112 protein-coding genes (1 of these 112 running past the window's edge) are annotated in these 114,299 nt (G+C 56.3%); 50 read left to right on the plus strand and 62 right to left on the minus strand.

Annotation, left to right across the window (positions count from 1 at the left end):
• Positions 1–113: 113 nt before the first annotated feature.
• Together mobB and mobA are read right to left on the minus strand one after the other, a co-directional pair.
• Positions 114–626 carry a molybdopterin-guanine dinucleotide biosynthesis protein MobB gene (gene mobB / locus DW58_RS00135; RefSeq protein WP_024548275.1) on the minus strand — a complete coding sequence of 171 codons (513 nt, stop codon included), beginning with the start codon at positions 624–626 and terminating at the stop codon, positions 114–116.
• Positions 626–1,204: a molybdenum cofactor guanylyltransferase MobA gene (mobA, locus tag DW58_RS00140; protein ID WP_409371857.1), complete on the minus strand. Its 579-nt coding sequence runs from the start codon at positions 1,202–1,204 to the stop codon at positions 626–628. The genes mobB and mobA overlap by 1 nt, the downstream gene beginning before the upstream one ends.
• 71 nt (positions 1,205–1,275) lie before the next feature.
• Between mobA and DW58_RS00145 the strand changes: the two genes are divergently transcribed.
• The 3 genes from DW58_RS00145 to dsbA all read left to right on the plus strand — a co-directional run bounded on the left by DW58_RS00145 (position 1,276) and on the right by dsbA (position 3,259).
• A complete protein-coding gene (locus DW58_RS00145) occupies positions 1,276–1,545 on the plus strand; it encodes a YihD family protein (protein WP_024548277.1) in 270 nt (89 codons plus the stop codon).
• A 76-nt stretch (positions 1,546–1,621) separates the two neighbouring features.
• Positions 1,622–2,608, plus strand: a complete 987-nt coding sequence (locus DW58_RS00150) for a serine/threonine protein kinase (RefSeq protein ID WP_024548278.1) — start codon at positions 1,622–1,624, stop codon at positions 2,606–2,608.
• Between the two features lie 27 nt (positions 2,609–2,635).
• Entirely contained in the window at positions 2,636–3,259 is a 624-nt protein-coding gene (gene dsbA, locus DW58_RS00155) for a thiol:disulfide interchange protein DsbA (RefSeq protein ID WP_024548279.1), read from the plus strand.
• Between the two features lie 12 nt (positions 3,260–3,271).
• Here dsbA and DW58_RS00160 read toward each other — a convergent pair whose 3' ends face one another.
• Entirely contained in the window at positions 3,272–4,180 is a 909-nt protein-coding gene (locus tag DW58_RS00160) for an acyltransferase (RefSeq protein WP_024548280.1), read from the minus strand.
• Between the two features lie 421 nt (positions 4,181–4,601).
• Between DW58_RS00160 and polA the strand changes: the two genes are divergently transcribed.
• The gene (gene polA, locus DW58_RS00165) at positions 4,602–7,388 is read left to right on the plus strand and encodes a DNA polymerase I (protein ID WP_024548281.1); all 2,787 of its coding nucleotides are present in this window, start codon (positions 4,602–4,604) and stop codon (positions 7,386–7,388) included.
• 165 nt (positions 7,389–7,553) lie between these two features.
• Positions 7,554–7,601, plus strand: coding sequence for a small protein SpfP (gene spfP / locus DW58_RS21635; protein WP_071892919.1), 48 nt, complete (start codon positions 7,554–7,556; stop codon positions 7,599–7,601).
• A 94-nt stretch (positions 7,602–7,695) separates the two neighbouring features.
• Here the strand turns inward: spfP and yihA are convergent, their stop codons facing one another.
• Positions 7,696–8,331 carry a ribosome biogenesis GTP-binding protein YihA/YsxC gene (gene yihA / locus DW58_RS00170; RefSeq protein WP_024548282.1) on the minus strand — a complete coding sequence of 212 codons (636 nt, stop codon included), beginning with the start codon at positions 8,329–8,331 and terminating at the stop codon, positions 7,696–7,698.
• Positions 8,332–8,914: 583 nt separating this feature from the next.
• Here yihA and yihI point away from each other — a divergent pair.
• Positions 8,915–9,433: a Der GTPase-activating protein YihI gene (gene yihI / locus DW58_RS00175; protein ID WP_024548283.1), complete on the plus strand. Its 519-nt coding sequence runs from the start codon at positions 8,915–8,917 to the stop codon at positions 9,431–9,433.
• A 187-nt stretch (positions 9,434–9,620) separates the two neighbouring features.
• Positions 9,621–10,994, plus strand: a complete 1,374-nt coding sequence (hemN, locus tag DW58_RS00180; protein ID WP_024548284.1) for an oxygen-independent coproporphyrinogen III oxidase — start codon at positions 9,621–9,623, stop codon at positions 10,992–10,994.
• Between the two features lie 39 nt (positions 10,995–11,033).
• Here the strand turns inward: hemN and DW58_RS20760 are convergent, their stop codons facing one another.
• The 4 genes from DW58_RS20760 to glnA all read right to left on the minus strand — a co-directional run bounded on the left by DW58_RS20760 (position 11,034) and on the right by glnA (position 15,389).
• The gene (locus DW58_RS20760) at positions 11,034–11,156 is read right to left on the minus strand and encodes a YshB family small membrane protein (RefSeq protein ID WP_146145020.1); all 123 of its coding nucleotides are present in this window, start codon (positions 11,154–11,156) and stop codon (positions 11,034–11,036) included.
• Positions 11,157–11,263: 107 nt separating this feature from the next.
• Positions 11,264–12,673, minus strand: coding sequence for a nitrogen regulation protein NR(I) (gene glnG, locus DW58_RS00185; protein ID WP_024548285.1), 1,410 nt, complete (start codon positions 12,671–12,673; stop codon positions 11,264–11,266).
• Between the two features lie 8 nt (positions 12,674–12,681).
• The gene (gene glnL / locus DW58_RS00190) at positions 12,682–13,731 is read right to left on the minus strand and encodes a nitrogen regulation protein NR(II) (RefSeq protein ID WP_024548286.1); all 1,050 of its coding nucleotides are present in this window, start codon (positions 13,729–13,731) and stop codon (positions 12,682–12,684) included.
• Between the two features lie 248 nt (positions 13,732–13,979).
• Positions 13,980–15,389: a glutamate--ammonia ligase gene (gene glnA / locus DW58_RS00195; RefSeq protein WP_024548287.1), complete on the minus strand. Its 1,410-nt coding sequence runs from the start codon at positions 15,387–15,389 to the stop codon at positions 13,980–13,982.
• A gap of 383 nt (positions 15,390–15,772) precedes the next feature.
• Here glnA and typA point away from each other — a divergent pair, with 383 nt between their 5' ends.
• From typA to DW58_RS00210, 4 genes are all read left to right on the plus strand, one after another.
• Positions 15,773–17,596: a ribosome-dependent GTPase TypA gene (gene typA, locus DW58_RS00200; protein ID WP_024548288.1), complete on the plus strand. Its 1,824-nt coding sequence runs from the start codon at positions 15,773–15,775 to the stop codon at positions 17,594–17,596.
• 355 nt (positions 17,597–17,951) lie between these two features.
• The gene (locus DW58_RS00205) at positions 17,952–18,422 is read left to right on the plus strand and encodes an Hcp family type VI secretion system effector (protein ID WP_029696525.1); all 471 of its coding nucleotides are present in this window, start codon (positions 17,952–17,954) and stop codon (positions 18,420–18,422) included.
• A 17-nt stretch (positions 18,423–18,439) separates the two neighbouring features.
• Complete coding sequence (locus tag DW58_RS19745; RefSeq protein WP_071789234.1) at positions 18,440–18,802, plus strand: tlde1 domain-containing protein; 363 nt, start codon at positions 18,440–18,442, stop codon at positions 18,800–18,802.
• Positions 18,799–19,383, plus strand: a complete 585-nt coding sequence (locus DW58_RS00210) for a hypothetical protein (RefSeq protein WP_051195542.1) — start codon at positions 18,799–18,801, stop codon at positions 19,381–19,383. Before DW58_RS19745 ends, DW58_RS00210 begins: the two co-directional genes overlap by 4 nt.
• An 85-nt stretch (positions 19,384–19,468) precedes the next feature.
• On the opposite strand, the gene ompL is transcribed toward DW58_RS00210, so the two are convergent.
• The 7 genes from ompL to yihU all read right to left on the minus strand — a co-directional run bounded on the left by ompL (position 19,469) and on the right by yihU (position 28,282).
• Complete coding sequence (gene ompL, locus DW58_RS00215) at positions 19,469–20,158, minus strand: porin OmpL (protein ID WP_024548290.1); 690 nt, start codon at positions 20,156–20,158, stop codon at positions 19,469–19,471.
• A gap of 69 nt (positions 20,159–20,227) precedes the next feature.
• Positions 20,228–21,661 (minus strand): MFS transporter, encoded by a 1,434-nt coding sequence (locus DW58_RS00220; RefSeq protein ID WP_024548291.1) that lies wholly within the window; start codon positions 21,659–21,661, stop codon positions 20,228–20,230.
• Positions 21,662–21,712: 51 nt separating this feature from the next.
• Complete coding sequence (locus tag DW58_RS00225; RefSeq protein WP_024562493.1) at positions 21,713–23,107, minus strand: MFS transporter; 1,395 nt, start codon at positions 23,105–23,107, stop codon at positions 21,713–21,715.
• 45 nt (positions 23,108–23,152) lie between these two features.
• A complete protein-coding gene (locus DW58_RS00230) occupies positions 23,153–25,189 on the minus strand; it encodes an alpha-glucosidase (protein ID WP_024548013.1) in 2,037 nt (678 codons plus the stop codon).
• Between the two features lie 62 nt (positions 25,190–25,251).
• A complete protein-coding gene (gene yihS / locus DW58_RS00235; RefSeq protein ID WP_024548012.1) occupies positions 25,252–26,493 on the minus strand; it encodes a sulfoquinovose isomerase in 1,242 nt (413 codons plus the stop codon).
• 15 nt (positions 26,494–26,508) lie between these two features.
• Complete coding sequence (gene yihT / locus DW58_RS00240; protein WP_024548011.1) at positions 26,509–27,384, minus strand: sulfofructosephosphate aldolase; 876 nt, start codon at positions 27,382–27,384, stop codon at positions 26,509–26,511.
• A gap of 10 nt (positions 27,385–27,394) precedes the next feature.
• Positions 27,395–28,282: a sulfolactaldehyde 3-reductase gene (gene yihU, locus DW58_RS00245; protein ID WP_024548010.1), complete on the minus strand. Its 888-nt coding sequence runs from the start codon at positions 28,280–28,282 to the stop codon at positions 27,395–27,397.
• A 169-nt stretch (positions 28,283–28,451) separates the two neighbouring features.
• Between yihU and DW58_RS00250 the strand changes: the two genes are divergently transcribed.
• The 6 genes from DW58_RS00250 to fabY all read left to right on the plus strand — a co-directional run bounded on the left by DW58_RS00250 (position 28,452) and on the right by fabY (position 33,190).
• A complete protein-coding gene (locus DW58_RS00250) occupies positions 28,452–29,348 on the plus strand; it encodes a sugar kinase (protein ID WP_024548009.1) in 897 nt (298 codons plus the stop codon).
• A 34-nt stretch (positions 29,349–29,382) separates the two neighbouring features.
• A complete protein-coding gene (locus DW58_RS00255; RefSeq protein ID WP_024548008.1) occupies positions 29,383–30,186 on the plus strand; it encodes a DeoR/GlpR family DNA-binding transcription regulator in 804 nt (267 codons plus the stop codon).
• Positions 30,187–30,304: 118 nt separating this feature from the next.
• Positions 30,305–30,904: a glucose-1-phosphatase gene (yihX, locus tag DW58_RS00260; protein WP_024548007.1), complete on the plus strand. Its 600-nt coding sequence runs from the start codon at positions 30,305–30,307 to the stop codon at positions 30,902–30,904.
• Entirely contained in the window at positions 30,898–31,770 is an 873-nt protein-coding gene (locus DW58_RS00265) for a virulence factor BrkB family protein (RefSeq protein ID WP_024548006.1), read from the plus strand. Before yihX ends, DW58_RS00265 begins: the two co-directional genes overlap by 7 nt.
• On the plus strand, positions 31,767–32,204 hold the full coding sequence (dtd, locus tag DW58_RS00270) for a D-aminoacyl-tRNA deacylase (RefSeq protein WP_024548005.1): 438 nt from the start codon (positions 31,767–31,769) through the stop codon (positions 32,202–32,204). Before DW58_RS00265 ends, dtd begins: the two co-directional genes overlap by 4 nt.
• Positions 32,205–32,248: 44 nt before the next feature.
• Entirely contained in the window at positions 32,249–33,190 is a 942-nt protein-coding gene (fabY, locus tag DW58_RS00275) for a fatty acid biosynthesis protein FabY (RefSeq protein WP_024548004.1), read from the plus strand.
• 9 nt (positions 33,191–33,199) lie between these two features.
• Here fabY and DW58_RS00280 read toward each other — a convergent pair whose 3' ends face one another.
• The 15 genes from DW58_RS00280 to gmk form a co-directional block, all read right to left on the minus strand.
• On the minus strand, positions 33,200–34,918 hold the full coding sequence (locus tag DW58_RS00280) for an AsmA family protein (RefSeq protein WP_024548003.1): 1,719 nt from the start codon (positions 34,916–34,918) through the stop codon (positions 33,200–33,202).
• A gap of 120 nt (positions 34,919–35,038) precedes the next feature.
• Positions 35,039–36,433 (minus strand): nucleobase:cation symporter-2 family protein, encoded by a 1,395-nt coding sequence (locus DW58_RS00285; RefSeq protein WP_024548002.1) that lies wholly within the window; start codon positions 36,431–36,433, stop codon positions 35,039–35,041.
• Positions 36,434–36,663: 230 nt separating this feature from the next.
• Positions 36,664–37,242 (minus strand): fimbrial protein, encoded by a 579-nt coding sequence (locus tag DW58_RS00290; RefSeq protein WP_024548001.1) that lies wholly within the window; start codon positions 37,240–37,242, stop codon positions 36,664–36,666.
• A 345-nt stretch (positions 37,243–37,587) separates the two neighbouring features.
• Positions 37,588–38,139, minus strand: a complete 552-nt coding sequence (locus tag DW58_RS00295) for a fimbrial protein (RefSeq protein ID WP_024548000.1) — start codon at positions 38,137–38,139, stop codon at positions 37,588–37,590.
• A gap of 147 nt (positions 38,140–38,286) precedes the next feature.
• Complete coding sequence (locus tag DW58_RS00300) at positions 38,287–38,844, minus strand: fimbrial protein (protein ID WP_024547999.1); 558 nt, start codon at positions 38,842–38,844, stop codon at positions 38,287–38,289.
• Between the two features lie 481 nt (positions 38,845–39,325).
• Positions 39,326–39,880: a fimbrial protein gene (locus DW58_RS00305; protein WP_024547998.1), complete on the minus strand. Its 555-nt coding sequence runs from the start codon at positions 39,878–39,880 to the stop codon at positions 39,326–39,328.
• Positions 39,881–39,997: 117 nt separating this feature from the next.
• Positions 39,998–40,972, minus strand: coding sequence for a fimbrial protein (locus tag DW58_RS00310; RefSeq protein ID WP_024547997.1), 975 nt, complete (start codon positions 40,970–40,972; stop codon positions 39,998–40,000).
• A 5-nt stretch (positions 40,973–40,977) separates the two neighbouring features.
• The gene (locus DW58_RS00315; RefSeq protein WP_024547996.1) at positions 40,978–43,440 is read right to left on the minus strand and encodes a fimbria/pilus outer membrane usher protein; all 2,463 of its coding nucleotides are present in this window, start codon (positions 43,438–43,440) and stop codon (positions 40,978–40,980) included.
• 13 nt (positions 43,441–43,453) lie between these two features.
• Complete coding sequence (locus tag DW58_RS00320; protein ID WP_024547995.1) at positions 43,454–44,161, minus strand: fimbrial biogenesis chaperone; 708 nt, start codon at positions 44,159–44,161, stop codon at positions 43,454–43,456.
• 80 nt (positions 44,162–44,241) lie between these two features.
• Positions 44,242–44,781 (minus strand): fimbrial protein, encoded by a 540-nt coding sequence (locus tag DW58_RS00325; RefSeq protein ID WP_024547994.1) that lies wholly within the window; start codon positions 44,779–44,781, stop codon positions 44,242–44,244.
• A gap of 607 nt (positions 44,782–45,388) precedes the next feature.
• A complete protein-coding gene (recG, locus tag DW58_RS00330; protein ID WP_024547993.1) occupies positions 45,389–47,470 on the minus strand; it encodes an ATP-dependent DNA helicase RecG in 2,082 nt (693 codons plus the stop codon).
• Between the two features lie 3 nt (positions 47,471–47,473).
• A complete protein-coding gene (trmH, locus tag DW58_RS21215) occupies positions 47,474–48,163 on the minus strand; it encodes a tRNA (guanosine(18)-2'-O)-methyltransferase TrmH (RefSeq protein ID WP_024547992.1) in 690 nt (229 codons plus the stop codon).
• A 3-nt stretch (positions 48,164–48,166) separates the two neighbouring features.
• Complete coding sequence (spoT, locus tag DW58_RS00340) at positions 48,167–50,290, minus strand: bifunctional GTP diphosphokinase/guanosine-3',5'-bis pyrophosphate 3'-pyrophosphohydrolase (protein ID WP_024547991.1); 2,124 nt, start codon at positions 50,288–50,290, stop codon at positions 48,167–48,169.
• Between the two features lie 17 nt (positions 50,291–50,307).
• Entirely contained in the window at positions 50,308–50,583 is a 276-nt protein-coding gene (gene rpoZ, locus DW58_RS00345; RefSeq protein ID WP_024547990.1) for a DNA-directed RNA polymerase subunit omega, read from the minus strand.
• A 54-nt stretch (positions 50,584–50,637) separates the two neighbouring features.
• Complete coding sequence (gmk, locus tag DW58_RS00350; RefSeq protein ID WP_024547989.1) at positions 50,638–51,261, minus strand: guanylate kinase; 624 nt, start codon at positions 51,259–51,261, stop codon at positions 50,638–50,640.
• 345 nt (positions 51,262–51,606) lie between these two features.
• Between gmk and ligB the strand changes: the two genes are divergently transcribed.
• Entirely contained in the window at positions 51,607–53,367 is a 1,761-nt protein-coding gene (gene ligB, locus DW58_RS00355) for an NAD-dependent DNA ligase LigB (protein WP_024562415.1), read from the plus strand.
• Here the strand turns inward: ligB and DW58_RS00360 are convergent.
• Together DW58_RS00360 and DW58_RS00365 are read right to left on the minus strand one after the other, a co-directional pair.
• Complete coding sequence (locus DW58_RS00360) at positions 53,294–53,911, minus strand: trimeric intracellular cation channel family protein (RefSeq protein WP_024549451.1); 618 nt, start codon at positions 53,909–53,911, stop codon at positions 53,294–53,296. The genes ligB and DW58_RS00360 overlap by 74 nt on opposite strands.
• A gap of 253 nt (positions 53,912–54,164) precedes the next feature.
• Positions 54,165–55,028, minus strand: a complete 864-nt coding sequence (locus tag DW58_RS00365; protein ID WP_024549452.1) for a YicC/YloC family endoribonuclease — start codon at positions 55,026–55,028, stop codon at positions 54,165–54,167.
• 125 nt (positions 55,029–55,153) lie between these two features.
• Here DW58_RS00365 and rph point away from each other — a divergent pair, with 125 nt between their 5' ends.
• Together rph and pyrE are read left to right on the plus strand one after the other, a co-directional pair.
• Positions 55,154–55,870 (plus strand): ribonuclease PH, encoded by a 717-nt coding sequence (gene rph / locus DW58_RS00370; protein WP_024549453.1) that lies wholly within the window; start codon positions 55,154–55,156, stop codon positions 55,868–55,870.
• A gap of 61 nt (positions 55,871–55,931) precedes the next feature.
• A complete protein-coding gene (gene pyrE / locus DW58_RS00375) occupies positions 55,932–56,573 on the plus strand; it encodes an orotate phosphoribosyltransferase (protein WP_024549454.1) in 642 nt (213 codons plus the stop codon).
• Positions 56,574–56,608: 35 nt separating this feature from the next.
• Here pyrE and DW58_RS00380 read toward each other — a convergent pair whose 3' ends face one another.
• The 4 genes from DW58_RS00380 to coaBC form a co-directional block, all read right to left on the minus strand.
• Positions 56,609–57,625, minus strand: a complete 1,017-nt coding sequence (locus DW58_RS00380) for an SMP-30/gluconolactonase/LRE family protein (protein WP_024549455.1) — start codon at positions 57,623–57,625, stop codon at positions 56,609–56,611.
• 178 nt (positions 57,626–57,803) lie between these two features.
• Positions 57,804–58,400: a nucleoid occlusion factor SlmA gene (slmA, locus tag DW58_RS00385; RefSeq protein ID WP_024549456.1), complete on the minus strand. Its 597-nt coding sequence runs from the start codon at positions 58,398–58,400 to the stop codon at positions 57,804–57,806.
• A 117-nt stretch (positions 58,401–58,517) separates the two neighbouring features.
• Positions 58,518–58,976, minus strand: coding sequence for a dUTP diphosphatase (gene dut, locus DW58_RS00390; RefSeq protein ID WP_024549457.1), 459 nt, complete (start codon positions 58,974–58,976; stop codon positions 58,518–58,520).
• Entirely contained in the window at positions 58,954–60,165 is a 1,212-nt protein-coding gene (coaBC, locus tag DW58_RS00395) for a bifunctional phosphopantothenoylcysteine decarboxylase/phosphopantothenate--cysteine ligase CoaBC (protein WP_024549458.1), read from the minus strand. Before coaBC ends, dut begins: the two co-directional genes overlap by 23 nt.
• A gap of 171 nt (positions 60,166–60,336) precedes the next feature.
• On the opposite strand from coaBC, the gene radC reads away from it, so the two are divergent.
• From radC to mutM, 4 genes are all read left to right on the plus strand, one after another.
• Positions 60,337–61,008, plus strand: a complete 672-nt coding sequence (radC, locus tag DW58_RS00400; RefSeq protein WP_029696389.1) for a RadC family protein — start codon at positions 60,337–60,339, stop codon at positions 61,006–61,008.
• Positions 61,009–61,226: 218 nt separating this feature from the next.
• Positions 61,227–61,463, plus strand: a complete 237-nt coding sequence (gene rpmB / locus DW58_RS00405) for a 50S ribosomal protein L28 (RefSeq protein WP_004388471.1) — start codon at positions 61,227–61,229, stop codon at positions 61,461–61,463.
• 20 nt (positions 61,464–61,483) lie between these two features.
• Positions 61,484–61,651: a 50S ribosomal protein L33 gene (gene rpmG / locus DW58_RS00410; protein ID WP_003024094.1), complete on the plus strand. Its 168-nt coding sequence runs from the start codon at positions 61,484–61,486 to the stop codon at positions 61,649–61,651.
• A 103-nt stretch (positions 61,652–61,754) separates the two neighbouring features.
• Positions 61,755–62,564: a bifunctional DNA-formamidopyrimidine glycosylase/DNA-(apurinic or apyrimidinic site) lyase gene (mutM, locus tag DW58_RS00415; protein ID WP_024549460.1), complete on the plus strand. Its 810-nt coding sequence runs from the start codon at positions 61,755–61,757 to the stop codon at positions 62,562–62,564.
• Here mutM and coaD read toward each other — a convergent pair whose 3' ends face one another.
• Positions 62,565–63,044, minus strand: a complete 480-nt coding sequence (coaD, locus tag DW58_RS00420) for a pantetheine-phosphate adenylyltransferase (RefSeq protein ID WP_024549461.1) — start codon at positions 63,042–63,044, stop codon at positions 62,565–62,567. It abuts the gene before it with no gap.
• Between the two features lie 8 nt (positions 63,045–63,052).
• Entirely contained in the window at positions 63,053–64,336 is a 1,284-nt protein-coding gene (waaA, locus tag DW58_RS00425; RefSeq protein WP_029592158.1) for a lipid IV(A) 3-deoxy-D-manno-octulosonic acid transferase, read from the minus strand.
• Positions 64,337–64,726: 390 nt separating this feature from the next.
• Here waaA and rfaQ point away from each other — a divergent pair, with 390 nt between their 5' ends.
• Genes rfaQ through waaZ form a run of 7 tightly spaced genes read left to right on the plus strand, consistent with a single transcriptional unit; the run spans position 64,727 to position 71,388 of the window.
• Entirely contained in the window at positions 64,727–65,803 is a 1,077-nt protein-coding gene (rfaQ, locus tag DW58_RS00430; protein ID WP_024562366.1) for a lipopolysaccharide core heptosyltransferase RfaQ, read from the plus strand.
• Positions 65,800–66,918, plus strand: a complete 1,119-nt coding sequence (locus tag DW58_RS00435; RefSeq protein WP_024547455.1) for a glycosyltransferase family 4 protein — start codon at positions 65,800–65,802, stop codon at positions 66,916–66,918. Before rfaQ ends, DW58_RS00435 begins: the two co-directional genes overlap by 4 nt.
• Positions 66,911–67,708, plus strand: a complete 798-nt coding sequence (rfaP, locus tag DW58_RS00440; RefSeq protein ID WP_024547456.1) for a lipopolysaccharide core heptose(I) kinase RfaP — start codon at positions 66,911–66,913, stop codon at positions 67,706–67,708. Before DW58_RS00435 ends, rfaP begins: the two co-directional genes overlap by 8 nt.
• A 16-nt stretch (positions 67,709–67,724) precedes the next feature.
• On the plus strand, positions 67,725–68,816 hold the full coding sequence (gene waaB, locus DW58_RS00445) for a lipopolysaccharide 1,6-galactosyltransferase (RefSeq protein WP_029696328.1): 1,092 nt from the start codon (positions 67,725–67,727) through the stop codon (positions 68,814–68,816).
• Positions 68,813–69,826, plus strand: coding sequence for a lipopolysaccharide 3-alpha-galactosyltransferase (waaO, locus tag DW58_RS00450; protein WP_024547458.1), 1,014 nt, complete (start codon positions 68,813–68,815; stop codon positions 69,824–69,826). Before waaB ends, waaO begins: the two co-directional genes overlap by 4 nt.
• 31 nt (positions 69,827–69,857) lie before the next feature.
• Positions 69,858–70,562: a lipopolysaccharide core heptose(II) kinase RfaY gene (gene rfaY / locus DW58_RS00455; RefSeq protein WP_024547459.1), complete on the plus strand. Its 705-nt coding sequence runs from the start codon at positions 69,858–69,860 to the stop codon at positions 70,560–70,562.
• Positions 70,563–70,587: 25 nt separating this feature from the next.
• Positions 70,588–71,388: a 3-deoxy-D-manno-oct-2-ulosonate III transferase WaaZ gene (gene waaZ, locus DW58_RS00460; RefSeq protein WP_024547460.1), complete on the plus strand. Its 801-nt coding sequence runs from the start codon at positions 70,588–70,590 to the stop codon at positions 71,386–71,388.
• A 43-nt stretch (positions 71,389–71,431) separates the two neighbouring features.
• Here waaZ and rfaL read toward each other — a convergent pair whose 3' ends face one another.
• From rfaL to rfaD, 4 genes are read right to left on the minus strand one after another with little or no spacing between them, the layout of a single operon-like run.
• The gene (gene rfaL, locus DW58_RS00465; RefSeq protein WP_024547461.1) at positions 71,432–72,652 is read right to left on the minus strand and encodes an O-antigen ligase RfaL; all 1,221 of its coding nucleotides are present in this window, start codon (positions 72,650–72,652) and stop codon (positions 71,432–71,434) included.
• Between the two features lie 26 nt (positions 72,653–72,678).
• Positions 72,679–73,647: a lipopolysaccharide heptosyltransferase RfaC gene (rfaC, locus tag DW58_RS00470; protein ID WP_024547462.1), complete on the minus strand. Its 969-nt coding sequence runs from the start codon at positions 73,645–73,647 to the stop codon at positions 72,679–72,681.
• Between the two features lie 3 nt (positions 73,648–73,650).
• Positions 73,651–74,697: an ADP-heptose--LPS heptosyltransferase RfaF gene (rfaF, locus tag DW58_RS00475; protein WP_024547463.1), complete on the minus strand. Its 1,047-nt coding sequence runs from the start codon at positions 74,695–74,697 to the stop codon at positions 73,651–73,653.
• 9 nt (positions 74,698–74,706) lie between these two features.
• Entirely contained in the window at positions 74,707–75,639 is a 933-nt protein-coding gene (gene rfaD, locus DW58_RS00480) for an ADP-glyceromanno-heptose 6-epimerase (protein ID WP_024547464.1), read from the minus strand.
• Positions 75,640–75,857: 218 nt separating this feature from the next.
• Between rfaD and kbl the strand changes: the two genes are divergently transcribed.
• The 3 genes from kbl (at position 75,858) to DW58_RS00495 (ending at position 79,506) form a co-directional block, all read left to right on the plus strand.
• Positions 75,858–77,054, plus strand: coding sequence for a glycine C-acetyltransferase (gene kbl, locus DW58_RS00485; RefSeq protein ID WP_024547465.1), 1,197 nt, complete (start codon positions 75,858–75,860; stop codon positions 77,052–77,054).
• Between the two features lie 9 nt (positions 77,055–77,063).
• Positions 77,064–78,089 carry an L-threonine 3-dehydrogenase gene (tdh, locus tag DW58_RS00490; RefSeq protein WP_024547466.1) on the plus strand — a complete coding sequence of 342 codons (1,026 nt, stop codon included), beginning with the start codon at positions 77,064–77,066 and terminating at the stop codon, positions 78,087–78,089.
• A gap of 385 nt (positions 78,090–78,474) precedes the next feature.
• Complete coding sequence (locus DW58_RS00495) at positions 78,475–79,506, plus strand: glycosyltransferase (protein ID WP_024547467.1); 1,032 nt, start codon at positions 78,475–78,477, stop codon at positions 79,504–79,506.
• A 50-nt stretch (positions 79,507–79,556) separates the two neighbouring features.
• Here DW58_RS00495 and DW58_RS00500 read toward each other — a convergent pair whose 3' ends face one another.
• The 3 genes from DW58_RS00500 to gpmM are packed head-to-tail and all read right to left on the minus strand — an operon-like array spanning position 79,557 to position 83,347.
• Entirely contained in the window at positions 79,557–80,504 is a 948-nt protein-coding gene (locus tag DW58_RS00500) for a divergent polysaccharide deacetylase family protein (protein ID WP_024547468.1), read from the minus strand.
• Between the two features lie 3 nt (positions 80,505–80,507).
• A complete protein-coding gene (envC, locus tag DW58_RS00505) occupies positions 80,508–81,767 on the minus strand; it encodes a murein hydrolase activator EnvC (RefSeq protein ID WP_024547469.1) in 1,260 nt (419 codons plus the stop codon).
• Positions 81,768–81,799: 32 nt separating this feature from the next.
• A complete protein-coding gene (gene gpmM, locus DW58_RS00510) occupies positions 81,800–83,347 on the minus strand; it encodes a 2,3-bisphosphoglycerate-independent phosphoglycerate mutase (protein WP_024547470.1) in 1,548 nt (515 codons plus the stop codon).
• A 244-nt stretch (positions 83,348–83,591) separates the two neighbouring features.
• Here gpmM and DW58_RS00515 point away from each other — a divergent pair, with 244 nt between their 5' ends.
• The 5 genes from DW58_RS00515 to cysE all read left to right on the plus strand — a co-directional run bounded on the left by DW58_RS00515 (position 83,592) and on the right by cysE (position 86,771).
• Positions 83,592–84,023, plus strand: a complete 432-nt coding sequence (locus tag DW58_RS00515) for a rhodanese-like domain-containing protein (RefSeq protein ID WP_024547471.1) — start codon at positions 83,592–83,594, stop codon at positions 84,021–84,023.
• Between the two features lie 20 nt (positions 84,024–84,043).
• Positions 84,044–84,295 (plus strand): glutaredoxin 3, encoded by a 252-nt coding sequence (gene grxC, locus DW58_RS00520; RefSeq protein ID WP_024547472.1) that lies wholly within the window; start codon positions 84,044–84,046, stop codon positions 84,293–84,295.
• Positions 84,296–84,341: 46 nt separating this feature from the next.
• Positions 84,342–84,809, plus strand: coding sequence for a protein-export chaperone SecB (secB, locus tag DW58_RS00525; protein WP_024547473.1), 468 nt, complete (start codon positions 84,342–84,344; stop codon positions 84,807–84,809).
• Positions 84,809–85,831: an NAD(P)H-dependent glycerol-3-phosphate dehydrogenase gene (gene gpsA, locus DW58_RS00530; RefSeq protein WP_024547474.1), complete on the plus strand. Its 1,023-nt coding sequence runs from the start codon at positions 84,809–84,811 to the stop codon at positions 85,829–85,831. The genes secB and gpsA overlap by 1 nt, the downstream gene beginning before the upstream one ends.
• 118 nt (positions 85,832–85,949) lie before the next feature.
• Entirely contained in the window at positions 85,950–86,771 is an 822-nt protein-coding gene (cysE, locus tag DW58_RS00535; protein WP_024547475.1) for a serine O-acetyltransferase, read from the plus strand.
• Positions 86,772–86,814: 43 nt separating this feature from the next.
• Here cysE and trmL read toward each other — a convergent pair whose 3' ends face one another.
• From trmL to cpxR, 3 genes are all read right to left on the minus strand, one after another.
• Positions 86,815–87,294 carry a tRNA (uridine(34)/cytosine(34)/5-carboxymethylaminomethyluridine(34)-2'-O)-methyltransferase TrmL gene (trmL, locus tag DW58_RS00540; RefSeq protein WP_024547476.1) on the minus strand — a complete coding sequence of 160 codons (480 nt, stop codon included), beginning with the start codon at positions 87,292–87,294 and terminating at the stop codon, positions 86,815–86,817.
• A gap of 112 nt (positions 87,295–87,406) precedes the next feature.
• Positions 87,407–88,780 carry an envelope stress sensor histidine kinase CpxA gene (gene cpxA, locus DW58_RS00545; RefSeq protein ID WP_024547477.1) on the minus strand — a complete coding sequence of 458 codons (1,374 nt, stop codon included), beginning with the start codon at positions 88,778–88,780 and terminating at the stop codon, positions 87,407–87,409.
• Positions 88,777–89,475: an envelope stress response regulator transcription factor CpxR gene (cpxR, locus tag DW58_RS00550; RefSeq protein WP_024547478.1), complete on the minus strand. Its 699-nt coding sequence runs from the start codon at positions 89,473–89,475 to the stop codon at positions 88,777–88,779. Before cpxR ends, cpxA begins: the two co-directional genes overlap by 4 nt.
• Positions 89,476–89,623: 148 nt before the next feature.
• Between cpxR and cpxP the strand changes: the two genes are divergently transcribed.
• The 6 genes from cpxP (at position 89,624) to DW58_RS00580 (ending at position 95,771) form a co-directional block, all read left to right on the plus strand.
• Positions 89,624–90,124, plus strand: a complete 501-nt coding sequence (cpxP, locus tag DW58_RS00555; protein ID WP_024547479.1) for a cell-envelope stress modulator CpxP — start codon at positions 89,624–89,626, stop codon at positions 90,122–90,124.
• A 230-nt stretch (positions 90,125–90,354) separates the two neighbouring features.
• Positions 90,355–91,266 carry a CDF family cation-efflux transporter FieF gene (fieF, locus tag DW58_RS00560; RefSeq protein ID WP_024547480.1) on the plus strand — a complete coding sequence of 304 codons (912 nt, stop codon included), beginning with the start codon at positions 90,355–90,357 and terminating at the stop codon, positions 91,264–91,266.
• 170 nt (positions 91,267–91,436) lie between these two features.
• Positions 91,437–92,399, plus strand: a complete 963-nt coding sequence (gene pfkA, locus DW58_RS00565; protein WP_024547481.1) for a 6-phosphofructokinase — start codon at positions 91,437–91,439, stop codon at positions 92,397–92,399.
• A gap of 149 nt (positions 92,400–92,548) precedes the next feature.
• Positions 92,549–93,538, plus strand: a complete 990-nt coding sequence (locus tag DW58_RS00570) for a sulfate ABC transporter substrate-binding protein (RefSeq protein WP_024547482.1) — start codon at positions 92,549–92,551, stop codon at positions 93,536–93,538.
• Positions 93,539–93,640: 102 nt separating this feature from the next.
• Positions 93,641–94,408, plus strand: a complete 768-nt coding sequence (locus DW58_RS00575) for a CDP-diacylglycerol diphosphatase (protein WP_152525600.1) — start codon at positions 93,641–93,643, stop codon at positions 94,406–94,408.
• A gap of 58 nt (positions 94,409–94,466) precedes the next feature.
• Positions 94,467–95,771, plus strand: a complete 1,305-nt coding sequence (locus DW58_RS00580) for an SLC13 family permease (RefSeq protein ID WP_024547484.1) — start codon at positions 94,467–94,469, stop codon at positions 95,769–95,771.
• 74 nt (positions 95,772–95,845) lie between these two features.
• Here the strand turns inward: DW58_RS00580 and tpiA are convergent, their stop codons facing one another.
• Both tpiA and DW58_RS00590 read right to left on the minus strand, forming a co-directional pair.
• Positions 95,846–96,613, minus strand: a complete 768-nt coding sequence (gene tpiA / locus DW58_RS00585) for a triose-phosphate isomerase (RefSeq protein WP_024547485.1) — start codon at positions 96,611–96,613, stop codon at positions 95,846–95,848.
• 110 nt (positions 96,614–96,723) lie between these two features.
• Positions 96,724–97,326 (minus strand): DUF1454 family protein, encoded by a 603-nt coding sequence (locus DW58_RS00590; RefSeq protein WP_024547486.1) that lies wholly within the window; start codon positions 97,324–97,326, stop codon positions 96,724–96,726.
• A 114-nt stretch (positions 97,327–97,440) separates the two neighbouring features.
• Between DW58_RS00590 and DW58_RS00595 the strand changes: the two genes are divergently transcribed.
• Positions 97,441–97,860, plus strand: a complete 420-nt coding sequence (locus DW58_RS00595; protein WP_024547487.1) for a DUF805 domain-containing protein — start codon at positions 97,441–97,443, stop codon at positions 97,858–97,860.
• Here DW58_RS00595 and fpr read toward each other — a convergent pair whose 3' ends face one another.
• The 4 genes from fpr to DW58_RS00615 form a co-directional block, all read right to left on the minus strand.
• Positions 97,861–98,607: a ferredoxin--NADP(+) reductase gene (fpr, locus tag DW58_RS00600; RefSeq protein WP_024547488.1), complete on the minus strand. Its 747-nt coding sequence runs from the start codon at positions 98,605–98,607 to the stop codon at positions 97,861–97,863. It abuts the gene before it with no gap.
• Between the two features lie 91 nt (positions 98,608–98,698).
• Positions 98,699–99,709: a class II fructose-bisphosphatase gene (glpX, locus tag DW58_RS00605; RefSeq protein WP_024547489.1), complete on the minus strand. Its 1,011-nt coding sequence runs from the start codon at positions 99,707–99,709 to the stop codon at positions 98,699–98,701.
• 195 nt (positions 99,710–99,904) lie between these two features.
• Positions 99,905–101,419: a glycerol kinase GlpK gene (gene glpK, locus DW58_RS00610; RefSeq protein WP_024547490.1), complete on the minus strand. Its 1,515-nt coding sequence runs from the start codon at positions 101,417–101,419 to the stop codon at positions 99,905–99,907.
• A gap of 21 nt (positions 101,420–101,440) precedes the next feature.
• Positions 101,441–102,283 (minus strand): MIP/aquaporin family protein, encoded by an 843-nt coding sequence (locus DW58_RS00615; protein WP_024547491.1) that lies wholly within the window; start codon positions 102,281–102,283, stop codon positions 101,441–101,443.
• 425 nt (positions 102,284–102,708) lie between these two features.
• On the opposite strand from DW58_RS00615, the gene zapB reads away from it, so the two are divergent.
• A complete protein-coding gene (zapB, locus tag DW58_RS00620) occupies positions 102,709–102,948 on the plus strand; it encodes a septal ring assembly protein ZapB (protein ID WP_024547492.1) in 240 nt (79 codons plus the stop codon).
• Between the two features lie 80 nt (positions 102,949–103,028).
• On the opposite strand, the gene rraA is transcribed toward zapB, so the two are convergent.
• From rraA to priA, 7 genes are all read right to left on the minus strand, one after another.
• On the minus strand, positions 103,029–103,514 hold the full coding sequence (gene rraA, locus DW58_RS00625) for a ribonuclease E activity regulator RraA (RefSeq protein WP_024547493.1): 486 nt from the start codon (positions 103,512–103,514) through the stop codon (positions 103,029–103,031).
• 92 nt (positions 103,515–103,606) lie between these two features.
• Positions 103,607–104,536 (minus strand): 1,4-dihydroxy-2-naphthoate polyprenyltransferase, encoded by a 930-nt coding sequence (gene menA / locus DW58_RS00630; RefSeq protein WP_024547494.1) that lies wholly within the window; start codon positions 104,534–104,536, stop codon positions 103,607–103,609.
• An 88-nt stretch (positions 104,537–104,624) separates the two neighbouring features.
• Entirely contained in the window at positions 104,625–105,956 is a 1,332-nt protein-coding gene (hslU, locus tag DW58_RS00635) for an HslU--HslV peptidase ATPase subunit (protein ID WP_024547495.1), read from the minus strand.
• Positions 105,957–105,965: 9 nt separating this feature from the next.
• Positions 105,966–106,496: an ATP-dependent protease subunit HslV gene (gene hslV / locus DW58_RS00640; protein WP_024547496.1), complete on the minus strand. Its 531-nt coding sequence runs from the start codon at positions 106,494–106,496 to the stop codon at positions 105,966–105,968.
• Positions 106,497–106,627: 131 nt separating this feature from the next.
• On the minus strand, positions 106,628–107,635 hold the full coding sequence (ftsN, locus tag DW58_RS00645) for a cell division protein FtsN (protein WP_024547497.1): 1,008 nt from the start codon (positions 107,633–107,635) through the stop codon (positions 106,628–106,630).
• Positions 107,636–107,721: 86 nt separating this feature from the next.
• Positions 107,722–108,795, minus strand: coding sequence for a DNA-binding transcriptional regulator CytR (cytR, locus tag DW58_RS00650; protein WP_409371849.1), 1,074 nt, complete (start codon positions 108,793–108,795; stop codon positions 107,722–107,724).
• Between the two features lie 112 nt (positions 108,796–108,907).
• Entirely contained in the window at positions 108,908–111,103 is a 2,196-nt protein-coding gene (priA, locus tag DW58_RS00655; RefSeq protein WP_024547499.1) for a primosomal protein N', read from the minus strand.
• 211 nt (positions 111,104–111,314) lie between these two features.
• Between priA and rpmE the strand changes: the two genes are divergently transcribed.
• A complete protein-coding gene (rpmE, locus tag DW58_RS00660) occupies positions 111,315–111,527 on the plus strand; it encodes a 50S ribosomal protein L31 (protein ID WP_024547500.1) in 213 nt (70 codons plus the stop codon).
• A gap of 346 nt (positions 111,528–111,873) precedes the next feature.
• Positions 111,874–112,554, plus strand: a complete 681-nt coding sequence (locus DW58_RS00665) for an oligogalacturonate-specific porin KdgM family protein (protein ID WP_024547501.1) — start codon at positions 111,874–111,876, stop codon at positions 112,552–112,554.
• A gap of 49 nt (positions 112,555–112,603) precedes the next feature.
• Here DW58_RS00665 and metJ read toward each other — a convergent pair whose 3' ends face one another.
• Positions 112,604–112,921 carry a met regulon transcriptional regulator MetJ gene (gene metJ, locus DW58_RS00670; protein ID WP_024547502.1) on the minus strand — a complete coding sequence of 106 codons (318 nt, stop codon included), beginning with the start codon at positions 112,919–112,921 and terminating at the stop codon, positions 112,604–112,606.
• Positions 112,922–113,200: 279 nt separating this feature from the next.
• On the opposite strand from metJ, the gene metB reads away from it, so the two are divergent.
• Positions 113,201–114,299: the 5' portion of a cystathionine gamma-synthase gene (metB, locus tag DW58_RS00675; protein ID WP_024547503.1), read on the plus strand. The gene runs 62 nt beyond the window's last position; the window shows 1,099 of its 1,161 coding nt (coding positions 1–1,099); the start codon lies at positions 113,201–113,203; the stop codon falls past the right edge of the window.

Genomic DNA, 114,299 nt, shown 5'->3' on the forward strand with positions numbered 1-114,299 from the left:
ACTGCCAGGCATCAAATTGAAGAACCCTCAGCGAAAGCTGAGGGTTTTTTGCATTCCGGTGCCGGGAAAACCCGGCGGCATTGCACTTCCCGTCCCGTCCGCCCCCTATAAAATTAATCAGCAGACCTGTACAGCCAGCCGGTGATAAACCGCACCACGTCAGCAGGCTGGTTAAGATCCAGCACCGGGACCGGCACCGCGAGCGCACTGTCGCTGGCTACCGCGATCACATACTCATCCAGCGTCAATGATGCTTCACCGTGCCCCGTACTGTGCCGGTAAAGCAGGATTTTAGGGATAGCTTCGTGTTTAAAACCTTCTACTAACACGATATCCAGTTTCGACGTATCCATCCGACTGACTAAAAAATGCAGATCCAACGGCGCCTCGTCGGGCGTTTCGGTCATCAGCGCCCACCGCTTCTGACTGGCAACCAGCGTTTGCGCCGCGCCCGCTTTCCGCAGCTTATAGCTGTCCTTACCGGGCGTATCCACATCCATATCATGATGCGTATGCTTAATAAGACCGGGACGCAGCCCTTGCTCGCACAGCAGGGGAATAACTTTTTGCAGCAGCGTGGTTTTTCCGGTGCCGCTCCATGCGGAGAACGCCAGTAAAGGGATCATCAGTTCTTCTCCCAGCGCGCCAGATCTTCAGGCGTATTCATATTGATAAATACATCGCTCTCTTTATCGAACAGAACGCTATGCGCACCGATGGCACGCATAAAGGCCATCACGCGGCGGTCATCCCCCTGCAAACGCTCGTTGAGCGCGGGCGCGACAGCACGGTGCATTAATACAATGGCCGGGTGATCGCGCTCGCCGTCTTTGACCCACACCGCAGGCGCGCTACCGCGAGCCGCCTCAAGCCGTGTGGCCAGATCCAACGGGATAAACGGCGTATCGCATGGGCAAAACAGATACCATTCGCTGGCCATGGCCTGCATGACGGCAAGCATGCCGGCCAGTGGCCCCTGGAATCCGTCGATCGCATCGCTAATGACCGGGTAGCCTCCCGCGCGGTACTGCTCTGCGTGGCGGTTAGCGCTGACAACAAGCGCATCTGTCTGGTTCACGAGGCGTGCAGCCACATGCTGCCAGAGCGGTTTGCCGTGCAGTGTCAGTAGCCCTTTATCCGCGCCACCCATACGGCTGGATTGCCCGCCCGCCAGTACAACCCCGGTAAGGTGAGTCTGCGCCACGTTAATATCTCCTCTTTTATTGTGGGTATGAGCCTGCTAACGTGTGTCTCTCACGTCAAAGGAGCACCATTATGAAATGCAAACGCCTGAATGAAGTTATCGAACTGCTTCAGCCCGCCTGGCAGAAAGAGCCGGACCTTAACCTGATGCAATTCTTGCAGAAACTGGCGCAAGAGTCAGGCTATACCGGCGATCTTGCGGATCTCACCGATGACATCCTTATTTACCAGCTCAAAATGCGCGATAGCGCTAAAGATGAGGCGATCCCTGGCCTCAAAAAAGACTATGAGGAAGATTTCAAAACCGCGCTGCTGCGCGCGCGTGGCGTAATTAAAGAGTAAAACCTTGTAAGAGAAACTACCGCTGCTTTCTGGAGATGATATCCTCAATCATTCGCTGTAATTTCCGGAAAACGGGATGAACGACACTGCTTTTACTTTCAAGACCTTAAACCCGGATACCATTCTCGACGCACTGTTTGAACACGGGATCAGAGTGGATTCCGGGCTTACACCGCTCAACAGCTTCGAAAACCGCGTTTATCAGTTTCAGGACGAGGATCGCCAGCGCTTTGTGGTGAAATTTTATCGTCCTCAGCGCTGGAGCGCGGAGCAAATCGCCGAAGAACATCAGTTCGCCCTTGAACTACAGGCGGATGAGATCCCGATGGCAGCCCCGCTGCGGTTTAACGGTAAAACCGTGCTCACCCATCAGGGTTATTACTTCGCTGTGTTTCCAAGCCTGGGCGGACGGCAGTATGAAGCGGACAACATCGATCAGATGGAGTGGGTAGGGCGCTATCTGGGCCGAATCCACCAGACCGGTCGCCGCGAGCGTTTCCAGCATCGTCCTGAAATGGGCGTGAAAGAATACCTGCTTGAACCGCGTCAGGTGTTTGAGCACAGCAATCTGATGCCCGCCGCGCTGAAAGATCGGTTTCTCAAGACCACTGACGAACTCATCGATGCGGTGATGGCCCAGTGGCACGGCCGCTTCAACCTCCTGCGCCTGCACGGAGACTGCCACCCGGGTAACATACTCTGGCGCGACGGGCCGTTGTTCGTTGACCTCGATGATGCGCGTACGGGCCCGGCGGTGCAGGACCTGTGGATGCTGCTCAACGGCGATAAAGCAGAGCAGAGAATGCAACTGGAAACGATCATCGAAGCCTATGAAGAGTTCTGCCCCTTTAATACCGAAGAGCTTGCCCTGATTGAGCCTTTACGGGCGATGCGCTTAGTGTATTACCTGGCGTGGCTGATTCGACGCTGGGACGATCCTGCGTTCCCTAAAAATTTCCCCTGGCTGACTGGCGAAGATTACTGGCTCAGACAGACAGCAACCTTTGCGGAGCAGATCAAGACGCTGCGCGAACCCCCTTTACAACTTGTGCCAATGTATTAATCCCCACTATTCAGGAGAGCGTTATTTATGAAAAAGATTTGGCTGGCGCTGGCAGGTATGATTCTGGCATTCAGCGCTTCGGCGGCCCAGATTACGGACGGCAAAGAGTACATCACGCTGGAAAAACCGGTTAACGGCGAGCCGCAGGTGCTGGAGTTCTTCTCCTTCTACTGCCCGCACTGCTACCAGTTTGAAGAAGTGCTCCACGTCTCTGATAACGTGAAGAAAAAGCTGCCGGAAGGCACCAAAATGACCAAGTATCACGTCGAGTTCCTCGGCCCGTTGGGTAAAGAGCTGACTCAGGCGTGGGCTGTGGCGATGGCACTGGGCGTAGAAGATAAAGTAACCGCGCCAATCTTCGAAGGCGTTCAGAAGACCCAGACCGTACAGACTGTGGCCGATATCCGTAAGGTCTTCATTGATGCCGGCGTTAAACCGGAAGAGTATGACGCCGCCTGGAACAGCTTCGTGGTGAAATCGCTGGTTGCGCAGCAGGAGAAAGCAGCAGCCGACCTGCAGCTTCAGGGTGTACCGGCGATGTTTGTGAACGGCAAATATCAGGTTAACCCGCAGGGAATGGACACCAGTAATATGGATGCATTCCTTATTCAGTATGCAGATACCGTAAAACAGCTGGTTGAAAAGAAATAAAAACAGGGCCGGTCATTGACCGGCCTTTTTGTATTGCGACGTTAATCTCGCCAGCTGCATATCCTTCGCATGCCATAACGCATTCAGCCAGTGCTGAAAACGCCGCTTAAAATCTTTATCGTTCAGATAATCCCCACGCAGCGAATCTGTAACCGGTATTAACTCAACCCGCACCATAACCCGACGCAGCCTGCCGGACAGCATGTCATAAAAAGGTCGCGCATCGTTTTGCGGATAACAGAGCGTCACGTTCACTATTTTATCGAACTGCAAACCGGACACGCTCATCGCCATCGCAATGCCAGCCGCTTTTGGCGGTAATAGATGCTGAAAGGGTGAGCCCAGCCGAAGACGTTTTTCCTCGGTAAATCGTGACCCCTCCACGAAATTGACGATGGTGGTCGGGCGAAAGCGAAACATTTCACACGCGCGGCGCGTAGTGTCTATATCTCGTCCGCGGCGTTCAGGGTGCTTTAAAAGATAACTCTTTGAATATCTGCGCATAAACGGCATGTCCAGTGCCCAACAGGCCAGGCCAATAAAGGGCACCCACGCCAGCTCCTGCTTAAGAAAATATTTATTCATCGGCAAATGTTTGCGAAACAATACGCAAAGCACCACGATATCCGCCCAGCTATGGTGGTTACCGATCAGCAGATACCAGCTCTTTTTATTGAGCTTCTGAATACCCTCCACGTCCCATTGCAAACCGGGATTCAGATGCAGTAATAACGCCAGCCCTTCACACCAGCAATACATTATGAAATCACAGAAGCGGGAGATAGCCCGGCGGGCAGCGGCAAACGGCAAAAGTAATTTACTCACCCCGGCGGCAATAATAGGGACAGAGCAGATCACGGTGACGGCAATGGTAAGGACGACGCTCACTATTAGCGTTATCGCGGCGAGTAATTTCGACATATCAGGAAGATCAAAAGAAGTGGAACGTAGCGTTCGTCAGGATTCGAAGCGCGGATTTTATCAGAAACGCAGCGTTAAATATTGCGCACGAACGTAACCGGGCGCTACAGCGTGGGTTAATCAGGTATTCGAAGGCGCAGCGGCACAAATATAATTTATATCCACATTACGGTTTGTACCTGATGAAATGATTCACATAAGCAGCTAATGCTTAACGCTATGATTTTAAAGTTCTTTTTAAGTTATGCTTGCAATAACATCATAATGTTATTAAAGGCTTATGATTTTGTGCACAAAGTTATCCACAGGAAGGTTTTGCGAGGCCGCTTCCTGATGCTGAATTCTTCAGGCGTAAAATTTCATGTTTAACGGCGGTCTATGGCATCCTTTAACCATAAATTGATAAACAGGCATGGACACTATGGTTCAGATTCCCCAAAACCCCCTTATCCTCGTTGATGGTTCCTCTTACCTGTACCGGGCCTATCACGCCTTCCCGCCGTTGACCAACAGCGCCGGTGAGCCGACAGGGGCGATGTACGGTGTGCTGAACATGCTGCGCAGCCTTATCATGCAGTACCAACCGACTCACGCCGCCGTCGTCTTTGACGCCAAGGGTAAAACCTTCCGTGATGAACTGTTTGAGCATTACAAGTCGCATCGCCCACCGATGCCTGACGACCTGCGTGCGCAGATTGAACCGCTGCATGAAATGGTTAAAGCCATGGGCCTGCCGCTGCTCGCCGTCTCTGGCGTCGAAGCGGATGACGTCATCGGCACGCTGGCGCGCGAAGCGGAAAAAGCGGGGCGCGCGGTGCTTATCAGTACGGGCGATAAAGACATGGCGCAGCTGGTGACGCCGGGCATTACGCTTATCAACACCATGACCAATACCATCCTCGGGCCGGAAGAGGTCGTGACCAAGTACGGCGTACCGCCTGAACTGATCATCGATTTCCTCGCGCTGATGGGCGACTCGTCGGATAACATTCCTGGCGTACCGGGCGTGGGTGAAAAAACAGCACAGGCGCTGCTGCAGGGGCTTGGCGGCCTGGATACCCTCTACGGCGAGCCGGAAAAAATTGCCTCACTCAGTTTCCGTGGGGCGAAAACTATGGCCGCTAAGCTTGCCGACAACAAAGAGGTGGCGTACCTCTCGTATCAGCTGGCGACCATCAAAACCGATGTTGAACTGGAACTGACCGCTGAACAGCTGGAAGTGCAGCAGCCGGCGGCCGATGCGCTGCTGGAAATGTTCAAACGTTACGAGTTTAAGCGCTGGACGGCCGACGTTGAAGCCGGGAAATGGCTTCAGGCGAAAGGCGGCAAACCCGCAGCGAAGCCCCAGGAAACGATCGTCATCGACGAGGAGCCGGATGAGCCGGCGGTGGCCATTTCGCAGGAGCACTACGTTACCATTCTGGATGAAGCCACGCTTCAGGAGTGGATTACCCGTCTGAAGCAGGCGCCGCTGTTTGCCTTTGATACCGAAACCGACAGCCTTGATAACCATTCGGCGAAGCTGGTGGGGCTCTCCTTTGCCACGGAGCCTGGCGTGGCGGCCTACCTGCCGGTAGCGCATGACTATCTGGATGCACCCGATCAGGTTTCGCGCGAGCGCGCGCTGGAACTGCTTAAGCCGCTGCTGGAAGACGAGAAAGCGCTTAAGGTGGGGCAGAACCTGAAATACGATCGCGGCGTGCTGCAAAACTACGGCATTGAACTGCGCGGCATCGCGTTTGATACCATGCTGGAATCCTACATTCTGAACAGCGTGTCAGGACGCCATGATATGGATTCCATGGCCCAGCGCCTGCTGAAACACAAAACTATTACCTTTGAAGAGATTGCCGGCAAAGGTAAAAATCAGCTGACGTTTAATCAGATTGCCCTTGAGCAGGCGGCACCTTACGCCGCGGAGGATGCTGACGTCACCCTGCAGCTGCACCTGAAAATGTGGCCGAAACTGCAAAACGAGGCCGGACCGCGCGCGGTGTTTGAAAACATTGAGATGCCGCTGGTGCCGGTGCTGTCACGCATCGAGCGTAACGGGGTAAAAATCGACCCCGCGGTGCTGCATAAGCACTCCGAAGAGCTCACCCTGCGTCTGGCCGAGCTTGAGCAAAAAGCACATGAGATCGCCGGTGAGGCGTTTAACCTCTCCTCCACCAAGCAGCTGCAAACCATCCTGTTTGAAAAGCAGGGTATCAAGCCGCTGAAGAAGACGCCGGGCGGGGCACCGTCCACCTCAGAAGAGGTGCTGGAAGAGCTGGCGCTGGACTATCCGCTGCCGAAAGTCATTCTGCAGTATCGTGGTCTGGCGAAGCTGAAGTCGACCTATACCGACAAGCTGCCGCTGATGATCAACCCGAAAACCGGGCGCGTTCACACCTCGTACCATCAGGCGGTGACGGCAACCGGGCGCCTCTCCTCAACCGATCCTAACCTGCAAAACATTCCGGTGCGTAACGATGAAGGTCGACGCATTCGTCAGGCGTTTATCGCCCCGGAGGATTACGTGATTGTCTCGGCGGACTACTCGCAGATTGAGCTGCGCATTATGGCGCATCTGTCGCGTGACAAAGGCCTGCTGGACGCCTTTGCTCAGGGGCTTGACATCCACCGCGCTACCGCGGCGGAAGTGTTTGGCATGTCGCTTGAGCAGGTGAGCGGTGAGCAGCGCCGCAGTGCTAAAGCGATCAACTTCGGGCTTATCTATGGCATGAGCGCTTTCGGTCTTTCTCGCCAGTTGAACATCTCGCGCAAAGAGTCCCAGAAGTACATGGATCTCTACTTCGAACGTTATCCGGGCGTGCTGGAGTACATGGAGCGCACCCGCAAGCAGGCGAAAGAACAAGGGTATGTCGAAACGCTGGACGGGCGCCGTCTCTACTTGCCGGATATCAACTCCAGCAATGCCGCGCGTCGCGCCGGCGCTGAACGCGCAGCGATCAATGCGCCGATGCAGGGTACGGCCGCCGATATCATCAAGCGCGCCATGATCGATGTTGACCGCTGGCTGGAAAATGACAAGCCACGCGTGCAGCTCATCATGCAGGTTCACGATGAACTGGTGTTTGAAGTGCATAAAGATGACGTCGAAGCCGTATCGAAAACTATCCATGAACTGATGGAAAACAGCATGAAGCTTGATGTTCCGCTGCTGGTGGAAGTGGGGAGTGGAGCAAACTGGGATCTGGCGCACTAAGGTGCGTCATCCGCAGCCTTAATTCTGTAACTTAGCAACATAACTAATAGCTTTTTGTGATAATCATTAGAATTTGCTATGTAAAGGCTGAAAAAAAACTACAAAAAGTGCTTTGTGTGTCCCGGAAAAAGCGGTAGAGTTATTCGCGTAGGGTACAGAGGTAAGATGTTCTATCTTTCAGACCTTTTACTTCACGTAATCGGATTTGGCTGAATATTTTAGCCGCCCCAGTCAGTTATGACTGGGGCGTTTTTTATTGCGCGTCGTCTGGCGAGGTCGCGCAGGCAGCGGGCCCACGCGCTAAGTCTTACTCGTCGGCAGCTGTCTCTTCCACCACCGGCGGCAGGTCGTTAAACCAGCTATCCAGCTTCGCTCGCAGTTTATCCACGCCCTGTTTTTTCAGGGATGAGAAGGCTTCAACCTGCACATCGCCGTTAAAGGCCAGCACCGCTTCGCGCACCATGTTCAGCTGCGCCTTGCGCGCCCCGCTGGCAAGCTTGTCGGCTTTCGTCAGCAGCACCAGCACGGAAATTTCGCTGTCCACCGCCCATTCAATCATCTGCTGATCGAGATCTTTTAGCGGATGACGGATATCCATCAGCACTACCAGACCCTGTAAACACTGGCGCTTCTCAAGGTATTCACCCAGCGCACGCTGCCATTTGATTTTCATCTCTTCCGGCACCTGCGCGTAGCCATAGCCCGGCAGGTCGACAAGACGCTTGCCATCGGCGACTTCAAACAGGTTGATAAGCTGCGTACGACCCGGTGTTTTACTGGTGCGCGCCAGACCCTTCTGATTGGTCAGGGTGTTCAGTGCGCTGGATTTGCCGGCGTTTGAACGCCCGGCAAAGGCCACTTCGATACCGGTATCGGAGGGCAGATGGCGGATATCAGGCGCGCTGGTGACAAAGTGCGTCTGTTGGTAATTCCAGGTAGTCAAAACGGTTCTCTCCGTCTGGATATAAGCTTTCGGGCGATTATACCTGAACCGGGGGAAAAGACCGTGGCTGATTACAGGGCGAGCGGGCATTCTTCCTGCCTGGGTGTAAGACATCGCCCCGTTATACTGGCCGAGATTTGGGACAAATCCCATGTTGCCCATGCCGTAATTTTTATAAATAACATCTGCTTAGCGATAGAGAACTATCTTAATTTCAGCGTTAAACGGTGCGGCAGGGTTGCCTGTTTCGTCGGGGAAGGTAAAGTAGATCCTACAAAGCACGGAGCTTGCAGGATTTACTCAGGATGAGTCGCAGGAAACGTCACGGAGACGAAGCGCGGGAATAGCCAGGATGGCGAACGTCGGGGACGTTATCAAACGGAACAGGGAACCTGACAGGGACGGTTAGTAGCATACGGAAAGACAAGGTTTGTCGACAGCACGCAGGGATGAACGCGCCCTTCGCGGGTGCAAGGTCAGTAAAAAAGGCGACAGTTTATTCTGTCGCCTTTTTTCTTTACTTGCTTTCTGCTAGATTCCGCCGCAATTCTATACTTTATAAAACAGCCGAAGACGATCTCCTATGAAGCAACCAGCCCCTGCGCGTGGCAAAGCCCCCGCGAAAGCGCGTCGTAAAACACGTGAAGAAATCAATCAGGAAGCGCGTGACCGTAAGCGTGACAAAAAGCATCGCGGCCACGCCGCCGGAAGCCGTGCCGCTGGCGGAGCCGAGCAGCAGAAGAAAAGCGGTCGTGGTGCCCAGGGCCAGGATCCGCGCATCGGCAGCAAGAAACCCATTCAACTGGGCGTGACTGACGCCGCGCCCGTCAAAAAGCAGCAGCAACCGAAGAGTGAGAAAAAGATGCTATCACCGCAGGCTGAACTGGAAATGCTGGAAAATGACGATCGTCTGGACGGGCTGCTGGAGCGCCTGGAAGAGGGTGAAACCCTGAGCGCAGACGAGCAGAGCTGGGTGGATGAAAAGCTCGACCGCATCGATGCCCTGATGCAGCAGCTGGGTCTCTCCTATGATGACGAAGACGATGAGCCGGAAGAAGCGCGTGAAGACGATCTGATGCGTCTGCTTAAAGGCGGAAACTAACCGTTACCCCTATGGGCCTGACCGTCCTGCTCATTGTTTTACCAATTGTATGTTATCTGGTGTGGTTATTCGTTAAACTACAGCGGCTGTCGCGGCGCAGATCCTGGTTGCGCAGCCGGCTCCTTACGCGTGGTGCGGGAAGACCGGCACACCGTACCCGACCGCGGCATCATCGGAAGGAGTGAGAATGTCTGAGCAGTTGATCGACTGGGATCTGGCCCTGATCCAGAAATATAACTATTCCGGGCCGCGTTACACCTCATACCCCACAGCGCTCGAATTTTCTGAGCAGTTTGGCGACGCCGACTTTCAGCAGGCGGTAGCGCGTTACCCTGAGCGGCCGCTGTCGCTGTACGTGCACATCCCGTTTTGCCACAAGCTCTGCTATTTCTGCGGATGCAATAAAATTGTGACTCGCCAGCAGCATAAAGCCGACCAGTATCTCGATGCGTTAGAGCAGGAGATCGTGCATCGCGCACCGCTGTTTAAAAACCGGCACGTCAGTCAGCTTCACTGGGGCGGCGGTACGCCAACCTACCTGAACAAGGCGCAAATCAGCCGCCTGATGACGCTGCTGCGTGAAAATTTCGCGTTTATGCCTGACGCGGAGATCTCCATCGAAGTTGACCCGCGTGAGATCGAGCTGGACGTGCTGGACCACCTGCGCGGGGAAGGCTTTAATCGCCTGAGCATGGGCGTGCAGGACTTCAACAAAGAGGTTCAGCGCCTCGTTAACCGCGAGCAGGACGAGGAGTTCATCTTTGCGTTGCTGCGCCGCGCGCGCGACATCGGCTTTACCTCGACCAATATCGATTTAATCTACGGCCTGCCGAAGCAGACGCCGGAGAGCTTCGCCTTTACCCTTGAGCGCGTGGCCGAGCTCAATCCGGATCGCCTGAGCGTGTTCAACTATGCGCACCTGCCGACGCTGTTCGCCGCGCAGCGCAAGATTAAGGATGCCGACCTGCCGTCAGCGCAGCAGAAGCTCGACATCCTGCAGCAGACCATTACCTCTTTGACCCATGCCGGCTATCAGTTTATTGGGATGGACCACTTCGCTCGTCCGGATGACGAGTTGGCCATCGCCCAGCGCGATGGGGTGCTGCACCGCAATTTCCAGGGCTATACCACCCAGGGCGACACCGATCTGTTAGGTATGGGCGTTTCTGCCATCAGCATGATTGGCGACTGTTACGCCCAGAACCAGAAAGAGCTGAAGCGCTATTATCAGCAGGTTGATGAGCAGGGCAATGCCCTGTGGCGCGGCCTGGCGCTGACCCGGGATGACTGCATTCGTCGGGACGTGATCAAATCGCTCATCTGTAACTTCCGGCTGACGTTTGCGGATATTGAGCGCGTCTGGGGCATTCGCGTCGCGGATTACTTTGCGGAAGATTTGCAGCTGCTGGCGCCGCTGGCAAAAGATGGGCTGGTGGACGTTAACGAGGCGGAAATCGTAGTGACGCCGAAAGGACGCCTGCTGATCCGTAATATCTGTATGTGCTTTGACGTGTACCTGCGGCAGAAAGCGCGCCTGCAGCAGTTCTCGCGGGTGATCTAAGCGGGAAAGCAGGAGAGGGAGGCCCCTCTCCTGTTCTGGTTAATTCAAAAAGTTAACCAGGGCCGCGCACAGAATCGCGGCGATAGCCGTCTGTGGCGTGTGGCTTACGGCAGCGCCGACTTCCGCGCTGCTGGATGCCATCTGTAAAAGTGATTCCAGCATAAAACCCTCAAAAACCCTTCCCGTGAACGCGCCCGATCATACGCAACTTGCCGCCGCAGTAAAGTACAAAATAGCAGCAGTTTTCGGTCTTATTTCAGAACCGTGCGCTACTCCATACCTAACTCTTTGAGCTTACGCGTTAAGGTGTTGCGCCCCCAGCCTAACAGGCGTGCGGCCTCCTGCTTGTGGCCCTGGGTATGGCGCAGCGCCGTGGTCAGCAACGTCCGCTCCATCTCAGGCTGCGCCTCAGATAGCAGGTTCTGATGGCCTGAACGCAGCGCGCGGTCCGCCCACTGGGCAAGCAGCGTCGCCCAGCTGTCCGGTAGCGCCTGAGACGGGGTGTCCGGCGTTGCGGTGTCGAACAGTTCCGGAGGCAGATCCTGAATCAATACCTCCTGGCCCGCGGCCATCACCGTCAGCCAGCGGCAGGTGTTTTCAAGCTGACGCACGTTGCCCGGCCACGCCAGGCGCGTGAGCGCCGCTTCGGTTTCGGGATGCAGCAGTTTGGCTTCCACGCCCAGCTCCTGCGCGGCGATCTGCAAAAAGTGACGGGCGAGACGCGGGATATCTTCCCGGCGTTCGCGCAGCGGCGGCAGGTGGACGCGGATCACGTTCAGACGATGGAATAAATCCTCACGGAATTTGCCCTCCTGCACGCGCAGCTCAAGGTTCTGGTGCGTCGCGGCAATAATGCGCACGTCTACCTTCACCGGCGCATAGCCCCCCACGCGATAGAACTGGCCGTCGGCCAGCACGCGCAGCAGACGGGTCTGCACATCGAGCGGCATATCGCCGATTTCATCGAGGAACAGCGTACCGCCATCGGCCTGTTCAAAACGGCCCTGACGGATCTGGCTGGCACCGGTAAAAGCGCCTTTTTCGTGCCCGAATAGCTCAGACTCAATCAAATCTTTGGGGATCGCCGCCATGTTCAGGGCGATAAACGGGGCTTTCGCCCGCGGGCTGTGGCGATGCAGCGCATGGGCCACCAGCTCTTTACCGGTCCCGGATTCACCGTTAATCAGCACGCTGATGGAGGAGCGCGACAGGCGACCAATTATCCGGAACACGTCCTGCATAGCCGGCGCTTCGCCGATGATATCCGCCGTCGGGCCAAAGACCTGCACGTTGCGGGGCTGCTGCTGCTCCTGATAGTGGCTGATAGCGCGCTCCACCAGCGCCACCGCCTCGTCGATGTCGAACGGCTTCGGCAGGTAGTCAAACGCCCCTTGCTGATAGGCGCTGACGGCGGCGTCGAGGTCAGAGTGAGCGGTCATAATGATGACCGGAAGCATCGGATGGCGCTGCTTAATCTGCTTGAGCAGCGCCAGGCCATCCATGCCGGGCATACGAATGTCCGACAGCAGCACGTCCGGGGTTTTGGTGGTCAGGGCGTTCAGCACCTCATTGCCGCTTTCAAAGGTGGTGCAACTTAACCCGGCGCCGGTTAGCGCGCGTTCCAGCACCCAGCGAATGGAGCTATCGTCATCGACGATCCAGACTATCCCTCGTTGCATATAGACCTCTATTTGCGAATAGGCAGGTAAAGCGAAAATTCGGTATGACCCGGCCAACTGTTAAATTCGATTTTCCCGGAATGCTGGTCAATAAGGCTGCGGGCGATGGACAGCCCGAGTCCGGTGCCGCCCTCCCGGCCGCTGACCATCGGGTAGAAAAGCGTGTCCTGCAAATGCGCCGGGATACCCGGGCCGTTGTCTTCCACGTCAATGCGCGCCGCCAGCCGGTAGCGCGTCCCGTGCAGCGTCAGCTGGAACGCGGTGCGGGTGCGCAGGATGATTTCGCCGCCCGCCGGGCCAAGCGCCTGAAGCGCGTTGCGAACGATATTAAGCAGAACCTGCTCAATCTGATCCGGGTCGTGGGCGAATTCCGGCAGGCTCGGGTCGTAGTCGCGCACCAGCTGGACGTTACCCGGCAGCTCCATCGACACCAGCTTCACCACCCGCTCTGCGACCTTATGGATGCTCTCCGTCACGTGCATGCCCGGTTGCTGCGGGCCAAGCAGCCGATCCACCAGATTACGCAGTCGGTCGGCCTGCTCGATAATCACGTTGGTGTATTCAGTCAGCGACGGGTCGGGAAGCGCTTTGGTCAACAGCTGCGCCGCGCCGCGTAGCCCGCCGAGCGGATTTTTAATCTCATGCGCCAGGCCGCGCACCAGATCCCGGGCGGCCACCTGCTGCGCATGTTGAAGCTGCTCCTGACTAAGACGGCGCTGATTATCCATCGGCGCCATCTCCAGCAGGATTAATCCATCCGGCAGGCGCTGCGCGGTCAGCGAGAGAATGTGCGAGCGGCCATCAATGACCAGCGTCACCTCGTTGTCGGTAAAGCCCTGGCCTGCGCTCAGGCTCTCCTGCATCAGCGGGATGTTGAGTGAGAAGTAGCTCAGCAGCTCCGGCAGCGGCGTGCCGAACAGCTTGCGTGAGCTTTGAGCCAGCAGCTGCTGCGCCGCCGGGTTGGCGTAATGCACCGCCAGGTCGTCATCGACCAGCAGAATACTGTTGATTAACGCGTTGAGGATCTGCCCTGCATCGGGTAGCGCACCTGTTGCCATCCAGCAGTCTCCGAGGGTTTGCACCAATTTAGTGCATTATAGGCTTTCAGTTCGGTAAGGCGATGTTATTTGTCGTGTTCTTCAGCTAAAAAACGACAACAAGCAAAAATGCCTTACTGAACTCCCTATCACGTAGCCATCTGTTGCGGAGAAAAAAGCCCATCCGAAGATGGGCCAAAAGTTTCCACGGCAACAAAAAATCAGTTAACGGTCATCATGCAGCGCCGGACGTGCGCGCCGCGTATGACTTACACGCTGTAATACAGTTCGAACTCAACCGGATGCGGCGTCATGCGCACGCGGTCGTTCTCTTCGATACGCAGGGCGATGTAGGCATCAATCGCCTCATCGGTGAATACGCCACCCGCGGTCAGGAACTCGCGGTCCTGATCCAGTGCGTTGAGGGCTTCTTCCAGCGAGCCAGCAACCTGTGGGATCTCTTTCGCTTCTTCCGGCGGCAGGTCATACAGGTTTTTGTCCATCGCTTCGCCCGGATGGATTTTGTTCTTGATACCGTCGAGGCCAGCCATCAGCAGCGCGGCAAAGCACAGGTACGGGTTAGCGGCCGGGTCCGGGAAGCGCACTTCGATACGACGCGCTTTCGGAGAGGCAACCACCGGGATACGGATAGAAGCGGAGCGGTTACGGGCAGAGTAGGCCAGCATAACCGGTGCTTCATAACCCGGGACCAGACGCTTATAGGAGTTGGTGGTCGGGTTCGCCAGGGCGTTGATTGCTTTTGCGTGTTTGATGACGCCACCGATGTAGAACAGCGCCTGCTCGGACAGACCGGCGTATTTGTCGCCAGAGAACAGGTTGGTGCCGTTTTTGGACAGCGACATGTGGCAGTGCATACCGGAACCGTTATCGCCAAACATCGGTTTTGGCATGAAGGTCGCGGTTTTGCCGAAGCGGTGCGCCACGTTGTGAACCACATATTTGTAGATCTGAATTTCGTCCGCTTTTTTGGTCATGGTGTTGAAGCGGGTAGCCACTTCGTTCTGACCTGCGGTTGCCACTTCGTGGTGGTGCGCTTCAACTACCAGGCCCATCTCTTCCATCACCATACACATGGTGGAACGGATATCCTGGGAGGAGTCGACCGGCGGAACCGGGAAATAGCCGCCTTTCACGCCCGGACGATGGCCTTTGTTGCCGCCTTCATATTTGGTGGCGGAGTTCCACGCGCCTTCGATATCGTCGATGGCAACGTGAGAACCGGAGATGGAGCTGCCGAAACGGATGTCGTCGAACAGGAAGAACTCTGGCTCCGGCCCGAACAGAACGGTGTCGGCGATACCGGTTGAGCGCAGGTACTCTTCAGCGCGTTTAGCGATGGAGCGCGGGTCGCGGTCGTAGCCCTGCATGGTGCCCGGCTCGAGGATATCGCAACGGATGATAAGCGTCGGCTCTTCAAAGAACGGGTCAATGACAGCGGTAGAAGCGTCAGGCATCAGCACCATGTCGGATTCGTTGATACCTTTCCAGCCACCAATCGAGGAGCCATCAAACATTTTGCCTTCTTCAAAGAAGTCAGCGTTAACCTGATGGGAAGGGATCGTGACGTGCTGCTCTTTACCTTTGGTGTCGGTGAAGCGTAAATCGACAAACTTCACTTCATGTTCATTCAGCATCGTCAAAACGTGTTCAGCGGACATACTTGCACTCTCCCGGATTTTGTCATTGTCGTCGTCGTGGTAACGAGGTTTTCAAACACTGTATCAAAGTGGCGTTCTCGCTCTGTTTTGTATAAAGCGAAATCTGTGCCAACTTTCAAATTACCCCAAAAAGGCGCTATCATGCGCACCATAGTGCAAACGAGCTGCACCACCGTGGACATATTGCACCAATATAGTGCCTTTGTGTAAAAAATGGGCACTGTATTGGTGCAATTTGCGTTAGTGGGCTCGTACCTGCTCCGTGAAAACGATCACAAAGCCCTGCTGCAATACTTGTTTGCGAAGGATCTTTGTGATCTTGTTCAGTCCTGCGATTAATCCGTGTACAATAACGCGCTATTTCTAATGCCTGAGGCAAAGTTGTGATCGAAAATCTGCGTAACATCGCCATCATCGCGCACGTCGACCATGGGAAAACGACCCTGGTTGATAAGCTGCTCCAACAGTCTGGTACGTTCAGCGAACGTGCGGAAACCACTGAGCGTGTGATGGACTCCAACGATTTGGAGAAAGAGCGTGGGATTACCATCCTCGCTAAAAACACCGCTATCAAATGGAATGATTACCGTATCAACATCGTTGATACCCCCGGCCACGCCGACTTCGGTGGCGAAGTTGAACGTGTAATGTCCATGGTTGACTCAGTACTGCTGGTCGTTGACGCAATGGATGGCCCTATGCCGCAGACGCGCTTCGTGACCAAAAAGGCGTTTGCCCATGGTCTGAAGCCGATCGTTGTTATCAACAAAGTTGACCGTCCGGGCGCGCGCCCTGACTGGGTTGTTGACCAGGTATTCGACCTGTTCGTTAACCTCGACGCGACTGACGAGCAGCTGGACTTCCCGATCGTTTACGCTTCTGCGCTGAACGGTATCGCGGGTCTGGACCACTCTGATATGGCGGACGACATGACCCCGCTGTACCAGGCTATCGTCGACCACGTCCCGTCTCCGAACGTTGACCTCGACGGCCCGCTGCAGATGCAGATCTCCCAGCTGGACTACAACAACTATCTGGGCGTTATCGGCATTGGCCGCATCAAGCGCGGTAAAGTGAAGCCGAACCAGCAGGTTACCGTTATCGATAGCGAAGGCAAAACGCGCAACGGTAAAGTAGGTAAAGTGCTGGGCCATCTGGGTCTGGAGCGTATTGATAGCGAACTCGCGGAAGCGGGCGACATCATCGCTATCACCGGCCTGGGCGAGCTGAACATCTCCGACACGATTTGCGATCCGCAAAACGTAGAAGCGCTACCGGCGCTGTCCGTTGATGAGCCGACCGTCACCATGTTCTTCAACGTCAACACCTCGCCGTTCTGTGGTAAAGAAGGTAAGTACGTGACTTCACGTCAGATCCTCGACCGCCTGAACAAAGAGCTGGTGCACAACGTAGCGCTGCGCGTTGAAGAAACTGAAGATGCTGATGCGTTCCGCGTATCCGGTCGTGGTGAGCTTCACCTGTCCGTACTGATCGAAAACATGCGTCGTGAAGGCTTCGAGCTGGCGGTTTCCCGTCCGAAAGTAATCTTCCGCGAAATCGATGGTCGCAAGCAGGAGCCGTTCGAGAACGTGACCCTGGACATCGAAGAGCAGCATCAGGGTTCCGTGATGCAGGCGATGGGTGAGCGTAAAGGCGACCTGAAAAACATGGATCCGGATGGCAAAGGTCGCGTACGTCTCGACTACGTTATCCCAAGCCGTGGTCTGATCGGTTTCCGTAACGAATTCATGACCATGACCTCTGGTACCGGTCTGCTGTACTCCACCTTCAGCCACTACGACGACGTTCGTCCGGGCGAAGTGGGCCAGCGTCAGAACGGCGTGCTGATCTCTAACGGTCAGGGTAAAGCGGTAGCCTTCGCCCTGTTCGGTCTGCAGGATCGCGGTAAGCTGTTCCTGGGTCACGGTGCGGAAGTGTATGAAGGCCAGATCATCGGTATTCACAGCCGCTCTAACGACCTGACCGTTAACTGCCTGACCGGTAAGAAGCTGACCAACATGCGTGCTTCCGGTACTGACGAAGCCACCACCCTTGTTCCGCCGATCAAAATGACGCTGGAGCAGGCGCTGGAGTTTATCGATGACGACGAACTGGTAGAAGTTACTCCGGTATCCGTACGTATCCGTAAACGTCACCTGACGGAAAACGACCGTAAGCGTGCCAGCCGCGGTCCGAAAGACGCGTAATCAGGCTCGTAAAATAAGAAGCCGCTCAATTGAGCGGCTTTTTTTATGCGTAAGGGTAACCGCTTTTTCCTTTCTCTACTGGCGTCGCTTTCTGTGACCTCAAGCAATGCACGGCGATATAAGTCCCGGTAGAAATGCGCAGTAATTCATAAAATAAATAAAGTAATCATTACTACTGCTACCAGCCTAATATTAATCACCATGAAATATTTTAAATGATGTCAGCGGTAAACATTGCACATACTCTATGCCATATGTTTTATTGATTAACATCAATAGCATTTTTAATAAGGTTTTTTCTGAAGGATAACAGGCAGGATAATTATCCTCTTTATAACACCAGGGGATGGATTATATGGCTATTCCAGTTTACTTATGGCTTGAGGATGACGGTGGGGCGATTATAAAAGGTGATGTTGATGTAGGCGGTAGAGAGGGAAGTATTGAAGTGAGTGAGCTCATGCACTCAGTAGAACTGCCCATAGATCCTTTGACCGGAAAGACTACAGCAAAACGTCTACACAGCGCATATTCATTTATGAAAAACGTCGATAATTGCTCCTCCTTTTTATATAAAGCCCTGGCTACAGGTCAGCGGCTTAATGCGGCTATTTTCAGGTTCTATCGTATAAATTGTAATGGTCAGGAGGAAGAGTATTTCAGAACGATACTGGAGAATGTCAGGGTGACAGAAATTGAGTCATTTATGCTCGACGCTAAAAATCCTCAATGGGAACGGCATGACCACCTTGAATATATTGACCTCGCTTACGAAAAGATAACCTGGCATTATCTTGATGGTAATATTATTTATTCTGACCAATGAAAGTGGTGGGCTGCATAATGGCATGGGAATATGACGTAGCAACGCATACCTTTACTCACAATGGTGAAAGATACGCCGCAGATTATGCGGGTGCGACAGGGTATAAGAATAATAGCTCTCAGGAGTGTATCAGCGGCAAAGGTCCCCTCCCCAGAGGCACTTATAAAATCGGCGCACCTCACAACTCTGCTCATACGGGAAAATACACTCTGAACCTGACTCCTGTCCTGAGCAGCGCTATGTGCGGCCGTTCTGCTTTTCGTATTCATGGAGCTAGCAAGAGGCATCCTCTTGATTCATCGGAAGGATGTATTATCGCGCCTCTTGGCGTAAGGAAGGCTATCTGGGCGAGTGGTGATACGGAGTTAAAAGTAAAATGAGGTATTTCCTCCTTGCAGTTGCTGCTCTTTTTTCGTCTGTCGCGATGGCTACACAGATGGAAGGTTTTGGCGCCAACTACTACGACTACGATAACTTATCTGTCACCCGCTATGTCACTCATAACGCCTTAGTGCCTGATGTGATAGTGGGCGATGGTCTGTTTGTAATGGAATTTAGCAGTCTTGCAGACATTGCAAAAAAGACTGGCGTCGCGGTTAATCAGGACGACAGGGCATCATGGATTTGCCTGAGCGCTACGGGTATTAACTACTGGTTTATCTCTGATAACGAGATGGGGCACGGCGATTTGACCACCATCGCGGTTGCCAGCGATGGCAAGCAAAAAGGCTGTTCTTCTTACGGTGGTGATTTACGCGTCAAAGTGAAGGGAATCCCGTTACTGGGGGCAGCCGCTAACGATCTCGCATTGACCTTTCCGAACGAGCCTGGCGGTAACATCACGCAATATTGCACTGACACCAAACGTTACGGTGATTTCACGCAAACAAACTGTCTTCAATATTATTTCGACCATAAAACGGTTGGAGGCGTAATGATTAGCCAGATGACATCCAACTAAATAGCCGATAAAGGCTGCTCAGAACACAGCCTTTACCGGGATGGTGAAATCAACCACCTGTCACGCATACCTTTACGGTTTTTACCTAAAACGCGTAGCGCAAGCCGAGGCGTACCCGATACTGCTCGCGGTTATAGTCATTCCAGCGATCGAGCCACTGTAACTCCAGATAGGGCAGCCAGTGCCGGTCGAGCTTATAGCGGAAGCCGTTGGTTATTTCCCAGTGATGGTCTTTGCCGTTTTTACTGTGGTAGTCATTCACCCGCTGGAAGAAATGGGGTTCGAACGTATAGGTGAGCGAATCCGTTACCTTCAGATTCCAGTAATTCGCGAATTCATGGGTGTCGTTTTTATCCATGATGCCGTTGACGTCCGGCGTATCGTAATTATTGTGGTTATAGCGATAGCGGAAGGTCAGATTAAAGACGGGAGTAAACTGATAATTGGTATCCAGATATAGCGCACCGCCGGAACCGTCGCGGCTGTCGTTTACCAGGCCGCCCGGCTGAAATGTCAGGCGACGGGTTGGCTTGAAAAGAGGATACCAGCCCTCGATTTCATTATAGCTGTGTTTGATTTCGTCCCATTTCCCGACGTCGTAGGCATTCGTCACCATCAGCCCGGCACCCATGTCAAAATTATACCCGGCACGCAAAATCACCTCGTGACGATCCGAGGCGGTATTCCAGGCCTCGCGTGTTTCCACATAGGCGCCCGCCGTCGCACCGCCTGAGAACGCCGTCGCGATCAGCAGGCTGTATTTCAGGTATTTCATATCATATTCCCTTATTTTAATCCCAGGACGACCGTCTGCGCCGCTGGCAATATCCGACGGTCTTTTGTTTTATTTATAGTGAGGTAGCGGGCACGGCCCCGTTGACGCCTCCGCGGGCGTGTTGCCTGCGCCTTTTTTACGCCGGGCAATATCCTCAATAATGAAAGCGAAGCGCGCTTCGTTGAGCTTATAAAAGAAGCCCATCGTTACCGCGGCGAGCACCGCCAGTGCGGCGGGCCAGATAAACAGCAGCTGCCGAAGCCCGGCGAGCGTCGCCTCACTTTGCAGGACATTAGGCACATAGCCGATCTGCGTCAGCATGATGCCCGGTAAGAACCCGGCCAGCGCGGCGGAGATTTTGCGCGAGAAGGTATAGCCGGTATACACCGACCCTTCGGCACGAATCCCCGTTTTCCACTCCCCGTAATCCACCGTATCCGGCACCAGCGCCCAGTTAAGGCTGTTAACAAAGGCGGTGCCGAAAAACGCCATGCAGGAAAACAGCACAAAGCTGAACGAGGTCGCGCCCCACAGGTAGTTCAGCACGTCGCCAAGCGCCCAGAGCGCCAGTCCGCCGAGATACACCTGCTTTTTACCGAAGCGCTTTACCGCAGCGGGCACCAGCAGCACGCCAATCAAAATGCAGCCCATGCTGAACAGCCCCATCCACGACAGCAGGTGGATATCGCTCAACACGTACTGGGTGTAGTAAACCTGAATGGCCAGCTTGATGTTGAACGCCGCAAGGGTGCAGAGGTTCGCAATGCACAGCACCAGCAGCGGCGGATTGCGGAATATCGAGCAGAATGACTTCGCGATGCTCGGCTTGTGATGATCGGGTGAGACCTCGACGTAGCGCTCGTTGACGCCCCGATAGCACCACCACATGCAAAACAGCCCGCAGCAGGCAAAACAGAACGCCGCCAGCAGATAGCCCAGGGATGGCGTAGTGGTGAACAGGGCCTGAAGCGGCATAAAACCGACCGTGCAGAGCAGCAGACCCAGCGTCGCGCCGCCCTGACGCCAGGCGGCCAGCTGCGCGCGCTCCTGCGGATTTTTGGTGATGGCCGGCACCATGGCGCCGTAGGCGCAGTTCATCAGGCTATAAAACAGGCCAAACAGCATAAACAGCACGGTCGCCAGCGCCGTCTTTACCGTCAGGCTAAAGTCGTTCGCCATAAACTGCGCCGTGGCCACCAGCGCCACGGGTACGGAGGCGTAGAGGATAAACGGCCTGAATTTCCCCCGTGGCCCGATATGGCGCCGCGAATCCACCAGCACACCGGTGAGCATGTCGGTGAAGGCGGTAAAAAACTTGGCGATCAGAAAGATGATCCCGCCGTAAAAAGCGGGCAGTCCCAGATCATCGGTGTAGAACTTCAGCAGGTACAGCGTCCCGATGCAGAGCATCAGGTTTGAGCCGAAGTCGCCCATGCCATACGCCACCTTTTCCCGCAGGCTCAGCCGGAGCGTCAGCGGGTCGTGATGAGTGAATACCGTCATAGCCGATCCTCAAAGCGAAGGCCTGCGCCCACGGGGCAGGCACCCTCATGGTTATGCGCCAGGCGATAACGCCCGCTTACGATTTTCCAGCTCATCCACAATCCGCACGTACATCTTCTCGTTCAGGTTGTAGAAGCAGCCCATGGCGACAATCGTCACCACCGCCAGCACGCACGGCCAGATGAAAATCAGCTCGCGCAGGCCTTCTGTCGTGGCGGCAGACTGCACCGCGTTTGGCACATAGCCGATCTGCGTCAGCATCAGACCAGGGAAAAAACCGGCCAGCGCCTGAGAGACTTTTCGAAAGAAGGTGAATCCGGTGTAGACCGTGCCTTCCGAGCGTACGCCGGTGCGCCACTCGCCGTACTCCACCGTGTCGGACACCAGCGCCCAGTTCAGGCTGTTCACAAACGCGGAGCCGAAAAAGGCCAGGCAGGAGAACGCCACAAAGCTCACCGAATCGCTGCCGAATGCATAGTTGAGCAGGTCGCCCACCGCCCAGATTAGCAGCCCGCCGATATAGACCTTCTTCTTGCCGAAGCGCCGCACCGCGCCGGGCATCAGGAAGACGCCGATAAAAATACAGCCCATGCTGAAGAAGCCCATATACGAGAGCAGAATAGGGTCGTTAAGCACGTACTGCGTGTAGTAGACCTGAATGGCGAGCTTGACGTTGAACGCCCCAAGAGTGCAGAGGTTGGCGATGCACAGCACAAAGAGCGGGCGGTTGCCGGCGATGGCGCGAAACGATGCCAGCAGCCCCGGTTTGTGTGCCGGGCTGGTGGCCGCGGCTTCCACGTAGCGCTCGCGCGTGCCGGCATAGCACCACCACATAAACAGCAGGCCGAACAGCGAGAACAGCGTGGCAGCGACGATATAGCTCAGCTGCGGGTTGCCTTCGATCAGGTTCATCACCGGCACAAAGCCGACGGTACACAGCAGCAGGCCCAGCGTGGCGCCGCCCTGACGCCACGCCGCCAGCGACGCGCGCTCGTCCGGGTTTTTGGTGATAGCGGGCACCATCGCGCCATAGGAGCAGTTCATCATGCTGAAGAACAACCCGTAGAGCATAAACAGCACCGTCGCCATCACCGCTTTGCCGGTGACCTCGAACGGCGTGCCGACAAAGTTGGCGATCGCCAGCAGCGTCACCGGAAAGGCGGCGTACAGCACGAAGGGCCGGAACTTGCCCTTAGGGCCGATATTGCGCCGCGAGTCGAGCATGATCCCGGTACCCATGTCGGTAAACGCGGTAAAGAACTTGGCGATCAAAAAGATAATGCCGCCGTAAGTGCCCGGCAGACCCAGCACGTCGGTATAAAACTTCAGCAGATAGAGCGTGCCGATATCCAGCAGAATATTGGAGCCCAGATCGCCCATCCCATAGGCGAGTTTTTCCTTAAACGGCAGGCGTAGGGTTGCCGAATCCGAAGTGTGTTGACTCATTATTGTTCTCCATCTGCCCGCAGGTTTCCCTGCGGGCGAGCCTCATCAGATATGACGTAATGTGCTAAACAGATCTGCCCACTCGCTGTCCGCGCGATAAAACACCGGTGGTTTACCGAGCGGTGCAGCGACCGTCACGTCGCCGCCGCGGTACGTCTCGCCCGTCCAGAGATGAACCCAGTTGTCCTCCGGCAGGTACAGCGTCCAGTCATCGCGCCCCTGGTCATATACCGGCGCCACCAGCAGATCGCGACCCAGCAGATACTGGTACTTCAGCGTGTAGGTTCGCGCGTCCTCTTCGTAGTGCAAAAACAGCGGACGCATCACCGGCAGGCCGGTTTTGGCATTCTGCGCCACCGCCTGTTTCAGGTAGGGCTTCAGGGTGGTGAACACGGTGGTCATGCGGGCAAAGTGGGCGATGGTGTCGTCGTCGCTGTCGAACTGCCAGTTGTCGCCGGGACGATTGCCTTCATGCGTGCGCATCATCGGCGTGAAGGCACTGAAGTCGCACCAGCGCAGCAACAGCTCTTTACTGCGCTTCATCTCAAACAGCGTGGTGTAGCCGCCGATGTCGCTGTGGTGCAGACCGTGGCCGGACATCCCCAGCGACAGCGCAGCAGGCACCACGGAGGCCAGACCGTCGTCGAGGCTCCAGTCGACGTTCTGGTCGCCGGCCCACATCATCGTCGAATATTTCTGGCTGCCGGTGTAACCGGCGCGCATAAAGAACAGCACTTCGCCGAGTTTGCCGGTCTCTTCCAGCGCTTCGTAGTTACACTTCGCCCACAGCGCAGGCCACGCGTTGTGCATGATCTCGGCGCTGACGCCGTTGTGCAGGTGGGTATCGGTCGGCAGGTACTCGCCGAAGTCTGCCATCCAGCCGTTGCAGCCAAAGGCGATGAGATTCTCTTTGATGACGTTCTTGTACCACTCATAGGCCTGGGGATTGGTCAGGTCGATAACCCCGGCGTAGAACTCGCCGAACTCGACGTGATAATCCTTGCCCGCGGCATCTTTGGTCAGAAAACCTCGCGCCGCTGCCTCTGCGCACAGCTCGCGGTCGCTTGCCACATAGGGGTTGATATAGGAGAGAAACTGCACGCCCTCGGCGTTCCACGCCTTAACACGCTCATCGAGCTGCGGGTAGAGATCGCGGTTCCACTTCCAGTTCCACATCACGCGTTTGCCAAACGAGGTCATGCGGATGCCGGACCAGTCCTGCGCCCAGATGCCGTTCACCTTGACCCCGTGGCGGCGCAGGGTATCCAGTTTTTGCTGGCAGACTTCAGTGCCTCCCTGCACGCCGAGCGTCACCCCGTCATACACCCAGTCGGGCAGTTCCGGCTGACGGCCCAGCAGCGCGGTGAGTTTTTCCAGCAGTTCGATGTAGTCAGAGGCACATTCGAAGCGGATCGTCGCGTTATCCTCCCAGAACGCCAGCTCGTGAAAGTCCGGAGCGCTGAAGTCGAAATTCATATAGCAGCTGTTATCGACGTGGCAGAAGTACTTCTGGGTACTGACGAAGGTGGGCTGGGGGAAGAAGGTCCAGTAGTAATCCCCGCCGGCGTTCTCTTTGCAGTCGGCCTGCCAGGTCACATAGCTCTGCTTATTGCGGCCCACGCCCTGTTCACTGGTCCACAGCGGGAAGGGTTTACCGCGCAGATCGAAGTACGAGAACTGCTCGCCGCAGCCGTAGATGTGATCGGCTGGCTGGGCCGCCAGCCGCAGCCAGAGACGGTTGTGGGAGGGCGCATCGTTTTTCAGGTTCAGCACCAGGCGTCCCGCCTCGTCGGCGCTGACCCGCAGCGTGGCGCAGATCGTATCGCCCCGGGTAAAGCGGATGCTCCATCCCGTGGCGTCGGGCAGTACGGTGGCATCGGTGAGCGCGACCTTCTCGTGCAGCCGGTCTTTGATGCTGAAATTGCCGCGGAACATCTCGATATCCGCGGTGCCCGCCCCGGCCCATACGCAGGGCGTTTCCGGGGTGTGGCGCAGAATAAGACGCTGGTGGTAACAGAGCGTAAAGCCCTGCGCCTGTGGCGTCACGGTAATAGCGGTCAGAGTCGGTTGTAGGGCAGGCATGATGACCTCTTGTCGAGTCAATGGGTGTTGAGCCGCGCGAGGGCGGCTCTGTCGTTATTGTTTTATCGGGCGTTGCAGTCGAGCAGGCCGGCGGCGACCGCCGGGGCCAGCCCGGGTGCCAGCGGCAGGCGAGGGATCACCAGACAGTGCAGCAGGTGGTAGATATCCTGCTTACCGTCCCAGACCTTAGTGGTGACCGCGTTGTTGGCGTCCAGCTCCTGCCACCAGGAGCCGTTTTCATAATCCATCAGATAGGTGATGCAGTACTCCCACCAGGTCTGATACCAGGTTTCGTACTGCGGATCGCCGGTGACGGTATAGAGCGCGTAAGCGGTGCCCATCGCCTCCACAATCGGCCAGCGCACGCGTTCGCGCACGATAGGCTTACCGTCCCAGTCGACGGTATAGACAATGCCGTCTGCGCCATCGGGCGCCCAGGCGTCGCGAATGGTCGCGTGGAACAGCCCTTTCGCATCCTCCAGCAGCCACGCCGGCGGAGTCTCGAAGCGGGCTTCAAGCGCCGCGCGCAGGTGCAGCATCAGGCGGCCCCACTCGATCCAGTGGCCCGGCGTGCCGCCATAGGCGCGGAAGCGGTGCGCCGGATTATCTTTGTTGTAATCGCGTATCGGGTTCCAGTGGGTGTCGAAATGCTCGTTGACGCGATACGCGTTGTTACGGGCAACGTCGTGGATGATCACCGAGGCAATGCGCAGCGCGCGGTCCAGCCATTTGCGATCGTGGGTGACGTCGTAAACAATCAGAAAGGCTTCGACCGCGTGCATATTGGCATTGCCGCCCCGGTAGGCTTCCGTTTCGCTGAAGGCTTCGTCCCACGACTCCAGGCACATCTGCTCCTCTTCGCTCCAGAAATATTTCTCAATCACGGCGATCGCATCGTCCAGCAGCGCCCGCGCCGCCGGGTGACCGGTGGTAACCGCACTGGCCGCGCCCAGCAGCACGAAGAAATGCTGATAGCCCTGCTTGGACGCATCAATCACGCCCTCATCGTTTACGCAGGCGTACCAGCCGCCATACCGCTTGTCGCGCAGCGCCCCGTTAAGCGCGTTAATCCCGTGTTCGACCAGGGAGTACGCCCCCGGACGTCCCATGGCGGCAGCAACCGCATACACGTGCAGCATACGGGCGGTGACCCACAGGTGGGTGCCCTTATCAGCTTTCACCTGGCCGTTGTTGCCCAGCCAGCCAAACCCGGTTGGCACCGCGGCGTTTTTGCCAAAGGCAAAAATGCGATCCGTTTCCTGCTCGAGCCAGCGATTGTGGCTCAGGGTGTTAAACCATTTCATCAGCATGTCCCTCTGTTAGCGGCGAGCCATCATCTCGTCGACAATTTCACCTAAACGCTGCAGCTTTGGTGCGGCGATATCACGCAGCATCAGTTCGGTATCCGGCAGGCCCACCACCGATGACCACACGGCGCGGCCGGCCAGGAACCCGGAGGCACCGGCCAGCATGGCGACCCGTACCGCTCTGGGAAACAGTTTTTCATCCACGCCCGAGGAGAGGATCACCCAGGGCATGTTGATGTGTTCATTGAGTCGCTGTGAGGCTTCCAGCAGCGCCTGCTGAGTGCCTTTGCCGTTGAGCGGCATCTCGACTTTGTAGAGATCGGCCCCGCTGTCGCCCAGCTCTTTTGCCGCCTCGATGATGGCCTGCTCCCGGTCAAAGCGATCCCCGCGACGCGGCGGGCGCACCACCGGCTCGATAATGCTGAGCAGCCCGTGGGCATGGCAGAGCTGGTTAAACGCCCGCACCATCTCAAGACGCTGCCCGCGATCTTCATCGCTGCGCCACAGCACCAGCAGCTTCAGCGCTTTGCCGCCGTCGCGTCTGACCGCTTCAGGATCGACATGCTTATCAATGACCACGCTGTCCACCGGAATGCCGTTGCCGGGAATAAACGCATCCGCGGCGACGATGGTGGCGCAGGGTTGCGCCACGGCGCGCTGGGCGATCACCTGGCGATAGCAGAACTGCTGGTCCACGAGAATGGCGGAGGCGTAGGGGGAGAGCACTTTGGCGGCGCTCACTTTAAAATCGGTGAGTACCTGATCGGTGACCGGCTGCGCGGCACCGGCTGCGGCGAACATCAGGCGCATCGCTTCGCGCTGGTCCACGGCCAGCATGGCGAAGCCACCGGAGGGACGGGTGATGTCAGTCAGGGTATAGTGATTCATGTTGCAGTCCTTATTGAGATGTCAGCCCGGCAGCGGCCCGGACCTGTTCGAGAATGGCGGTCCAGTCCTGGCGGCCACGGCCCGCAGCGCGCGCCTGGCTATAGACTTCCCGGGAAGCGGCGCCGAGCGGCATCGGGACGTGGAGCTGATTGGCGACGTCCAGCGCGATACCAAGATCCTTATGCGCGAGATCGATCATGAAGGCCGGGGAGAGATCCCCTTTCAGCACCTTGTTGGGCCAGGTGGTGGTGAAGTGACCTTTGCCTGCGGGGGTGCCGTTCATCACCTTGAGCGCCACGTCGAAGGAGAGCCCCAGCGCCTCGCACAGCGCGGCGGCTTCGGCAGAAAGCGCATTCAGGGCGATACTCATGTAGTTGTTGATCAGCTTGACGCGAATACCCATGCCCGGCCCGCCCGCCGCAATCAGCTCATTGCCCATCGCCATCAGCACCGGGGTTGCACGCTCCACCTGTTCCGGCGTGCCGCCCGCCAGCAGCAGCAGCGTGCCGGCAATGGCATGATCGGAGGTGCGTCCTACTGGCACATCCATCATGCTGAAGCCGCGCTGGTGCATGTCGTGAATCAGGCGATCCGTTTGCAGCGGATGAATGGTGGACATATCAATGGTCAGCGCCGTCGTGGATAACCCTTCACACACGCCCTGGTCGCCAAACAGCACCTCGCGAACCAGATCGCCATTGGGCAACATGGTGATGACGAACGCGGCGCCGCGTGCGGCCTGGGAGGGCGACGCCGCGGCGGTTGCACCCTGTTCCACCAGCGACTGCACCGCCTGCGGATTGAGATCGAAGACCTGAAGCTGGTGGCCGCGACGCAGTAAATTGCCTGCCATCGGTGCGCCCATCTGCCCCAGACCAATAAATGCGATTACTGACATACGCTCTCCTGTAACAAAGGGGGTTGTCATATTTTGTCTGTATATGACCGTTTATGTTGTCTGTTATTGAGCGTATTTGTAATTTATGGTCAAAAAATTGACAGCCGTCACTTTTTAAACATTTGGTGAAATTAAAATAGCGGCAGCTCTTAACGATTAAGGAATGACCATGATGCGTATTGCTTGTGTCGGGATTGCCGTGATGGATCGCCTCTACTACCTCGGCGATTTGCCCTGTGAAGGGGGAAAATATGTGGCGAACCAGTACCGTGAAGTCGGGGGCGGCCCAGCCGCAACGGCGGCCGTCGCGGCGGCGAAGCTGGGGGCTGAGGTGGATTTTATTGGCCGGGTAGGGGATGACGACACCGGACACAGCCTGCTCCAGGAGCTGGCGTCGCTGGGGGTGAACACCCGCTACACGCGCACGGTGGCGAACGCGCGCTCATCGCAGTCCGCCATTCTGGTGGATGGCCAGGGGGAGCGGATTATCGTCAACTATCCCAGCCCGGATCTGCCAGCAGATGCCGCATGGCTGGAGGCGATCGATTTCAGCCAGTGGGATGTGGTGCTGGCCGACGTGCGCTGGCACGAGGGAACACAGCAGGCCTTTACGCTGGCGCGTGAGAAAGGGGTAACCACGCTGCTGGACGGCGACACCACCCCGCAGGCCATTGCCGACCTGGTCAGCCTGAGCGATCACGTGGTGTTCTCCGCGCCTGGCTTACGGCGGCTGAGCGGTGAGCAGGATATCGCCGCCAGCCTGAAAAAAGCACAGGCGCTCACAAATGGACAGGTGTATGTCACCCAAGGGTCTGACGGGTGTTGCTGGCTGGAGGAGGCGCGTCTTGTGCATCAGCCTGGCTTTAAGGTGGAGGTGGTGGACACCACCGGTGCCGGGGACGTGTTCCATGGCGCCTTTGCCGTCAGCCTGGCGCGCGGCATGGCCGGTGCCGAGGCGATCCGCTTCGCCAGCGCGGTGGCCGCGTTGAAATGCACCCGACCGGGCGGGCGCGCCGGGATACCCGACTGTGATCAAACACGCTCTTTTCTGTCACTTTTTGTATAAAATGCGGGGCGAGATGCATTCCAGAGGACACGCCATGAGCCTTACCGAATTAACCGGCAATCCGCGGCACGACAGGTTGCTTACCCTGATTGCCGAGCGGGGCTATATGAATATCGACGAGCTGGCGCAGCTGCTGGATGTCTCTACCCAGACGGTGCGCCGCGATATTCGTAAGCTGAGCGAGCGGGGATTAGTGAGCCGCCATCACGGCGGGGCGGGGCGGGCATCCAGCGTGGTGAATACCGCCTTTGAGCAGCGGGAAGTGTCGTTAACCGAGGAAAAACGGGCGATTGCGGAAGCGATCGCCGACTACATTCCGGACGGCTCAACGATTTTTATCACCATCGGCACCACCGTTGAGCACGTTGCCCGCGCGCTGCTCAACCATCACCACCTGCGCATCATCACTAACAGCCTGCGGGTGGCGAACATCCTCTATAAAAACCCCGGCTTTGAGGTGATGGTGCCGGGCGGCACGCTGCGCCCTCACAACGGCGGCATTATCGGGCCCGCCGCCACGGCGTTTGTCGCCGGCTTTCGCGCTGACTATCTGGTCACCAGTGTCGGGGCCATCGACAGCGACGGCGCGATGCTGGAGTTCGACGTGAATGAAGCGAGCGTGGCCAGAACCATGATCGCCCACGCCCGGCATGTGCTGCTGGCTGCGGATCACACCAAGTACACCGCCTCCGCCGCCGTGGACATCGGCAACATGACCCTGGCGACGGCACTGTTTACCGACCGGCTGCCCGGTACGGCACTGCAACAGCGGCTGAAAGCGGGCCAGGTTGACGTGGTGCTGGCGTCGCCGACCGGTGCCGAGGACGCGGCTTCCTGACGCTGTCCCGGCAGATCCTGACATCCGCCGGGCGCGTGGTGATGTTGTGTTGTGCGGCATAGTCAAAATTTCGCTTTACCGCTACAGTTAACTCTCCATGGCCCAAAAGGAGAGAGTCATGCTCTATATCTTTGATTTAGGTAACGTCATCGTCGATATCGACTTCAACCGCGTGCTTGGCGTATGGAGTGATTACAGCCGGGTGCCGCTCGCCTCACTGCAGCAAAATTTCAGGATGGATGAGCCTTTTCACCAGCACGAGCGCGGGGAAATCAGCGACGAGGCGTTTGCACAGCAGCTGTGCGCACAGATGTCGCTGCCCCTGAGCTTTGAGCAGTTCAGCGCTGGCTGGCAGGCGGTGTTTATCGGTATCCGCAAAGAGGTTATCGACATCATGCATAAGCTGCGCGCGGCGGGTCATCGCGTGGTGGTGCTGTCCAACACCAACCGTCTGCATACCACCTACTGGCCGGAACAGTATCCGGAAGTGCATGCCGCGGCGGACGCTATCTATCTCTCCCAGGACATGGGCCTGCGTAAGCCCGAGCCGGCGATCTATCAGCGCGTGCTGGAACAAGAGCAGGTGCCAGCCTCTGAGGCAGTGTTCTTTGATGACAATGCGGAAAACATTGAGGGCGCGCGTCAGGTGGGCATTACCGCCGTTCACGTAAAAGATAAAACCACCCTGCCTGACTATTTTGCGACGGTTACATGTTAAAAAGCGTTAAACATAAGGCGGCGCACCACTCGCGGCCGCTGATTGCCTGGTTAAAGCTGCTCTGGACGCGCATCGATGAAGACAATATGACCACGCTGGCCGGTAACCTGGCCTACGTGTCACTCCTGTCGCTGGTGCCGTTCGTGGCGGTGATTTTCGCGCTGTTTGCCGCGTTTCCGATGTTTTCCGATGTCAGTATGCAGCTGCGCCACTTCGTGTTTGCCAATTTTATACCGGCCACCGGCGATATTATTCAGCGCTATATCGAGCAGTTCGTCGCTAACTCCAGCAAGATGACGGCCGTTGGCGCCTGTGGGCTGATCGTCACCGCGCTGCTGCTGATGTACGCCATCGACAGCGCGCTCAACACCATCTGGCGCAGCACGCGTACGCGCCCGAAGGTCTACTCGTTTGCCGTCTACTGGATGATCCTTACCCTCGGCCCGCTGCTGGCCGGCGCGAGCCTTGCCATCAGTTCGTATCTGCTGTCGCTGCGCTGGGCCACGGGCTTTGGCAGTATGATTGACGAAGTGCTGCGCATCTTCCCGCTGCTGCTCTCCTGGATCTCGTTCTGGCTGCTCTACAGCGTGGTGCCTACCGTGCGCGTGCCCAATCGCGATGCGGTGATCGGTGCGCTGGTGGCGGCGGCGCTGTTCGAACTCGGGAAGAAAGGGTTTGCGCTGTATATCACCATGTTCCCGTCCTATCAGCTGATCTACGGCGTGCTCGCCGTCATCCCGATCCTGTTCCTCTGGGTCTACTGGACCTGGTGCATCGTCTTGCTTGGGGCGGAAATTACTGTCACTCTCGGCGAGTATCGAAAACTGAAACAGGCCGCGGCCGAAGAAGCAGACCAACAACCATGATTGCATTAATACAGCGAGTCTCACGGGCCAGCGTCACCGTGGGAAGTGACATCACGGGCGAAATCGGGCCAGGACTTTTGGTGTTATTGGGTGTCGAAAAAGAGGATGACGAGGCAAAAGCGGATCGCCTGTGCGAACGCGTGCTGGGCTATCGCATCTTTAGCGACGAGCAGGGCAAGATGAACCTCAATGTGCAGCAGGCGGGCGGCAGCGTACTGGTTGTCTCGCAGTTCACCCTTGCGGCCGACACCGGACGCGGCATGCGCCCCAGCTTCTCACGCGGTGCGGCACCGGATCGCGCCGAAGCCCTGTATGAATACTTCATCGGTCGTTGCTGCGCGCAGGGCATTCCCGCCGAAAGCGGGCGCTTTGCCGCCGATATGCAAGTTTCCCTGGTCAATGACGGCCCGGTGACGTTCTGGCTACAGGTGTAAGCCTGACGGCTACCGGGCTGCGGGTCACAAGAGAGAGTACAAGTATGTATCACCTTCGCGTACCGCAAACAGAAGAAGAACTTGAGAACTACTTCCAGTTCCGCTGGGAGATGCTGCGCAAGCCGCTGCACCAGCCCAAAGGCTCAGAGCGTGATGGATGGGACGCGCTGGCGCATCACCAGATGGTGGTGGATGAAGACGGCAGCATTGTTGCCGCCGGGCGGCTCTATATCAACGCCGACAACGAGGCGTCTATTCGCTTTATCGCCGTTCACCCGTCGGTGCAGGACAAAGGCCTGGGGACGCTGGTGGTGATGACCCTGGAGTCGGTGGCGCGTCAGGAAGGGGTGAAGCGCATTACCTGTAGCGCCCGGGAAGACGCGGTGGAGTTTTTCGCCCGCCTCGGGTTTATGAACGAGGGGGAGATCACCGCTCCGCAGACCACCCCGCTGCGCCACTTTTTGATGATAAAACCGGTGGCGAGCCTCGATGACATCCTGCACCGTGCCGACTGGTGCGGGCAGTTGCAGCAGGCCTGGTACCAGCATATTCCGCTCAGTGAAAAAATGGGCGTGCGTATTCTGCAGTACACCGGGCAGAAATTTATCACCACCATGCCGGAAGCCGGCAACCAGAATCCGCACCATACCCTGTTCGCCGGCAGCCTGTTTTCCCTCGCGACCCTCACCGGTTGGGGGCTTATCTGGCTGATGCTGCGCGAGCGCCATCTCGGCGGCACCATTATCCTGGCGGACGCCCATATTCGTTATCACAGCCCGATCAGCGGCAAACCCGGTGCTATCGCCGACCTTGGCTCGTTAAGCGGCGATCTGGACCGTCTGGCGCGTGGACGCAAGGCGCGGGTACAGCTCCAGGTGGAGCTGTTCGGCGATGACACGCTCGGCGCGGTGTTTGAAGGGATCTACATCGTGCTGCCCGCGAAGCCGTTTGGTCCGCTGGAAGAGGGCGGCAACGAAGAGGAGTAACCGCGCCGGTCAGGGCGCGGGTGTCGGTGCCGGCGGTGTGGCGGGCGCAGCGGTAGTCAGCGCGCCGTTACGCATCGTCTGCACCACTTTCTGCCCTTTGCTGTCGGTTATCTCCAGCCGGGCATTCACGCTCGGCTTCAGCAGCTCGGTGGCGCTGATAGCCCCGCTTGCCGTCAGATGCAGATTGCTGTCTCCCTCCAGCGGCACCGGCGGCCACCCCCACTGTTGCAGGACGTTCACCGGTACGCCGCGCCCATTGAGGCTCACTTTCGTCTGCCGATCCGGCAGCTGCGACACCACGGCGGTGGCTTCCAGCAACCCTTTCCCGGCAAAGGCGCTCAGCTCGCTGATGGTGATGGCTGATGCGTTCGCGTTGAAGGTAATGGACGGGTTGCGCACGTCGAGCCGGTTGAAGGTCGCCAGCGCGCCGTTAAAGGTGGCGCTACCGCCCCAGATACCCCACTGGCGGCCTTTCACCAGCTGAAGATTATTACCGTAGCCGTCCAGAGAGGTTATCTGGAACGGGAAGGTCGGGTCGATATCGATCAGCAGGTTACGGCTGGCGTTGAAGCGCATCACCGTCAGGCTCTCCAGCCAGGCGGGCAGCGGCTGCATCCACAGCGCTTTCCAGTTATCCGGCAGCGTGTACTCCAGTCCCGCCAGCGCCACGTCATTCAGCACCAGCCGGTTGCCGTCCCGCAGCCAGTTCCCTGAGGTGCGTACCATGCCGCCCTCCCAGCGCGAAGTAAACTGGCGCAGCGTCACGCCCTGCGGCGACAGATCGGCGTTGACGATGGGGTCAAACAGATGCACCGAGCCGAGAATAAATTCGCTGGCGTTCATCGACAGCGTGCCGTCCTCGCTCTGCCAGCTGTCGCCGCGCAGGGTAAGATCGCGCAGGCTCATGTCGAGATCGGTTACCGCCCAGCCCGGCCCCTGCAGGCGCGCGTCCGTGACGTCCACCTGCTCCAGCTTGAGTGAGGCGAGGGTGGTCAGCGGGTAGAAGAACGCCGACAGGGTTTTGTCGCTTTGCAGGCGAATATCGTTCAGGCGCAGCCTGTCCACGTGCCAGCCGCCGTCCGCATCCCGGCGGGCGTTACCGGTCATCGACCCTTTTGCCACGTCGGCCCCAAAGGTGGTGAGCGCGATCTGCTTGCCGTCGATATTGCCCTGCACCAGCACATTGCTGGCCGGAATGTCATTGAGCGTCAGCGACCCGGCGCTCAGCTGGAACGTGGCTTTGTCGCCGAGCACCTGTCCGGCCTTCGGCAGCCACGGCGCGACGCCGCCGTTGACCCGCTGCGCGCTCAGATCCCAGCCGGTATCCGGGCTGTTAAAGGCCATATTCTCCAGCCACAGGCTGTCGGCCTGAAGCGGCAGGGAGGCGGTCCTTGGGGACAAATTCAGGGTGCCGTTTTGCAGCAAAATGGTGTCGGCGTGGAGCGGGTCGGTGAGCTGGCGGCTGCTGAGCCCGATATCGACGCGCTTCGCTACCAGGGTGGCGGGCTGGCCGTTACGGCCAAAGGTGACGTTGCGCAGCACCAGGTGTGACGGCGAGGCAAAGCGGTGCTCCAGCCTGTCGAAGGCGATGTGGTAGCCGCTGTGCGTGTTAACCCAGCCGGTTATCCAGCCCGCACCCCAGCGCGTCTGCAACAGAATATAGAGCGCAACGACGATGAGCAGAATGGCAACGAGTAGCCAGGTAAGTATTTTTCCAATCAGTTTCATCGTCTTCCATCCTGTAACCGTCTGAATAGGCCAGTTATGCCGCATTTAGCGGCACAGCTCAAGGAAGGAATTATTGTGACACGTTACAGGCGGCGCCATCAGCGGCGCCGCCGTCACGCTTCAGGCGTTTTTTTCAGGCGGGAAGACGAGATTCAGTACGATAGCGGTGATGCCGCCCGCTGCAATACCGGAGGAGAGCAGGTTCTTAATCCACTCCGGCGCAAACTGCAGGATCAGCGGCTGCTGGGACACGCCCATCCCCACGGCCAGCGACAGGGCGATAATCATGATCGCGCGGCGGTTCAGCGGCTCGCGGGAAACAATACGCACCCCGGAAGCGGCGATGGTGCCGAACATCACAATGGTCGCCCCGCCCAGTACCGGCTCAGGAATGTGCTGTACAAAACCGCTCACGGCCGGGAACAGGCCGAGCGCGATCAGCATCAGCGCCACCACAAAGCCCACGTAGCGGCTGGCGACGCCGGTCAGCTGGATCACGCCGTTGTTCTGCCCGAAGCAGGAGTTCGGGAAGGTATTGAACACTGCCGAGACAAAGGAGTTCAGGCCGTTTGCCAGCACGCCGCCTTTCAGGCGCTTCATATACAGCGGACCGGAAACGGGCTGCTCGGAGACGTCGGAGGTCGCGGTGATATCGCCGATGGTTTCCAGGGAGGTGATCATAAACACCAGCATCAGCGGAACCAGCAGATTCCAGTCGATACCCAGGCCGTAGTGCAGCGGCGTCGGGATGACGATCAGCGGGCTGTCGGTCGGCGCAGTGCTCTGGGGCAGCATATCCAGCGCCCAGGCGAGCAGGTAACCCACCGCCATCGCAATTACCAGCGAGGCGACGCGCAGGTAAGCGTTGCGCTGGCGGTTAAGCAGAATGATGACTGCGAGAACCGCGCCCGCCAGCAGCAGGTTTTTCGGCGCGCCGAAGGTATTGTTGGCCATTGCGCCGTAGCCGCCGCCGATGGAAGTCAGCCCAACCTGAATCAGCGACAGGCCGATAATCATCACCACCACGCCGGACACCAGCGGGGTAATAATGCGGCGTGCGAGGTGCAGGACGCGGGAGATCACCATCTCGGTGCAGCTTGCCAGCATCAGGGTGCCGAACAGCGCTGCCATCATGGTGGGCACGTCCGCGCCGCCGGTTTTCAGTGCGGTTCCGCCCATGATCAGCGGTGCGACGAAGTTAAAGCTGGTGCCCTGAATAGAAAGCAGCCCCGACCCAACCGGTCCCCACGCTTTAATCTGAATGATGGAGGCGACGCCTGAGGCGAACAGCGACATGCTGATGATGTGCTGCGTGTCCTGTGCCGGAAGCCCTAACGCCTGGCAAATCAGCAGCGCCGGGGTTATCACCGCCACGAACATGGCCAGCAGATGCTGGCAGGCAGCAAACAGCGTCTGTGGCAGCGGAGGGCGGTCCTCAAGACGGTAAATCAGCTCACTGTTGGGCGTATGCGCAACCGTTTGCGCACTTTCAGACTCAAGGGTATTAGCGGACATCGACAGAGTTCCCGGATTGGAAAAGCGGACATTCTAGCGAAGTGCATCGCAAAAGCAAACGATTGCACGGGGTGGTGAAGCCGCTCTACAGGGGAACCCTGCATCACGGCCTCTTTTTGTTATTGCCAGCGTTTCCCGCACCCTGAAACCTGACGGCGTCTCTGGCCGTTATTACTTAATCGTCACAGGATAAATATCAGCAACCAGAGAACCGATGGCGGGCGGAGGCGTTATAAACGTTCGATCTGGAACGTGATGTTACCAGCTACCAATCCGGCTCTAACCGTCTGTCCTTTTAGCTTAACCAGCTGTAAGCCAATCGTTTCAGCGGCTGAATTAGATTTTTCGGGCAAATGGTAAATAGCGCTGACGTCTACAGGCGTGGTATCCATATTGAAAAATCCGATACCCACGCCTGTGGCTGCCTTGTCGCCCGTAAGGGTGTTAGCGAATGAATTACCCTCGGCATTGTCATAAGCACCGACGAATCTGACTGCGATTTTGCCCTCATAAATCTCTTTGTCGCATCTGCTCCATGAACCGCCGCTAGCCTGGCTAATGCTTTCGACGTCAAATCTCAATCGGGTGGGCGACGTTGCGTTATCGCCCTGTTCAACTAAATATTTCTCGGAGGAATTAAGGTTGATGACATTATTGAGAATAGAAATCTGACAAAACTGACTTTCAGAGGGGGTGACGGTCCCTTCAATATTAAGGGTTGCAGCCACATCCTGACTATCAGCGGCTGCGTGCGCCATATTTGCTATGAAACACGTCGCTACAGCAATCCTTACTACATTATTTTTCATCATGGTTTCCTTAATGATTAATTTATAACTGCCGTGACATTATTATTGATGGCATTTTAGCCAGGCGAGGTCTGTGACTTTCCATTGATTTGTAAGGACTTATTTTGCTGTTTTGAATATGCATAATGTATTGATGGTATGTATTGCCAGGAGGGTGGAATACGCCTCATTAATAATGCATGCCAGTTATCCAGTAATACTGGCGGAGTGTCGTCAGGTCGCCTTCTTCTTTTCGGTTCACTGCCCGGTGGCGTCCGGAATAGCGGCAGGAATAAAAAAGGGAGTCATAAACTCCCTTGTCAATGCGCCGGCATTTACCCGGCTTTATTCAGACCTGCCTTTCCGTTAAAGGCGTTCGACATTGATTGTAAGCACGCCATGTATGGTCCCGGCGGTGGCAACTTTGCCATCAAGTTTCACTACCTGAAAACCAATACCCTGAACGCCATTATTTCTTGACGGTATAATGTAGTCCTGATTGATATCAACAGGGTGGCCTTGTTTATCGAAAAGACCAATGGCGACACCCTGTGCGGCACTGTCACCTTCACTGGCGTTTGCCAGGGCTTTACCTTCAACGCTATCTGCAATGCCGACAAACCTGTAAGAGAACCGGCCCTCTTTCATCTGCGCGAAGCATTCTTCGTTGCCTTGAATGGATAAAGGAACAAAGGTCATATTATTGCTAACCTCACCCAGATTAATGAGGTTTGAGATATCACCACGGAGATATACCGCGCTTGCTTGTGCACTGATACTACATAGTGCATCAGTATCGGCAACCGCGGTACCGCTAATTGAGAGCGTGGCAGATTGATCCTCGATCGCCGCTTCGGCACAGAATGAGGAAGCCAGTAAAAAGGCAGGGAAGAGCAGACCTGTAAGCTTTTTCTTCATGTGTATATTCTCTGACATGATTTAAAAAGGTAGATAGTGATATGCATTATTCATCAGAACCAGGAATAATCTTTTGAGGGCAGCTGGCCAGACATGCTTTCTTTCGCCAGTAGCGATATCACTATATTCATCACGTTGTAAAACTTGTTATAGGCGCACGATCTCTATAACAAGAGAGGCTTCGACAGTGCCTTCGGTAAAATCATTCTGGCCATTAAGCCTGACAACCTGCAAATCGATAGGGAGCGGTTTAGTTGTCACAGGAACGGCACCCTTCATGTTAAGGTCCAGTCTGGCAAAATTGCTCATAAAGATTCCAACACCCACTCCCTTAGCGGCATTCGCACCGGTTGCAACGTTGGCGAGCACGGAGCCTTCCACACTGTCGGTGGGGCCTGAAAACCTGACCGCAATTTTTCCCTCTTCAATACGTTGATTGCAGATGTCATCCCCGCTTAATGTAATGGAAAGCTGAGGAGCGAACGTAGTGGTTTTATGATCGTTTTGCGAAAGCATTGTGGTTTTGCCTGCAAGCAGGCTGATGGCGTTTTTGTTAGTGGTAACCGTGCAAGCACCATCACCGCCAGAAATAGCCCCATCGATAGTAATATCTGTAGACGTTATTACCGAGTCCGTAGACTCAGCGTGGGCTGAGCTCATAATAATGAGAGCGGAGAGCGCAGAACCCAAAATTGTTTTTTTCATGTTTTTATCCTATACATGACGCGAAATATGAGCAGAGTATTTTCCTTACGCTCAATTCTTTTCACTGATGTACTCTTCAAAGGATAACGTCTGCGACACATTACCGCAGTCCTTCCTGTGCTGCTGATCGTAAATAGTTACACGTGTAAAACGTGTAATTATTGGCTCCTCGTGTGATAAACCCGATCATCTTTATATTGAGCGGCGAGTATCCTGATTCTGATATCGTAAACATTGATGCTGATGCTATGTATCAAATGGCATGTAACGCTACGCGTTGCAGCGCAATCCTTAGCGGCAGTCTCTGTGTGGGCAGATATACAGGTGAACCGACTATCAGGTTAAGGCAGAAAGACGGTGTTTTCTTGCGTAGCTATCCTCTGATGCCAGGGCAAATATGCAGACACCCCATTAAGGGTGTCTGCATTGTCACGACTCAGAATATACTCTGCGCGCTTCTTAACGAGGCGCACAAAGATTACTACAGACGCTGGATTTCAATGGTCAGTGTGGAGTCAATTAAACCCGGGGTCGGCGATTTCCCATTAAGTTTTACCATCTGCAGACCAATAGTCGTATCGGTAGTAGATGCAACAAGGTAATCAGCGCTATTTAAACGCACCATTTTATTCTGGCTGTCAAAAATACCTACGCCAACCCCTTGGGCAGCCGTCGCAGGATCGTAAACATGGTTACCCATTACCGTACCGTCCGCATTATCACCTAATCCGGTAAATTTAAAGGCCATCGTGCCTGCGGCCACCTTGGTGCTACAGTCATCGCCGCCGGAAATATTAAGTTTCACCTGCTCCGGTGAAGTAGCATCTTCCCCTTGGGTGATCAGTTTGTCGATACTGGTATCTGACAGACGAAGTGTGGACTTGTCCAGGGTTACGGTACACATGTTGGCAATGTCTTGTACCACGGTACCAGTGATGTTCAGGGTTGCGGACGCGTCGTTCGGATTAGTCGTGGCGTGTGCAGCGCCAACCATGAACAGTGCGGAAACGGTTAATCCTAAAAGTGACTTTTTCATAATTTTATATCCTTTAAAATTTTAAATAAAATAGGCGAAAAGCAATCCTGCCTGATAAAGGCAAAAATACTTTTCCATATTTTCTGAATTAATAGATAATTCTGTTACACGTTCAGCTTATAAATAATTAATGTGTAAGGTGATTTGCGCTTTCACGTTACCCCCGGTTAATGCATCTCCGCTTTTCGCATACCGCACAGAAAGCGGTAGGGTGTAACTGTTCTGGTCTGGTAGTGCCAACTCTAACGGGACGTCAGGTTTCATTACCGTTCCGCCGAATAACATTTCAATACCAACATTTTTCGCCGGGCTCTCGGGCGCAACGTTTTTAAATACCGTTGGGGAGCTACTTTCATGTAGCCCTTCAACACTGAGGCTGGCTTTATGGGTATTCATACACAGCAGATTGACACCGACTGGCTGAGCAGTTTTGGCGCCGTTATTTTTCAACTCGCTGATTTTTACAGGAGGTAGTTCCACCTGTGGCGTTGTCATCTGAATCATGCAGTGCGCCTTCGGCGAAACCAGCATCATGACAAGGTTCACCACCAGGGAGTTATCGCTGAGCCACACCAGAGAGGGGATACGAAAGTTCAGTACGCCGCCCTGGGTTATAGCCCCGGTCTTGATGGCCTCAACACGTAATTTCACATCATCTGAAGTAATGATTTTATCGCTCAGTTCTCGTGTCTGCGTTGAGAACGGCAGCACCCATTCTTTATGTGCTGAACCCGGTTTTTCGTAAATCAGCGTGACCCGAACACCCAGACCCGGCAGCGAGGTGGCATACGTGTCCTGCCCCTTTTGTTGGGTCGGTATTTTTCCGTTCAGGAGCTTGCTGATTTTCGTCCGGCACTCTGCGCTCACCACACCGTGCGTACCGCTGAGCTGAGCAAGCGTCGCCTCCCTTTTATAGACGACGCTACCCACCGGTATCATGGTGATGTTATCCGGCAATGAAACCGTCACAGGTACCGTCATATTTGACGGTTTTTGTGTAAGCGTGCAGTCGCCCGCATATACAGGCGTAATCGATGCTTTTGCTATCAGCATGAGGACAGCGGCTTGCGCCAGGCGGAAACAGGTTTTCATCGCATTCACTGACAGTTCAACGTTAACAGGACAATAGGTAATTTAGGTGTCTGGTCTGACGGCATCTCAAACGGCGTGGAGCAGGTCTGGTTTTCGCCCCACTTAAAATTCAGCGTGCCTTTATCCGGCACGGCATTGAGATAAACCTGCCCTTTATCACCCACGTAAAACACACTATCCATGCCTTCAATACGCGCCCGTGCACCGAAAGGCAGGACTTCGCCGTTATGATTGACGGTGAGGACGGCTTTACGCCCACGGATCGCCTTAAACTCAGCCAGCACTACAGCATCTTTGGTCGGCACCAGCTGGGTTGACGTACTCTCAAAGTCGAGGTCTTTGTTCGCACTGTGAGTATCAATGCCCAGGCTGTTACGATGGTAAGGACGTAAATCCGTCACCAGCGCATACCCGCCCGAATCGGTATGCATATCCTGTCCGCCATCCAGCGGCACATCAGCTACGCCTGGAATGGCCACCAGCGCCATACTGCTGGCAGAGTTCCGACCAAACGTCACGCCATGACGATGACCAACCACGCTTCCTGAGGCGTTCCACGAAATATAGTTATTGGTCTCAGCGTTATAGGTCACATTCATATCGCCGTAGTTGCCCTGATAATCCAGGCCGGCGGAACCCGATTTCGTGCTCGGTTCGCCGTGTTTCGCGGCATAAGAAATCTGTGTGTTCCAGGTGGTGCTCTGGCTGTCGCCCAGCTTACCGTTAATGCCTAACTGGTTATTGATGTCACTTTCAATACCTGACGTCGCCGTGTAGTTCACTATCGGTTGCGCCGTCGGGAACGTCTCGCTAAACGGAATCGACAGGGTGATCGCCAGCTGCTTGTCCCATACTGGCTCGCCTTCGCTACGGTTCATGCTGAAGGAGAGTGACAGGCTGACGTTTTTAACCGAACCATTCCACCCCACCTGCCACATACGCGACACCGAGCTGTCGACGTTTTCGCTACGGCTCAGGGAGGTATAAAAGCTGCCTGTATCACTTAGCGACTGGTTAATCGACAGGCTGTACTCGCGACGCTTGCGGGTGTCGGTAAACAGGTCTTCCGCCGTTGCCCAGTCGCTGAATGACAGGTAGTCACCGACGTAGTAACGATTATCCAGCTGTATTTGCGTGTCGGTGTCTGAGATGTAATTCCGGTACGTCAAACGCACCATTTTCCCACTGCCTTCCAGATCGTTACCGCGACGGCCCTTGCTGTGGGTAATATCCGCAGCAATCCCCCCCAGGCTTTTCATATCCAGGCCCAGCCCCAGGCTATAGGCCTGATAGCGATCGTGATACTGGCTACCGCCATAGAGCGTGGTGTTCAGCGGCAAGCCACGACTTATCGCGGCCTGAACAATTTCAGGCTTGTCCTCAACCGAGCTGGTGCCCGACATATAGCGCCCAACCGACAGGTTGTATTTTATCTGTCCGGTACGTAAAAGCTGTGGCACGCTGGAGTAAGCAACCGTATTGCGTGTTTCAGAGCCATCGGCTTCGGTTACCGTGACTTCCAGTTTTCCGCCGTCGGATACCGAGGCGAGGTCGCTTATCATGAACGGTCCCGGCGGTACCGAACGCTGATAAATGACATAGCCGTTTTCGCGTACGGTGACCCGCGCATTGCTTTTGGCAATGCCGCGGATAATAGGGGCGAAACCAGTGAGCTGATCGGGCAGCATATCGTCGTCGGACGAAAGCTGTACGCCGCGGATCAGCAAACTATCAAAAATATCACCAGGCGTGCTGGAGTCGCCGAGGGTCAGTTCACTCTTCAGCGCGTGAATGGCGGTTTCCACATAACTGGTAATGCTGTGCCAGCCTTCGCTGTTGCTCACCGTTGAGTTATTACGGTAACGCCAGGCGCCAACATTAAAGCCATTCGTCAGGTTCGCGTAGGCCGAGTCTGAGGAGCCCTCGCTCTTATGTAAGTACTTCTGACCGGAAATCTGATAATTGCTGATCAGTGCCGGGATACCATCGTCCCACTCCTCTTCAGGCACGCCCTGTACGCTTTCATCACGCAGCACCGTTTGTGGAATGATGATATCCAGTTGCAGTCTGGAGAAATCAAAAGCAAGTTTGGTCCCTGGAACCTGTTCTTCCATAGGAACGCACGTGTTTTTGAGTTCGTTGTCCTTTGCTCCGGAACCCACCTTACTCATATCCACTCCCAACTTCTGATAGGCCTTAAAAGAGAGGCAGGCGACAAGCTGCTTATCTTTATTCAACTCAAAGCGAACACTGCTAATCAGTACCGGCTTTTCGTTCACATTGATATGCACCCGGTAGGTACCGGCAGGCTGATATCCCTGGCTTAGTAAACTGGTGTCGCTCAATACCGCTTTCCCATCCACTGCCTGTAGCAAACCCGGATCGAAGTACTCTCCGGCTGCGACCGTGCGACAGAAAATGACTGACATCACAAACGAGGCGAGCCACTTCAGTTTGGTACCACGCATAAAGCCCTGTTAACTAGTCAAGGTGCTGAGAAAACGTTTCAGAGGTCACGCCAAAGTCGTTTATTCCATTCCACTCCACGCTGGAGCCAGCCGCCGGTGTATGTTTAAGCTTGTAAGACTTTTTCCCAAACGGTGGGATGACCGTATTGTTATCCACTACTGAAACCTGAATGGATTCCTTGTCAGCAATAATCTTGCTGAATACCAAATAGTAAGGTGAGGCGTTTTCAACGGTTAAATTATTCCCGGCGTGACTCCAGTGTGCATTTTTGACGCCTTGTCCCGGATCGCCTTTTAAACCGGCAGGACGATAGAAAAATTTAATGCGGTTGTTAATCGCCAGCACCATACGGTTTTCAACTTTCGCCTCTTCATCGTTCAATCCGGGCACACCTTTTACGTCAAGCCAGAACAGACTTTCACGATCGGCAGGCAGGCCATTTCCCAGATAGACAATTCGAATGACGTTGTCGCTTTTAGGCGCCAGACGGAAAAGCGGCGGTGTTACCACAAACGGTAAATCTTTTTTTACCGTACTGTCGCCGGCATCCAGCCAGGACTGAATTAAATAAGCACGGTCCTCATTACTATGAATAGTAATAGAGGCATCGCCGTCCTTGCCATTATAAACAAGCCGATCGGCACTCAGCGTCAACGCAGCATGGCTCATTCCTGACCAGCAGCATGCGGCCAGGAATGTTGTCAGTAATACCTTTTTCATTTTCTAAAGCCTGATAATTCCTGATTGAGGAAATAAACCCGATGATAAAAACACCGGGTGTAATTATGACAAATTATTTTTTATAAAGATTCAATCTGCATCGTTAACGATGACTGGACCTGGCCCGGTGTTGGGGTGGCCCCGTTAAGCTTAACCATGCCGATATAAAACATAGTACTCTCGTTACCGGTAGCGAGCACTGGGCTGCCATCAGGCGTAATAGGATAACCCGCATACGAATAGATACCCACACCTAAACCTGTTGCTGCCGTTGAGCCAGTTGCGGCATTTGCCAGTGAGTTACCGGCCGCATCATCAACAATGCCAGTGAAGGACAGGTTAGGTACCAGTTGGCCCTCTTTAGTACAGCTGCCAATCAGGTTCGCGGTAACCATAGTTAACTGACCTTTATCAACATGATGGCCCTGCAGAGGCAAGGACTCTATTTCCCTGGAACCCATATTAACAGTAGGATCTCTGAACTCGATGGTGCATCCAGTAGACGAATCTTTTAACGTGCCAGAAATAGACAGCGTGGCCGCTACATCACTATTTTCAGCTTGTGCAATGCTGGTTATTAGAAACCCGCCTAAGGTAATTAATAATGCTATTTTTTTCATGATACCTACTCCACTATTATTGCTAACCTGAAAGGATTCTCAGGTCAGATAGTCATCTTTTTTATCAGATGCGCTATTCATTGTGATCTGTAAATTTATATTTCTGAACAGCCGATGATGTCAGGATCAAGAAATTCAGCATGGTGAATTTAGGGTTGAATTATTCATGTTGTGAGATGTTTCTTTCTTGATTAATTGTGCTCTGGGACGTTTCTTTTGTTGAATTGAAATTTATATATTATAGGCTCGATGAATATTTATTAGTACAATGATGGAATTATTTTTATATTCTCCTGGTCGTTATTTGTTAACGGCATTCTAATTGTTCTTGCATTCCCCAGGATTTTATTTATTTAAAAGGCATATATTCTTGCCTTGACATAATATGTCTCTTTCTAAAATAAAATCTAACGCGTATGCACACGTTGAAAGTGAATGTTACTTATTTTAATATCTTCACGCGATTCGCTGCGTGGAAGAGCCATCCTCCTGAATATAAGATTACCTACCGATCCATTATATAAGATGATATGTGCATAAGCTTTTTGCTCGCAATAATACGTCAGGGCAGGTGAGAAAAAAGTAATAGCAGTGGGACGTTGCGGGACTACGCGTTGGAGTAGCGTTCCGTTTCCGGCATCCAGCGTTCGATGAGCGCCGCGGCCTGGTCCGGATAACGTTCGTGAATATGGCGTGCAAGGCGCTGCACTTCAGGAATCAGCGCCTGATCGCGCAGCAGATCCGCTACTTTGAACTCGGCGTTGCCGGTCTGGCGTGTGCCGAGCAGTTCTCCCGGCCCGCGTATCTCAAGGTCTTTTTGCGCGATCACGAAGCCGTCGTTGCTGTCGCGCAGCACCTGCAAACGCATCTGGGCCGTTTTCGACAGCGGTGATTTGAACAGCAGCACGCAGTGCGAAGCCACGGCCCCACGCCCAACGCGGCCGCGCAGCTGATGAAGCTGCGCCAGCCCCAGACGTTCCGGGTTCTCGATGATCATCAGGCTCGCGTTAGGCACATCGACGCCCACCTCAATGACCGTGGTGGCAATCAGCAGATGAATCTCACCCTGCTTGAACGCCTGCATCACCGCCTGTTTTTCCGTCGGCTTCATACGGCCATGTACCAGGCCAACGCGCAGTTCCGGCAGCGCCACGTTAAGCTCAGCCCAGGTCGCTTCTGCCGCCTGCGCCTCCAGCAGTTCCGACTCTTCAATCAGGGTACAGACCCAGTAGGCCTGGCGATGCTCTTCAATACAGGCGTGGCGCACGCGCTCAATGATGTCATTGCGCCGGGTGTCGGGAATGGCGACGGTGGTGACCGGGGTACGCCCCGGCGGCAGTTCATCAATCACCGAGGTATCCAGATCGGCATAGGCGGTCATTGCCAGCGTGCGCGGAATCGGGGTAGCGGTCATGATCAGCTGATGAGGATGAAAGCCCTGCTGCTGGCCTTTCTCGCGTAGCGCCAGGCGCTGGTGCACGCCGAAACGGTGCTGTTCGTCGATAATGACCAGTGCCAGCCCGCTGAACTGCACCTGCTCCTGAAAAATAGCATGGGTACCCACCACCATCTGGACCTGGCCGCTGGCGATTGCCTCCTGCTGAGCCAGACGCGCTTTGCCTTTTTGTTTGCCGGCAAGCCAGCCCACTTCTACGCCGAGCGGCGCAAACCAGCTGCGGAAATTGGCCGCGTGCTGTTCGGCCAGCAGCTCGGTTGGCGCCATCAGCGCGACCTGCTTACCGTGCGCGATGGCGCGCAGCGCCGCAAGGGCGGCAACCAGCGTCTTACCGGAGCCGACATCACCCTGTACCAGGCGCATCATCGGCATGTCGCGCGCCATATCGCGCTCCACTTCCGCTACCACCCGCTGCTGCGCCCCGGTCGGGCTAAAAGGCAGGGAGGCGAGAAGCTGCTGTTTGAGGTTGTCATCAGCGCCCAACGGTAGGGCATGGAGACGCTGCGCGCCTGCGCGTAACGCCAGCATGCTCAGGTTGTGCGCCAGCAGCTCTTCGAGAATCAAACGATGTTGCGCAGGGTGTTTTCCGCTTTCCAGATCGGCAAGCGTCAGGGTCGGCGGCGGACGATGCAGGGTGCGCAACGCTTCAGGGAGACTCATCATGCCCTGCGCCAGCTCAGGCGGTAGCAGTTCGGTTACCGCGCAGGTGTCCAGCAGATCCAGCGCCTGATCGGTCAGCTTACGCAGCGTGGCCTGGCGCACCCCTTCGGTGGTGGGATAGACCGGCGTCAGGGTGTCCTGCATCTCAGGAGTGGAACTGTCCCCCTGGATACGGTATTCGGGATGGATCATCTCCGCGCCGTACTTCCCGCGTCTTGCTTCACCGTATGCCAGCACGCGACGGCCGGTTGCGAGGCCATTTTTCATCGCGGCGTTAAAGTTGAAGAAGCGCATGGTAAGGATGCCGCTGCCGTCGCTGATCTGGCAGGTCATCATGCGTCGACCGGCGAACGAGACGCTGCTGTTCAGCACCTCGCCCTCCACCGTGGCATAAATGCCGGGCAGCAGATCGCCAATCGCATAGAGCTGGGTGCGGTCTTCATATCGAAGCGGGAGGTGAAGCAGGAGATCCTGCACGGTGTGCAGACCAATTTTCGCCAGTTTGCTGCTTTGACTCGCACCGACGCCGGTCAGCGAGCTTAGCGGGACGGCATCCAGCAGGCGGCCACGCATCGCTTACTCCGCGGACTGCATCGTCGCCCACCACGTGGCATCGGCAACGATTTCGCCGTTCTCATCCACATGCGGGTAGGGAAGACCTTTGCGCTTCGCCACGCGAGCGAGCACCGGATAACCCCCTTCGAACAGCAGACGCTGCTGTTCATCAACCGGCAGCATGCTGTTGTCTCGGTTGTACATACCGGCGTTCTGGCGCTGGCGCTGCGCTTCGTAAAGGATCAGTGCCGACGCGACCGACACGTTAAGCGACTGCACCATGCCCGTCATCGGGATGATGATATCCCGATCCGCCAGATCCAGCGCTTCGCGCGTGATCCCGGTTTTCTCCTGACCCAGCAAGATGCAGGTCGGACGGGTGTAGTCGATGTCGCGGAAATCAACGGCACGGTCGGAGAGGTGGGTTGCCAGAACCTGCATGCCGCGCGCTTTAAGGTGGGTTACCGCCTCTGCAATGGTGCGGTGGGTTTTGACTTCAACCCAGCTATTGCTGCCCGCCGCGGAGGATGCCATGGTGCGCATCCGGTTTCCCGGCCATACGGCATGAACTTCATGGACGCCCACCGCATCGGCGGTACGAATAATGGCGGAGACGTTATGCGGCTTATGCACCTGCTCCATGCAGACGGTCAGGTCGGGCTGCCGCCTGGCGAGCATCTCGCGGATCCGCGCATAGCGTTGAGCGTTCATACGTTAGTTTCGGTTGCGAGTGACTTTGATGACATCCGGCATTACGCGAATTTTGCGCATAACGTTGGCCAGATGCACACGATCGCGTGCCGACAGACGGATAAAGGCGCTATAAACGCGTCCGTCTTTCTCTTCGGTATTCAGGCTGTGGATATTTGAGCCGGCCGTGTTGATCGCCGCCGTGAGGTTAGCCAGCGCACCCTGATGGTTGAACATGTCCACCTTGATCTCGGTGAGAAACTCCTGCTCGGTCTCTTTATCCCACTCAACCGCCATGAATTTCTCAGGTTCTTTCTGATAGCCGCGGATGTTGCGGCACGACTCATGGTGGATAACCAGCCCTTTACCAGGGCTGACGTGGGCAACGATCGGGTCGCCAGGAATAGGGCGGCAGCACTTCGCGAAGGTGATCAGCACGCCGTCCGCGCCTTTGATAGGCAGATGGCTGGCGCCAGGCGAGGCGTTTACCACCGGCTGACCGGTGGTGCTGGCGTCGCCCTGAAGCAGGTTTTTCGCCACCACGACGCTCATCGCGTTGCCAAGGCCAATCTCGGCCAGCAGATCGTCAAGGGTCGCCAGTTTCATGCGCTCAAGCTCGCGCTGCACATGCTCCGGTGGGATCTCGGCCAGCTTACGACTGCCGCCCAGCGCATGATTCAGCAGACGACGCCCCAGGCTGACGGAGTCGTCACGCTTGAGGTTTTTCAGCATCTGACGGATTTTGGCGCGTGCTTTCGAGCTAACGACAAAGTTCAGCCACGCCGCGTTGGGTCGGGCGCCCGGTGCGGTGATAATCTCCACCGTCTGGCCGCTGGTCAACGACTGCGAAAGGGGGTAGGGCTGGCGATCGACGCGAGCACCAACGCAGGCATGACCGATATCGGTATGCACGGCATAGGCAAAGTCGACCGGTGTAGCCCCGGCAGGAAGTTCGACGATGCGACCTTCCGGCGTGAAAACATAAATCTCATCCGGGAAGAGATCAGATTTTACGCTCTCGATAAATTCGAACGAGCTACCCGCACTCTGCTGAAGTTCAAGCAGGCTTTGCATCCAGCGCTGGGCGCGGATTTGTGCGGTGGTACTGCTTTCACCGTGCTCTTTATACGCCCAGTGTGCTGCAACCCCCATTTCTGCCATCTGATCCATATCTTCGGTGCGGATCTGCACTTCAACCGGCACACCGTGCGGGCCAATCATGGACGTATGGAGAGACTGATAGCCGTTCGCCTTAGGAATCGCGATGTAATCCTTCATGCGACCCGGGCGGGGCTTATACAGGCTGTGCATCTGGCCGAGCACGCGATAACAGGTATCAACATCCCTCACGATGACGCGGAAGGCGTAGATATCCATGATCGAGTGAAAACGCTGCTCCTTGAGCACCATTTTGCAGTAGATAGAGTAAAGATGCTTTTCCCGGCCGCTGACGCGACACGGAATTCCCGCTTCCTGCAGCCGTCCTTCGATTTCAGAAAGGATCTTCTGAATCATCTCTTTACGGTTGCCGCGTGCGGCTTTGACCACCTCTTTAATCACACGATAGCGATTCGGGTGCAGCGCCTCAAAGCCCAGCTCTTCGAGCTCAGTTTTCAGGTGATGAATACCCAGACGGTGGGCAAGCGGGCTGTAGATTTCCAGCGTTTCGCGGGCAATACGGCGACGCTTATCGGGGCGAAGGGAGCCCAGCGTGCGCATATTGTGAGTACGGTCGGCAAGCTTAATCAGAATGACGCGGATGTCCTGCACCATCGCCATAATCATTTTGCGGAAGTTTTCGGCCTGAGCCTCTTTCTTATCCTGAAACTTAAGCTTGTCGAGCTTTGACACCCCTTCAACCAGTTCGGCAACGCTTTTGCCAAATAGCTGCTCCATATCCTGATATGTCGCAGGGGTGTCTTCAATCACGTCATGCAGCAGCGCGGCCATTAGCGTTTCATAGTCGAGTTTCATCTCGGCCAGAATGCAGGCCACCGCTACCGGGTGCGTGATATAAGGTTCGCCACTTGAACGTGTCTGGCCCTCGTGAGCGTCACGTGCAACGAGATACGCTTGCTGAAGACGCTTAATCTGGTCTTCCGGCAAGTATTGTTGAATCAGCTGATTCAGGCTTTCAAACAGATACAAGGGCTACCCGCTGGTTATTAACGACGGCCTTCAGCAATAGCGGTAACGGCCTGCATTTCTGCGGCTTCCTGCTCTTGCTGTTCCTGGCGCTCACGGACATCGAGGATCTGGTTGTTGATCAGCCCCTCTTCGATTTCGCGCAGTGCGATAACCGTGGTTTTATCGTTTTCTTCCGCCACCAGCGGATCTTTACCGCCTACCTGCATCTGACGAGCGCGACGCGCGGCGACCAGCACCAGGTCAAAACGGTTACCAATTTTCTCAACAGCGTCCTGAACAGTTACGCGTGCCATAATTAAAATGCTCCACAGGTGAAGAAATGACTGGGCATGATACTGAAACTGGGTTCAGTCTGCCAATAGTTTGGTGATTAAAGCGTCATGGCGTTGTTTCTGGCGCCCCATACGCAGGCGCTCAGCGCGAAGGATAGTTTTCAAGTCGGCCAGCGCCGTATCGAAATCATCATTCACGATAAGGTAATCATACTCAGCGTAGTGGCTCATCTCTGCAACGGCCTGCGCCATGCGTTTTGCAATGACCTCTTCGCTATCCTGCCCGCGTCCACGCAGGCGGCGATCCAGCTCTTCTTTCGACGGCGGCAGAATAAAGATACTGCGTGCCTGCGGCATTTTCTGACGAATCTGCTTCGCGCCCTGCCAGTCGATATCCAGGAAGATATCCACGCCGGTCGCCAGCACGGATTCAATCGTTTTACGCGACGTTCCGTAATAGTTGCCGAACACTTCCGCGTGCTCAAGAAACGCGTCTTCGGCAATCATGCTGCGGAATTCATCATGATTGACAAAGAAATAGTGCTCGCCGTGCGTTTCTCCCGGGCGGGGGGCGCGGGTGGTATGAGACACGGATACCTGTGAATCATAGAGCGGCTGCGTCTTCAAAAATGCCTGAATCAGGCTGGACTTACCTGCACCGCTGGGGGCGGAAATAATATAAAGCGTACCTTGAGCCATCTGTTTCTTACGTCAGTTGAAATGCCGAAAAGAGATGCGTGTATGGCCGGCTAAACGCGACAGGTAAGCGATAAAAATGCGATTACCTCAGTGCCTGAGCCGGATACCCGCAACGCAAAGTAGAGTGGAGATCACGGCTTATTATACACACAGCCGCTTCGTGACGTAGCTTTTGTCATGACTTTTCCCTGATGAATAACAGCAATGCGAGCCTGCTTCCGGGAGGCCGCACAATTTGCTGCAACAGTATTAATTCCCTGGAAAGCGTCTCGCAGCGATCTGTTTTGGCCCTCGCACAGACCGTAACGCGGCGTTATATCTTCCCTGCACCTCAGGGAGGAACCTATGAAAAGGATGTTTATCGCGCTGCTGTTTCTGACAACACTGAGCCCCTTTGCCGACGCGGCATGCCCCATATGGAGCGACGCAGAAGCCGGGCAAGAGATGGAGCGCCTTTCTGCCCAGCTCACCGCGTGGGATCGCGATTACTGGCTGCGCGGCGAAAGTCCGGTTAGCGATGCGGTCTATGACGAACTGCGCACGAGACTGCATGAGTGGCAAGCCTGTTTTCAGGCTTCGCAGGTTATACCGGTGTCGGCGCCGCCTTCGTCGGGCAAAGTACTTCACCCTGTTTTTCACACCGGTGTCCGCAAGCTGGATAATCCTGTTGCGCTGACGCAATGGATGCGTGCGCGTGATGAACTCTGGGCGCAGCCCAAAATTGATGGCGTCGCCGTAACGCTGGTTTACCGCCATGGCAGGCTGGTTAAGGCTATCAGTCGTGGTGACGGGCGGCTGGGTCAGGACTGGACAAGTCGGGTGCGTTCCATTCCGGCAATCCCGCAACGCACCAGCGGTGCGCTGGCTGATAGCGTCTTGCAGGGCGAGATTTTCTGGCGACGGGATAAGCATGTGCAGAAGCAGGCCGGCGGTATGAATGCCCGGGCAAAAGTGGCTGGTGCCATGATGCGGAAAGATGACTCCCCGTTGCTGCGCGAGCTGGATGTCTTTATCTGGGCATGGCCTGAGGGTCCGACGTCGATGAAAGGCCGGCTGGACGCGCTGGAAAAGGGCGGATTCCCGCTCGTGAAACGCTGGACGGTTCCCGTCACCCAGCTTAGCGATGTTGCGGCCCTGCGCGAACAATGGTTTACGAGCCCGCTGCCGTTTGTTACTGACGGCGTGGTAATACGGGACGGCCGGGAGCCGCCGTCAGCAAGCTGGATGCCTGGCGAAGGTGACTGGGTGGTTGCATGGAAATATCCGCCTGCGCAGCATATCGCGCATGTAAAGCGGGTTCATTTCACCACAGGGCGAACCGGAAACATTGGCGTTGTGGCTGAGCTTTCCCCGATTGGGATTGATGATAAAACCGTTTCGCGGGTCAATATCGGTTCGGTTAACCGCTGGCGTCGTCTGGATCTTGTCCCGGGCGATCAGGTGATGGTGAGTCTGGCCGGACGCGGTATTCCTCGTATCGATCGGGTGGTCTGGCGCGTATCGCAGCGCGACACCCCGCAGCCACCTGCCGAAGGGCAGTTTCATCAGTTCAGCTGCTATTTCGCCACGGCGGCATGCCGGGAGCAGTTTACCGCACGTCTGAGCTGGCTGAGCCGTGCAGCGGTGCTGGATATCCCTGGTCTGAATGATGCGGTATGGACGCAGCTACTGCAGGCGCATCGCTTTGAACATCTGTTCTCATGGCTTGCCCTGTCGCGGGAGGCGCTTGCAACAACCCCGGGCATCTCTCCGGCTCGCGCCGCGGCTATATGGCAACGTTTTACGCTGACCCGACGTCAGCCCTTTTCACGCTGGTTGAAAGCGTTGGGCCTTCCTTTACCTGATGTGGCGCTTGAACTGCTTGCGGATCGCAGCTGGCAGCAGGTCTTAAATCGTAATGAAGCACGCTGGCAACAGCTACCCGGTGTGGGTAAGGTCCGTGCTAAAAAGCTGGTGGCGTTCTCCCATCATCCGGAGATCGCCACGCTGGCCCGCTGGCTTGCCGCACAGGGCATACCAGGCTTTGCTGGCTTCAGTGGGAGCTATGACGATAGTGAAACACAGGCAGTCCCAGCCGAAAGCGAAGCGCGAGCAGACGCGCCGTGAAACCAAACAGCAGCGTTGCTATGACGACCACGTCATGGCTGGATACATAATGCTGAAGCGCAACGTAGAGGACGGCCGCGGCGAAAGCAATGCCCGCATAGAGCTCCTTCTGAAATACCAGCGGAATGCGTTTGCAGAACATATCGCGCAGTACGCCGCCGAAGACGCCGGTAATCACCGCAGCGATGACCGCAATGATTGGCCCTTCGCCCATGTCCAGCGCGACCTGGGCACCAATAATGGAGAATACTACCAGGCCGAGCGCATCAAGAATTAAAAAGAAACGGCGCAGATGGGGCATCACCGGCGCCACAATGGTGGTCACCACCGCAGCGGTCGCTACGATAATGACGTACTCAGGATGCGCCACCCAGCCGAGCGGGTAGTGTCCGAGTAAAATATCGCGCACTGAGCCTCCGCCGAGAGCCGTGGCCGTGGCAATAATGATGACACCGAACGTGTCCATCCGCCGGCGCCCTGCCGCCAGGGCGCCGGTCATCGCTTCAGCGGTAATACCAATAATATAAAGAATATGAAGCAGCATTGTATTCCCCTCATCAAGCCGCAGAAGGGTAAGGACTTAAGCGCCAGCGCACGATTGAGATTTTCTAACAGGTCGGGTTTGAGATTAGTTTTATTTATGGATGAGAGAGGGCGATTAGCCAGTAATGTATTGTTATTAACAGGGTAATGGATAAATTTCCATCAGGCAGGGTATGTCACAAATACAGTATTACGTGGGCGTTCACGCAGAACCCGTCCGAAGACGGGCCTGATATGACGGTGGTGAAAACGGGTTATTCCACGTTCTGGATCTGCTCGCGCATCTGTTCAATCAGTACTTTTAGTTCGATGGCGGAATTCGTTACGTCGGCATTGATAGATTTCGACGCCAGGGTATTCGACTCGCGATTGAACTCCTGCATCATAAAGTCGAGACGACGGCCAACGGCCTCTTTCTTCTTGAGGATGTTGTAGGTTTCTTTGACGTGCGCTTCGAGACGATCCAGCTCTTCGGCTACGTCAATACGCTGCGCCATCAGCACCAGTTCCTGCTCAAGGCGGTTATTTTCCAGCTGCACCTGGGCTTCTTCAAGCTTGTTAACGAGGCGCTCGCGCTGCCACTGCATGATCTCCGGCATCCAGCCGCGCACTTTGCCTACTTCAACGCTGACGCCTTCAAGGCGCTGTTCAATCATCGCTTTCAGCGCCTGGCCTTCGGTTTCGCGCGCCACGATAAAGTCGTCCATCGCGCCGTCGAACGCGGTAAGAATTTCTGCGGCGATAGCATCCAGATCCTGTTCCTGCGCTGCCATCACACCTGGCCAACGCAGAATATCAACCGGATTGATTTCACCCTCGTCGCTCTGCATTTTTACCCAGTTCGCCGCGCTAACTAGTTGTTTCGCCAGTTTTTCATTCAGGGTCAGCTCGCCTTTTGCGCTGGCATCCGGCTCAAAACGCAGGCTGCACTCCACTTTACCGCGGGTCAGACGGGTACGAATGCGTTCGCGAACAACCGGTTCGAGGCTACGGAACTGCTCGGGCAGGCGGAAATAGGTTTCCAGGTAGCGTTGGTTCACGGAGCGCAATTCCCAGGTTGCGCTGCCCCATTCACCCTTGATTTCCCGACGTGCGTAGGCGGTCATACTGCGGATCATAGTCATACCCGTTCTGTAAATGAATTTGCAGGGATTATAGCCCTCGCTGGCTCACCATGATAGGAATAAGCTTGCGAAGCCCGTATAATGCGCAGCCACATTTGCCACAAGCCGGAGAATCACTCATGCGTCCATCAGGCCGTAGCGCTAATCAGGTGCGCCCCGTCACCCTGACCCGTCATTACACGAAACACGCTGAAGGTTCCGTGCTTGTTGAATTTGGTGAGACCAAAGTGCTATGCACTGCCACTATTGAAGAGAGCGTTCCGCGTTTTCTGAAAGGGCAAGGCCAGGGCTGGATCACCGCTGAATATGGCATGCTGCCGCGCTCTACCCATACCCGTAACCCACGCGAAGCCGCGAAAGGCAAACAGGGCGGTCGTACTCTGGAAATCCAACGCCTGATCGCCCGCTCGCTGCGCGCCGCTGTCGATTTGAAAGCGCTGGGCGAATTCACCATCACGCTTGACTGCGACGTGCTGCAGGCGGATGGCGGCACGCGCACCGCCTCGATCACCGGCGCCTGTGTGGCGTTGGCGGATGCCCTGAACGGCCTGGTTGCCGCCGGGAAGCTGAAAAAGAATCCGATGAAAGGAATGGTCGCCGCGGTCTCTGTGGGGATTGTGAAAGGTGAAGCGGTCTGCGATCTGGAGTATGTCGAAGATTCCGCAGCCGAAACCGACATGAACGTGGTGATGACCGAAGACGGACGCATGATCGAGGTGCAGGGAACGGCCGAAGGTGAGCCGTTCAGCCATGAGGAGCTGCTCTCCTTGCTGGCCCTGGCGCGAGAGGGCATTGAGTCGATCGTCGCGTCGCAGAAGGCGGCGTTAGAAAACTGATTTAAGGCGACCGTAATGGTCGCTTTTTTTTGCGTAAAAAAGAGAGATGAGGAGCGAAGCCATGAAACCGTATCAGCGCCAGTTTATTGAATTTGCACTTAACAAGCAGGTGCTCAAATTTGGCGAATTCACGCTGAAATCCGGGCGCAAAAGTCCGTATTTTTTTAATGCCGGGCTGTTTAACACCGGACGCGATCTGGCGCTGTTAGGCCGTTTTTACGCAGAAGCGCTGGTGGATTCCGGCATTGATTTCGACCTGCTGTTTGGTCCGGCGTATAAAGGCATCCCGATTGCCACTACCACCGCCGTAGCGCTTGCGGAGCACCATGAGCGCGATGTGCCGTACTGCTTCAACCGTAAAGAAGCAAAGGATCATGGCGAAGGCGGCAGTCTGGTGGGCAGCCCGCTGCAAGGGCGCATCATGCTGGTGGACGACGTGATTACCGCCGGTACCGCGATTCGTGAATCGATGGAGATCATTCAGGCCAACGGCGCTACCCTCGCCGGCGTACTGATTTCGCTCGATCGTCAGGAGCGGGGCCGGGCCGATATTTCTGCCATTCAGGAAGTTGAACGCGATTATGGCTGCCAGGTGATTTCCATCATCACGCTTCAGGATTTGATCGACTGGCTGGAAGAAAAACCGGAGATGGCCGACAGCCTGGCTGCGGTACACGCCTATCGCGAGCAGTTTGGCGTGTAGTTTGTTAACCCGGCAGACGCACTGCCGGGTGATGCTTAGAGCAGCGCGGCGCCCTGCGTGTTCACATACAGCGAATAGACAGACGTGCTTGATGCCATGAACAGGCGGTTGCGCGATGCGCCGCCAAAGCAGAGGTTAGCGCAGCGCTCCGGCAAATGAATCATGCCAATCGCTTTACCCTGGGTATTAAAGACGCGCACGCCGTCCAGCTCTTCACTACCCATGCCCCAGCCGCACCAGAGATTCCCATCTACATCGCAGGCGATGCCGTCAGCCGTGCCGCTGCCGCAGTCGATATGCACGCGTTTATTCTTCAGCGTATTGCCCTCTACGTCCCAGGCAAGAATTAAGCGATTCGGCGTCGCCCGACTCTCCACGACATAGAGCGTTCTCTCGTCAGGCGAAAAACAGATGCCGTTAGGGCCTCTGACATCACCCAGCGCTACGCTGAGCTGGCCGCTTTGCGGATCGAGACGATAGACGTTTTGTGGCAGCTCCGGTGCTGCTTTATGTCCCTCGTAAAACCCCGCAATGCCAAAAGGTGGATCGGTAAACCATATTGAGCCGTCAGACTTCACTGCAATATCGTTCGGTGAGTTGAAAGGTTTTCCATCGAAGGTGTCAGCCAGAATGGTGATGCTGCCGTCGTACTCAGTGCGGGTAATGCGGCGGGTATCATGCTCACAGCTGATCAGCCGGCCCTGGCGATCCCGGGCATGCCCGTTGGCAAAGCTGGAGGGCTGACGAAACACCCGGGTTTCGCCCGTGACTTCGTCCCAGCGCATGATGGCATTATTGGGTATGTCGCTCCACAGCAGCATCCGGCTGTCGCCAAACCATACCGGGCCTTCCGCCCAGCGGCAGCCGGTGGCAATTTGTTCTACTTTGGCGCTGGAGAGCATATAAGCGCGAAAGCTGTCGTCCAGGGCGACAATGCGTGGGTCAGGGTAGCGGGGGGAGGGTGTCCAGGCAGCGTAACCTTTCGCGCTCACCATCAGCGCAGCCGTAGCGATACCGGTCAGTTTTAACAGTTCCCGACGTGACGTTGCCATCAGGTCTCTCCTTCGTATGTAGGGTTTTCGGCGTATTATTTTGCTTTAGTAAAACGACGTGCCTGAGGGAGGGTAGGAAATGTTTCGCCTGGCGGCATCTGGCAACTCAACGAATTCCGTTGGGCTTTTACACAGATAATGCAGAAAATTGAGCAGCCAGTGCGGCTGCATCACAGGTTTATTGCAGCTGGGCGGCGAGAAGCGGCCAGCGCGTGTCAAACTCTTCGGTTGGACTATAACGGAACTCGCTGCGTACAAAACGCGACAGCATGCCTTCGCAAAAGGCCATCAGCTGGCTTGCCAGCAGGGTTTCATCATGGCTATAGCCTTCACCTTCACGCATTTTTCGCTCGCGCAGTACCTGACGTAGCTGTACTTCAATGCGTTCGAAAAGCTGGTTGATGCGCCCCTGCAGTCGGTCCTGCTCAAACATCAGCGCATGCCCCGTTAAAATGCGCGTCAGCCCTGGATTGCGTTCGCCGAAGCCAAGAACCAGCTGAACAATCAGCCGCACCCGCGCAGTGGTATCTTTCTCATCTTTCAGGATCAGGTTAATACGCGTAATCAGGCTGTCTTCGATAAATTCAATCAGGCTATCGAACATACGCGTTTTGCTGGGAAAATGCCGGTATAACGCCGCTTCGGATACGCCTACAGAGGCAGCAAGCTTTGCGGTGGTAATGCGCTGGCTGCCATCGCTGGATTCAAGCATCTGCGCGAGAGACTGAAGTATTTCTTCGCGACGATTCCGTTTCGCGGTTTGTTTTTCTGCCATGTCGTAAAATACCCCTGGAATAAATACTTGTCAGGCTCGCACCACGCTACGACCGCAAACCTGAGTTTGCGGTGATGTTATCGCGTTATTTAGACAGGTGATGCGATAAAAAAGGCGTTATTTACGCCCGGAGTGCCCAAATCCACCTTCGCCACGTTCGGTCGCGTCGAAGTCTTCAACCAGATTAAACTCGGCCTGCACGACCGGTACAAATACCATCTGCGCAATACGCTCGCCCGGCTCAATGGTGAAGCTCTGCTGGCCGCGGTTCCAGACCGAGACCATCAGCTGGCCCTGGTAATCTGAATCAATCAGGCCGACCAGGTTACCCAGCACGACACCGTGCTTATGCCCCAGCCCTGAACGCGGCAGGATGACCGCCGCCAGTGCAGGATCGGCGATATGGATTGCCAGACCCGTTGGCAACAGGGTGGTTGCGCCTGGCGCCAGCTCCACGGCCTCATCAAGGCAGGCACGCAGGTCAAGCCCGGCAGAACCAGCGGTAGCGTAAGTCGGTAGCGGGAACTGCTGACCTACACGCGGGTCCAGAATCTTAACGTCGATTTTTTTCATCATAACGGGTAACGATCTCATCCAGTAATAAATGGCCAAGGAGGTCTTTTCGCTCGCGCGGTAAGACTTTATCTCCCTCCTGCCAGAAAAGGTGCAATGCATTATTGTCGCTGTTGAAGCCTTGATCCGGCTGCGATACATCATTAGCGCAGATCAGATCGAGGTTTTTACGCGCGCGTTTTTGCCGGGCGTATTCTTCCACATTATTCGTTTCTGCGGCAAACCCAACGACGTAAGGGCGACCCGCATTCAGGGCACCGACACCGGCAACGATATCGGGATTTTTTACCATGGTCAGGGTGATTTCATCCCCCTGCTTTTTAATTTTTTCGTCTGCCACCTGTGCCGCGCGATAATCTGCCACGGCGGCGCAGCCAATGAAAATGTGCTGCTGCCTGACGTGGGCCTGTACGGCCGCCTCCATTTCAAGTGCGGTGGTGACATCGATGCGCTTTACGCCAGCAGGGGTCGACAGTGCTACCGGGCCGCTGACCAACGTAACCGTCGCACCACGCGATGCAGCGGCGGCGGCAATAGCAAAGCCCATCTTGCCGGAGCTGTCATTGGTGATGTAGCGCACCGGGTCAAGCCGCTCCCGGGTGGGACCGGCGGTAATCATGATATTCAGATGTTGCAGATCGTTTACAGCCGCAAAGTGCTGTACCGCAAGGTCGACGATATCCAACGGATCGAGCATGCGCCCGGGGCCGACGTCCCCGCAGGCCTGGCTGCCGCTGTCCGGCCCCCAGATACGCAGTCTGCGTGAGGCAAGCACCTCCAGGTTGTGCTGGGTGGCGGCAGCGCGATACATCTGCTGATTCATTGCCGGTACCACGGCGACGGACGCGGGCGTGGCCAGGCATATTGTGGTCACCAGATCGTTAGCCATGCCGGCGGCGACGCGTGCTATCAGGTCAGCGGTTGCCGGGGCGAGGATGACTAAGTCTGCCCACTTGCCAAGCTCAATATGACCCATTGCTGCTTCGGCGGCGGGGTCGAGCAGGCTGTCGGAAACCGGATAACCCGAAACGGCCTGCAGACTCAGCGGGGTAATGAAGGCTTTGGCCGCATCTGTCATGGCGACGCGAACGTCCGCGCCCCGCTCACGCAGACGACGCACCAGCTCGGGTGTCTTGTAAGCAGCAATGCCACCGCTGACGCCCAGAACAATTTTTTTACCCATTAATCCCATCATGATTGCTTCCCGTTGGATTCACCGCAGAGCTGAACTTTACCACAATAAGAATGCGGTGCGACGGGCAGACCACAACGACTTTGCGAGGCGCTACGCAGGACCGGAATATCACTGTCGTGCCGCTAAATCGGGTGTGGCAACATCGCGTCATGTCAGATGGAGGCGCCAGTGAATAAAAAGACGTTCCCCAAAGGAGGCCCGCGCGAAAAGGTGTTAAAGCACGGCGTCGCCGCGTTAACGGATGAAGAGCTGCTGGCGCTGTTCCTGCGCATCGGGCGGCCAGGCATACCGGTCATCGAGTTAGCGCGCAAGTTGCTGACTCATTTTGGGTCGCTGTACTGGCTGCTGTCGGCGGACTATAAGCAGTTCAACGCCGTAAGGGGCATCGGCGTGGCGACGTTTACGCAGTTTAGCGCTATCGCGGAGCTGGCCCGTCGCTATTACTACGCGCAGGTGATGAATGAGCCGCATCTGCGTAGTACCGAGATGACAAAAACGTTTTTACAAAGCCAGCTGGATGGCGAAGAGCGCGAGGTGTTCATCGTGGTTTTTCTTAATAATCAGCATCAAATCATCAAGTCGCTCAGGATGTTTGCCGGCACGCTTAGCCACGTTGAGGTGCACCCGCGCGAGATCGTTCGCGAGGCGATTAAAATAAACGCAGCGGCGGTGATTCTTTCGCACAATCATCCGTCTGGTCTGGCTGAACCCAGCGAAGCGGATAAAGCCATTACCGAACGCATCATAAAAAGCTGTAATTTCATGGAGATCAGAGTGCTTGACCATATAGTGGTTGGTCGTGGAGAATGCGTTTCGTTTGCGGAGCGGGGATGGATTTAACCCGCTTCGCACGATCCTGTGGGATCTTTATCTGTTCGGGACTTGAGCGTAAGGCCCTGGCAGCGTATACTACGCCACCTTTGAGAATCTCGGGTTTGGCATTTGGGCCTGGCAAAGCGGATTCACATAGTGAACCCGCCAGGGACCAGGCTTGTAGCCTGACGAGGCGCCAACTCCCTATACGAAGCTCGAGCTAATTTGATTTTTGGAGAATAGACATGTCCCGAGTCTGCCAAGTTACTGGCAAGCGTCCGGTGACCGGTAATAACCGTTCCCACGCACTGAACGCGACTAAACGCCGTTTCCTGCCGAACCTGCACTCTCACCGTTTCTGGGTTGAGAGCGAAAAGCGTTTTGTTACTCTTCGTGTATCTGCTAAAGGTATGCGTGTTATTGATAAGAAAGGCATTGATGTGGTTCTGTCTGAACTGCGTGCCCGTGGCGAAAAGTACTAAGTACTTAGAGGAAATAAATCATGGCTAAAGGTATTCGCGAGAAAATCAAGCTGGTTTCTTCTGCTGGTACTGGTCACTTCTATACCACCACGAAGAACAAACGTACTAAGCCGGAAAAACTGGAACTGAAAAAGTTCGATCCAGTTGTCCGTCAGCACGTTTTATACAAAGAAGCTAAAATCAAATAATTTTAGTTTCCTTGTACAAAAACCCCGCTTATGCGGGGTTTTTTGTTTTCTGCCTGTCCCCATATCATCCCTGTACCGTTTCACTCTTTAAGCAGGAGATTCCATGCCTGAATTACCCGAGGTGGAAACCAGCCGCCGCGGTATCGAGCCGCATCTGGTTGGCGAGACAATCCTACACGCCGTCGTGCGTAACGGGCGTCTACGCTGGCCGGTCTCTGATGAAATCCACGCCCTGAGCGATAAGCCGGTGCTTAGCGTACAGCGCCGCGCCAAATACCTGCTGTTAGAGCTGCCGGACGGCTGGATTATCATTCATCTGGGCATGTCGGGAAGCCTGCGCGTGCTCTCTGAAGAAATGCCGCCCCAGAAGCACGACCATGTGGATCTGGTGATGAGTAATGGCAAAGTGCTGCGCTATACCGATCCGCGCCGTTTTGGAGCGTGGCTGTGGACGCGTGAGCTTGAAGGGCACAATGTGCTGGCGCATCTGGGGCCAGAGCCGCTGAGCGAAGCGTTTAACGCCAGCTACCTTCAGCAAAAGAGCGCCAGGAAGAAAATCGCCATTAAACCCTGGCTGATGGACAACAAACTGGTGGTAGGCGTGGGTAACATCTACGCCAGCGAGTCGCTGTTTGCCGCGGGTATCCACCCGGACAGGCTGGCCTCGTCGCTGTCGAGCGCCGAGTGTGAACTGCTGGTACAGGCAATTAAAGCCGTGCTGATCCGCTCTATCGAGCAGGGTGGAACGACGCTACGAGACTTTCTGCAAAGCGATGGTAAGCCGGGCTATTTTGCGCAGGAGCTACAGGTCTACGGGCGGGAAGGCGAGCCGTGTCGGGTATGTGCCACACCTATCGTGGCCAGCAAGCACGGGCAGCGCAGCACCTACTACTGCCGCCGCTGCCAGCACTGATTAGCGGAGTTTTTCCAGCAGGGCCTGACACACGTGCTCAGGCAGGAAATGCGCGACATCGCCCTGGTGGCGCGCCACTTCTTTCACCAGGCTTGACGAGATAAACGACCACTCGGTCGTGGGCATCATAAAGACGCTTTCCAGTTCCGGCATCAGGTGACGATTCATCTGGGCCAGCTGCATCTCATATTCAAAATCTGCCACTGCACGCAGGCCACGAATCAGGATGGTGGCCTTCTGCGCCCGGGCAAAATTGGCCATCAAATCGCTGAAGCCCACCACTTCGACCTGAGGCAGGTGCGCGGTTGCGGTCTTCGCCAGCGCAACGCGTTCCTCCAGGCTAAACAACGGTTTTTTGCTGGGGCTGGCGGCAATGGCCATGATCACGGTATCGAACATCGTCGCCGCGCGGGTGATGATATCAAGATGACCATTTGTTACCGGATCAAAGGTTCCCGGATAAATTGCGCGTCTGTGCATAGTGGGCCTCAGTGCGTCTTCGGCGGAAGGTAGGGTTCAAGCAGTTGCAGCAGACGCTGCAGCGCGCCCTGATTCTGGTACAGCACTTCGACAGCATGATGACCATAGTAGTTGCGGTAGTCTTCGTCATTGAGCAACGAGGCAACCGCCGTGACCAGGGACGACTCATCAGTAACGGTAATCAGACCATTGGCCTCATCAAGGCGTGCACAGATGTCTTTGAAATTGAACGTGTGCGGGCCCATCAGCACCGGGATAGCGTGCGCTGCGGGTTCAAGCGGGTTGTGACCCCCGCGCTCAACCAGCGAACCACCGACGAAGGCCAGATCTGCAATGCCGTACAGCAGCATCAGTTCGCCCATGGTGTCGCCTATCACCACCTGCGTACTGGTAGAGGGCACCTCACCAGAAGAACGCGTGATATAGCTCAGGCCAGCCTCACGTACCAGGTTAACGGCGTCCGGGAAACGTTCCGGATGGCGCGGGACCAGAATTAACAGCAGGTCGGGAAACTCTTTCAGCAACGCCTGATGCGCGGCAACTACAATGCTCTCTTCGCCCTCGTGCGTGCTGGTGGCGATCCAGACCGGACGGTGCGGCGCCCACTGACGGCGCAGCGTTAACGCTTTCGATGCCAGCTGCGGCGTAACCGAGATATCAAACTTCAGGCTACCGGTAACGGTAAGCTGCGAACGCTGCGCGCCAAGAGCGATAAAACGCTCGCCGTCCTCTTCGTTCTGCGCGGCAATAAGCGTAATACGGCGCAGCAGGGTGCGGACGAATTTGCCTAATTTGGCATAGCCGGCGGCGGAGCGTGCGGAGAGGCGTGCGTTAGCGATAACCAGAGGGATACGGCGCTGGTGCAGGGCCGCGACCAGGTTTGGCCACAGTTCGGTTTCCATGATCAACACCAGTTTAGGGTCGATCTTATCCAGGAAACGCGCCAGCGCGTCAGGCAGGTCGTAAGGTAAATAGACATGCTGCACGTCGCTGCCAAAGGCGGACATGACGCGCTCGGAGCCGGTTGGCGTCATGGTGGTCACGGTAATAGGCAGCGAGGGGTAACGATGACGCAGCGCGCGAACCAGCGGGATCGCGGCGAGGGTTTCACCTACGGACACGGAATGCAGCATGATGCCGCCTGCTTTCAGCTTCAGCGACGACGGATAATAACCGTAGCGTTCGCCCCAGCGTTTACGGTAGGCCGGTGCTTTACGACCACGCACCCAGAGCCGTATCCAGATAACAGGCTGAATGAGATAGAGCAGTGCGGTGTAAAGCGATTGCAGCATGGGCATAGGAACTGGTTATGAATGTGAAAGGATTCTATGTATTTAACCAGGGCTTTACCATTACTTTTGCCGTGCTGTCACAGAGCATAAGCATGAACAACATGTAACTTATTGTATTTAAACGTTATCTATTGATTTTTATAGGATATTTTTAGAGTTTCAACATAAACGCTAATTCTACCGGGGCCAGGTGCCTGAGCCGCTAAAAATCAACGCCGCCTAAACGTATGATTGGTTGGGCTTTTCGAACGTCTCGTCTGGCGCATTGAATTCGGATTATAGGCCAGGTAATGGTACAATCATTGACACTATTAGCGTTGCTGCGGGTCGTCAGAGTGCCCGCGTTTCGCCTGTTGCCGCCGAGCGGGTACTAACAACCAAGAGCTGATTGTGAAGAAGCAATTTAAACGAATTCTCGTCATCAAAATGCGCTTTCATGGCGATATGCTGCTAACTACGCCGGTCATCAGCACGCTCAGGCAGCACTATCCGGATGCCAGCGTAGACGTGTTGTTGTACCAGGACACCATGCCGATCCTCTCCGAAAACCCGGAGATTAATGCCCTGTACGGGATTAAGAATCGGGGGGCGGGCGCAGGCGAGAAAATCGCTAACTTTGTGCACCTGCTCAGGACGCTGCGCGCCAACCACTATGACCTGGTGGTGAACCTGACCGATCAGTGGATCGTTGCCCTGCTGGTGCGCGGGTTACAGGCCGAGGTCAAAATTTCCCAGGATTTCGCCCAGCGTCAGTCAGCCTTCTGGAAAAAGAGCTTTACCCATCTGGCGCCTTATACCGGCGAGCACGTCGTCGAGCGCAACCTTTCCGTGCTGCGTCCCTTAGGCATCGACAACCCTGTTACCGAAACCACCATGAGCTATCGGCCCGCCCACTGGGAAAGCCTGCGCGCGCGGCTGGATGCGCTCGGTGTCGGGGAACACTATGTGGTGATTCAACCGACGGCACGCCAGCTGTTTAAATGCTGGGACGACGACAAGTTTGCACAGGTGATTGATGCCCTGCACGCCCGCGGGTATGAGGTGGTGATGACGTCCGGGCCGGGTGCTGACGATCTGGCCTGCGTAGATAACATTGCCCGACAGTGTCAGGTTGCGCCCGTCGTGGCGCTCGCCGGAAAAACCACGTTCCCGGAGCTTGCTGCGCTTATCGATCACGCCGCGCTGTTTATCGGCGTCGACTCGGCACCTATGCATATTGCAGCCGCGGTGAAAACCCCCATCGTCTGCTTATTCGGTGCCACCGATCACGTGTTCTGGCGCCCCTGGAGCGATAACGCCATTCAGTTTTGGGCCGGAAACTATCAGGCGATGCCCAAACGCTCGGAACTCGACAGAAATAAAAAGTATCTCTCGGTTATCCCCGCCGCTGACGTCATCGCTGCGACAGAACGGTTGCTGCCTGATGCGTACGCACCGATTAGCGCAGCCCGGAGTGACGCATCATGATCGTTGCGTTCTGCCTGTTTAAATACTTTCCTTTCGGCGGATTGCAGCGCGATTTTATACGCGTTGCCCGTACGGTCGCGTCGCGAGGCCATCAGGTTCGCGTCTACGCCCAGTCCTGGGAAGGCGAATGCCCGTCTGAGTTCGAACTGATACTTCTGCCGGTCAAGTCGCGGACCAATCACGGACGTAATGCTGAATATTATGCTCAGGTGCAGGCGCATCTGAAGAAACATCCGGTTTCGCGGGTGGTGGGCTTCAATAAGATGCCGGGCCTCGATGTGTATTACGCTGCCGATGTCTGTTACGCCGAAAAAGTGGCGCAGGAGAAGGGCTTTTTTTATCGCCTGACCTCGCGGTATAAGCATTTCGCCGCATTCGAGCGCGCCACCTTTGAAAAGGGGGCAAAGACGCAGCTGCTGATGCTGACTGACCGACAAATCGCTGATTTTCAGAAGCATTATCATACTGAGTCAGAGCGTTTTCACATTTTACCGCCGGGGATCTACCCCGATCGTAAGTACGACCAGCAGATCCCCGATAGCCGGCGGATCTACCGCGAGAAAAACGCTATCGCGCAGGATGCCTTCTTTATTCTGCAGGTCGGGTCAGACTTTAGCCGCAAGGGCGTGGATCGCACTATCGATGCCGTGGCAGCACTCCCTGTCGAGCAGCGGGCTAAGGCCGTGCTGCTGGTAGTCGGGCAGGATAAACCAGGCCGCTTTGCCGCACAGGCCGCGAAACGTGGCATTGGCGCGCAGGTTCATTTTTTCAAAGGGCGCAATGACGTCGCGGAGCTGATGGCCGCCGCTGACGTACTGATGCATCCGGCATATCAGGAAGCGGCAGGCATCGTGCTGCTCGAGGCTTTGACCGCCGGCCTGCCGGTCATTACCACCGCCGTCTGCGGCTATGCCCCTCATATCACGCGCTCGGGCGGTGGGGTTGTGGTGCCTGAGCCGTTTAATCAGCAGACGCTGAACGCTGCCCTGGCGTCCTGTACGCCGTCGCGTCTCACCGAATGGGCGACGCTGGCACGGTCGTACGCCGACCACGAAGATCTCTATAGCCTGCCGGAAAAGGCAGCCGATATTATTTTAGGTGGCATCCATGGTTGAACTGAAAGAGCCACTCGCCACGCGCTGGCGCGGTAAAGACGCCTTTGCGGAAGTGGAAAAGCTGCACGGCGAGGTGTTTCGTGCGCTGGAGACCCGACGCACGCTGCGTTTTGAAATCGACGGGAAAGGCTATTTTCTGAAGCTGCACTACGGCACCACAATGAAAGAGGTCGTAAAAAACCTGCTCTCGTTACGTATGCCGGTGCTGGGCGCAGACCGCGAGTGGAACGCCATTCACCGCCTGAAAGCCCTGGGTGTGGATACCATGACCGGCGTGGGATTTGGCCAGAAGGGCTGGAATCCCATTCGGCGCACCTCGTTCATCATCACAGAGGATTTAACGCCGACCATCAGCCTTGAGGATTACTGCGCTGACTGGGCGACAACGCCGCCAGCACCACGGATTAAGCGCATGATTATCCGCCGCGTGGCGACGATGGTGCGTGAGATGCATCGGGGCGGCGTTAATCACCGCGACTGCTATATCTGCCATTTTCTGCTGCATCTGCCGTTTGAAGGCGATGAGTCCTCCCTGAAACTGTCGGTAATCGATCTGCATCGGGCGCAAATACGGCAGCGCGTACCCCAGCGCTGGCGCGATAAAGACCTGATTGGGCTCTATTTCTCTTCGCTAAATATTGGTCTGACCCAGCGCGACATCTACCGTTTCCTGACGGTCTATTTCCAGCAGCCGCTGCGTACCATTCTGGCGCAGGAAGCGGCCTTCTTCGCCAAAGCGGAAGCGAAGGCGGAGCGTATCCGCGAACGCACCCAGCGCCGCAAACTGTAATGCGAGAATAAAGAAGATGAAGAAAATCGCCTTTGTCGGCGAGGCAGTTTCCGGCTTCGGCGGCATGGAAACGGTCATCAGAGATGTGATTCATGCGTTTCGCGCCGATACGCCGACGGTTAACAGCAAGATGTTCTTTTTTTGTCGCGACGACCGGATGGATAAAGGCTGGCTGGAAGGTATCGACGCTGACTACGCCTTCTCGAACCATAAGATAAGCTTCCTGCGCCGGGCCAGGCATGTTCGCACGCTGGCGCGCTGGCTACGGGAAGAGAAGCCGGACGTGGTGATCTGCATCGATGTCATCTCCTGCCTGCTGGCCAACCGCGCAAGGCAGAAAAGCGGACTCCATTTCCCACTTTTCTCCTGGCCGCATTTTTCGCTCGACCATAAAAAACACGCGGAGTGCGTGACGTATGCGGATTACCATCTGGCGATAAGCAGCGGTATTAAACAGCAGATGATCGCCCGCGGCGTGCCTGAGGCGCGCATCAACGTTATTTTTAATCCCGTGGCACCGAAAAATACCGTCATTCCCGCTCCGGCGGCCGGTGAAGCACCGACATTCCTCTACGTCGGGCGCATGAAGTTTGAGGGCCAGAAGCGCATCAAAGATCTGCTGGATGGCCTGGCGGCGCTGGAAGGGCCCTGGACGCTACACGCCATCGGTGACGGCTCCGATTTTGAAAAATGTCGTCGGTATGCCAGTGAGAAAGGTATTGCCGATCGGATCACCTGGCACGGCTGGCAGGCGGAGCCCTGGACGCTGGTTCAGCGTGACATTAAGCGCGTGTCGGCGCTGCTGCTGACGTCATCGTTTGAGGGATTCCCGATGACGCTGCTGGAAGCGATGTCATACGGTATCTTCTGCATCAGCAGTGACTGCATGTCCGGGCCGGGGGATATGATCGTCAATGGCGTAAATGGTCAGCTCTATCCGCCGGGCGACGTGTCCGCGTTTACCGCGGCCCTGAGCGGTTTCACATGTCAGCCGCCTGCAGTCGATCCCGCAACCATTCAACACTCCATTCATCGTTTTTATATCGATGCCTATTTTGAAAACGTGAAAGCGATTTTGCGTCACGCGACAGAGACGACTATTCAATGAGCCAGCAATATTTCAATGACAGCGACGTGATCAACTCGGTGCTGGATTTCAATCACGCCGGGGAGACCGGTGCAGCCCCCTTTATCGTCGCGTATGGCATCGACAAAAACTTCCTGTACGGCTGCGGCATTTCTATTGCCTCCATTTTGTTGACCAACCCCTCTCTGGCGCTTGAGTTTCACGTTTTCACCGATTTTTTCAGCGAGGACGATCGCGCCCGCTTTGACGCACTGGCAAAACAGTATTCGACCCGTATCGTGGTCAGCCTGATTGACTGTGAAAAGCTTAAATCGCTGCCCAGCACGAAAAACTGGACCTATGCCACCTACTTCCGCTTTATCATCGCCGACCACTTCGCCGGCAAGGCCGATAAAGTGCTTTATCTGGATGCGGATATCGCCTGCCAGGGGAGTATCCAGGAGCTGGCGGATCTGCAGTTCAGTGAAAATGAAATCGCGGCGGTGGTCGTGGAAGGGGAGAGCGCCTGGTGGCAGAAACGCGCCGTGAGCCTTGACACCCCAGGACTTGAAAAGGGATATTTCAACGCGGGTTTTCTGCTGATTAATATTCCCCTGTGGGCAAAAGAAGGCATTTCCGTCAACGCTATCAACATGTTACGTGACCCGGCGGTGGTGAGTAAAATTACCCATCTCGATCAGGATGTGTTGAACATGTTGCTGGTGGGCAAAACCCGCTTCGTGGATAAAAAATTCAATACGCAGTTCAGCATTAACTACGAACTAAAAGCGCAGGCGGTTAACCCGGTTAACGATGCCACCGTCTTTATCCACTACATTGGGCCAACCAAACCCTGGCACGTCTGGGCAACCTATCCCGTTTCACGCGCCTTTTTAAACGCCCGGCAGCATTCTCCCTGGCGGGATGCGGCATTGCTTAGCCCGGGTAATGCCAATCAGTGGCGTTATGCCGCAAAACACTACTTTAAACAGAAAAAATATCTCGCTGGGGTGGTCGGCTACCTCACTTATTTTATGCACAAAGTGAAATAGACCGGGATATCCATCAGCTGCAGGGCTTTACATGATTACTAAAACAAAAATTAACGACTTCGTCGTCTACGTAAAAGATAACGATACCTTCTTCACCAGCCTCTTCGAGGACTTTTTACACTACCGCCTCGACGTGGTGAAGGTCTTCAGGAGCATTGAAGACACCAAAGTTGTGTTGATCGACACTCCACGTGGGAAATTTGTGCTGAAGGTGTTTGCACCGAAGGATAAAAAATTTGAGCGAGTGGCCAAATCCTTCGTTAAAGGCGATTACTACTACACCTTGTTGAAGCAGACCGACCGCGTTATCAACGAAGGGTTACGCTTCCCCAATGATTTTTACCTGCTGGCCGAGCGGAAAATCTTCAATTACGCCAGCCTGTTCGTCATGATTATCGAGTATGTCGATGGGGTTGAACTGGCTGATTTAAGTGAAATCGACGACGACGTGCGCGCCGAGATTGCGGAAAAAATGCAGCTGTTGCACCAGCACAATATGATCTCCGGCGATCCGCATAAGGGTAACTTTATTCTCTCTGCTGATGGGATCCGCATCATCGATCTCTCCGGAAAAACGCCTACCGCGAATCGTAAAGCGAAAGACCGTATTGATATGGAGCGTCATCTGGGTATTGAGAATGAACTCAAAGACCTCGGTTACTATTCGGTCGTGTATAAAAAGCGCGTGCGCCTTAAGATTAAGCGTATCAAACAGCGACTTAAGCTGAGCAAATAATCGCTAACCGGGATAACGATGTAATATGGCAGAGAATACTCTTTATATAACGGATGCGGATATCGCTACGCTGGTGAACGGCAAGACGTCGCGCGATACCATCATCTTCCTGTCCGGCCCGACATCGCTCAACACGCCACTGTCGGTGCTGAAGGCGAACGATGTTATTACCGTTAACGGTTCGGCGCGCTATCTACTGGATAATGGGGTTTCGCCTTTTATTTACGTACTGACCGATTCGCGCTTTTTACAGCAGCGGCGTGATGACTTCTACGCGTTTTCTCAACGCAGCCGCTTCACGATTGTAAATCGTGATGTGTATGAAGATGCCTCTGAAGAGGATAAGCGTTATCTGGAGCAGCACTGCCATATTATCCGTCCGCTCTATAAGCGTGAAAAAGGCGGGTTCTTTAAAAAGCTGAGCCTGAACTGGATTGCGCAGCGTAACCCGCATATTCATGTGCGCGTGCCGCTTTCTAAGCGCAAGCGGCTGGTCGGATTCAGCACGCGCATTAGCGAAGGCTACTGCTCGTGCCATACCATCGCCTTTACCGCATTGCAGATTGCCTATTCGCTTAACTTTGAGCGCATTGTTTTCTCAGGGCTGGATCTTACCGGGTCGTGTACCCGGTTTTATGATGAGAAAAATAACCCGATGCCGTCGGAGTTGAGTAAAGATCTGGGGAAAATTCTGCCGTTCTTTGCGTTCGCACGCGAGGTGGTGAAGGATATGAACGTCTTTAACCTGTCCGATGATACTGCCGTGGATTACCGTATCATTCCGCATATTACTCCGGACCAGTTGCCGGGCTTCGCGTCATCATAATAAACACGCGGTTGCGCAGGCAGGATGCGCAACCGCGGTAATATCAGCTCTGGTTCTCTTTAGCGCGCAGGGCGAGGGCAATCCCCAACAACATTCCCAGATTCGAAATATTCACCGTTTCGAACGCGCCGCGCACCACCATATTTCCGACCAGAATTAATCCCAGCGTCAGCCATGCGTTGCGAGTAATACCTTCAGAACGCCGGTAACCGCGAACCGCCTCGCGCCCAAGAGAGAGTAACAGATACCACAGGGCCGCCAGGCCGATAACGCCTGCTGCATACCAGGTGGCCAGCGTCAGGTTATGCGGGCCAATGGCTTTTTTGAATATCCACTGTGGATAATCCTTAATCCGTTCGTTATAAACGCGATAAAAGATATCGTCCCCGAAGCCGTAGCCTTTGATCGGGTTTTCCATAATCAAGTCGACCGCAGAACCTTGCGTACCATTGCCATAGCGACCACTGCTGGAGGTTTGCTGCATTTTATGGAACAGCTTCGCAAAATGACCGGGATCGTAGTGGTGCGATATGGTAAAAAAGAGCGCCAGCGCAGCAAGCGCCAGGGCAGGTAATTTCCATTCCCGCCGCACGATTGCCCATATGACTGACGTTACGCCAATTGCCAGCCAGGTACCGCGCTGCAGGGTACCTATAATCATTAGCCCGGCGATCAGCCCCAGCGCGAGAAAGATCAGCATCGTACGGCAGCGCTTTAGCGTCCAGAGATAGAGCAATGCCGGTGTCATAAAAATAAGCGCATCGGACTTATATTTATGGCTGAACTGGCTAAAAGGCGGGATGCCGCGCTGGTACTCTTCGATGTATTGCCATAGATCCGCTATCGCCAGTGGAATAATCGCAGCAATAAGCGCATAGATGAACGTCTTCGCAACGTCGTCTCTGGACTCATTATGTAAGACTACCGGAATAATTAACGCAATCACCACCAGCTTTTCGAAGACGGCATTGGCGGCTTTATCAAGGCTGTAAAGCGGATCAATCGAGATAAAAATTGAGTAAATTATCGCGGCAAGGAAAGTGAGCAGCGCCGCCGTCAGGTTATTTTTGAATAGCGTCAGAATGTGGCTGCGGTATTTAACGATATAGGTGATCGCCGTGATATAAAGCAATGCTGCGACAATATGCTTATAACGGGTAACGCCTTCTAAAAAGTATAAAATGATATAGAGGCTGACGAGTCCCCGGTTCCATAGCGATTGCCAGTTCTGCTCCCTGTGCTGGCTCCATTGAGTTAAAACCATTTTATCTCCAGACGACCTTCCGTCACTTAACTAAAATTATTGCTATTCAGAGCTTCTAAAACAGTGCTGGCGGAGAGATCCACCAATAGTTTTGACGGTGAACAACATGCGATCTGGTTTTTTCCGTAACCACCAATCAGCCCCGGGTCCGTTGGGCCATAAAGTGTAATGTTGGGTCGATCCAGCGCCGCCGTAAGATGGCTTAAACCGGTATCAACCGACACCACGAATTTTGCGCCTGCCAGTACGCGGGCAACCTGATCCAGGTTCATGCGCGGCAGCACATCGACATACTCAAAGCCCTCTGCCAGTCGCTTTGCACGCGCTTCTTCATGGGGGGCGCCCCACGGCAATTTTATGCGCAGGCCGCTGTCGGCGAGCAGGCTGATGAGCTCACGCCAGTGCGTTTCCGGCCAGTGTTTGTCATCCCGGGTCGTGGCATGCAGAAACACGGCGTAAGGCGCCGCACTGTCATCGGCACGGTTCAGGAAATGTTGAGCGATAGCGTAATCGCCCTGAGCGTCAGGCCGGGCGTAGCCAAGGCTTTTGGCAAACAGCTCACGGGTGCGTTCGACGGCGTGCTGTGCTTTGGGAATGGCGTGCCGACGATTATAGAACAGGCTGGCCAGCGGCTCGCGTGCGCTCTGCCAGTCCATACCGTGCTTCACACCCGCTGCCAGGCGCGTCACCAGCGCAGCGCTCTTCACCAGCCCCTGGGCATCAATCACCGCATCGTATGTCACTTCACGCAGCGAGGCGCGGAACGCGCGGCGCTCGGCCTTTATCGGTGCGGAAAACCACGCTTTACGCCAGCGGCGTATCGCCACGGGAATGACGCGCTCGACGGCCGGATGCCAGGAGGGGATCTGCGCGAAACCCTCTTCAACCACCCAGTCAAAACGAATACCGGGCAGTGCCCGCGCCGCATCGGTAAGCGCGGGCAGCGTATGGAGTACATCCCCCATGGACGAGGTTTTTACGATAAGTACCCGCATCGCTTACCCTTCCTGCTCAAGCAGCAGTGGGTTCAGGGTTTCCAGTACGCGTTGCGGGGTGATATCGATCAGGCTCTGATGATAACCCTCCGCCGCATCGCCCTTACGCACTTTGTGATATCCCGAAATCAGCCGGATAACGCGCGCCTTATGGGACAACGGCGGCGTGAAGTCCGGACTGCTTGGTCCGTAGAGGGCAACCAGCGGGCGATCCAGCGCGGCGGCGACATGCATCAGGCCAGAATCATTTGTCACCATAGCATTACAGGCTGCGATAAGCACCACGGCCTGCTCCAGCTCGGTTTCCCCCGCCAGATTGCGGCACCATGCCTGCTGTTCCGTGGTCAGGGACGCAAGGATTTCATTGCCGGCATCGTGATCTTTCGCTGAACCGAACAGCGCAATCTGATAACCCTCATCAATGAGTTCAGCGGCCAGCGTGGCGTAGTGATAGTGCGGCCAGCGTTTTGCCGGGCCAAATTCAGCACCGGGGCAAAAACCAATCAGCTGGCGTTCATCAGAGAGGCCAAAGGTCTTACGCATCTGCACGCACTCTTCTGCGCTGACCTGCAGCTTCGGCCACAGCAGCGGCTGAGGCAGATCGCTGGCGTTCTGCATTACGCCTTTATCCCACGCCAGTGCGACGTAGCGTTCGACCATAAGCGGCCAGGCCTGTTTATCAAGCGGGCGCGCGTCGTTGAGCAGAATATAACGCATCTCGCCGCGCCAGCCGGTGCGCAGCGGAATGCCGGCGAAGAAGGGGATTAACGCGGATTTGAACGAACCGGGCAGCACGTAGGCGCGATCGTAGCCGCGATGACGCAGGCTGCGGCCGAGCCGGCGACGCTCGCCGATTTCCAGCGCGCCATGGCCCAGCGGCATGGCGATGGCCTCGTTCACTTCCGGCATGCGGGAGAGCAGCGGACGGCACCACGCGGGTGCCATCACATCAATGACCGCGTCAGGGAAGCGCGCCTTAAGGGTCCGGTACAGACTCTGCGACATCATCATGTCGCCCACCCACGACGGGCCAATCACCAGAATTTTCATACGCTGTGCTTACGCGTCACGGTTGAGCCAGGCCATGTACTCCGTCACGCCTTCGGCGACGGTTTTGAACGGCTTGTCGTAGCCCGCGGCGCGCAGGTTGGTCAGATCGGCCTGAGTAAACGCCTGGTAGCGGCCTTTCAGTTTTTCCGGGAACGGAATGTACTCGAGGCTGCCTTTTTTATGGAACGCCAGCGCTGCATCGGCAACGGCCTGGAAGGATTCGGCACGGCCGGTACCGCAGTTGAAGATGCCGGATACGCCGTTCTGCCAGAACCACAGGTTCACCGCGGCCACATCGCCAACGTAGATGAAGTCACGCTTGAAGCCATCGCTGCCTTCGAACAGTTTCGGGCTTTCGCCGTTGTTCAGCTGGGTGTTGAGATGGAACGCGACGCTCGCCATGCTGCCTTTGTGACCTTCACGTGGCCCGTAGACGTTGAAGTAGCGGAAACCGACGATCTGTGAGGTGGCTTCCGGCAGGATCTGGCGCACGTACTCGTCAAACAGGAACTTGGAGTAGCCGTAAACGTTAAGCGGCTGCTCATACTCGCGGGATTCGATAAAGTTGCTGGTACGCCCGCCGTAAGTGGCGGCGGAAGAGGCGTACAGGAACGGGATCTCACGCTCCATGCAGTAGTGCAGCACTTCTTTAGAGTACTGATAGTTGTTATCCATCATGTACTTGCCATCCCACTCCGTGGTGGACGAGCAGGCGCCTTCATGGAATACCGCTTCGATGTCGCCGAACTCTTCACCCGCCATCACCTGAATCAGGAAGTCTTCCTTATCCATGTAATCAGCAATGTTCAAATCCACCAGGTTGACGAATTTGGTCCCGTCTTTCAGGTTGTCGACCACCAGGATGTCGGTGATACCCATATCGTTCAGAGACTTAACAATGTTGCTGCCGATGAAGCCGGCGCCGCCGGTAACAATGATCATAAGCGTAACCTTTAATACATGACGACCTGAGACGATCTCAGGCACTACTGTTTCTTATCATACCATTTCCCTGTTTTGTTGACCTTCTCAATGTCATACAGGTTACTTTGTCACGTGATTTATGCTGCAAAACGAAGAATCGGTAAATCGTCATCTCGTATCACGTTGTACCTTTAGGTAATAATACGTGCCGAACTTTGCCAGTCTGGAGAATCGCAATGCGAGGGGATTTTTACCAACAGTTGTCTGCCGACCTTGATACCGCAAGGGCGGAAGGGTTGTTTAAAGAAGAGCGCATTATCACATCGGCGCAGCAGGCTGATATCACTGTGGCTGATGGAAGCCACGTCATTAACTTTTGCGCCAATAACTATCTGGGGCTTGCCAACCATCCGGCGCTGATTGCGGCGGCAAAAGCGGGCATGGATACGCACGGTTTTGGCATGGCGTCGGTGCGCTTCATCTGTGGGACGCAGGACAGCCACAAACAGCTCGAACAAAAGCTGGCCGCGTTTCTCGGTATGGAGGATGCGATTCTCTACTCTTCCTGCTTCGATGCGAACGGCGGCCTGTTTGAGACGCTGCTCGGGCCTGAAGATGCCATTATTTCTGACGCGCTGAACCACGCCTCCATCATTGATGGGGTGCGCCTGTGTAAGGCGAAGCGTTACCGCTATGCCAATAACGATATGCAGGAGCTGGAAGCACGTCTGAAAGAGGCGCGTGAAGCGGGCGCGCGGCATGTCATGATTGCCACCGACGGCGTGTTCTCCATGGACGGCGTGATCGCCAACCTGAAGGGCGTGTGCGACCTGGCGGATCGGTATGATGCGCTGGTCATGGTGGATGACTCCCACGCGGTCGGCTTTGTCGGTGAAAACGGACGCGGCACCCACGAATACTGCGAGGTCATGGGGCGCGTCGATATCATCACCGGTACACTCGGCAAAGCGCTGGGCGGTGCGTCGGGCGGCTACACCGCCGCACGTAAAGAGGTAGTGGAGTGGCTGCGTCAGCGCTCACGTCCGTACCTGTTCTCCAACTCGCTGGCGCCAGCCATCGTGTCTGCCTCAATCCAGGTGCTGGAGATGCTCGAGTCCGGCGCAGAGCTGCGTAACCGGCTGTGGAACAACGCCCGTCTGTTCCGCGAAAAAATGTCAGCGGCAGGGTTCACCCTGGCCGGAGCCGATCACGCCATCATCCCGGTGATGCTCGGCGACGCGAGCGTGGCGCAGCAGTTTGCCCGCGAGCTGCAAAAAGAGGGTATCTACGTCACCGGATTCTTCTATCCGGTGGTGCCAAAAGGCCAGGCGCGTATTCGCACGCAGATGTCTGCGGCGCACACCCCTGAGCAGATTGAACGTGCGGTCGATGCGTTTATCCGCATTGGTAAACAGTTACATGTGATTGCCTGAGGGCGTGGAATGAAAGCATTAGCGAAACTGAAAGCGGAAGAAGGCATCTGGATGACCGATGCGCCAAAACCAGAGATGGGCCACAACGATCTGCTGATTAAAATCCGCAAGTCTGCCATCTGCGGGACCGACGTGCACATCTACAACTGGGATGAGTGGTCGCAGAAGACGATCCCGGTACCGATGGTAGTGGGCCACGAGTACGTAGGGGAAGTGGTTGGTATCGGTCAGGAAGTAAAAGGGTTTTCTATCGGCGATCGCGTGTCCGGCGAAGGACATATCACCTGCGGCCACTGCCGTAACTGTCGCGGCGGGCGTACCCATCTGTGCCGCAACACCGTGGGCGTCGGGGTTAACCGTCCTGGCAGCTTTGCCGAGTATCTGGTGATCCCGGCGTTCAACGCCTTTAAGATCCCGGATAACATCTCCGATGATTTGGCCGCTATTTTCGATCCGTTCGGCAACGCGGTGCACACGGCGCTCTCCTTCGATCTGGTTGGCGAAGATGTGCTGGTGGCGGGCGCTGGCCCAATCGGCATCATGGCCGCGGCGGTGGCGAAACACGTTGGTGCACGTAACGTGGTGATTACCGATGTGAACGAATACCGCCTCGATCTGGCTCGCAAAATGGGCGTCACCCGCGCGGTGAACGTGGCCAGTGAAAACCTGCACGACGTCATGGACGAACTGGGCATGACCGAGGGCTTTGACGTGGGTCTGGAGATGTCCGGTGCGCCGCCAGCGTTTCGTGCCATGCTTGATACCATGAACCACGGTGGCCGCATTGCGCTACTGGGGATCCCCCCGTCTGACATGGCTATCGACTGGAACAAGGTGATCTTCAAAGGGCTGTTCATCAAAGGCATCTATGGCCGTGAGATGTTCGAAACCTGGTACAAAATGGCAGCGCTGATTCAGTCCGGTCTGGACTTAACACCGTTGATTACGCATCACTTTTCCATCGATGAGTTCCAGAAAGGATTCGATGCGATGCGCTCGGGTCAGTCAGGTAAGGTCATCCTTAACTGGGATTAAAAAAACAGGGGCCGCACGTCGGCCCTTATTTTATTAACGGCTGCTATATTTTCCCTCCCCCATGCTTTACGCCAGGTTTTATCTGAATATCACCTGAAAGAATTATCTTAAATTCTCACTTATTCGGGTAAATTCCTGTCAATGTCATAAATAATTCGTAATTGCGCATTACTCTTATAGAGCTGGATGCGTTCGGCGGTTATCGTGGAAAGTATGTATCGCTTAATCATGGACTAAAAATAATTAGGGATCGTTATCTTATTGTTATCGATGAGACGACGAGGAATAACGCCTGCGCCAAAAACTGGTTGCGCTTAATTATTCTCTAAGGAAAAGCAGATAAAACATAACGTCAGAAAACTGGTTACCCCGGAAATAAAACTTTATGAATGATAGCCCGAAACTCAGTGTCATCATCCCGCTGTACAACGCCGGCGAGCATTTCGCGGCCTGTATGGATTCGCTGTTGGCGCAAACCTGGACGGCGCTGGAAATCATCATTGTGAATGACGGTTCGACGGACAATTCCGCCAGCATTGCACAGGCTTACGCCGATGCGCATTCACATATCCGTGTTATTCATCAGTCTAACGCCGGGGCCTCGGTTGCCCGAAATCGCGGTGTTGAGGCGGCGACCGGCGACTATGTCGCGTTTGTTGATGCTGACGATCTTCTCTATCCACGCATGTATGAAACCCTGATGGGGATGGCGCTCAGGGATGATCTGGACGTGGCTCAATGTAACGCGGACTGGAGCGATCGCAGCTCCGGCCATACGTGGCTCTCTATCCCCACCGACCGTCTGACCTCAACCGGTGTAATGACCGGGCCAGACTGGCTGCGCAAAGCGCTGGCAACGCGCCGCTGGACGCACGTGGTGTGGATGGGCGTATACCGCCTGAGCCTGATTCGGGATATCAAATTAACCTTCGTGCCGGGCCTGCATCATCAGGATATTCTCTGGACGACAGAGTTTATGTTTAATGCCCGTCGCGCCCGCTATACGCAGGAAGCGTATTATAAATATTTTCTCCATAATCAGTCCGTTAGTCGGGTTAAGCGCCAGGGTACGCAGCATGCCCAGTATCAGCGGCACTATATTAAAATTACGCGCCTGCTGGATAAGCTCAATAATGATTACGCGAATAAAATTCCTGTCTACCCGGAATTTCGCGAGCAGGTAACGCGTGAAGCATTACGCGTGTGCCACTCGGTACGCAAAGAAAAAGATAACGACATAAAACAGATTATTATCGCGGATATTTTCTCATCCGGTATGTATAAGCGCCTGATTAAAAACGTGCGCACCCCGAAGCTGGCCTATCAGGCGATGCTGTGGTCATACCGTTTGTATCGCTGGCGTGATAAAAGCGCGTTTGCCCGACGCACGGCGCGGCGCCCGATCCGCGTACGCTAAAAATAAAAAACGGCCCCTTGGGGCCGTTTTTGCATTCTGATGTGCGGGTCTTAACGCTGCGTATTTCCCCACCCTTTCCACTGGTGCTCGATATATTTCACCAGCGCACTTTGGCTGATACTTTCACCCAGTACGGCAAAGTAACGTCCGACGTACACCGGTTCCAGCGGCTGTTTCGGTTTACAAAGCTGCACACCTTTGAACGGGTTACGCGGGGCGGCAGGCTTTTCAGACCGCGGCGGCGGTGGCGTTGCCGGGGTGGAGGTGTCGACCTGCGGCTCGTTCAACAGGCTGCTCGGCCTTACCAGCGTAATATCATCCGGCAAGCTGTACACCATCTGCTGCAGAACCCGTACCGTTGTGGGGTGCGGGTGACCAATGGCGATGGCCGATCCGTTGCGCCGCGCCAGCGCGACCGCACGGTTAAACTGGACGCGAATATCGGCTTCCTTCTGGGTGTCGTCGAGAAAGACCTTACGCTTGATGACCTTCACGCCGTTACCTGCTGCCGCGCGCATCGACTGGCTGTTGCCGATGGTCATGCTGTCCAGGAAATAGAGGTTGTAACGGCTCAGGGCCTGCATCACCTTTTGCATCCCGAACAGGCTGGAGGTCATGGCGCTACCCATGTGGTTATTCAGCCCCACGGCGCCGGGGACGCGGTTTACCGCCTCGCGGATGATGCGCTCGATTTCATCGCTGCTCATATCCGGGCGCAGCGTGTCCTTCTCCAGCGGCTGCTTGCTGAGCGGCGCCATCGGCAGGTGAATCAAGACTTCATGTCCGCTCTGATGCGCTTTGGTCGCCATCTCATGCGCGTGTGGCGCATTCGGCAGAACAGCAACGGAAACGGCGGAGGGAAGGGCGAGGATCTGATTTTCGGTCTGCGGACGATAACCGAAGTCATCAATCACAATGGCGAGCTTACCTGCCAACACCGGGGGAACCAGCAGAAGCGTACTGACTACCGCGACAAAAAGGTGACGAAACTGAAGCAAAACTTATCTTCCCAGCCATGGTTGCGGATTAACGGCCTGTCCCTGACGACGAATTTCGAAATAGAGTGATGGTCGACCCTGACCACCGCTGCTGCCGACAAGCGCGATCGGCTGACCTGCGCGAACCTGCGTGCCGACATTAACCAGCGCACTCTGGTTGTAACCGTAGAGGCTCATATCCCCTTTACCGTGTTCCACCACGACCACCAGCCCGTAACCCTGTAGCCAGTCGGCGAGGATAACGCGTCCATCAGCAATGGCTTTCACTTCTGTGCCTTCTGAGGCACCGATTACAATCCCCTTCCACCGTAGCTCACCCTGCAGCTGTTCGCCATAGCGATGCAGCAATGTTCCGCGTACCGGCCAGTAAGCCTGGCCGCGCGGCGAGCCAAGCCCGCCGGTACGTGACATAAGTGAGCGTTCGCTTTCAGTCGGTTTATAGGTGGTGCCTTTACGCGTCGCTTCCTGCTGACGGTTACGCACTTTTTCCGCTTCCGCGGCTTCCCGCTGGGCGCGAGCTTTCGCCGCGGCTTCTGCGCGGGCAATGCGATCCCGCAGACGGGATTCGTTGGCACGCAGTTCGCTCAGCTGCTGCTGACCCTGTTGAATGGAGGATTCAAGACTGGTGAGGGTTTTCTTACGCTCGGCGCGCGCTTGCTCAAGCTTCGCCTGCTGCGCCTTCTGTTCATACAGTAGCGTTTGCTGCTGGGTCTGCTTTCCTTCCAGCTCGCGTTTCTGAACGTCCACCTCTTCGCGCGTCTGTTTGAGCTGAGCGATGGTTTCCTGACGCGCCTGGTTAAGGTAGCCAAAGTACGCCTGCAGACGCTGACCGCGCTGGCTCTCTTCGCCGCTGAGGATTAGCTGTAAACCGGTATGCTGGCCCTGACGAAACGCGGCATCAAGCTGGGCGGCCAGATTACGTTCCTGCGCGGCTTTCTGCTTTTCGAGCTTCGCCAGCGAAGCGTTCAGCTCCGCAACCTGCGCGTTAATCTGCGTGAGCGTCGCCTCGGTTTCCCGCAGCTGACGGCTTGCCGCGGCGATGGCCTGATCCTGACTTTTAAGCTGCTCCTGCAGTTTACTGCGCTGCTGTTGCTGCTGGCGGACGGCACGCTCTTTTTCCGCAATGTCCTGCTGGATAGATTTCAGCTGATCGCGATCGTCAGCGTGGGCGGGAACGGCGCACAGCAATACGCCAGCGCTGAGCGCGCTGGCGTAGAGCAGGGGCCTGACTGAAAAACGGTTCGCTTTCGTGGCCCATGTTATTGATAAAATCGCCTTTCCCCTCATAAGAGGGATTATTCCACGATGAACAGCGCCTGACCAGTCATCTCTTGCGGGATTTCCTCGCCCATCAGGGCAAGCAGGGTCGGCGCGATATCGGACAGCTTACCGCCTTCAACCGGTTTCACCGCTTTCGGTCCAACGTAAATCAGCGGGACCGGCAGGTTGGTGTGGGCGGTATGTGCCTGGCCGGTCGCCGGATCGCGCATCTGCTCGGCATTACCGTGATCGGCGGTAATAAGCAGCTGGCCGCCAACTGACTCTACGGCGTCAACCACCTGAGCGACACAGGCGTCCAGCGCTTCGACTGCTTTTACCGCGGCGTCCAGCACGCCGGTATGACCTACCATGTCGCCGTTCGGGTAGTTACAGATGATGGCGTCGTACTGGCCGCCTTTGATGGCCGCGACCAGTTTTTCGGTCAGCTCGGCAGAGCTCATTTCCGGTTGCAGATCGTAGGTGGCCACGTCAGGAGACTGAATCAGAATGCGGTCTTCGCCAGGGAAGGAGGCTTCTACGCCGCCGTTAAAGAAGAAGGTGACGTGGGCATATTTTTCCGTCTCTGAGATACGCAGCTGCGTTTTATTGCGCTTCGCCATCCACTCCCCGAAGGTATTGACCAGTGCAGTAGGCGGGTAGGCGCAGGCCGCGTTGATGTCTGCGGCATACTCCGACAGCATCACGAACTCGGCCAGCTTCACCACTTTTTTACGCGCAAAGCCGTCAAAGTCAGGGTTAACAAAGGCGCGGGTGAGCTGACGCGCGCGGTCGGCACGGAAGTTCATGAAAATCAGCACGTCGCCGTCCTGCATGGCCGCATCGGCCTCGCCGGCGGCACGCAGTACGGTGGGCTTAACGAACTCGTCGTTTTCATCACGGGCATAAGCCGCGTGCAGGGCGTCAATGGCGTTATCGGCGGTAAACGCCCCCTGTGCCTGCGTAAGCAGATCGTAGGCCAGCTCAACGCGATCCCAGCGGTTGTCGCGGTCCATGGCGTAATAGCGGCCAATCAGCGAGGCGATACGGCCTTTGCCGAGCTGAGCGAACCTGTCGCTAAAGCGTTTGAGCGCCGCTTCAGCGCTGCGCGGCGGGGTGTCGCGACCATCCAGGAAAGCGTGCAGATAGATTTTTTCCGCCCCGCGCTTGGCGGCCAGCTCCACCATCGCCATGATGTGATCCTCATGGCTGTGAACGCCGCCTGCGGAGAGCAGACCCATGATATGCACGGCTTTACCGGCGGCAACGGCGTTATCCACCGCCCCGGTCAATGCGGGATTGGTAAAGAAATCACCTGACTTAATTTCAACGTCGAGGCGGGTTAAATCCTGATAAACGATGCGGCCCGCGCCGAGGTTAACGTGCCCAACCTCGGAATTGCCCATCTGGCGGTCAGGCAGGCCGACCTCCAGCCCGGAGGCGTCAATCAGCGTATGGGGACGGGAGGCCCATAGCTGGTCCATTACTGGCGTTTTCGCCTGGGAAATGGCGTTATCCTGCTGCTCCTCGCGGTAGCCGTAACCGTCCAGGATCACCAGTACCATTGGCTTTTTAGAAACCGACATTGCAATAACCTCATGCGCGCTAAAGGGAGAAATTGGCGTAACTTTACTACACCGCTTTGCGCCCGATAGCTGCAGGAGATCAAAGAAACGAGCCGGTGGCGGAGCCTGTACGCGGTGGCCTGCAGATTTTTACGTAACGCGCCGCAGAAAATGCATAACCTGCTGCTCTTTGGCTGTAATTAACACACTGCGCAGGTATACTCCTCACCTGGTTTTTTCACTTAGTCGGGAGTCATTACCCCCCATGCAAGAAATTATGCAATTCGTTGGCCGCCACCCCATACTTAGTATCGCGTGGATTGCGTTACTGGCGGCGGTGATTTACACCACGTTTAAAGGCCTCACCTCAAAGGTGAAGACCATCACCCGCGGTCAAGCGACGCACCTGATCAACAAAGAAGACGCCGTTGTGGTGGATATCCGCCAGCGTGACGACTTCCGCAAAGGCCATATCGCCAGCGCTATCAACCTGCTGCCGAACGAAATCAAAAACGGTAGCTTGGGCGAGCTTGAGAAGCACAAAGCCAACCCCATTATTGTTGTTGATGCGAGCGGTATGTCTGCCAACGACGCGGCCACCGCGCTGCACAAAGCGGGCTTTGAGCGCGTATTCGTACTGAAAGAGGGCGTGGCCGGCTGGAGTGGTGAAAACCTGCCACTGGTTCGCGGCAAGTAATACATAACAGAGGTACAGTCATGGCCAATATTGAAATCTACACCAAAGTCACCTGCCCGTATTGCCATCGTGCGAAAGCGCTGCTGGACAGCAAAGGGGTTACCTATGAAGAGTTGCGCATCGACGGCGACGCTTCCAAACGGGAAGAGATGATTAAACGTAGTGGCCGTACGACGGTGCCGCAGATTTTCATTGATGCGCAGCACATTGGCGGTTGCGATGACTTACATGCGCTGGATGCGCGTGGCGGGCTCGATCCACTGCTGCGATAAAACCGGCCGTCAGGCACTTTTAAGGATATAAATAAAGGGTTTACCTATGTCAGAACAAAACAGCACAGAGATGGCGTTTCAGATTCAGCGTGTTTACACCAAGGATATCTCTTTCGAAGCGCCGAACGCTCCGCAAGTGTTCCAGAAAGACTGGCAGCCGGAAGTAAAACTGGATCTGGATACCGCATCCAACCAGCTGGCCGAAGACGTTTATGAAGTCATGCTGCGCGTGACCGTGACGGCTACCGTTGAAGGCGAAACCGCGTTCCTGTGCGAAGTACAGCAGGCGGGCATCTTTACCGTTGGCGGTATCGAAGGTACCCAGCTGGCGCACTGCCTGGGCGCATACTGCCCGAACATCCTCTTCCCGTATGCCCGTGAATGCATCACTAACCTGGTTTCACGCGGTACCTTCCCGCAGTTGAACCTCGCGCCGGTTAACTTCGATGCGCTGTTCATGAACTATCTGCAACAGCAATCAGGTGAAGGTGCGCAAGAACATCAGGATGCCTGATGAACACCACCATTAATGCCTCAATGACAGTCATCGGTGCCGGCTCGTACGGCACCGCTCTTGCCATCACGCTGGCAAGAAACGGTCACCAGGTCGTGCTCTGGGGTCACTCCCCTGACCATATCGCCACCTTAAAGGCCGATCGCTGTAACGCCGCCTTTCTGCCGGACGTTCCCTTCCCGGATTCACTGCATCTCGAAAGCTCCCTTGCCGCTGCGCTGGCCGCCAGCCGCGATATTCTCGTGGTGGTGCCAAGCCATGTTTTCGGCAAGGTGCTGCAGGAGATTAAACCGCTGCTGCGTCCGGATGCGCGTATCGTCTGGGCCACCAAAGGCCTGGAAGCGGATACCGGTCGTCTGTTGCAGGACGTCGCGCGCGACATTCTGGGCGATGCGATCCCGCTGGCGGTAATTTCCGGCCCGACCTTCGCAAAAGAGCTGGCTGCGGGACTGCCGACCGCCATCTCGCTTGCGGCGACCGACGAAGCCTTTGCCGAAGACCTTCAGCGCCTGCTGCACTGTGGGAAAAGCTTCCGCGTATACCGCAACCCCGATTTTATTGGCGTTCAGCTCGGCGGCGCGGTGAAAAACGTTATCGCCATCGGTGCTGGCATGTCGGACGGGATTGGCTTTGGCGCCAATGCGCGTACCGCGCTGATCACCCGCGGGCTGGCAGAAATGTCACGTCTTGGCACGGCGCTGGGCGCTGACCCGACCACCTTTATGGGGATGGCGGGGCTGGGGGATCTGGTGCTTACCTGCACCGATAATCAGTCGCGTAACCGTCGCTTTGGCATGATGCTGGGGCAGGGCATGGACGTCGAAAGCGCCCAGGAAAAAATCGGTCAGGTTGTCGAAGGCTATCGCAATACCAAAGAAGTCAGGGAGTTGGCCGCACGTCACGGCGTCGAAATGCCAATAACTGAGGAAATTTATCAGGTATTGTATTGCGGAAAAAATGCTCGCGAGGCAGCATTGACGCTGCTTGGCCGTACGCGTAAGGATGAGAGCAGCGTAAAATAACGCTCTGCCACTCTGGCGTCGTGCTACATCAGGCGACGCGTATCATGTCGCAACCCGTTGTCCTGGCGTACCGGTACCCTGAGCGTACCGGGCGCTCTGATTTTTTCTGGAGAAAGCAATGCCGTGTGAAGAACTGGATATAGTCTGGAACAATATTAAAGCCGAAGCGCGAGCGCTGGCGGATTGTGAACCCATGCTGGCCAGTTTTTATCATGCGACGCTGCTCAAGCACGAAAATCTGGGTAGCGCCCTGAGCTACATGCTGGCTAACAAGCTTGCCTCACCGATCATGCCGGCTATCGCTATTCGTGAAGTGGTGGAAGAAGCCTACGCGGCGGACCCGGAGATGATTGCCTCGGCAGCCTGTGACATTCAGGCCGTGCGCACCCGCGACCCGGCGGTAGATAAATACTCCACGCCGCTGCTCTATCTGAAAGGGTTTCACGCGCTTCAGGCGTACCGTATTGGTCACTGGCTGTGGGCGGAAGGGCGTCAGGCCCTGGCCATCTTCCTGCAAAACCAGGTCTCCGTTTCATTCCAGGTGGATATTCATCCGGCGGCAACCATTGGCCGCGGGATCCTGCTCGATCACGCCACCGGTATTGTGATCGGTGAAACGGCGGTGGTTGAGGATGATGTTTCCATTCTGCAGTCGGTCACCCTCGGCGGTACCGGTAAAACCACCGGCGATCGCCATCCGAAGATCCGCGAGGGCGTGTTGATTGGTGCGGGTGCAAAAATTCTCGGCAACATCGAGGTGGGGCGCGGCGCCAAAATAGGCGCAGGCTCAGTGGTGCTGCAGCCGGTACCGCCGCACACCACCGCGGCAGGCGTGCCGGCCCGTATTGTTGGCAAACCGGAAAGCGATAAGCCGTCAATGGACATGGATCAGCACTTCAACGGCATCAATCACGGTTTCGAGTACGGCGACGGGATCTAATCAACCCGATGCAGCGCCGGTGCTGGCGCTGCCTGGTCAGGCTTTACTGACTCTCTCTCAGTACCGCGCCGGCATATCCCAGCTGGCGCCATGCTTCATACACCACCACCGACACCGCATTTGACAGGTTCATGCTGCGGCTGTCCGGCATCATCGGAATACGAATCTTTTGTTGGGGCGGCAGCGCGTCGAGGATTGTCGCCGGCAGACCCCGCGTTTCCGGACCAAACAGCAGGTAGTCGCCTGGCTGATAGCTGACAGCGCTATGGGCCGGCGTGCCTTTGGTCGTCAGGGCAAACAGACGCTGCGGCGACTTGGCATCGAGAAACGCCTGATAATCAGGGTGGCGGGTTACCGCGGTAAATTCGTGATAATCCAGGCCCGCGCGGCGCAGGCGCTTATCATCCCAGGCAAACCCCAGCGGCTCGATCAGATGCAGTCGGAAACCGGTGTTGGCGCACAGACGGATGATATTGCCGGTATTCGGCGGGATTTCAGGTTCAAACAAGACGATATTCAGCATACAACCCCCATTTCGAGGGGCGCAGGATAGCAGAATCGCACGCCGCGAAACACTGACAAGGTCCATCGCCTCAATAGCAAAACGCCCCTTCGTGAGAAGAGGCGTGGTGGGATCAGGACCGGCGGTAGAGCGGTAACCACATGGTCAGACGAAGACCGCCAAGCGGGCTGTCATCGGCTTTTACCCAGCCGCGATGCTGCTGAATTGCGGTTTCGACGATAGCAAGCCCAAGGCCTGTGCCGCCGGATTCACGATCGCGTGCCTCGTCGGTGCGGTAGAACGGACGGAAAATCTGCTCCCGATCGGCCTGGCTGACGCCCGGACCGTCGTCATCAACGTTGATGGTAATGCCTTCTTTATCCACCGCGAAGCCGACGGAGATTTTGGTATGCGAGTAGCGCAGGGCGTTGCGCACGATGTTTTCCAGCGCGCTCTCCAGGGCGTTCGGGTTGCCGTACAGCAGCCACGGACCGGGAGGATAGGTCACCTCAAACGATTTGCCCATCTGTTCCGCTTCAAACGCTGCGTTTTCAAGCACATCGCTCCACAGCTGATTGGCCTTCATGGTTTCGCTGACCAGCGCATTTTTCTGCTGGTTGCGCGACATCACCAGCAGATCGTTAATCATGCTGTCGAGGCGCTGCGCTTCCGTTTCGATGCGCTCCAGCTCTTTACTCTCGCCGCTGCGGCGGCGCAGCAGGGCGGTACCCAGCTGTAAGCGGGTAAGCGGCGTGCGCAGCTCGTGCGAGATATCTGACAGCAGCCGTTGCTGGGCGGTCATCATGCGCTCCAGCGCGGTCACCATCTGGTTAAAGCTGGCGCCAGCGGCCTGAAACTCCTGCGCGCCCGCTTCCAGTTCCGGGTGCTGGCGCAGGTTGCCCTGTGCCACTTCGTCCGCCGCATTTTTAAGACGTCGTGCCGGACGCGCCAGACTCCAGGCCAGCCACAGCAGCAGCGGCGAACTTACCAGCATCGTCACGATAAGCAACAGCAGCGGGCGGTCAAAGAGCAGGTTGATAAAGTCGGATTGTGAACTGCTGGCCGGGCGGATCAGGTAGAGCTGATAGTAATCTTCGCTGTCGCGTACCGAAAACGGGCCAACCAGTTCGAGACGGCCATATTTTTTCTTCTGCGGGTGATCGGAGTTGTCGGACTGGCCGATAAAGTTGCGGATAATCTGCATTTCATTGCGTTCGGCGCCAATCACGCGCCCTTCGCTGGTCACCAGCAGCAGACGCTGGCCGGGCGGTGCCCATTTGTCGATGGCGCGAAACAGCCTGCGCCACCACATCAAATCATTCGGCGGATCGCTTGCCAGCTCCGCCTGAACGTGTTGCTCAATCATCGTACCCTGACGCTGCTCGCTTTCGAGCAGCTCAGTCATCTGGCGTGAGTCGAGCTTGGGTAACATCAAAACCAGCATCAACACCAGCGCCAGCGTTAACCAGAAAATGGCAAAAATACGGGCGGTAAGACTGCCTGTCATGAAGCCGATACCATCAGATAGCCGCGACCGCGCAGGGTTTTAAACCACGGGTGACCATCTTTGCGCTCCGGTAGCTTCCGGCGCAGGTTGGAGATATGCATATCAATGGCGCGATCGAACGGCGTCAGGCGCTTGCCCAGCACTTCCTGACTCAAATGTTCACGGGAGACCACCTGACCGAGATGCTGTGCCAGCAGGTAGAGCAGCGTGAACTCTGTGCCGGTCAGCTCCAGTGCCTGACCATCGAAGCTGGCTTCCTGGCGGCCCGGGTTAAGGCTTAAGGCATCCACTTCCAGGGTCGGTGAACCGTTGTCGCTATTCTGCTGCTGTTCGCTCCAGTTGGAACGACGCAGGATCGCACGGATACGTGCCACCAGTTCGCGATCGTTAAAGGGTTTAGGCAGGTAGTCATCTGCGCCCAGTTCAAGCCCCAGCACGCGATCGAGTTCGCTTCCGCGTGCGGTGAGCATAATGACAGGTGTCTGGTGTGTCTGGCGTAGCTCTTTAAGGGTATCAATGCCGTTTTTCTTCGGCATCATCACGTCGAGCAAAAGCAGGTCGATGCTGTCGTCCAGGAGGTCGAGCGCCTGTTCGCCATCGTGGGCGACCAGAACGTTAAAACCTTCCATGTCGAGCAATTCCTTTAGCAGGGAAGTAAGCTCTCGGTCATCATCAACTAACAGAATTTTATTCATTGTTAATACCTCCGAGGCAGAAATTACGTCATCAAGGCGCGCTAATCCATGACTTTACGTTGTTTTACACCCCCTGACGCATGTTTGCAGCCTGAATCGTAGACTGTCTCTCGTTGATTCGCAGCACAGATGATTTTGGGAGCAAGTAATGCGCAAAGTTACCGCTGCTGTTATGGCGTCAACGCTGGCACTGAGCACCGTATGCCACGCCGCTGATGCGCTCCTCGGCGATAACTGGCACCCGGTAGACGGCGCAGCGCCGCGCAACAGCATTCAGAGTCATATGTTTGACGGTATCAGATTAACAGAGCAGCAGCGTCAGCAGTTGCGCGATCTGATGCAGCAGGCCCGGCATGAAAGCCCGCCTGTTAATGTTAGCGAAATGGAGACAATGCATCGCCTTGTCACCGCAGAAAATTTTGATGAACACGCCGTGCGTGCTCAGGCTGAGAAAATGGCGCAGGAACAGGTATCTCGTCAGGTTGAAATGGCGAAGGTGCGTAATCAGATGTTCCGGCTACTGACCCCTGAACAGCAGGCGGTGTTGAATGAAAAACACGATCAGCGCATGAAAGAGTTACGTGAGCTTTCGAAAATGCAACGGTCACCGTTAATGCAGATGTACAGCAGTAACCGAAGTTCCCAGTAACAACCCTGTTTTCCTTGCCATAGACACCATCCCTGTCTTCCCCCTCATGATGAGGGGGCTTTTTTTGCCTGAATTTCCCTGCCTTGTCCTCCCTGACCGCGCCCTGAGCGTGTTTTCCGGTATCTCCCTGCGCGGCGTTTGCCCTTAATTGGCGCCTCTGGTGGCGGCTTTTTCTGCAATTGACCAGGAACAATCCGTTATAATCTCGGTATGTTTTTGCAGGAGCCTTTATGAATCAATCCTATGGGCGGCTGGTAACGCGCGCGGCTGTTGCCGCTACCGTGATGGCCACGGCGCTGCTGTTCATCAAAATTTTCGCCTGGTGGTACACCGGTTCGGTGAGCATTCTGGCGGGGCTGGTGGATTCCCTGGTCGATATCGCCGCCTCGCTGACCAATCTGCTGGTGGTGCGCTATTCCCTGCAGCCTGCGGACGACGAACACACGTTTGGCCACGGCAAGGCCGAATCCCTCGCCGCGTTGGCGCAGAGCATGTTTATCTCCGGCTCGGCGCTGTTTCTGTTTCTCACCAGCATTGAGCACCTGGTGCGCCCGTCGCCGATGAATGAACCGGGCATCGGGATGCTGGTTACCCTGATCGCGCTGGTGTGTACGCTGGTGCTGGTCACCTTCCAGCGCTGGGTGGTACGGCGCACGCAGAGCCAGGCCGTGCGCGCGGATATGCTTCATTATCAGTCTGATGTTATGATGAACGGTGCGATTCTCATCGCGCTGGGGCTGTCCTGGTATGGATGGCACAGGGCGGATGCGCTGTTCGCGTTCTGTATCGGCGTTTATATTTTGTATAGCGCGCTGCGTATGGGATATGAGGCGGTCCAGTCGTTACTGGACAGAGCGCTTCCGGACGCGGAGCGACAGGCCATTATCGATATTGTCACCTCCTGGCCCGGCGTCAGAGGGGCACATGATTTCCGTACGCGCCAGTCAGGGCCGACACGTTTTATTCAACTCCATCTGGAAATGGACGATACATTACCGCTTGTTCAGGCGCATCTGGTGGCTGAGCAGGTAGAGCAGGCGATTTTGCGTCGCTTTCCGGGGTCTGACGTCATTATTCATCAGGACCCCTGTTCGGTGGTTCCGCAGACGTGCTCAGAGCAGGGAAGTGGCGGTAAACCGTGAGCCGGGCAACATTTTATTGCATAATTCATCCGGTATTCGCCTGACCTGAATCAATTCAGCAAGAAACGGTTGATATACTATCAGCAGCAAATGTTCAGACCGCCCGGCACAAGGGTGAGCGCTTCCCGAGTCAGAATTTATTTTTGCATTCCTACGTTCAGAGGTAGTCCATGATTAAGAAAATCGGTGTGTTGACAAGTGGCGGTGATGCGCCTGGCATGAATGCCGCGATTCGCGGTGTGGTGCGCGCTGCGTTGACCGAAGGCCTGGAAGTGTTTGGTATTTATGATGGCTACCTCGGTTTGTATGAAGATCGCATGATCCAGCTCGACCGCTACAGCGTGTCTGACATGATTAACCGCGGCGGTACCTTCCTCGGTTCCGCTCGTTTCCCGGAGTTCCGCGAAGATCGCGTGCGCGCCGTGGCGATTGAAAACATGAAGAAGCGCGGTATTGATGCGCTGGTGGTGATTGGCGGCGACGGCTCCTACATGGGTGCTAAACGCCTGACGGAGATGGGTTTCCCGTGCATCGGCCTGCCGGGCACCATTGATAACGACGTAGCCGGTACCGACTACACCATCGGTTACTTCACCGCGCTGCACACCGTGGTGGAAGCGATTGACCGTCTGCGCGACACCTCCTCTTCGCACCAGCGTATTTCCATCGTGGAAGTGATGGGCCGTTACTGCGGCGATCTGACGCTGGCGGCGGCGATTGCGGGCGGCTGTGAGTTCATCGTGCTGCCGGAAGTCGAATTCAACCGGGAAGACCTGGTGTCGGAAATTAAGGCCGGCATCGCCAAAGGTAAGAAGCACGCCATCGTCGCGATTACCGAGCACATCTGTGATATCGATGAGCTGGCAAAATACATCGAAGACGAAACCAAACGTGAAACCCGCGCGACGGTGCTGGGCCACATTCAGCGCGGCGGCTCGCCGGTGCCGTATGACCGTATTCTGGCGTCCCGCATGGGGGCTTACTCCATCGAGCTGCTGCTGCAGGGCTACGGCGGTCGCTGCGTCGGTATTCAGAACGAGAAGATGGTGCATCATGACATCATCGACGCGATCGAAAACATGAAGCGTCCGTTCAAAGGCGACTGGCTGGAATGCGCCAAAAAGCTTTACTGATCCAACGCGTAATGGGCCGGGGCAACCCGGCTTTTTTTACGCCTGTTATATGCTGTAAAGTTATAGCCAATCTTTTTTTATTCTTTAATCATCATCACGCTTTCTGGCAGGCTGCTCCCATTACAACACAACATTAAGAGAGCATGCGGATGAACAAGTTGGCTGTGGGATTCACGTTACTGTTGGCATCAACGAGCGTGCTGGCGAAGGATATCCAGTTACTCAACGTCTCGTACGACCCGACGCGCGAGCTGTACGACGAGTACAACAAAGCGTTTAGCGCGCACTGGAAGAAAGAGACCGGTGATAACGTCGTGATCCGTCAGTCGCACGGTGGCTCCGGTAAGCAGGCGACCTCGGTGATTAACGGCATTGAGGCCGACGTGGTGACGCTGGCGCTGGCCTATGACGTTGACGCCATCGCCGAGCGCGGGCGGATCGATAAAAACTGGATTAAACGCCTGCCGGATAACTCCGCCCCGTACACCTCCACCATCGTGTTCCTGGTGCGCAAAGGTAACCCGAAACAGATCCACGACTGGAACGATCTGGTGAAGCCGGGCGTGTCGGTCATCACGCCTAACCCGAAAAGCTCCGGCGGCGCGCGCTGGAACTATCTGGCGGCGTGGGGCTACGCCCTGCACCAAAACAATGGCGACCAGGCCAAAGCCCAGGATTTCGTGAAGTCGCTGTATAAAAACGTTGAGGTGCTGGATTCCGGCGCCCGCGGGTCAACCAACACCTTCGTTGAACGCGGTATCGGCGATGTGCTGATCGCCTGGGAAAACGAAGCGCTGCTGGCGGCCAATGAGCTGGGTAAAGACAAGTTTGAAATCGTCACGCCGAGCGAGTCGATCCTTGCCGAGCCGACGGTGTCGGTGGTCGATAAAGTGGTCGACAAAAAGGACACCCGCAAGGTGGCGGAAGCCTATCTGAAGTATCTGTATACGCCGGAAGGCCAGCATATCGCGGCGAAAAACTTCTACCGCCCACGCGATGCTCAGGTGGCAGCGAAGTATGAAAATACCTTCCCGAAACTGAAGCTGTTTACCATTGACGAGGTGTTTGGCGGCTGGGGCAAGGCGCAAAAAGAGCACTTTGCCAACGGCGGTACCTTCGATCAAATCAGTAAACGCTAAGCGCCACGCGCCAGCGTTACGCCGACGGCCCTGCGGGGCCGTTTTTATTTGTTCATCGAAGTGGGTTACTCTGCGGGTTCGATCTCTTTCAGGAAACAAATGATGACGCGCTCGTCTCGCACAGTGGTAGTGGTTCTGGCCGTGGTCATCCTCGCGGCGGCAGGGTGGCTGTGGCATAAGGCTGGAAATCCTGACGCGCTGCGTCAGATTGTGCTGGAGCAGTGCGTCCCCGGGCAGCGCGACCGCCAGACGCCGGCGCCCTGCGCAGAGGTAAATCTGCGCAGCGGGTACGTGGTGTTTAAAGATCGCAACGGGCCGCTGCAATACCTTCTGATGCCCACCTGGAAAATCAACGGCGTGGAGAGCCCGGTTCTGCTCGACCCACACACCACTAACTTCGTCTGGCAGGCCTGGCAGGCGCGGCGCTATCTGAGCGAGAAGCACGGCTCCCCGTTGCCGGACAGCGCCGTATCGCTGACCATCAACTCGCGCCTCGGCCGTACCCAGAATCATCTGCACATCCATATCTCCTGCCTGCGCCCCGACGTGCGTGACCAGCTTGACGATCGTGCCGCGCAGATTGGCACCCGCTGGCAGCCGCTGCCGGGAGGCATTAACGGGCATGAATACCTGGCGCGTCGCGTGGGGGCGGGGGAACTGGCCCAGCGCAGCCCGTTTGTCATGCTGGCGGAAGAGGTTGAAGATGCGCGGGCGCATATGGGGCGCTACGGGCTGGCGGTAGCCCAGCAGGCGGATGGGTCGTTGGTGCTGCTGGCAACCGCCCGCAGCCTGGTGCCGTTTAACCTCGCGTCAGCGGAAGAGATCCAGGATCACGACTGCGCGATACTGGAGAGTCCGCATCAACCATAGCGTTTACAGCCGTCGGGGAGCGCCGTAGACTTGCTGAAATTTTCTGCAGGAGACAGGTATGTCGCTCTGGTTAACCCACCCCCTGTTGTTGCCCGGCCTGATCGTTTTCATCACCATCGTCCTGTGGGCGACCTCGTTACTGCCTGAGTTCATCACCGCGCTGCTGTTTTTTGCCGTGGCGATGATTGCCAAAATCGCGCCGCCGGAGATCATCTTCGGCGGTTTTGCCTCCTCGGCGTTCTGGCTGGTGTTCAGCGGCTTTGTGCTGGGGGTGGCGATCCGCAAAACTGGCCTGGCCGACCGCGCGGCGCGGGCCGTCTCAGCCCGGCTGACCGACTCCTGGCTGCTGATGGTAGGAAGCGTGGTGTTACTGAGCTACGCTCTGGCCTTCGTAATGCCGTCCAATATGGGGCGTATCGCGCTGCTGATGCCGGTCGTGGCAGCGATGGCGCACCGTGCAGGCATCGCGGAGGGCACGCGCCCGTGGTACGGCCTGGCGCTGGCGGTTGGCTTTGGCACCTTCCAGCTTTCGGCAACCATCCTGCCTGCGAACGTCCCGAACCTGGTGATGAGCGGTGCGGCGGAAGGCTCATACGGCATTCATCTCAACTACCTGCCTTACCTGCTGCTGCATACCCCGGTGCTGGGGCTGCTGAAAGGCGCGATTCTGGTCGGTCTTATCTGCTGGCTGTTTCCCGGAAAGCCGGTGCCGCCGCGGGAGCATCCGGCTGCCGAACCGATGAGCCGGGCAGAGATCCGCCTGAGCTGGATGCTGGCGGTGGTGCTGGGCCTGTGGGTGACGGAAAGCCTGCACGGCATTGGGCCGGCCTGGGTGGGGCTGGCGGCGGCGGTCGTGACGCTGCTGCCGCGCGTTGGGTTTATCACCAGCGACGAGTTCGCCAGCGGCGTGAACATGCGCACCTGCATCTACGTGGCCGGGATTCTCGGCCTCGCAACCACGGTGACCCATACCGGGATTGGTCGTACGGTAGGGGAGGCGCTGCTGGCAGTGATGCCGCTGGACGCCGCTAACCCCTTTACCAGCTTCGTGGCGCTCACCGGCATTACCTCGGCCCTGAACTTCATCATGACCGCGAACGGCGTGCCGGCGCTCTACACCACGCTTGCCGATAGCTTTTCGCAGGCCACCGGCTTTCCGCTGCTGTCGACCATCATGATTCAGGTGCTGGGCTACTCGACGCCGCTGCTGCCTTATCAGGCGTCACCGATTGTGGTGGCGATGGGGTTGGGTGGCGTACCGGCAAAGGCGGGGCTGAAGCTCTGTCTGGCGCTGGCGTTGGTTACTTTTGTCGTGCTGCTGCCGCTGGACTACGGCTGGTACCGACTGCTGGGACAGCTATAAAAAAAGCCCGGACGCGCAAGGCGTACCGGGCTTGATAGCGGCGTGGCGCGATGCCACGCCTTGCAGCGACGCGATTACGCGTTTTTTGCTTCCGCTGCTGCTTTAACGATCACCGCGAAGGCGTCTGCTTTCAGCGATGCACCACCCACCAGCGCACCGTCGATGTCCGGCTGGGTGAACAGCTCTGCCGCGTTGGCCGCGTTCACGGAGCCGCCGTACTGAATAATGACCTGCTGAGCGATGTTGGCATCGGCTTTAGCGATGTGGTCGCGGATAAATTTGTGTACCGCCTGAGCCTGCGCCGGAGTGGCTGATTTGCCGGTACCGATCGCCCATACTGGCTCGTATGCAATGACCGCGCCTTCAAAGGCTGCCGCGCCCTGCGTTTTCAGTACCGCGTCGATCTGACGTGCGCACACTTCTTCGGTTTTACCCGCTTCGTTTTCTGCTTCGGTTTCGCCGATGCACAGTACCGGCACCAGACCCTGTTCTTTCACGACTGCAAATTTCTTCGCGATCAGCTCATCGGATTCCGCGTGGTAGGTACGACGCTCGGAGTGACCAATGATGATGTATTTGGCACCGACATCTTTCAGCATTTCAGCGGAGGTTTCGCCGGTGAAGGCGCCGGAGAGGTTCACGTCCACGTTCTGGGCACCCAGAATAATGTGGCTGCCGGAAGCGGCGTGTTTTGCCAGATCGATATACAGCGCAGGCGGGGCGATAGCAACGCCGCAGCCTGAGACACCAGCCAGTTCCGTACGCAGGCCAGCGATCAGCTCATTGACCATGTGGCGGCTGCCGTTGAGTTTCCAGTTACCCATCACAAGAGGATGTCGCATTTTAATTCTCCACGCGGTGAAGCGGATTAAGGAATATCGCTGCCTTTCCGGCAGCATGGACTGTCATTCAGTATAGAGATTTGCGCTGTCAAAGGCTTTGCTTTTTGTCATTAATTGTTTACGTCGGGCGTGTCAGAAAGCGCGAGCTTAATCGGTTCAACGGCGACAGTTAGCCCCTTTTCGCCGTTATCTGCCACCACATAGCGAATCGCCCCCTCTGACTTTTCGTAATAGCGTCGCGCTTTTCCTTCGCTCAGCAGCGCGCTCAGCCGCTCCATGCTCTGTTTGACGGAGATGCCGGGAGTAAACGCCCGAATCAGCGCGGCCATATAGGCCATCGCTTTGGCTTTCGCCGCCTTCTGCTCCGGCCCCTGAATCGGCAGCCAGGTTATCTGCATGCTTTTGATTTTCAGCGTGCCGCGCTCCAGCGCCGTGGAGGCATAGAGGTTTTCATTAATTTTGGTCGCCGCCCGGGTCAGGGTGATTTTGTCGCGGCTTGAGACGATGGCGCGGAACTCGTTGAGCGTCATGCCTGGATTATCGACGTTAAACTTCTCGCGAAACTGGGTGATGGTCAGATCAAACGTCGGGGAGCCTGGCAGCAGATAGGGCGCCGTCGGGGAGGTGGTGGCTACCGGCTCTTCCGCCAGCGCCGTCCGGCACAGCGTCATCGGCAGTAAAATAAGGACTAGCGTGCGTAATACGTGGTTCATCAACAGCGGCTCCCGGTAACTCAGGGTATCGATTAAAACGGGATCGGGCTGGCTTGTCAAAACCTGGCGTTCACGGTGTACACTACGCGGCATCGTGATAATCAGGACGGACACATGACTCTCCAGCAGTGGTTGTTTTCATTTAAAGGACGTATCGGACGCCGTGATTTTTGGATCTGGATTGGGCTGTGGGCGGTAGCCATGCTGGTGCTGTTTCTGCTGGCGGATCGGGAGTGGGTCACCACCCAGAGCGCAGCCTTTATGCTGGTGTGCCTGATGTGGCCCACGGCGGCGGTGGTGGTAAAGCGGCTGCACGACCGCGGGCGCTCCGGGCTGTGGGCGCTACTGGCAATCCTCGCCTGGATGCTGTTTGCCGGTAACTGGGTGATGCTGGAAGGCGTGTGGCGCTGGGGTGTCGGCACGCTGATCCCGACCGTCATCATGGTGATGCTGGTGCTGGACATGGGGGCGTTTGTCGGTACCCCCGGCGCCAACAAGTACGGTAAAGACACCCTTGAGGTGAAATACCGCTGATTACCAGTAGTGCTCCGCCGTCATGTGTCCCGGACGGCGGCGCAGGTGTTTGGTCATCTGACGGCTCTCTTTCAACAGTTGCTGGGTGTCGCGCACCATCTGTGGGTTGCCGCACAGCATCACGTGGCTGTTTTCGGTGGTCATTGGCAGACCCACTGCCTGCTCCAGCTCCCCGCTTTCAATCAGCGCCGGCACGCGTCCGGTGAGCGAGCCGGAGACCGTTTCCCGGCTGACCACGGTCTGAATACGCAGTTTGCCCGCGTAACGCTCTTGCAGGTCCAGCATCATCGGCAGATAGCTCAGGTCAGCGGCGTAGCGCGCCGCGTGGACCAGCACCAGATGGTTGAAGCGCTCAAGGCCGACGCCCTCCTGTAAAATCGACAGATAGGGGCCGATGGCGGTGCCGGTAGCCAGCATCCACAGCGTGTCGCAGTCCGGCACTTCATCCAGCACGAAGAATCCGGCCGCATCGCTGACCACCATCACTTCATCGCCGGGCTGCATGGCGTGCAGTCGCGGGCTGAGTTTACCCTCAGGCACGTTGACCAGATAAAACTCCAGATCCGGATTGCCGGGGGCGTTTACGAACGAGTAGGCGCGCTGTACGCGCTCGCCGTCGATCTCCAGGCCCAGCTTGGTGAACTGGCCGGCGGTGAAGGGTTTAATCGGGGCATGGACCGTGAGGCTGAACAGCGAATCGGTCCAGTGATGAATGCGTGTGACTTTACCTGTTACCCAGTCTGCCATTTTTCCTCCTGTCGTATCCTGCGCTTATCTTCGCCAGGTCGCCGCAGCATTTCCAGCCCGTAGGGGCCGGAAAGCTCAATCAGACAAATGCTTACAGGATGTGCGCCTGCACGTTGATATCTTTGCGATCGAGATAGTGAATCGACTGAATGCGGCGGATGGTGCGTGATTTACCGCGGATCAGCAGCGTCTCGGTGGTGGCGATGTTCCCTTTACGGGTGATGCCGTCCAGCAGATCGCCTTTGGTGATGCCGGTGGCAGAGAAGATCACATTGTCGTTACGCGCCATCTCCTCCAGGCACAGCACCTTGTCGGCCTCGATACCCATCTCTTTGCATCGCATCAGCTCGGTTTCGCCGATGCGGCGATTCTCTTCGCTGTCGCCTTTCACCTGATGACGAGCCAGCAAACGGCCCTGCATGTCGCCGTCCAGCGCGCGGATCACCGCCGCCGAGATAACCCCTTCTGGCGCACCGCCGATGCCGTACAGCACGTCCACTTCGCTGTCCGGCATGCAGGTAAGGATAGACGCGGCCACGTCGCCATCGGGGATGGCAAACACGCGCACGCCGAGCTGCTGCATTTCGTGGATCACCGCCTCGTGGCGCGGCTTGGCAAGGATGGTCACCGTCAGGTCGGTGATCGGCTTCCCGAGCGCGGCTGCAACGTTAGCCAGGTTCTGAGCAAGGGAGAGATTGAGGTCGATGGCGCCTTTTGCGCCAGGGCCGACAATCAGCTTTTCCATGTACATGTCCGGCGCATTGAGAAACGTGCCCTTGTCGCCTACCGCCAGCACCGCCAGCGCGTTCGCCTGGCCCATGGCGGTCATGCGTGTCCCTTCAATGGGGTCCACCGCAATGTCCACCGCATCGCCTTTACCGGTGCCGACCTGCTCGCCAATGTAGAGCATCGGCGCTTCGTCGATTTCACCTTCGCCGATGACAATGCGACCGTCGATATCAATCTGGTTCAGCACGATGCGCATGGCGTGTACCGCTGCGCCGTCGGCGATATTTTTATCGCCCCGACCTAACCATTTGTAGCCGGCGAGCGCGGCAGCTTCGGTGACGCGGGAAAATTCAATGGCAAGTTCTCGTTTCATTACAGGCTCGTACAGTCAAAAGGAGTTGCGCGAAGTTTAACACAGAGTGGCGGGGGGCGTTTACCGCACCCGTGGCGCAAGGGCGAGGGGAGCAGGGGAAAAAAAGCGCCTTCTCCGCAGAAGAGAAGGCGAAACAGAAGTAAAACAGTGAGGGTAGCTGCCCTCTCCCGTCAGGAGAGGGTCAGTCGCCGGGAATCAGCTCTCGTCGTGCTCTTCCCATGCCATGGCGCGTTTAACCGCTTTTTTCCAGCCTTCGTAGCGGTAGTTACGCTCGGTGGTTTCAATGCCCGGACGGAACTCGCGCTCGATAACGGCTTTTTCGCTCAGCTCGTCAAGGTTCTGCCAGTAGCCGACCGCCAGCCCGGCCAGGTAGGCCGCGCCCAGCGCCGTGACTTCACGCACTTCCGGACGCTCCACGCGGGTACCGAGGATATCGGCCTGGAACTGCATCAGGAAGTTGTTGGCGACCGCACCGCCGTCGACGCGCAGGGCGTGCAGACGGATACCGGAGTCGGCCTGCATCGCTTCCAGCACATCGCGGGTCTGGAAGGCAATGGATTCCAGCGTGGCGCGAATGATGTGGTTGGAGTTCACACCGCGCGTCAGGCCGAAAATCGCACCGCGCGCATACGGATCCCAGTAAGGTGCGCCGAGGCCGGTAAAGGCCGGTACCACGTACACGCCGTTGGTATCCTTCACCTTGGTGGCGAAGTATTCGGAGTCGAACGAGTCGCTGATGAGTTTCATCTCATCGCGCAGCCACTGAATCGAGGCGCCCGCCATGAACACCGCGCCTTCCAGGGCGTAGTTCACTTCACCGCGCGGGCCGCAACCGATGGTGGTCAGCAGGCCGTGGGTGGAGGCCACCGCTTTCTCACCGGTGTTCATCAGCATGAAGCAGCCGGTACCGTAGGTGTTCTTCGCCATCCCTTCTTTGACGCACAGCTGGCCGAACAGCGCCGCCTGCTGGTCACCGGCGATCCCGGCGATAGGAATACGCGTGCCGCCCTTACCGCCGATGTTGGTCTGGCCATACACTTCGGAGGACTTACGCACCTGCGGCAGCATAGCGCGCGGGATATCCAGCACGTCCAGCATTTTGTCATCCCAGTCGAGCTCGTGGATGTTGAACAGCATGGTGCGCGAGGCGTTGGTGTAGTCGGTAACGTGTACGCGTCCCTGGGTCATTTTCCAGATAAGCCAGGTATCGATGGTGCCGAACAGCAGCTCGCCGCGTTTGGCGCGCTCGCGCGAGCCTTCCACGTGGTCGAGGATCCACTTCACTTTGGTACCGGAGAAGTATGGGTCAATCACCAGGCCGGTGGTCTGACGCACGTAATCTTCCATACCGTCGCGCTTGAGCTTTTCACAGATCTCAGAGGTACGGCGGCACTGCCAGACGATGGCGTTGTGAATCGGCTTACCGGTTTCACGTTCCCATACCACCGCGGTTTCACGCTGGTTGGTGATACCGATCGCAGCAATCTGATCGGAGCTGATATCCGCTTTCGCCAGCGCTTCTACCAGCGTGGAGCTTTGCGACGCCCAAATCTCCATTGGATCGTGCTCAACCCAGCCCGCTTTGGGGTAAATCTGCGTGAATTCGCGTTGGGAAACACTGACGATGTTAGCGTCATGATCCAGGACGACGGCTCGGGAGCTGGTGGTACCCTGATCGAGGGCAACGATGTATTTTTTCTCAGTAGTCATGGTTATGTCCTGTCAGTTTCTTTACAGCGAAGCTTTGCGATGTTCTGTACGGGCCGCTTTCTTCTCTGGCACCGGTGCTGCAGACGGTAAATAACGCCCAATCAGCATACGATAGCCGAACGCACCGAGAGCCGCACCCACCACCGGTCCGAACATCGGTACCAGGAAGTACGGGATGTCGCGTCCGCCGGTAAAGGCCACCTCGCCCCAGCCAGCCAGCCAGGCGAAGGTTTTCGGGCCAAGGTCGCGCGCTGGGTTCATGGCGAAGCCGGTTAACGGACCCATCGCACCACCGATGATCGCAATCAGCAGACCAATCAGCAGCGGGGCCATCGGGCCGCGCGGCAGACCGTTACCGTCATCGTTCAACGCGAGGATCACGCCCATCAGCACCGCAGTGATGACCATTTCAACGGCGAAGGCCTGCATGAAGTTAAGGTGTGGGTTCGGATAGGTGGAGAAAATACCTGCCAGGTCGAGACTCTCTACGCTGCCGCGTACCATCTGGTGGGTCAGTTCGTAGTCGTAAAAAAGATTGTAATAAAGCCCGTAAACTAACGCCGCTGCGCAAAAGGCGCCGGCAAATTGTGCAATGATAAAAGGAACAACTTTGCGTTTGTCGAAGCCGACAAACAGCCATAAGGCGATCGTGACCGCCGGGTTAAGATGCGCACCAGAAACACCCGCGGTCAGGTAAATGGCCATCGCCACCCCTAATCCCCAGATGATACTGATTTCCCACTGACCGAAAGCGGCACCGCCAACTTTCAATGCAGCGACACATCCCACGCCGAAGAAAATCAACAACCCGGTACCGAGAAATTCGGCGATGCACTGACCTTTTAAGGTTGGAGTTTGACTCATAATCGGGTCCTGAAGGAGAAGATGAAGGATTATTGTTAGCAAGGCGTCAACGACGCTCAGGATGTCGTGTAGACACTGTGTTAACTTATCGTTAACGAACAAAAACGAGAAATATCGAACGTTAAATGTGTGTGTTGCGTCAAGAAAATGAGCGTTTTCGCGCTCCTGAGATAGACAAATGCGCGAACGGTCGGAACGAAAACGGTTAAATTGTTAACAGTTTTTCTAACAATCTACCTTTTTCTTCGCGTTGCGCATTCAGCATTGGCTGAAAAATGTTGCAAACCGCTAACAGCGCGGCTTCCCGCTGGACACTGACAGCCGCGCTCCCTACAATCGGGACTATTGCACAGAGCATCCATTCATTAAGGCGTCGCCGGGCATTCAGGACGTGTGGCGCTTTGCAATTCAGGAGAGGTACGACGATGTCATTTGAAGTGTTTGAGAAACTGGAAGCAAAAGTACAGCAGGCGGTCGATACCATTACGCTGTTGCAGATGGAAATTGAAGAACTGAAAGAGAAAAACAACAGCCTGGCGCAGGATGTGCAGAATGCGCAGGGCAGCCGTGAAGCGCTGGAGCAGGAGAACCACCAGCTGCGTGAACAGCAGCACGTCTGGCAGGAACGTCTCCAGGCTTTGCTGGGTAAAATGGAAGAGGTGTAATTCCCACTCTCTTCCTGCCCGAGCGGCGAGAAAAGCGCGATGGAATTAAAAAGAAGGGTACCCGTGGGTACCCTTTTTTATTATTCGATATCGAGAGGGTCTTCGGCGAGGATGATGCCAGTGTTGTCGGCGTAGAGGTGGTCGCCGGAGAAGAACGTCACGCCGCCAAAGTTGACGCGCACATCGCTCTCACCAATGCCTTCACCCGCGGCGCCCGCCGGAATGGCGGCGATGGCCTGGATACCCAGATCCATCTCTGCCAGATCGTCTACCTGACGCACCGCGCCATAAACGACCAGGCCTTCCCATTCGTTCTGTACCGCCAGGCGGGCCAGATCGGCGTCAATCAGGGCGCGTCGCACCGAGCCGCCGCCGTCCACGAGCAGAACGCGACCCAGGCCGTTCTCCTCGAGAAGCTCATACAGCAACCCGTTATCCTCAAAACATTTCACAGTGGTGATCTGTCCGCCAAACGACGATCGTCCGCCAAAGTTGGAGAACAGAGGTTCCACGACGTTCACATCTTCATGATAGATGTCACAGAGCTCGGAAGTATCGTATTTCATAGGCTTAAGGTTCAGTTGCTGCAAGGGCCGCCAGTATATCGCCTAACCGCGACTGTTGGCAAAATCATCAGTTGTTAATTGATGTGTATCCGTTAAAAAGCCAGCGTGGTGGCAATCACGCCGACGCAAAACAGAAGATTGGCTAACAGCGCGCCCTTTACCGTGCGTTCCAGCATCGGGCGCATCGCCAGCGGCGAGGTTTCGTGCAGCACGTAGCGCGCCTGACGCAGCAGCATCGGGGTGCTGAGCAGGAACAGCCAGCCCCACAGGGTTTGCAGCCATATCAGATTGAAGAGGGCAAAACAGACCAGCGTTGCCGCCAGCAGCCCGGCATGATAACGACGCGCCATGACCGGACCGAGGCGCACCGCGAGGGTATTTTTCCCGTTCAGTCGATCGCTTTCGATATCGCGCAGGTTGTTGATGTTCAGCACCGCCGCCGCCAGCAGACCACAGGCGGTTGCCGGAAGAAACACCGCCGCAATGAGGGTGTGTGCCTGTAAATACCAGGTGCCGATCACGCTCAGCCAGCCGAAGAACAGCAGCACCGAGACGTCGCCCAGCCCCATATAGCCGTAGGGACGCGTGCCGACGGTGTAGGTGATGGCGGCGATAATCGCCAGCAGGCCCAGCAGCAGGAAACCGAGGAAATCCGCCGGCGTGCGGCAGGCAACGGCCACCAGCACCAGCCCGGAGAGGCAGATCAGCACCACCGTCACTATCAGCGCGCGCTTCATCTGCGCCTGGGTGATCACCCCTTTTTGCATACCGCGCAGTGGGCCGATACGGTCAGGCTTGTCGCTCCCTTTCACGGCGTCGCCGTAATCGTTGGCAAGGTTGGACAGAATTTGCAGCAGCCCGGCGGTCAACAGCGCCAGCAGCGCGATAAGCGGATCGAACACGCCCTGCCAGAAGGCCAGCGCGGAGCCCACCACGACAGAGGCGAACGCGAGCGGGAGCGTGCGGGGGCGCAGGCTTTCCAGCCAGGCCTGACGACGACTTACAGCATGGGTATCAGTCATAAATGTGCCAGCAATAAAAATGGGGGCCGACGCGGTTTACCCGTGTCGAAAGCCCCCATCAAAAGTGATGAAAATGCTCAGGCCGCGATTATAGGATGAAACGGCTCAGGTCTTCATCTGCAACAAGCGCATCGAGATGCTTGCTGACGTAGTCTGCGTCAATGATCACAGTCGTTCCGTTCAGGTCGCTGGCGTCATAGGAGATTTCCTCCATCAACCGCTCCAGCACCGTGTGCAGACGACGCGCCCCGATGTTCTCGGTGGTTTCGTTCACTTGCCACGCCGCCTGGGCGATACGCTTGATACCGTCCTCGGTGAATTCGATGTTCACCCCTTCGGTAGCCATCAGCGCTTTGTACTGTACGGTGACAGAGGCGTTTGGCTCGGTGAGGATGCGCTCGAAGTCTTCGGTGGTCAGCGCCTGCAGCTCAACGCGGATCGGCAGACGACCCTGCAGTTCCGGGATCAGGTCAGACGGTTTCGCCACCTGGAACGCGCCGGAGGCGATGAACAGGATGTGGTCGGTTTTCACCATGCCGTGCTTGGTCGAAACGGTGCAGCCTTCCACCAGCGGCAGCAGGTCGCGCTGTACGCCTTCGCGGGAGACGTCCGGGCCGGAGGATTCGCCGCGCTTACAGATTTTGTCGATCTCATCGATGAACACGATACCGTGCTGCTCAACCGCTTCGACCGCCTGCTCTTTCAGCTCTTCCGGATTAACCAGTTTCGCCGCTTCTTCTTCGATCAGAAGCTTCATCGCTTCTTTGATCTTCATCTTGCGCGCTTTCTGCTTCTGCCCGCCGAGGTTCTGGAACATCGACTGCAGCTGGCTGGTCATCTCTTCCATGCCCGGAGGCGCCATGATTTCAACGCCCATCGGTGCTGCGGCAACGTTAATCTCGATCTCTTTGTCGTCGAGCTCGCCTTCACGCAGTTTCTTACGGAACGACTGACGCGCTGCTGACGGCTCCTGCGCCTGCTCCGGCTGGCCCCAGTTGTTTTTAGCCGGTGGGATCAGCACATCAAGAATGCGCTCTTCCGCCAGCTCTTCCGCGCGGTAGCGGTTTTTCTCAATCGACTGCATGCGCACCATTTTAATCGCCGAGTCGGTGAGATCGCGGATAATCGAATCCACTTCTTTACCCACATAGCCCACTTCGGTGAACTTGGTCGCTTCCACCTTGATGAACGGCGCATTCGCCAGCTTCGCCAGACGACGGGCGATTTCGGTTTTACCGACGCCGGTCGGGCCAATCATCAGGATGTTTTTCGGTGTGACTTCATGGCGCAGTTCTTCGTTAAGCTGCATACGGCGCCAGCGGTTACGCAGGGCGATGGCAACAGAACGCTTCGCCGCGTCCTGGCCGATAATGTGTTTGTCGAGTTCGCTGACAATTTCGCGTGGTGTCATTTCGGACATAGGGATTCCTTACGCCTTGGAGGCCAGTTCTTCGATGGTCAGGAAGTTGTTGGTATAGATGCAGATATCGCCTGCAATACCTAACGCCTTCTCGGCAATTTCGCGGGCGCTCAGGTCGGTATTTTCCAGCAGCGCGCGGGCGGCAGCCTGTGCGTAAGGGCCACCCGAGCCAATCGCAATCAGGTCGTTTTCCGGCTGAATGACGTCGCCATTACCGGTAATGATGAGCGAGGCGTTTTCATCTGCCACGGCCAGCAGCGCTTCAAGACGGCGCAGCATACGGTCGGTACGCCAGTCTTTGGCCAGCTCAACGGCGGCTTTCACCAGGTGGCCCTGGTGCATTTCAAGTTTGCGTTCGAAGAGTTCGAACAGGGTGAAGGCGTCGGCGGTACCACCGGCAAACCCGGCAATCACCTTGTCGTTGTAGAGACGGCGAACTTTTTTCACGTTGCCTTTCATGACGGTGTTGCCCAGCGTGGCCTGGCCATCGCCACCGATTACTACCTGGCCATTGCGGCGTACACTTACTATCGTTGTCACTGACAGACCCCTTTTTTAGCTGAACAGGTGCTCCGGGGGCCGGAATAAGCACCACGCGTCTGTGCGGTGGACATTACCGGCGCCCTGTCAGGAGCAGAATTCAATTATAAATGGGGGGTGATTTGGGGGTTTCAACCCCCGGAGGCGAGACGAATGCAGCTGCCGTGGCCGGCAATTTTAAGACGGCTGATAGCGTCATCGGCGTTCTCTTTGCCTTTGACCGGACCAATCACCACGCGATTCCAGCCGTTATTGCTGGTAATGCGGGAGTCGAAGCCCTCAAACGCCAGCTGGGCGCGCACGCTTTCCGCCTGATCGGCACCCTTGAACGAGCCGCACTGAATCATCCAGCGACGAGTATCTTTTTTCTCCTCGGTGCGTTTCGCGGTTTCTTTCTCCGGCGTAACGCTTGAGGTCGGGGCCGGCGCGGCCGGTTTCGGCTGGGCAGCGGCGTTGTGCGGCGGCGTTTTCAGCAGATCCTCATACGGCTGCTGGGTCTGTGCTGGTTTAGGCTGCTGCTGCACGGTGCGCTGCGGCTCGGACTGCTGAACCGGACGCGTCGTCTGCGGCGCGCTCACCGGGCGCGTCTGCGACGGTTGCTGATACGGCTGGACGGTGCGCGGCGGTGTGGTCACGGTTTGCGCCTGGCGCTGTTGAACCTGACGCTGCTGCTCCTGGCGCTGCAACGTTTGCTGACGCTGGGCCGGGGTCTGTTCGTTCCACGGCACTTCCGCCAGCTGAGTCGGCTGCTGGCGCATATCGGCCTGCATCTGCTCCAAAAGCTGACGCTGTTCGCTGGTGAGCTGATCCTGATTCTTGATTTCCCCGCCCGCGGAGGGCTCGGTGGGCTGACGCACGCCAGGCTGACGGTCTTCCAACTCTTTAATATAGCGCCAGCGCTCTTCCGGTTTCGGCGGCAGACCGTTGCCGGTTACCTTGTTCGGCAGCGCCTGGGACTCTTCTTTTTTATGATGCGTAATGAACCACAGGCCGCCAATAAAGGCGACCAGCACAGCTGCCGCGATGGCGACCATTGCCGGATTGACAGAAGACGTATTACGTTGCTTCTTACGGGACGTGCTCTTTTTGCGCCGCGCAGGAGCCGATTGCCCGCGGCGTACATAATCTCGTTGTGCCACTATCGTTTCGCTGTATTTTTCATTTATAAGCCCGCCATGTTACTTAAGCGACGGGGCTTTGACTATATCGGGCCGCGTAAAGAGGACTAATCCTTAGCGGAAATGGCCGCGGTAGAACCGCGCACGATCAGTTCACAATCCAGCAGCCGCGATCCGCTGTTCACGGTCTGCCCGTGAAGCTGATCGAGCAGCAACAGCATGGCTTCCCGGCCGATATCAAAACGCGGCTGGGCCACGGTGGTCAGCGGCGGATCGCAGAACTCAGAGAGTGAAATATTATCGAACCCCATTATCGACAGATCCCGCGGAACCTGTAGGCCCAGACGCTTCGCCTGAGAGAGCGCACCCAGCGCCATCACATCGCTGTGGCAAAACACGGCGGTAGGCGGAACCGGGAGGCTGAGTAACTGCTCCAGCGCCTTCGCACCGGCTTCATAGGTGAAATCGCCCCGGGCGATGTAGTGCGGGTCGACGATAATCCCGCTGCGGCGCAGCGCCTGGACGTAGCCCTGTAGCCGGTAATGGCACAGCGGCATCTCTTCCGGCCCGGCGATGCAGGCAATCTGGCGATGCCCCAGCTCGTGCAAATGGTTGACGGCGTTAAACGCCGCGGTGAGGTTATCGATGTGAACGGTCGGCAGCTCCAGCTCCGGCGCAAACTCGTTGGCCATCACCATCGGCGGCAGGTTGCGCTGCTCTTCCTTGCTGGCATCGAACGGCAGACGCGAGCCAAGCAGCAGCATGCCATCGATCTGTTTGGTAATGATCAGGTCGATAAAGGTCTTTTCCTGCTGGTTCTGATGGGCGCAGTCGCCGATCAGCACCAGGTAACCCTGTGCGGCGGCGATGACTTCGATACCGCGAATGATTTCGCTGAAGAAGGGATCGCAGATATCCGGGACTATCACCAGAATGGTGCGCGATTCATTGCGCTTCACGCTCCGACCGAGCGCGTGGGGCAGATAACCGACCTCAATGGCGGCCTGTTCAACGCGATTGCGCGTGGCCTGGGATACTTTCTCCGGGTTCATCAAGGCCCGTGATACGGTTGCGGTGGAAACGTTTGCTTTTACGGCAACGTCTTTCATGGTGGCCGACCCAACCAGCTTTGTAGACTTCAACTTACTCTCCTCGCATGCGTCTCGCAGGCGCAGACCCATCCTGATGTCTGACATTGCTCACATTTCTATCAGATTTCGCCCCGGGTCGTTACAGAATTTTCATTAAAAATGTGACGAGGATTTGATAATTCGATCCCGCTTCCAGATCGGCCTACCCTTCAATCGGATCCACATCCAGCACCCATTTCACCTTCCGGGCTTCGGGCAGCGTATTGATGAGCGCCATCGTCGAGCTAATCAGGTGCTGCAGGCGCGGGCGGGAGGTGTGCTGAAGTAACAGCTGCCAGCGATAGCGTCCGCCGCGTTTCGGTTGCAGTGCGGGAACCGGGCCGAGCACCCACAGCTGGTTATCCGCCAGCGGGCTGGCCTGAAGCAGGTTGCGCAGCTGCTGCAGGAACAGCGGCGCCTGCTGATTATTATGGTCTTCAGCACGGATCAGCACGTGGCTGCTCCAGGGCGGCAGCAGGGCGCTACTGCGCTCCAGCAGCGCCCGATCGGCGAACGCGTCATAGCCTTCGGTCAGCAGCGTTTGCAGCAGCGGATGCTCGGGGTGGTGCGTCTGGAGGATCACTTCCCCCTGTTTACCGGCGCGTCCGGCGCGGCCCGCCACCTGGGTATAAAGCTGTGCGAAGCGCTCCGCCGCGCGGAAGTCGGCAGAGAACAGCGCGCCGTCCACGTCCAGCAGCGATACCAGCGTGACATCCGGGAAATGGTGCCCCTTCGCCAGCATCTGGGTGCCGATAAGAATGCGCGCGCCGCCGCGATGCACCTCCGCGAGATGCTGCTCCAGCGCGCCTTTGCGGCTGGTGGTGTCGCGATCGATACGTGAAATCGGTACGCCGGGGAACAGCGGGGCGAGGCTGTGCTCAAGCTGTTCGGTTCCCAGCCCCACCGGCACCATATGCGTGGAGCCACACGACGGGCACTGGCGCGGCACCGCGCGCTGGCTGTCGCAGTGATGGCAGCGCAGCTGATGCTGTGCCTGATGCAGGGTGTAGTAGTGGTCGCAGCGCGCGCATTCGGCGATCCAGCCGCAGTCGTGACACAGCAGCGCCGGCGCATAGCCGCGGCGGTTCAGGAACAGAATCACCTGATTATCCGCCTGCAAATGCTGGCGCATGCGGCCAATCAGCGCCGGGGAGAGGCCCGCCTGGAGCTGTTGGCCCTTCAGATCGAGGACGTGCTGCGCCGCCGGTCGCGCGTTGCCGGCGCGGCGGGTCAGCTTCAGCAGGTTATATTTTCGCTGCCGGACGTTGTGCAGGGTTTCCAGCGCCGGGGTGGCGGAACCGAGGATAATCGGAATGCCATCGGCATGGGCGCGCCACACGGCCAGATCCCGGGCGTGATAGCGCCAGCCTTCCTGCTGTTTATAGGAGCTGTCGTGCTCCTCATCAATGACGATGACCCCCAGATCCTTAAACGGGGTAAACAGCGACGAGCGGGTACCGATGACGATTGCCGCCTCGCCGCTTTTGGCCTTAAGCCAGGCGCTCAGGCGCTCGCTGTCATTCAGCCCGGAGTGCATCACCTCGACCGGGGCCTGGAAACGCTCGCGAAAGCGGGCGATGGTCTGCGGCGTAAGGCCAATTTCCGGCACCAGCACCAGCGCCTGCCTGCCCTGGGCCAGCACGTTCTCCAGTACGCTGAGATAGACTTCGGTTTTCCCGGAGCCGGTAACGCCCGCCAGCAGCCAGGCGGAGAAGCTGTCCGAGGCGCTGTGAATCGCGCCGATAGCGGTGGCCTGCTCGGTGTTCAGACGCAGCCTGTCACCGGCCACGCTGACGTTTTTCCGCCAGTTGACCTGCGGTGGGGCTTCGCTATTCAGGTCGCACAGCCCTTTGGTGCGTAACGCCTGGAGCGCGGCGTCGGTAAAATCCAGCTCCGCAACCTGATGGCGCCAGATGCGGCCCTGTCGCAGCGCTGCTAGCGCCTGCTGCTGTTTGGGTGAGCGCTTCAGGCTGTTGAGATCGACGCTCTGCCCCTGCTCGGTGGCGAACCAGTACCATAGCGGCGCGGCGCTGGCGGGTTTGCCCTGACGCAGCAGCACCGGCAGCGCGTGAAACAGCACGTCGCCAATCGGATGATGGTAGTACTCCGCCGCCCAGATCAGCATGCGCCATACCGAAGGGCTGAACAGCGACTCGCGGTCCAGCACCTCAGTAACGCTTTTCAGCTCATCGCGCGGCAGCTCGCTGGTTTCGCTCACCGACATCACCAGCCCGATGCGCTGCTGCTTGCCGAAAGGCACCTGCACGCGACAGCCAGCCACCGCCTGCATGCCGTCCGGCAGCAGATAATCAAAGGTACGGGCCAGCGGAACGGGCAGGGCAACGTGGGCTACGGGCATGAAGTCATCCAGGCTGATAAATGTGGCGGGATAGTATACACTCTGACGCTGGCCGATTGCGGATCAGTTTGCACAGGGCGGTTATTTTCTGTATGATTCGCCGCCTTCGATGCGATTAATTCGTGTTGAAGCTAACCAAAATACATTCAACATCGCGTGGTGTCTGGCGTTAGGGCTGGAAGAGCGACGCGGCCTTAAACTGAGGTTTTCCATGAAAAAAGATATTCACCCGAATTACGTAGAAATTACTGCAAACTGCTCTTGCGGTAATGTGATCAAAACCCGTTCTACCGTGGGTCACGATCTGAACCTGGACGTGTGCAGCAAATGCCACCCGTTCTTTACTGGCAAGCAGCGTGACGTTGCTACCGGTGGCCGTGTTGACCGCTTCAACAAGCGTTTCAGCCTGCCGAGCAGCAAGTAATACTCCGCTGCACGAAAAAAGGCGCCGCAAGGCGCCTTTTTTACGCTTGTTATATGTCTGGATGATACTGCGTAAACTACTATTTCCCCGCCATATTTGAATTTTACTTTTTATAAAAAAATCACAACCCTGCCGTTATTCTGAATGCCAGAATTAATGTTAATCAGGTGATTTTGCGCGCCGTGTTCTTTATTTTATTGCCAGTTTTCCTGCCTGCCTGGCGGAAAATAAAAGGTTTATGTCGTAAAGGGAAATTACACTGCGTGTGTCGTGATTTTGCAAATCATGACATTACTTAACAGTAATCCCCATTACTGACATATAAAGCCAAGGTGAAGGAACGCTAATGAAAATAACAACGCTACCAATAGCGCTGGCATTATTCTCAGGAGTCGTGCAAGCAGGTTATATGGATTATCGTCATGAATACTACGACGATGGCAGGAACTACGATCGTATCTACATGTCCCATCGGTTTGCGACAGGCTTTGGGGTGGCGGTGGAGGCAATATCACGCTCGGATGACAAGGAGTCTAATGATGCATTCAATAATATGGAGAGCAACGGTAATGAATACACGGCAAGCTATCAGTTTATCTGGCGCGGATTCATCTGGCAGCCCGGCATAGCCGTTGAAACAGGCGACGATATCGCCATTTATAAGCCTTTTATTCGCGTGCAATATAATATTGATGATAACTGGTGGGCGGCTTTCCGTTATCGTAATGAATATACTCGACGTAATGCGGATGGGCGGGACGATAGAACCGTGTATCGCCCTGAAGTCTGGCTCGGTTATAATATCGGTAGCTGGATGTATGAATTAAATGGTATTTATAAAATCGCGGATAGCGAAGACTTATACAATAATCGAAAAGAAGATTACGAATATAATGCCCGGGTCGCCTACAAAATCGGGTCATGGGTGCCGTTTATCGAGTTGGGTAACGTCTCATCCGGCTACAATACGACCACCACCGAGGACCGCCAGACCCGCTATCGCGTCGGGCTGGGATACAACTTCTGATAACAGGAACATGGAACGATGCGGGCGAGGTTTCTCGCCCGCGTCACACTCAGTATTCCCACGTGTCCGGGTCAATACCCAGTTCACGCATGATTATCTTCGCCTCTTCCGGAATTTCGTCGCTGCGCTCTTTACGCAGATCCGCATCGTTCGGTAACGGTTGTCCGGTAAACGCATGCAGGAATGCCTCGCACAGCAGTTCGCTGTTGGTGGCATGACGCAGGTTGTTCACCTGACGACGCGTGCGTTCATCGGTGAGGATCTTCAACACCTTCAGAGGAATGGAAACCGTAATTTTCTTTACCTGTTCACTCTTCTTACCGTGCTCAGCGTAGGGGCTGATATATTCGCCGCTCCATTCAGCCATGAGATACCTTTAATCCTCTAGTCATTGGGGTAGGGCTGAAACCGGACAATCCTCACGGTCTTAGCCATCAATTCGCGTTGTGTACAGCGTAGAATAATACCGCGTCTGCGGCCTTTCCGCTGTGTCACTGCCCTAAAACGTATAATTTTAACGGGAATTGGCCTTTTGCTCAATCTATACGCAAAGACATTTAGATGTCCAGATGTATTGACGTCTATTAACGCAGTGTTTACTCTGTGACCCTCTTTCATCCGGAAATTTGCCAGGAAGCCCATCACCATGACGCGTAAACCGGCCACCATCGCAGTGCGTAGCGGATTGAATGACGACGAACAGTATGGCTGTGTTGTCCCGCCGATCCATCTCTCCAGCACCTATAACTTCACCGGCTTTAACGAACCGCGCGAGCACGACTACTCCCGCCGCGGTAACCCGACCCGTGACGTGGTCCAGCGCGCGCTGGCGGAACTGGAGGGCGGTGCCGGTGCGGTGCTGACCAATACCGGCATGTCGGCGATCCATCTGGTAACGACGGTATACCTGAAACCTGGCGATCTGCTGGTCGCACCGCATGACTGTTACGGCGGCAGCTATCGCCTGTTTGACAGCCTCGCGACGCGCGGCTGCTACCGGGTACTGTTTGTCGATCAGAATGATGAGGCGGCGTTAGCGCAGGCCCTGGCGCAAAAACCGAAGCTGGTGCTGGTAGAAAGTCCCAGCAACCCGTTGTTGCGGGTGGTGGATATTGCGAAAATCTGTCGCCTGGCGCGGGAAGCGGGTGCCGTCAGCGTGGTGGACAACACCTTCCTGAGCCCGGCGCTGCAAAATCCGCTGGCGCTGGGGGCGGATCTGGTGCTGCACTCCTGCACCAAGTACCTTAACGGCCACTCGGACGTGGTGGCTGGGGTAGTGATCGCCAAAGAGGCGGAAGCGGTGACCAGTCTGGCCTGGTGGGCGAATAATATTGGCGTCACCGGCAGCGCGTTTGACAGCTACCTGCTGCTGCGCGGTCTGCGCACCCTTGGGCCACGGATGGATGTCGCCCAGCGCAACGCCCAGGCGATCGTCGATTTCCTGAAAACCCAGCCGCTGGTGAAAAAGCTCTATCACCCGTCGCTGCCGGAAAATCAGGGGCATGAGATTGCCGCGCGCCAGCAGAAAGGGTTCGGGGCGATGCTCAGTTTTGAACTGGATGGCGACGAGCAAACGCTGCGCCGCTTCCTCAGCGGGTTGTCACTGTTTACACTGGCGGAATCCTTAGGCGGGGTCGAAAGTTTGATCTCCCACGCCGCCACCATGACACACGCGGGTATGGCACCTGAAGCGCGCGCGGCGGCAGGCATTTCCGAGACGCTGCTGCGTATCTCGACCGGTATTG

Origin of the sequence: Siccibacter turicensis LMG 23730 (assembly GCF_000463155.2) — a bacterium.
Classification (GTDB): Bacteria; Pseudomonadota; Gammaproteobacteria; order Enterobacterales; family Enterobacteriaceae; genus Siccibacter; species Siccibacter turicensis.

Coding starts and splice junctions, on each gene's coding strand:
- mobB (WP_024548275.1), bottom strand. CDS start 626: ATGATCCCTTTACTGGCGTTCTCCGCATGGAGCGGCACCGGAAAAACC.
- DW58_RS00145 (WP_024548277.1), top strand. CDS start 1,276: ATGAAATGCAAACGCCTGAATGAAGTTATCGAACTGCTTCAGCCCGCC.
- DW58_RS00150 (WP_024548278.1), top strand. CDS start 1,622: ATGAACGACACTGCTTTTACTTTCAAGACCTTAAACCCGGATACCATT.
- dsbA (WP_024548279.1), top strand. CDS start 2,636: ATGAAAAAGATTTGGCTGGCGCTGGCAGGTATGATTCTGGCATTCAGC.
- DW58_RS00160 (WP_024548280.1), bottom strand. CDS start 4,180: ATGTCGAAATTACTCGCCGCGATAACGCTAATAGTGAGCGTCGTCCTT.
- polA (WP_024548281.1), top strand. CDS start 4,602: ATGGTTCAGATTCCCCAAAACCCCCTTATCCTCGTTGATGGTTCCTCT.
- yihI (WP_024548283.1), top strand. CDS start 8,915: ATGAAGCAACCAGCCCCTGCGCGTGGCAAAGCCCCCGCGAAAGCGCGT.
- hemN (WP_024548284.1), top strand. CDS start 9,621: ATGTCTGAGCAGTTGATCGACTGGGATCTGGCCCTGATCCAGAAATAT.
- DW58_RS20760 (WP_146145020.1), bottom strand. CDS start 11,156: ATGCTGGAATCACTTTTACAGATGGCATCCAGCAGCGCGGAAGTCGGC.
- glnG (WP_024548285.1), bottom strand. CDS start 12,673: ATGCAACGAGGGATAGTCTGGATCGTCGATGACGATAGCTCCATTCGC.
- glnL (WP_024548286.1), bottom strand. CDS start 13,731: ATGGCAACAGGTGCGCTACCCGATGCAGGGCAGATCCTCAACGCGTTA.
- glnA (WP_024548287.1), bottom strand. CDS start 15,389: ATGTCCGCTGAACACGTTTTGACGATGCTGAATGAACATGAAGTGAAG.
- DW58_RS00205 (WP_029696525.1), top strand. CDS start 17,952: ATGGCTATTCCAGTTTACTTATGGCTTGAGGATGACGGTGGGGCGATT.
- DW58_RS19745 (WP_071789234.1), top strand. CDS start 18,440: ATGGCATGGGAATATGACGTAGCAACGCATACCTTTACTCACAATGGT.
- DW58_RS00210 (WP_051195542.1), top strand. CDS start 18,799: ATGAGGTATTTCCTCCTTGCAGTTGCTGCTCTTTTTTCGTCTGTCGCG.
- ompL (WP_024548290.1), bottom strand. CDS start 20,158: ATGAAATACCTGAAATACAGCCTGCTGATCGCGACGGCGTTCTCAGGC.
- DW58_RS00220 (WP_024548291.1), bottom strand. CDS start 21,661: ATGACGGTATTCACTCATCACGACCCGCTGACGCTCCGGCTGAGCCTG.
- DW58_RS00225 (WP_024562493.1), bottom strand. CDS start 23,107: ATGAGTCAACACACTTCGGATTCGGCAACCCTACGCCTGCCGTTTAAG.
- DW58_RS00230 (WP_024548013.1), bottom strand. CDS start 25,189: ATGCCTGCCCTACAACCGACTCTGACCGCTATTACCGTGACGCCACAG.
- yihS (WP_024548012.1), bottom strand. CDS start 26,493: ATGAAATGGTTTAACACCCTGAGCCACAATCGCTGGCTCGAGCAGGAA.
- yihT (WP_024548011.1), bottom strand. CDS start 27,384: ATGAATCACTATACCCTGACTGACATCACCCGTCCCTCCGGTGGCTTC.
- yihU (WP_024548010.1), bottom strand. CDS start 28,282: ATGTCAGTAATCGCATTTATTGGTCTGGGGCAGATGGGCGCACCGATG.
- DW58_RS00250 (WP_024548009.1), top strand. CDS start 28,452: ATGATGCGTATTGCTTGTGTCGGGATTGCCGTGATGGATCGCCTCTAC.
- DW58_RS00255 (WP_024548008.1), top strand. CDS start 29,383: ATGAGCCTTACCGAATTAACCGGCAATCCGCGGCACGACAGGTTGCTT.
- yihX (WP_024548007.1), top strand. CDS start 30,305: ATGCTCTATATCTTTGATTTAGGTAACGTCATCGTCGATATCGACTTC.
- DW58_RS00265 (WP_024548006.1), top strand. CDS start 30,898: ATGTTAAAAAGCGTTAAACATAAGGCGGCGCACCACTCGCGGCCGCTG.
- dtd (WP_024548005.1), top strand. CDS start 31,767: ATGATTGCATTAATACAGCGAGTCTCACGGGCCAGCGTCACCGTGGGA.
- fabY (WP_024548004.1), top strand. CDS start 32,249: ATGTATCACCTTCGCGTACCGCAAACAGAAGAAGAACTTGAGAACTAC.
- DW58_RS00280 (WP_024548003.1), bottom strand. CDS start 34,918: ATGAAACTGATTGGAAAAATACTTACCTGGCTACTCGTTGCCATTCTG.
- DW58_RS00285 (WP_024548002.1), bottom strand. CDS start 36,433: ATGTCCGCTAATACCCTTGAGTCTGAAAGTGCGCAAACGGTTGCGCAT.
- DW58_RS00290 (WP_024548001.1), bottom strand. CDS start 37,242: ATGAAAAATAATGTAGTAAGGATTGCTGTAGCGACGTGTTTCATAGCA.
- DW58_RS00295 (WP_024548000.1), bottom strand. CDS start 38,139: ATGAAGAAAAAGCTTACAGGTCTGCTCTTCCCTGCCTTTTTACTGGCT.
- DW58_RS00300 (WP_024547999.1), bottom strand. CDS start 38,844: ATGAAAAAAACAATTTTGGGTTCTGCGCTCTCCGCTCTCATTATTATG.
- DW58_RS00305 (WP_024547998.1), bottom strand. CDS start 39,880: ATGAAAAAGTCACTTTTAGGATTAACCGTTTCCGCACTGTTCATGGTT.
- DW58_RS00310 (WP_024547997.1), bottom strand. CDS start 40,972: ATGAAAACCTGTTTCCGCCTGGCGCAAGCCGCTGTCCTCATGCTGATA.
- DW58_RS00315 (WP_024547996.1), bottom strand. CDS start 43,440: ATGCGTGGTACCAAACTGAAGTGGCTCGCCTCGTTTGTGATGTCAGTC.
- DW58_RS00320 (WP_024547995.1), bottom strand. CDS start 44,161: ATGAAAAAGGTATTACTGACAACATTCCTGGCCGCATGCTGCTGGTCA.
- DW58_RS00325 (WP_024547994.1), bottom strand. CDS start 44,781: ATGAAAAAAATAGCATTATTAATTACCTTAGGCGGGTTTCTAATAACC.
- recG (WP_024547993.1), bottom strand. CDS start 47,470: ATGCGTGGCCGCCTGCTGGATGCCGTCCCGCTAAGCTCGCTGACCGGC.
- trmH (WP_024547992.1), bottom strand. CDS start 48,163: ATGAACGCTCAACGCTATGCGCGGATCCGCGAGATGCTCGCCAGGCGG.
- rpoZ (WP_024547990.1), bottom strand. CDS start 50,583: ATGGCACGCGTAACTGTTCAGGACGCTGTTGAGAAAATTGGTAACCGT.
- gmk (WP_024547989.1), bottom strand. CDS start 51,261: ATGGCTCAAGGTACGCTTTATATTATTTCCGCCCCCAGCGGTGCAGGT.
- ligB (WP_024562415.1), top strand. CDS start 51,607: ATGAAAAGGATGTTTATCGCGCTGCTGTTTCTGACAACACTGAGCCCC.
- DW58_RS00360 (WP_024549451.1), bottom strand. CDS start 53,911: ATGCTGCTTCATATTCTTTATATTATTGGTATTACCGCTGAAGCGATG.
- DW58_RS00365 (WP_024549452.1), bottom strand. CDS start 55,028: ATGATCCGCAGTATGACCGCCTACGCACGTCGGGAAATCAAGGGTGAA.
- rph (WP_024549453.1), top strand. CDS start 55,154: ATGCGTCCATCAGGCCGTAGCGCTAATCAGGTGCGCCCCGTCACCCTG.
- pyrE (WP_024549454.1), top strand. CDS start 55,932: ATGAAACCGTATCAGCGCCAGTTTATTGAATTTGCACTTAACAAGCAG.
- DW58_RS00380 (WP_024549455.1), bottom strand. CDS start 57,625: ATGGCAACGTCACGTCGGGAACTGTTAAAACTGACCGGTATCGCTACG.
- slmA (WP_024549456.1), bottom strand. CDS start 58,400: ATGGCAGAAAAACAAACCGCGAAACGGAATCGTCGCGAAGAAATACTT.
- dut (WP_024549457.1), bottom strand. CDS start 58,976: ATGATGAAAAAAATCGACGTTAAGATTCTGGACCCGCGTGTAGGTCAG.
- coaBC (WP_024549458.1), bottom strand. CDS start 60,165: ATGGGATTAATGGGTAAAAAAATTGTTCTGGGCGTCAGCGGTGGCATT.
- rpmB (WP_004388471.1), top strand. CDS start 61,227: ATGTCCCGAGTCTGCCAAGTTACTGGCAAGCGTCCGGTGACCGGTAAT.
- rpmG (WP_003024094.1), top strand. CDS start 61,484: ATGGCTAAAGGTATTCGCGAGAAAATCAAGCTGGTTTCTTCTGCTGGT.
- mutM (WP_024549460.1), top strand. CDS start 61,755: ATGCCTGAATTACCCGAGGTGGAAACCAGCCGCCGCGGTATCGAGCCG.
- coaD (WP_024549461.1), bottom strand. CDS start 63,044: ATGCACAGACGCGCAATTTATCCGGGAACCTTTGATCCGGTAACAAAT.
- waaA (WP_029592158.1), bottom strand. CDS start 64,336: ATGCTGCAATCGCTTTACACCGCACTGCTCTATCTCATTCAGCCTGTT.
- DW58_RS00435 (WP_024547455.1), top strand. CDS start 65,800: ATGATCGTTGCGTTCTGCCTGTTTAAATACTTTCCTTTCGGCGGATTG.
- rfaP (WP_024547456.1), top strand. CDS start 66,911: ATGGTTGAACTGAAAGAGCCACTCGCCACGCGCTGGCGCGGTAAAGAC.
- waaB (WP_029696328.1), top strand. CDS start 67,725: ATGAAGAAAATCGCCTTTGTCGGCGAGGCAGTTTCCGGCTTCGGCGGC.
- waaO (WP_024547458.1), top strand. CDS start 68,813: ATGAGCCAGCAATATTTCAATGACAGCGACGTGATCAACTCGGTGCTG.
- rfaY (WP_024547459.1), top strand. CDS start 69,858: ATGATTACTAAAACAAAAATTAACGACTTCGTCGTCTACGTAAAAGAT.
- waaZ (WP_024547460.1), top strand. CDS start 70,588: ATGGCAGAGAATACTCTTTATATAACGGATGCGGATATCGCTACGCTG.
- rfaL (WP_024547461.1), bottom strand. CDS start 72,652: ATGGTTTTAACTCAATGGAGCCAGCACAGGGAGCAGAACTGGCAATCG.
- rfaC (WP_024547462.1), bottom strand. CDS start 73,647: ATGCGGGTACTTATCGTAAAAACCTCGTCCATGGGGGATGTACTCCAT.
- rfaF (WP_024547463.1), bottom strand. CDS start 74,697: ATGAAAATTCTGGTGATTGGCCCGTCGTGGGTGGGCGACATGATGATG.
- rfaD (WP_024547464.1), bottom strand. CDS start 75,639: ATGATCATTGTTACCGGCGGCGCCGGCTTCATCGGCAGCAACATTGTT.
- kbl (WP_024547465.1), top strand. CDS start 75,858: ATGCGAGGGGATTTTTACCAACAGTTGTCTGCCGACCTTGATACCGCA.
- tdh (WP_024547466.1), top strand. CDS start 77,064: ATGAAAGCATTAGCGAAACTGAAAGCGGAAGAAGGCATCTGGATGACC.
- DW58_RS00495 (WP_024547467.1), top strand. CDS start 78,475: ATGAATGATAGCCCGAAACTCAGTGTCATCATCCCGCTGTACAACGCC.
- gpmM (WP_024547470.1), bottom strand. CDS start 83,347: ATGTCGGTTTCTAAAAAGCCAATGGTACTGGTGATCCTGGACGGTTAC.
- DW58_RS00515 (WP_024547471.1), top strand. CDS start 83,592: ATGCAAGAAATTATGCAATTCGTTGGCCGCCACCCCATACTTAGTATC.
- grxC (WP_024547472.1), top strand. CDS start 84,044: ATGGCCAATATTGAAATCTACACCAAAGTCACCTGCCCGTATTGCCAT.
- secB (WP_024547473.1), top strand. CDS start 84,342: ATGTCAGAACAAAACAGCACAGAGATGGCGTTTCAGATTCAGCGTGTT.
- gpsA (WP_024547474.1), top strand. CDS start 84,809: ATGAACACCACCATTAATGCCTCAATGACAGTCATCGGTGCCGGCTCG.
- cysE (WP_024547475.1), top strand. CDS start 85,950: ATGCCGTGTGAAGAACTGGATATAGTCTGGAACAATATTAAAGCCGAA.
- trmL (WP_024547476.1), bottom strand. CDS start 87,294: ATGCTGAATATCGTCTTGTTTGAACCTGAAATCCCGCCGAATACCGGC.
- cpxA (WP_024547477.1), bottom strand. CDS start 88,780: ATGACAGGCAGTCTTACCGCCCGTATTTTTGCCATTTTCTGGTTAACG.
- cpxR (WP_024547478.1), bottom strand. CDS start 89,475: ATGAATAAAATTCTGTTAGTTGATGATGACCGAGAGCTTACTTCCCTG.
- cpxP (WP_024547479.1), top strand. CDS start 89,624: ATGCGCAAAGTTACCGCTGCTGTTATGGCGTCAACGCTGGCACTGAGC.
- fieF (WP_024547480.1), top strand. CDS start 90,355: ATGAATCAATCCTATGGGCGGCTGGTAACGCGCGCGGCTGTTGCCGCT.
- pfkA (WP_024547481.1), top strand. CDS start 91,437: ATGATTAAGAAAATCGGTGTGTTGACAAGTGGCGGTGATGCGCCTGGC.
- DW58_RS00570 (WP_024547482.1), top strand. CDS start 92,549: ATGAACAAGTTGGCTGTGGGATTCACGTTACTGTTGGCATCAACGAGC.
- DW58_RS00575 (WP_152525600.1), top strand. CDS start 93,641: ATGACGCGCTCGTCTCGCACAGTGGTAGTGGTTCTGGCCGTGGTCATC.
- DW58_RS00580 (WP_024547484.1), top strand. CDS start 94,467: ATGTCGCTCTGGTTAACCCACCCCCTGTTGTTGCCCGGCCTGATCGTT.
- tpiA (WP_024547485.1), bottom strand. CDS start 96,613: ATGCGACATCCTCTTGTGATGGGTAACTGGAAACTCAACGGCAGCCGC.
- DW58_RS00590 (WP_024547486.1), bottom strand. CDS start 97,326: ATGAACCACGTATTACGCACGCTAGTCCTTATTTTACTGCCGATGACG.
- DW58_RS00595 (WP_024547487.1), top strand. CDS start 97,441: ATGACTCTCCAGCAGTGGTTGTTTTCATTTAAAGGACGTATCGGACGC.
- fpr (WP_024547488.1), bottom strand. CDS start 98,607: ATGGCAGACTGGGTAACAGGTAAAGTCACACGCATTCATCACTGGACC.
- glpX (WP_024547489.1), bottom strand. CDS start 99,709: ATGAAACGAGAACTTGCCATTGAATTTTCCCGCGTCACCGAAGCTGCC.
- glpK (WP_024547490.1), bottom strand. CDS start 101,419: ATGACTACTGAGAAAAAATACATCGTTGCCCTCGATCAGGGTACCACC.
- DW58_RS00615 (WP_024547491.1), bottom strand. CDS start 102,283: ATGAGTCAAACTCCAACCTTAAAAGGTCAGTGCATCGCCGAATTTCTC.
- zapB (WP_024547492.1), top strand. CDS start 102,709: ATGTCATTTGAAGTGTTTGAGAAACTGGAAGCAAAAGTACAGCAGGCG.
- rraA (WP_024547493.1), bottom strand. CDS start 103,514: ATGAAATACGATACTTCCGAGCTCTGTGACATCTATCATGAAGATGTG.
- menA (WP_024547494.1), bottom strand. CDS start 104,536: ATGACTGATACCCATGCTGTAAGTCGTCGTCAGGCCTGGCTGGAAAGC.
- hslU (WP_024547495.1), bottom strand. CDS start 105,956: ATGTCCGAAATGACACCACGCGAAATTGTCAGCGAACTCGACAAACAC.
- cytR (WP_409371849.1), bottom strand. CDS start 108,795: ATGGGTCTGCGCCTGCGAGACGCATGCGAGGAGAGTAAGTTGAAGTCT.
- priA (WP_024547499.1), bottom strand. CDS start 111,103: ATGCCCGTAGCCCACGTTGCCCTGCCCGTTCCGCTGGCCCGTACCTTT.
- rpmE (WP_024547500.1), top strand. CDS start 111,315: ATGAAAAAAGATATTCACCCGAATTACGTAGAAATTACTGCAAACTGC.
- DW58_RS00665 (WP_024547501.1), top strand. CDS start 111,874: ATGAAAATAACAACGCTACCAATAGCGCTGGCATTATTCTCAGGAGTC.
- metJ (WP_024547502.1), bottom strand. CDS start 112,921: ATGGCTGAATGGAGCGGCGAATATATCAGCCCCTACGCTGAGCACGGT.